Genomic DNA, 112,986 nt, shown 5'->3' with positions numbered 1-112,986 from the left:
GCATGTTCGAAACACGGCTCATCATCAAACCTCGCTCGCGTTGAAAAGCGCGGCAGGCATAGGCCGAGTCCGTGACTGATGCGTGAATGCACTATAGTTTCACATCGCGCTTCGCTTGCGGCCGCACGCGATGTGATGCTGCGGTCGAGAGTTACTCGACGCCACCGGTCGTTGTTCGAAATGAGCTTAAGCGATTTGTCGAAATCAGCCGGCGCGCGATCGGCCTCGCCGTGTTCGCGATAGGGCATGCCGCGATTGAACCAGGCGCCGGAATCCTTCGGATCGAGATCGATGGAGCGGCTGAGATCGGCCACGGCGCGCTCTGCTTCGGCCTTGCGGCGAAACAGTTCGCCTCGGTTGGCGAGTGCCAGCGCATTCGATGGATTGGTCAGCAGCACGGCCGAACAGCCGGCGATGCGCTGGTCGCCGCTGGCCGTCTCGGTCTCGAAGCACCATTGGCGAGCCTGTGCGGCTGATTGGGATCGGGCGGCAGCGGGGACGGAAAGTGCGGGCAGGATCAATGCGACGCAGATCGCATGCAAGCTGTGCCCAATACCGGTCATTTCGTCGCATTTCATCGATTGCCAGACGGAAACCATCGCGCCTCTAGCGCGTTTGTGATCGACCGACGCAGTTTGGTTCGAACCGGAGGAGTACCGAATCAGACCAAAAGGGGCGCGGGACCAACCAGACAGTTTTTTGCCTTGCCAGATACGCTTTACCCGATCGACCTCGACAGCATCCGCGGCGCGTTTCCGCCTGGCATCGAGGCGCCATCTCTGCTGCTCGATTTTGCCGGCTGGCTCAGGGGACGCCCCTGGGGCAGCGTTGGCTGCTTTTCGCTCCAGGGCCAGTTCTCCGACCAGGCGCCGATCTTCGACGGCAGCGCCTTGCGCGACAGGTTCGCGCTGTTCATGCGGTTGCCGGACGGCTCGGCCGTCGGCGGCTGGTATGGCGCGGGGCTCGACCGGGACAATCCGCCCATCGTCGGGCTCGGTTCGGAGGGCGACTATGCGGTCCTCGCGCCGACGCTCGATGGCCTGCTCGAGCGATTGACCTCGCAGGCGTTCGAGAACGCCTGGCACGATCTGCTGCCGGATGACGAGGTCGAATGCCAGACCATCGAGCTCGCGCGATGGCTGGCCGGGCGCGCGCCCGGCGAGCAGCTGGCGCCGTGCGAGGAGCCGTCGTCGGAGCTGCCCGACTTCCGCGGCTTCGTCGAAAAATGGAGCCGGGATCGCGAGGACTATTGGGCCAATCACCGGCTGATGGCCGAGCTTGGCTGGCGGCTCGCGGCGCACCTGCCGAAGGGCAAGAATGCCTGGGACAAGACGCGCTTCGAGGTCGCGATCGTCGGCGCGCAATATCAGGCGCGGGTTCTGTCACGCGGGCCGCAGCCGTTCGAGGAGGCCGCGTCGATCGAATCCCTGCTACGGGACTTGCGCGAGGAGATGCGGCGGGCGCAGCCCGAACTCGGGCTCTGGTATGCGATGAACTTCGGGCTCTATGCCGACGGCCGCGTCATGCCGAGCTTCGAATACGACGTGCATCCGATGATCGACGGCGAGCCCGCAAAACTGTCCGAAGCCAAGGCGGATCTTGCCCGGGCGCCGCGGCCGGAGCGCTGGGTGCCGAAATGGCTGATCTGACGGCGCGAGGTCAGAACCCCGCGACGCTGCCGTGCAGATCGTATTGGTCCGCACGCTCGATCTTGGCGGTCACGATCTCGCCGACGCGCAAGGGGCGGCGGCTCGACAGATAGACCGCGCCGTCGATCTCGGGCGCATCGGCCTTCGAGCGGCCTTTTGCAACGGTCGGGCCGACCTCGTCGATGATGATCTGCTGGCGGGTGCCGACCTTGCGCTTCAGCCGCCTTGCCGAAATCTTCTGCTGCCGCGCCATCAGCGCGTTGTAGCGCTCCTGCTTCACCTCATCGGGCACGGGATTGGCGATCGCGTTCGACGTGGCGCCGGCGACCGGCTCGTATTTGAAGCAGCCGAGACGATCGATCTCGGCCTCCTCCAGCCAATCGAGCAGATAGGCGAAATCGGAATCGGTCTCGCCGGGGAAGCCGACGATGAAGGTCGAGCGGAGTGCGAGATCAGGGCATTCCTCGCGCCAGCGCTTGATCCGCGCCAGCGTCTTGTCCTGCGCCGCCGGCCGCTTCATCGCCTTCAGCACCTCCGGGCTCGCATGCTGGAAGGGGATGTCGAGATAGGGCAGCACCTTGCCTTCGGTCATCAGCGCGATGACCTCGTCGACATGCGGGTAGGGATAGACATATTGCAGCCGGACCCAGGCGCCGAGCTCGCCGAGCTCGCGCGCGAGGTCGAGGAATCTGGCGCGCACCGCGCGATCCTTCCACGGGCTCTCGGCATATTTCAGGTCGACGCCGTAGGCCGAGGTGTCCTGCGAGATGACGAGCAGCTCCTTGACGCCGGCGCCGACCAGCCGCTCGGCTTCGCGCAGCACGTCATTGGCCGGACGCGAGACGAGGTCGCCGCGCAGATTCGGAATGATGCAGAACGTGCAGCGGTTGTTGCAGCCCTCGGAGATCTTCAAGTACGCGTAGTGGCGCGGCGTCAGCTTGATGCCCTGCGGCGGCACCAGGTCGAGATGCGGATTGTGCGCCGGCGGCAGCGCGCGGTGCACGGCATCGAGCACGCTCTCGTACTGCTGCGGACCGGTGATGGAGAGCACGCCGGGATAGGCCTCTTCGATCTGCTTGGGCTCGGCGCCCATGCAGCCGGTCACGATCACCTTGCCGTTTTCGGCCATGGCCTCGCCGATCGCCGAGAGCGATTCCTGCTTGGCACTGTCGAGGAAGCCGCAAGTGTTGACGATGACGATGTCGGCCCCGTCATGCTTGCGGGCGAGCTCATAGCCCTCGGCGCGCAGCCGCGTGATGATGCGCTCGGAATCCACCAATGCCTTGGGACACCCGAGTGATGTGAATGAAATACGCGGCGCTCTTTCCATGTACTCGCCTGGAACCTGCATCTGAATTGTTCGGATATGCGATCCAACTAATTGATCCGATGGTGAAATTCAATAACTAACGTGCGCGGCGCGATGCTAAAGCAGTACTCGCGCATATATGATGCGATCGGCCAGTAGCTAGGGAGGTATGGACTGACCGAGGGCCCCTGACGGTGGAAGCTCGTTCCGATCGAGCGAGTGGAGCCGAGATGAGTTGCTCGAACGTGCACGTTTTAGTTGTTATTCTGTTTCTTGCTTGATTCCACGGAGCTTTACTGCGATGCGCCGTTTCATCTTCGGCCTGGCTTTCGTTACCGTTTCCTGCGGCGCGATGTTTCCGGCGCGGGCTGAAGTCGACAAGATCATCCATGTCTGCGATCGGCAAGAACGATTGTGTCCTGAATTCAGGCCACGCGTGAACGCACCCGATGGGTGGGCGAGGGACGAGGCCGCGAGTCTCAAGTACGGCGCCTCAATGTTCGTGCCTAACGGGAAGAAATTCGGCAAAGCCGAAGCGATCATCTATGCCGAAGGCCGCTACAACAAGGATCGGACCGAATTGGTTCAATGGGTCGCAGCCAGCGATCGGGATTGGACGACGACATCCGGCAAGAATGCCAAGATCACCACGCTTCCCTCGGTCAACCCGAAGGTCATCATCAACCGCTACGACAATCCGTCCCTGAAGGACCAGCCGATCGAAGTAATCGCGCATTACGCCGATCTCGACAAGGACGGCAATTCTTACGTTGTGCGGCTAGCGGTCTCCGGCCTCAACGAGACGGCGGTGCTGGCTGCCGTGCCACTTCTCGACAAGATGATCGTTGGCGCGAAGATTCCGTGAGGGCACAAGCCCAGATGTTCGGGTCACGACAGGTAGGGCTCCGATGGACCACATGAGTTCCGCTTCGCCGCCTTAACGAGTACACGCGTTAATTGACGAGTTGATAGTCCAGATGACAGCTGCCTTCGGGCGACATTTTTCTTTGAGAGCGGCTCAAAAAGTTTACATTCGTTGTCTCAGGCGCACCCGGGCGACACGAAGCTGACCTTGGGCGCAGCCGTCTGATCCATACCTGATCCGCCTGATTGACTGCCTGCGGCTAGTCCTAATTTCTCACAATTACAACCCTTTGCATGGGGCCCGGGCGTGCTATGGATGCGAGTCCGGGGTGGGTGAGTTGAGCGATGAGCGCCGAACAGTCGCCGAAAATCGTGATTGTCGACGAAAGCCCGGTCCGGGCTGCGATCCTTGAGGAAGGCTTGCGGGAGGCGGGCTTCACCGAGGTCGTCCATATCCGCGAGATGCAGAGCCTGCTCGCGCGCATCTACGCCGTCGACCCCGACATCATCCTGATCGACCTGGAAAATCCGAGCCGCGACGTCCTGGAACAGATGTTCCAGGTCAGCCGCGCCGTGCGGCGGCCGATCGCGATGTTCGTCGACCAGAGCGATTCGGCCTCGATCCAGGCCTCCGTCGAGGCCGGCGTCTCCGCCTACATCGTCGACGGGCTGAAGAAGGAGCGCATCAAGCCGATCCTCGACCTCTGCGTGTCGCGCTTCAACGCGTTTGCGAAACTCCAGGAAGAGCTGGAGCGCACCAGGTCGCAGCTCGAGGACCGCAAGATCATCGAACGCGCAAAGGGTATTCTGATGAAGGTCAAGGGCCTCACCGAGGACGAGGCCTATGTGCTGCTGCGCTCCACCGCCATGCGCGAGAAAAAGAAGATCGGCGAGATCGCCCAGTCGATCATCACCGCATCGGAGATGCTGAAATGACCGGACCGCTGCGCATAGGGTTCATCCCGCTGGTCGATGCCGCCGCGCTGATCGTCGCCGTCGACAAGGGGTTTGCCGCCGCCGAAGGGCTCGAGATCGAACTGGTGCGCGAGGTGTCCTGGTCCAACGTCCGCGACAAGCTCAATATCGGCCTGTTCGACGCCGCGCATCTGCTCGCGCCGGTCGCGATCGCATCATCGCTCGGGCTGGGTCATGTCAAGGTGCCGATCGCCGCGCCCTTCAACCTCGGCATCAACGGCAACGCGATCACGGTCTCGCCGGCGCTTTACGCCGCGCTGATGGAAGAGATTGACGGCGACCGCTTCGATCCGCTTGTGACGGCGAAAGCGCTGGCGCGGGTGGTGGCAAAGCGCCGCCAGGCCGGCGCCGAGCCCCTGACCTTCGGCATGACCTTTCCGTTCTCGACCCACAATTACCAGCTTCGGTTCTGGATGGCGGCGGCCGGCGTCGATCCCGACGAGGATGTGCGTCTGGTGGTGTTGCCGCCGCCCTACATGGTCGACAGCCTCGCCAACGGCCATGTCGATGCGTTCTGCGTCGGCGCGCCATGGAACTCGGTCGCCGTCGATCTCGGCATCGGCCATATCCTGCATTTCGTCTCCGACATCCTCCTGCGCGCGGCGGAGAAGGTGCTGGCGGTCCGCCAGGCGTGGGCCGACAAGAACTGCGAAACCGTTGCCGCGCTCGTGCGCGCCGCCGTGAAGGGCGCCGCGTTCATCGAGCATCCGGAGAATCGGGCCGAGGCAGCGCGCATCCTGGCGCGGCCGGAGCGGATCGGGGTCAATGCCACAGTAATTCAGCGCAGCCTTGATGGGCGTCTGAAAATCTCGCCCGACGGCACGCTGCGCGAAAGCAATCGCTACCTTCTGGTCGGGCGCGAAGGGGCAGGGCGGCCCGATCCGGCGCAGGCGGCCTGGCTCTATGCCCAGATGGTGCGCTGGGGGCAGACCGCGCTCAGCCCGGACGCCCTCGTGACGGCCATGGATGTATTCCGGGCCGATCTCTACGACGCTGCCGTGGGGCGGAGCGGGCTAGCTACGGACGAAGCGAGCGTCGCGTTCGGCGCCTTTGCCGGTCCTGCCTTCGACCCTCGCGATGTCGCCGGCTATCTCGCCTCATTCGACGTCGCCCGGCGCGCTCGCTAGCGTTGCTTAAAAATTGGGCGTCACGATTCGAAGCCTAATTTTTGGGCCGTTGCTGCCCCAAGCAGCATGAATACTAATCCACTTCATGCGCCGCACACAAAGCTAAATAGCTGATTCCAAGCAATTTCCTAACTTTTGCTGCGTTGGCACACTCCTTGAATAGGAGGTGGCAAGCCGCCCGGCGTGGGCGCCGGCGGCCCCAAGTCCATGATGGATTTCCGCAGCAACGAGGCTGATCGGATCGCCCCCGGGAACCGGTCAGGCCGCGCGCGCCTGCAATCGTGCTCCCAGCGATCAACACCGTTTCAACCCGTTGTCGACCGCCACGCGCGGCAAGCTGGAGCTTCGATATGGATTACGCAAAACCCTCCGACGTCGTCGCCTCGATGGTCGATGCCAGCCTGAAGAAGCTGGCGCTCGGCCCGCGCGACATCATGATCCGAGGCGCGATCTCGGGGGCGCTGCTGGGCGCCGCCACCACGCTCGCCTTCACCGGCGCGCTTACGACCGGCCAGCCCCTCGTCGGCGCGCTGATCTTTCCTGTCAGCCTCGTGATGATCGTCCTGCTCGGGCTCGAGCTGGTCACCGGCAGCTTCGCCATCGTTCCGCTCGCGCGCCTCGAGGGCAAGGCGACCTGGAACGCCGTGATCGCCAACTGGTCCTGGGTCTTCGTCGCCAATCTGCTCGGCAGCCTTGCCTTCGGCGCCTTGATCGCGATCTCGCTCACCAACATGGGCAAGGTCGAAGTCGCCGGCGTCGCGGCGCGCATCGTCGCGGTGGCCGAGGCCAAGACGATCGGCAATGCCGCGATCGGCACCGCCGGGATGGTCTCCGTCTTCGTCAAGGCCATCCTCTGCAACTGGCTGGTCTGCCTCGGCGTCGTCATGGCGATGACCTCGACCTCGACGGTCGGCAAGATCGCGGCGACGTGGCTGCCGATCTTCCTGTTCTTCGCGCTCGGCTTCGAGCACGCCGTCGTCAACATGTTCGTCATCCCGACCGGCATGCTGCTCGGCGCCAAGGTCAGCGTCTCCGACTGGTGGCTGTGGAATCAGATTCCCGTGACGCTCGGCAATCTCGTCGGCGGCTTCGTCTTCACCGGTCTTGCGCTCTACGCAACGTACAAGCCCGCAAAGCCGGCAGCCGAAGTGGCGCAGGTCGCGGTCCAGGCAGCAGAGTAGGTCCAGTCATCCCATGAAACTCGACACGACACCCACGGCCGACTTCTCCGACGAGCAGAAGCGCTATCTCGAAGGCTTCATGTCCGGCCTCCAGGTCGGGCGTGTCGGGCGCGCCTTTGCCGCCGGCGGCACGCCTGCCGCCGCTGCTGGCGCACCGTCGGAGCCGACCGGTCCGGATGCCGCGGCAATCAAGGCGCAGGACAAGCTCACGGCGGCGGGCAAGAAGCTCACCGACCAGGAGAAGTTCAAACGCGAGCTGCATCCCTTCGACGGCTATGAACGGCTGAAGGATCAGGCGCGCAACAACGCCAACCCGACGCCGGCGGACAATTTCCGCTGGCGCTATTACGGCATCTTCTGGGTGGCGCCGGCGCAGACCTCCTACATGGCGCGCCTGCGTATCCCCAACGGGATTTTGAAGCACTGGCAGATGTCTGAGCTTGCGGATCTCGCCGAGGCCTATGGCGGCGGCTACACCCATGTCACGACCCGCGCCAACTTCCAGATCCGCGAAATCGAGCCGAAGAACACGGTCGCCCTGCTCGAGGGCATCCAGGACATCGGCCTGTGCTCGCGCGGCTCCGGTGCGGACAATATCCGCAATGTCACTGGCACGCCGACCGCCGGCATCGATCCGCAGGAGCTGCTCGACACGCGCCCCTATGCGCGCGAGTGGCACTACCACATCCTCAACGATCGCTCGCTCTACGGCTTGCCGCGCAAGTTCAACGTCGCCTTCGACGGCGCCGGCAAGATCGCGGCGCTCGAGGAGACCAATGACATCGCGTTCACCGCGGTCGAGGTCAAGGACGGCTTCGGCGTCGCGCCCGGCGTCTGGTTTCGTCTCGGCCTCGGCGGGATCACCGGACACAAGGACTTTGCCAAATATTCCGGCATCGTGGTTCGTCCCGAGGACGCCACCGCAGTCGCGGACGCCATCGTGCGCGTCTTCATCGAGCATGGGGACCGCACCAACCGCACCAAGGCGCGGCTGAAATACGTGCTGGATACGATGGGCCACGACGCGTTTCTCAAGCTGGTCGAGGAGCTGCTCAAGAAGCCCTTCGCGCGCGTTCCGGCGGAAGCACTTGCGCCGCGGCCCGCAACCGACCGCATGGCCCATGTCGGCGTGCACAAGCAGAAGCAGGCTGGCCTCAATTGGATCGGCGTCGCCCTGCCGGTCGGCAAGCTCACCTGCGAGCAGATGCGCGGCATCGCCAAGATCGCCCAGGACCTCGGCGACGGCGACATCCGTCTGACCGTCTGGCAGAACCTTCTGATCTCCGGCGTGCGCGACGAAAGCGTGGCGCTGCTGACGGCGGCCATCGAAAAGCTCGGCCTCGCGACGCAGGTGTCGAACGTCCGTGCCGGCCTGATCGCCTGCACCGGCAACGCCGGCTGCAAGTTCGCAGCGTCCGACACCAAGCGTCACGCCGCCGCGATCGGCGACTGGTGCGATGCGCGCATCAACCTCGATACGCCGCTCAACATCCATCTCACCGGCTGCCACCACTCCTGCGCCCAGCACTACATCTCCGACATCGGCCTGATCGCGGCCAAGGTGCCGGGCGCCTCGGAAGAGGACCAGGTCGAGGGCTATCACCTCTTCACCGGCGGCGGCTTCGGTCCCGATGCCGATATCGGGCAGGAGGTGTTTCGCGATGTGAAGGCCGAGGACGCCCCGAAAATCGTCGAGGGCCTCTTGAAGGCTTATCTCGCCAACCGCGCCTCGCCTGAAGAGACCTTCCTGACTTTCTCCCGTCGCCATGCCGGCGACGCCTTGCGCAAACTCGCCGAAGCAGAAGTCGCAGCATGACCCAGATGCCTGTCCCACCGAAACTCGAGATCATCCCGCCCAACGCGCCTTTCAGCGAAGGCCAGCGGCTGTGGCTGAATGGTTTTCTCGTGGGCATGTTCGGCCTCGACGGCTCGACGCCGCTGTCGCCTGCGGAGAACGGGGCGGTGCTCGCCCCGCAAGGCGATGGCGATGACGGCGAGGCGCCCTGGCACGATCCGGCAATGGCGATCGCCGATCGCATGAAGCTTGCGGAGGGGAGGCCGGTTCGCCGTCGCATGATGGCGGCGATGGCACAGCAGGACTGCGGCCAGTGCGGCTACAATTGCGCCGACTATTCCGATGCGATCGCCAACAAGAGCGAAGCCCGCCTCAACCTCTGCGCTCCCGGCGGCAAGGAGACGGCGCGGATGCTGAAGCAGCTTTATGAGGAGCTCGACAAGGCGCCGGCGGCCAAGCCTGCCGCGGGTGCGTCAGCTCCGGCCACGAGCGCGCCGGCTGCGCCCGAGGTGAAGGCTGAGCTCGGCCGCGCTCGCGAAAATCCGGCCGAAGCGACGTTTTTGTCGCGGCGCCTGCTCAACAAGCAGGGCTCCGAGAAGGAGACCTATCACATCGAGTTCGATCTCTCCGAGAGCAAGCTCGACTATATCGTCGGCGACAGTTTTGGCGTGTTCGCGCGCAACGATGTCGGTCTCGTCGACCAGATCATCGCGCTGCTCGGCGCCTCCCACACCACCAAGGTCAACGGCAAGACGCTGCGCGAGGCGCTGATCGAGGACGTTTCGCTGTCGCCGGCACCCGACAAGCTGTTCGAGCTGATCTCCTTCATCACCGGCGGCGCGCAGCGCGAGAAGGCGAGGGCGCTGGCGCAGGGCGAGGATCCCGATGGTGATGCCGCCACCCTCGACGTGATGGCGGCGCTGCAGAAGTTTTCAGGCACGCGGCCGCATCCGGAGGCCTTCGTCGAGGCGCTGGAGCCGCTGCAGCCGCGACTCTATTCGATCTCGTCGTCGCACAATGCGACGCCTGGAAAGCTGTCGCTGACGGTCGATTCCGTTCGCTACGTCATCGGCAAGCGCAAGCGCCTCGGCGTCGCCTCCACCTTCCTCGGTGAGCGCATCAACGAGGGCGAGAAGCTCAAGGTCTATGTGCAGAAGGCGCACGGCTTCGGCCTGCCGCAGGATCCGAAGACGCCGGTCATCATGATCGGTCCCGGCACCGGCGTCGCGCCGTTCCGCGCCTTCCTGCTCGATCGCAAGGCGACCGGCGCCCCCGGCAAGAACTGGTTGTTCTTCGGCCATCAGCGCAGCGATTGCGATTTCTTCTATCGCGACGAGCTCAACGCGCTGAAGACCTCGGGCCTGCTGACCCGCCTGTCGCTTGCCTGGTCGCGCGACGGCGAGAAGAAGTTCTACGTGCAGGACCGCATGCGCGAGCTTGGCCGCGAGGTGTGGACATGGCTCGCCGAAGGCGCGCATCTCTACATCTGCGGCGATGCCAAGCGCATGGCGAAAGACGTCGAGCGCGCACTCGTCGACATCGTCGCGCAGTTCGGCGCGCGCTCAACCGATGAAGCGGTGAGCTTCGTTGCGGAGCTCAAGAAGAAGGGCAGGTTCCAGGCGGACGTCTACTAGGGTGGTCGAGAACTGACTGGCCGCGCATTTCGCGAAGGCGTCGCGCGATCCTGATTGCGCTTCTATCTTTCGCATTCATCACGAGCGGGGAGCCACGGGGCTCCCCGCTCTTTTTTTGGTCGCTACGGCGAGACGATCTGCCGCCAGGTTCGCACGAACTGCTCGCGCTTGATCGAGTCTAGGTAGGTGAGGGCGGCGAGGCCGAGCGCTGGTGCGTTAAGCAGGCCTGGCTTTTCGGCCTGGTATCGCGCCTTCATCTGTTCGCGATCGATGCCGAGGCCCGCGACCGATAGCCCGAAGGAGTCCGCGACGACAGCCTGACCGGCGTCTGAGAGGACATACTCGATGAAATTCCGCGCGAGGTCAGGATGCTTGGCCTTGCGTGGAATTACGATTGTGCGCGCCGCCACGACCACATAGTCCTCGGGGACGACGATTTTGAGATTTCGCCGCTCCTCGATCCGCCTCAGCGCGTAGGAGCCCAGCACGTCGTAGGCGATAAGGCTATCTCCGCGGACGACGGAATTGATCATGTCCTGAGTGCAGCAGAACAGCCGCGTCTTGACTATACCGAGTGCATGCGTCAGCCGCCAGAAATTGGCCGACAGCATCGACTCTGTGGTCGCGAACAGATAACCGACGCCGCTGACGCCGATGTCGTAGGTCGCGATCTTGCCGCGGAATCGCTCCGGCGCGTTCTCGAGAAGCCGGACCAGATCCTGATGTGATCTCGGAACCTCGTCAGGGCGCACGGCATCGCCATTGTAGACGATCACCGCCGGTTCGAGCGTAAAGCCGAATATCTCGTCGCGCCAAACCGCCCAGTCAGGCAAGCCTCGCGCGGCAATGATGGAAGCCGGCTGCACATGCCCGTCGTTGGCGAGCTTGACCTGGAGGTCCATTGCTGAACTGACGAGCAGGTCGGCGCCCGTATCCTCGTTCGATGTGCTGATGGCGCTCTCGTAGAGCGGCACCGTCTCGTAGAGCCGGTAGTCGATCTCGACGTTGGGATGACCCTGTTGAAAGCTCTCGATCACCGGTCCCATGCTGGCAATGTCGGCGGTACCGTGGATCAGGAGCTTCGCGGACGGCGTCGTTTGGGCCTTGAAAACCCTGAGCTCATGGGTCGACTTGGATTGCTCGGCGATGCCGTCCGACCACCAGATGCCGAATACGAGCGCGAGTGCGGCACATGATACGCGGCGGCAGGTCTTTAGGGTATGAAGACGCTTCATGACGCAGCCCTCGGCAAAACGACCCTCGCAATCAGCCCTCCGCCGGGGCGGTCCAGCAGTGCAACATGGCCGCCCGCGGCGGCGGCCGCGCTCTTGACGATGTTGAGGCCAAGACCCGTGCCGGCGACGCTGTCGCTCGCGGATCCGCGCCGAAAGCGTTCCAGAACGGTTCGCTTTTCGTTGTCGGGAATACCGGGACCGCAATCAGCCACTTCGAGCTCGACCATTGACCCGTCGGCTGAGGTTCGCAGATCGACGTCGATAAAGCCTTCGGGTGCGTATTTGAGTGCGTTGTCGAGAAGATTGTCGATCAGTTCGCGGAATGCCAGCGGAGATCCCCGGACCAGTAGGTCCTCGTCGACAGAAAGCTGGGCCAGCCTGCACCGCTGCATGCCGTTCGTAGGCAGTCGCTCCACCGACTGAAGATACAGTTCGAGAAGATCGCAGCTCGGGTTTTCTGTGGTCTCGATGTGATGGGCGATGGCCGCCTCGGCGAGCAGCTGATTGACGATGCGTGTGGCATCAATAGCGTTGGAATGAATTCGCTGCACATATTTGCGGAGCACTCCCGGGTCCCGCTCGGATACGGCGACCTCGGCGAGGGCGCGGATCGACGCGAGCGGCGTGCGCATCTCGTGCGTCGTATCCACGGAAATGCGGCGCAGCGAGCTGAGCACGCCGTCGAACCGCTGCATGAATAGATTGAGACTAGAGACGAGCGAGCTCACCTCTCTTGGCACGGAGGTCTGGATCGGGGTGAGATCGGTCGGAGAGCGGCGGATCAGCTCGGCTTCGAGCGCAACCAGCGGCGCCCAGGCACGCTTCAGGCCCGTCGAGATCAAGAGGCACATGATCAGTCCGGCGAGCGCGATCGGGGCGAGTGAATTTTTCAGGATCAACGAGGCAAGCTCGGTCCGCGCCTCCCTCGTCTCCGCGACGGTGACGCTGACCCAGCCCGATTTCTCGCCAAAATCGATATAGCGCTGGACGCTGCCGACCCGCACTGGATCATTCGAATAGATCGCGTCGAAGAAGTGCGGCTTGCGGTCTTGCGCCGGCTGTGGATCGGGCAGATCCGAATAGCCCGTGATCAAGGAATGGTCGGGCGCGCGTACGGCGTAGAATGCGCGCGTCTCGCGCGCTGCTCCCAATATCTCAAGTGACGCGATCGGCAGCTCGACCGTGAGATGTCCGTCCTCGACCCTGATGTTGTCGGCGATCGAGAGCGCTGCCGCGGCGAGCACGCGATCGAATGCGGTATCAGCGGCATCGAACGAATAGGCGCGGATATAGGTGAAGAGGCCCAGCCCGAGAACGGCGAGCAGCACGATGGCGCCGAACAGGATGTCGCGCTTAATTGATTTCTGGCGGCCGCTCATGGTCGATCTTTGCAACGTACCCGGTGCCCCAGACCGTCTCGATGCGCAGCGACGAGGACTTGAGCCGTCGCCGGATTCGCGAGATGTAGAGTTCGAGCGCGTTCGGGTTGACGGCGTTCTCGTAACCGAAAAGCTGGTCCATCAGGCGCTCGCGTGCCACGACCTGGCCGAGGTTCAGGACTAGTAGCTCCAGGAGGCGAAATTCACGGCGTGTCAGCTCAATATTGACGCCCGCGGCGACGATCGACTGCGCGGCGATGTCGACCGTGACGTTGCCGATCTCGATCCGGCTGGTGGGCGTACCGTTGTGCCGGCGCACCACCGCGCGCATCCTCGCTTCCAGCTCGCGCAGGTCGAACGGCTTGACCAGGTAGTCGTCGGCGCCGATGTCGAGGAGATCGATCTTGTCACCGATCTCGCCGCGCGCGGTGATCACGAGCACCGGTGTGTTGATGCGCCGGCCCCGCAATAGCTTCAGGACGTCCACGCCGCTCATGCTGGGTAGCATCAGGTCGAGGATGATGAGGTCGAACGGATCTTCCTGGACGCGCTGCGACGCGTGACCGCCGTCGGTCAGCCACTCCACTGCATGCCCTTGATCCCGGAGCCGCGCAGCAATGGCCGCACCGAGATCGGCAGTATCCTCGATCAGAAGCGCACGCACTATTTGTTTCCCCCAAAGCCAAGACGCGTTTCGCGTCTTCGGCGCCCGGCGCGTCGGCAACAGGCTGCCTCTGGCCGGTCGTTCACCGCTTTCCACTCTCGGCCGGCTTGAATGCCGAGCTTCTGGTTGGGGGCGCCATTTACGTTGGCGCTCGTTGTTGTGGCCCGACCACTATCAGGACGAGCGACGCGGTCAAGGCCCCGGCGTGGAGTCCGTAGAGCTACGGCATTTCGGTTAATCCTCGGTCGGCATTGTGCGTATGCGAAACATGTGTCGAACTTGCAACGCTCCGCCTCGAATGTAGTCGTTCTGCCGGACGCGTCCGAGATGACAGGGTTTTGACAGCAGTCGTCGCCAGTTTTTGCCCCGCGAACAAAATCTCTCTTGGGGGGCGACATGAAATTGACGACGCGACTTCGGCACGACTGGCTGTCCGGTGCGGCGAGGCTCGGCAATCCGTTAGCGCGCTATGCGCTGATCGGAGCGGCCGTGTCCGCCATCGCCGCGCCGATGGCGCCTGCGAAGGCGGACGAAATCAGCGAGCTGAAGGCCGAGATCAGGGCCCTAAACAAGCGCCTGTCGGACATGGAAGAGCAGAAGACCAAGGTCAAGGCGATGAACGATCGCCTGAAGCAGGTCGAGAAGAAGGAGGAGGCGCGGGCACAGGTACCGCCGCCCGCTGCCCCTGTTCCGACGAAGGCCGGTCCGTGGGAGAGCTTCAAAACCGGACAGCCGGTACACATCATAGAAACCCAGAACACCGACGTGCTGCTCTACGGGATCATCGAGCCGACGCTTGGTTACGTGACCAACGTCGACAAGGCCGGGCACTCGACCGTCGGTCTGAATGTGTCCTGGTTCAGCGGCAACCGGTGGGGGCTCTTTGTCACCCAGAAGGTCTTCCCTGAATATGGCTTCAACCTGCTGGCGAAGATGGAGAGCGAGTTCGAGTTGCCCAGCGGCAACATGGACACGCCCGGCGTGCTCTTCAATCGCGACGCCTGGGTCGGCTTCGAAAGTCCGACGCTCGGCAAGTTCAGTGTCGGCCGCCAGAACACGCTCCCCCGCGACGTTGCCAATATCTGGGCCGATCCCTACGGCGCTTCCGCGCTCAACACGGGTGAGGGTGGCTTCACCAACAACAACAACTTTAAGCAGATCATCTTCTACACCAGCGGCGGCAATGGCGCGAACGGCCAGGGCGATACCCGTTACGATCAGGGTTTTGTCTGGAAGAAGGTGTTCGACAACGGACTCTATCTCGGTGCGGCCTACAATTTCGGCGACGGCAACGGACCCGGTGGGCCGAACGGCAGCGGTCCGATCCCCGGCGCCGGCTTCGACAAGGGAAGCACCGAAGCCGTGGCCGCGGGTTACAACGCCGGTCAGTTCCATGTCTCGGGCTTCTACACGCGTGCGAACGTGCTGGAGATCCCGACCATTGGGACGACTAATATCGGTCATATCCATCAGTCCTGGGGTATCGGTGGCAACTGGGATGGCGGCCTGCTTCGCCTCAACACGGGCTACATGCACTACACGGCCGACCAGGGTCTCGTCGGCACCCGAAACGACGACGTGGTGACGGTGTCTGCGAAGGTCACGCCATCCAAGTTCTATGACGTCGAGGTCGGTTGGCAGGACTTCTTCGCGCACAACGCGGCGTTGACGGGGGCGGGCTACACCTTTGTTCCGTTCAAGGATGCGAGCGCGGCGGTTGCGACCGGTACTGGAACGCGAATGACGACCTATGCGTCGTTCATGTACCACCCGATCCCGAATGTCGACGTCTACATCGCTGGTGATCACCTGAAGACGACGGGCGGATACAGCGCAAGCCAGGCACACGCGCACGATACGGCCGATGAGGTCGTCACCGGCGTCCGCTACAAGTGGTAGGCCGCAAGGCTTGCCAGCACAGGACGGCCGGATTTTCCGGCCGTCCCGAAACTCAAGAAGCCAACTCGCCGTTGCACGCCGCCAACCGTGCCGCGTGACATGCCAGGGGATGCCCCTCGCTGGCGTCGCGAGTCGTCGTGCGCTGGCGTGGCGGCGCGCGGCACGGGACCGCGCTGCGCGGCCGTACGAGCAGCGCCACTGTAAGAACAATTCGTCGAGTACGTCGAACGGGAGAACGCCATGTCCATGTCGGAGAACGTCCAGGTCAACGCCGCGGCCTATAGCGAGACAGCGAAATCCGGTGCGGAGCCGTTCTGGCCGACCGGTTGGTGGCGTCTCATGGACTACAAGATCGGCATCATATCGCTTCCCATCTATGTCATTCTGGTCGCGCTGCTCGCCATCCTGACGCAGCAGGGTCAGATCAAGCCGGACGCGCCGACCATGATCGCGGTGCTGGTCCTCGGTGGCTTCACCTGCGCAGAGATCGGCAGGCGATTGCCCGTGCTGCGCAACATCGGCGCGGCGGCGATCTTCGCGACCTTCATTCCCTCAGCATTGGTCTACTACAAGCTGATTCCGGCGCCGATCGAGAAATCGATCATCGATTTCACCAAGTTCACCAACTTCCTCTATGTCTATATCGCGGCGATCATCGTCGGCAGCATTTTGGGCATGGACCGCAACGTCCTGGTCAAGGGCTTCCTGAAGATCTTCGTCCCGCTCAGTGTCGGCTCGGTGGCGGCGGCCGCAGTCGGTACCCTCGTCGGCATGATGCTCGGGCTGGGGGCCTATAAGACGTTCTTCTTCATCGTGGTGCCGATCATGGCAGGCGGGGTTGGCGAGGGTGCGATCCCGCTGTCGATCGGCTATGCGGCGATCCTCGGGCAGCCGCAGGGCGATTTTTTTGCCCAGGTGCTGCCGCCGGTGATGCTCGGCAGCCTCACCGCGATCCTGTTTTCCGGCACGCTCAACTATGTCGGGAAGCGGTATCCGCACCTCACCGGCAACGGACGGCTCCAGCCGGCGAGTGATGATGCGCTCAACCTGATCTCAATGGAGCGGCAGGACGAGAACTCGTCGCCATTCGACATCACGGCGATCGCGGCCGCCGGGCTCACAGCTGTCGTGCTCTATCTCCTTGGCGTCATGCTGTTCCACCTGATCGGCCTGCCGGCGCCAGTAGCGATGCTGTTCCTCGCGGTCATCGCCAAGCTGTGCAGCGCGGTGTCGCCACGGCTGCAATCGGGCGGGCTGATCGTGTATCGGTTCGTCCGCATCGGCATGACTTATCCCTTGCTGTTCGCGATCGGCGTCTCGCTGACGCCCTGGGACAAGCTGATGGCCGCCTTCACTGTCGCCAATCTCGTGACCATCGTCGCCACCGTCTTCACCTTGATGGCCACCGGCGCGGTCATCGGCCGCTTGATGAAGATGTATCCGATCGAGACCGCGATCGTGAACGCCTGTCATTCCGGCCAGGGCGGCACCGGCGATGTCGCGATCCTGACCGCCGCCGACCGCATGGAGCTGATGCCGTTCGCCCAAATCGCGACCCGAATCGGCGGCGCAATCACCGTAACCGGTGTGTTGGTTCTGCTGCACTGGCTGGCGTAGCGCCCGCTGCAGCACAGACAAGGATCGTCAAAGGCTCGCTGTGGGAGAGGTGGGAACCGGTTCAATTCGACTCGGAGTTGAACGAATAAAATTCCAGGAACAGCCTGCGTAAGGAGAATTTCCATCTGCGATGGGAGCTCTGAAGAGAACTCCTATCGCTATTTCCGCGCTCGTCTTGCGTGTGGGCTGGGGTGATCCTTCATAATCGCGCAAATGGGGCGTTGGAGATCGACCATGCGCGAACTCTCGGCGGAAGCCAGGCTGCACTTCTACGCGCGCTCGCTCTCGCGGCGGACCGGGGCGAGCGCTCATCACATTGCGCTCTACAGCGCCTTTGCGGTCATCGCGGCGATCGTCTTTGGCACGCTGTCGGTGCACCCGTTCTGAGGCGATCGTAGGTGTCGTAGGGTGGGCAAAGGCGCGCTCTTCGCGCGCCGTGCCCACCAACTTCTGCGCATGATGATTGCGAATGGTGGGCACGCTTTCGCTTCGCCCACCCTACAGCACCGAGCAAGTCTCACGCCCCGCGCTTGAACGGCGCCACGTCGATCCCCGCAGTCTTCAACGCCTGCCGCAAGCCGCGCGCGATCTCGACTGCGCCGGGCGTGTCGCCGTGAATGCAGACCGTATCCGTGCGCATCTTGATGATCTTGCCCGTCACCGAGACCACCGCGCCGTCCTGCACCATGCGCACCACGCGATCGGCGATCGCCTTGGCGTCGTGCAGCACCGCGCCGGGCTTCTTGCGCGAGACCAAATTGCCGTCGTCCTCATAAGCGCGGTCGGCGAACACCTCGTGCACCATCGGCAGGTTGGCGTCTTCGCCCGCCTTCACCAGCTTCGAATTGGCGAGCACGACGAAGATCAGGCTCGGATCGACCGCCTTGATGCCGGCGGCGATCGCCTTCGCCGTCATGTCGTCCTCGCAGGCGACGTTCGAGAGCGCGCCATGCGCCTTCACATGCGTCACCTTGTGGCCGGCGGCGGTGGCGATCGCCTGCAACGCGCCGATCTGGTAGGCGACGAGGTTCTCGATCTCGGACGCCTTCAAACCGACGATCGGATGCCGGCCGAAACCGTGCAGGTCGCGATAGCCGGGATGGGCGCCGACCGAGACGCCGCGCGCCTTCGCAAGCTCGACCGTCCTGCGCATGATGTCGGGATCACCGGCGTGGAAGCCGCAGGCGACGTTCACGGAGCTTGCAAGCTCGATCATGGCAGCGTCGTTGCCCATCTCCCACGCGCCAAATCCTTCGCCGAGGTCGCAATTGAGATCGATCGTCTTCATGGGTAGCCCTCCGCCTCTGGTCTTCGTGTCGATTACGGCTCCGCCGAAACCTGCCACGTCCCGGCATCGACAGCGTTCACCGCGTAGCCGGCGACATTAGCATCGTGCAGTGCCTCGATGTTGAGCGCGACCGTGTCGGCCGAGCGCAACCGGTCGGGCAGGCTGCGGATGAGCCGGGCGAACTTCCGCGCCTCATCCTGCGCCTCGGCCATGCTGACCTGCTTGAAGCGGAACGCAGTTCCCGCCGAGGTCTGCGCGAGCCGGCCGACATCGGCGGTGATCACGGTTGCGATCTTCGGATAGCCGCCAGAGGTGCCGCGGTCCATCATCAGCGCGATCGGCGCGCCATTTCCGGGCACCTGAATGCTGCCGTTGACCGTGCCGTCGGAGACGATGTTGTGGCCGTGCAGATGCTTGATCGCTGGACCTTCGAGCCGGTAGCCCATGCGGTCGGACGTCGCCGAGATCTTCCACTCGCTCGCCAGGAACAGCGCCTTGTTGGCCTCGTCGAACTCGTCGTCCTGCGGACCCAGCACGATGCGGATCGGGCCTTCGGCCGGCTTCGGCAGTTCAATCCGCAGTTCCGGCGCGCCGCTGGCGGCGTTGACTGTGAATTCATCGCCGGCCTGGAGCGGGCGCGGGTAGGGGCTGCCGAGGCCCGCACGGGCGTTCACCGCGAGGCTGCCGAACACCGGCTCGCCCCGGATCGCCCCTTCGATCGCGAGGTAGCTGAACGCGCCGCCGCGGGCAAAGCCGAGCGTCAGTGTCTCGCCATCCTTGAGTGTCACGGTTGTGTCCAGCGCCACCGCGCGCCCGGCGATGTCGGCATTGCGCGGCGCGCCGGCGAGCGCAACGCGAACGGCGCCGTCACGTGCCGTAAAGGACGCACCGAACGGGCCGATCTCGACGCCGGCCGCGAACGGCTCGTTGCCGACCAGACAATTGGCTGCGGCGAGCGCCAGCCGGTCCATCGCGCCGCTCGGCGTCAGGCCATAGCGCTGCGCACCTAAGCGGCCGCCATCCTGGACGGAGCTTGCGGGGCCGATGCTGGCGACGACGAGCCGGCTCATGAGGCCACCTGCTCGGCGATGAGCTCGCCCGCTTCCGCGGCGCGGTCCTGCTCCGCGAATGTCTTGTGGTCGATGGCAAAAAACGTCACGCGATCACCGGGTTCGGTGAGAAAGGTCGGGTTCCGGTGGAGTTGATAGGTGCGCACCGGCGTGCGGCCGAGCAGGTGCCAGCCGCTGGGGCCTGCCAGGCACTGGATGCCGGTCTGGATGCCGCCGATCGAGATCGTGCCCGCCGGTGTGAGCAGTCGCGGATTCTGCCGCCGCGACATGTGCAGCGATGTCTCCAGGCCGCTGAGATAGGACCAGCCCGGCGTGAAGCCGATCATGGCGACGCGGTAGTCGCCCGCGACATGGCGCGCGACGATGTCGTCGGGGGTGGTGTTGAGCGCTTTCGCGACGTCCTCGAGATCGACACCATGCTCGCCGCCATAGGCCACCGGAATGCGCCAGCGCCGCGCTTTCGCGCTCGGCGGCAACGGCTGGCTGGCGAGTGCGAGCAGCTTTTCGCCGAGCGCATCGAACCCGATCCGGCCCGGATCGTAATGCACCAGCAGCGAGCGATAGGTCGGCACGGACTCGGTGATGCCATCGATGCCTGCATCGGCGAGCGCTTTGTCGAGCGCCAGCACGCGCTGGTTGGCGTCGTCGTCGATGGTCCGGCTGAACTCGACCGTGACGGCACTGTCGCCACTGGGCAGGAGGCGGGGCGGGGGAAGCGTCGCGGCCATGAGCTGTCGAAATCGTGCTGTCGAAATCGGCTTCTTGGAGAGCGCGGCCTCAGCCTTGAGTTCCGCGTCACCCTGCTTCGCGTAAATGCGCCCGCAAGTCCAATAAATTAATGCAGGGGTGCTCGATAAAGCCTTGTTATCGCATCGCATAACAGCCCTGCGGGCGTCGTTTATGGCCCTTGACGGAAAGCTCGCGCCTCGCAAGATGCGCGGCGTCCTTTCCCGCCCATCCGGAGCTCGTCTGTTTCCATGTCGCTATCCCCCGAAGCCCGCAAGACCCTCGCCGGCATCACCACCGCCACCATCACCACGGTCCTGCTCAAGAAGGGCCTGCGCAACGTGTGGATGCGCGGTGCACGTCCGCTGCGCCCCGGCTTGCCGCGCCTGGTGGGACCGGCGTTCACGCTGCGCTTCGTGCCGGCGCGCGAGGATCTGGCGACGCCGGAATCCTGGTCGTCGCCGATCTCGACCCGCACCGCGATCGAAGCGATGCCGGAAGGCTGCATCGCCGTGGTCGACGCAATGGGCATCACCGATGCCGGCATCTTCGGCGACATCCTCTGCGCGCGCATGGTCAAGCGCGGCGTCACCGCGCTCGTGACTGACGGCGTGGTGCGTGACGTCGAGGGCGTGCTCGGCACCAATCTTCCGGTCTGGTGCGACGGCTATGCCGCGCCGCCGTCCGTCGCGGGGCTGACCTTCGTCGGCTGGGGCGAGCCCATCGGCTGCGGCGGCGTTGCGGTGTTTCCGAACGACATCGTGGTTGCGGATCAGGATGGCTGCGTGCTGATCCCGCAGGCGATGCTCGATCACGTGCTCGCCGAGGGCGTCGAGCAGGAACGCATGGAAGCCTGGATCGTCAACGAGGTGAACAACGGCGCCGTGTTGCCGGGCCTCTATCCCATGAACGCCGAGACCAAGGCGCGCTACGCCGCAAGCAAGAAGTAACGACAAACCAAGCGAGGTCATTCCATGGAAATCCACGTCGCAGGCACGCGGCCAACCCGCCGCGCGCCCAAGGAAAACTTCACCGGCACCGTGTTGCAGGACCCCGTGATCATGGCGCCCGCGCCAGCTCGGCTGAACTGCTCACGCGTGTCGTTCGAGCCGGGCGCGCGCACCAACTGGCATCACCATCCGCTCGGACAGACGCTCTACGTGATCTCGGGCGTCGGCCGCGTCCAGTCCAAGGGCGGCCCGATCCGCGAGATACGCCCGGGCGACACTGTCTGGATTCCGCCGGGGGAATTGCACTGGCACGGCGCTTCGCCGACCAACGGCATGACCCACATCGCCATGCAGGAGGCGCTCGACGGTGTCTACTCGACATGGCTTGAGCCGGTGACGGACGCCGAATATTCGGCGCCGGTGGGCTAGCAGCAACTCTCTCTCCTGCGCCGGGCAAGACGCATCGCCTCAAGGCGATGCGTCGCCGATCCAGGGCCCGGAACTTTCGGTGCAGCGATTAAGATCACTGGGTCCCGGCGTGGCTCAAGGGTCATTCGCGGAGGGCAGGCACGATGCCAGAGTCCGACAAGGTGTTCGCCGGCTCGGTTCCGGAAAACTACGACCGCAATATGGTTCCGCTGATCTTCCAGCCCTATGCCGACGACATGGCGCGCCGCGTCGCCGCGCGCGCGCCGAAGGCGGTGCTGGAAACGGCGGCGGGAAGCGGCGCAGTCACGCGCGCCGTCGCTGCCCTCCTGCCGCCGGATGCGACTTACGTGGTGACCGACCTCAATCAGCCGATGCTCGATCATGCAAAGCTTCGGCAGGGCGACGATCCGCGCCTGAGCTGGCGCCAGGCCGACGCGCAGGCGCTGCCGTTTCCGGATGGCTCATTCGATGTCGTGTGCTGCCAGTTCGGCGCGATGTTCTTTCCGGATCGCATCAAGGGCTATCAGGAGGCGCGGCGCGTGCTGAAGCCGCGGGGCGTTTTCATCTTCAACGTCTGGGACCGGATCGAGGACAACGTCATTGCCGGAGACGTCACGGATGCACTGGCCGAATTCTTTCCAGATGATCCGCCGCGATTCCTTGCGCGCACGCCGCACGGATATCACGACACGGCCCTGATCCGCCGCGACGTGCTGGACGCAGGATTTTCAGGCGTGACGATTCAAACACGGCCCGATCGAAATCGCGCCATCTCGGCGGAGCTTGCCGCGATGAGCTACTGCCAGGGCACGCCGCTCCGCAACGAAATCGAAGCGAGGCGTCCCGATGCGCTGGAAGCTGCCACCGCCCACGCGGCAAAGGTGATCGCCGCGCGGCATGGTGACGGCGAGGTGGTTGCGAAAATCCAGGCGCACGTGATCGAGGCTGTGCCCTAGACCGCAGGCGCCCTTCAGTTCACGCGCGTCCAGGTTTGGCCGCCGCAGAACATGCCGCCGAAGGCGCAGCCCTGCACGCGCAGGCGGTCCGTGCCCTTCATTGCGATCGTGGAATCGTAGGTCGAGCCGGAGTTGGGATCGAGGATGCGGCCAGACCATTTCTGGTCCTTCCCGGGCTTCATGTTGATCAGCACCTGCTCGCCGTTCTGGTTCGATTTGGTATCGACCGAATAGCCGCAGAGATTGGTGCCGCATTGCTCGATGCGGACCTTGCCTTCCTTCTCCTCGGTGAGCCAGACGCCGAGCGGTGAATTGAGATCGCGCGTCGGCGCAGCGGTTGGCGCCGGCGTGGCCGCGGCGGCCTGAACGGGGGCGGGCGCCGGAGCAGGCGGAGGAGGCGGCGCCGGGGGCGTGGCGGCTACAGCCGGTGGCGGTGTCACCGCAGGCGCAGCCTGCTGCTCAGCCGCGGCAGGTGCTGGAGGCGGCGCGGGCGGAGGCAGCACGGCCGTGTCGGCCGGCGCATTGTTTGCGGTCGTCGTCGGTGGCGGGGCAGGTGGCGCTGAAGGCGGCGCTGCAGCGGCGGGCGCAGGTACGGGAGCCTGCTCGGGCGCGGGCGGTGTTGCCACGACCGGCGCGGGAACGGCTGGTGCCGGAGCCGGAGTTGCGGCCGGCGGTTGCGGATCGACCTTGGCCTGCTGCGGCGTCTGCTGATCCGGCTTGGTCTCGTTCTTCTTGGCTTTCTTGGCCTTGCCCTGTCCGGTGTTGTCGTAGACGCCGGGGATCGAGACCGTGCCGCGGTCAGGATCGATGCGGATGGTGCGACCGCCATATTCGAAGGTGTACTGCGCCTGCGCCGCCGTGCTCACCAAAAGCAATGCCGCTGTGGCCAACAGCTTCCTCATGTCCGTCTCCTGAGCAGGTGGTCCCCGCAGCACCGACGCTTACGCCTCGGTCTGAACTCAAAACGTGATCTAGATCACTGTCTCCGTATGAGTCGTCCTCTCACCGATCTGGGTTCAATACCCCCGTAGCAGGTCCGAAATTAGGCCGGCGCCGGGCATGGACATCGCGAGGGATCTAGTCGAACCAGGCGGCGTAGATCTTCCTGTAGCTGCCGTCCTCCATGGCGATGTGCAGCCACTGGTCGACGAAGGCCTTCAGCGCCATGTCGCGCTGGAGCCAGTAGGCCTTCTCGGAGAAGTCGAACGGCTTCTCCGGATGCACCGCGCAGAGTACGCCGGCGTGCTGCTTCTGCTGGTAGCGGGTCTCGGAGGCGTCCGTCATCATCAGATCGGCGTTGCCCTTGGCGATCTCGTCGAAGATCACGGTGTTGTCGGAAAAGACGTTGATCTCGGCATCCCTGATGTTGGCGCGCGCGAAGCGTTCATTGGTGCCGCCGGGATTGACGATCACGCGGGTGCCCTTCTTGTCGATGTCGGACAGCGTCTGGTACTTGCCGACTTCTGAGCAGCGCGCGATCGGCGTCTTGCCCTCGCGCATGATCGGCGTGGAGAAGAAACCCCTCTTCTGGCGGTCGAGCGTGACCGACACGCCGCCCATCGCGATATCGAACTGGTCGGCCTCGAAATCCTTCGTCAGATTCGGCCAAGCCGTCTTTACGAATTCCACCTTGACACCGAGGGCCTTGCCCAGTGCCTCGGCCATATCGACGTCGAAGCCGCGGAATTGCTGCGTGGTCTTGTCCAGATAGGTGAAGGGCTGGTAGTCGCCGGTCATGCCGACGCGCAAGGTGCCACGCTTGACGATCTCGTCGAGGCGCGAAGGCGCCTGCTGCGCCTGCGCCGAGAAATTCGCCAGCAACACCACGGCCAAGGCCGCCAAGAATCGAACGAGCATGTCTTTTCCACCCCTGCGCGAGCTGTCATTGTGCAGCTCTTGAAGTGTGGATTTAGACCAGATGCCAGCCTCTGGCGAGATGGAATTGGCAAGGAGAAGCCGGACGTGACGATCTCAATGTACGACGCCTCGGTCGGCGTCTTCGCCCCGCATTTGCGTAGCCTGTCCGGACTGCTCGACAAGGGCGCGGCCCATGCCGAAGACCGCAAATTCGACTCCGCCATCCTGCTCGGCATGCGCCTGTCGCCGACGATGTACGATCTGGCGCAGCAGGTTGGCGAGGCCTGCCGTCATGCCATAGTCGCCTCGGCTCTCCTGGCGCGGCGCGAGCCGGCTCTGCTGCCGGCGCTGGAGCATGACATGGCCGGACTTCAGGCGCGCATCGCGACGTCGATCGAATTCATCGAGAGCCTGCCGCGCGCCGAGATCGATGCCGCGGCGGAGCGGAACGTTGCCTTCAGGCTGAAGAACGGGACTGAGCTGCCGTTCACCGGGCGGACGCTGCTGCTGACCTTCAGCGTGCCGCAGTTCTTCTTTCACCTGACAACGGCCTACGACCTCCTGCGGCACGCAGGCGTCGAGCTCGTGAAGAGAGATTTTCTCGGCCGGCGTTAGAGCATGATCCGGACCCGAAGGGCCGCGCTAGCGCAAAGTGTGCAGCGGTTTTCCCTCGCGACAAACGCGGAACGCGTTTGCGCGGAGATCATGCTCAAACAATAGGCCTAGGCTTCGCCTTTGCGCTCGAACTCGGCGACCGAGCTGCGGCCGGCGATCTCGCTGCGCAGCGCCTCGAAGCGCCGATGCGCCTCATCCTCATGCTCGTCGACGAACCGCACCGCGGCCTCGCTCGTCATGGGGCCGCTGATCACGGGCGCGGACTGCTCGCCGATGGTCTCGTGCACATAGAATTGGCCGTCCTCGCCGCGGTGAACCGTCCATTTGAGACGGATCGCCACCATCGGCCCGGGACCGACCTTGCTGTAACCCTCGGTATCGGTGGGCTCCGGCACCAGGGGCTGTTCGTCGACGACTGGATGCTCATCGGCGGCAGCATCGGTGGGAGGATGTTCGTCGGTGGCCGGCTGCGCGACCTCGCGGGTGGGGGAGGGCTCGGAGTCTTCCAGAATGCTGGCGATGGTCGCCAACGCATGATCGGTCGGGTCGATTTCTGACAAGGGTCCATCCTCCAGCTCGACGCGGCCGGCAAATCTGTCCCACTGCCGGCGCGATGGAACATATTAGGCGCTTTTGATTAAGGCTGAGTTTGGGCTCGATCTGCACCAAAATGGGACGCATTCTGGCGCTCCGAAGGCGGGCGGATGTGCCGCCCGCCGTTCGGCCTAGCCCAGCACGTCCTGATTGATGATGTTCTGCCGGATCGGATCGCCGTCCAGCACACTCAGGATGTTGCGCGCGGTCTGCTCGCTCATGCGGTTCACCGCCTCGACAGTGACGCCGGCGACGTGCGGCGCCATGATGACGTTCGGCAGTGCGAACAGCGCATTGCTGACCGGCGGCGGCTCCACCTCGAACACGTCGATGCCGGCACCAGCGAGCTTGCCCGACACCAGCGCATCGTACAGCGCCTGCTCCTTCACGATGCCGCCGCGCGCGGTGTTGATGAGATAGGCCTTCGGCTTCATCCGGCCGATCCGCGCCGCGTCGAACATGCCGACGGTTTCCGGCGTCTTCGGACAGTGGATGGTGACGAAGTCGGCGTGGGGCAACGCGGCGTCGAGATCGGCGACCGGCTCGCAGCCGGCGGCCTTGATCTCGGCGGCCGGCTTATAGGGATCGTAGACCTGCACGTTCATTTCCATCGCCAGGCAGCGCTTGGCGGTGCGCGTACCGATGCGGCCGAAGCCGACGATCAGGGCGGTCTTGCCGTAGAGATCGAACGGCAGCATGCCGAGCCGGTCGGCCCATTTGCCGTCCTTGACGCAGGCGTGCATCTCGTTCGCGCGCTTGGCCAGCGTCAGCATCATGAATAGCGCCTGCTCGGCGACCGACGGCGAGTTTGCCGAGCCTGCCACCATCAGCGGCACCTTGCGGCGGGAGAGGGCGGGAACGTCGACCGCGTCGTAGCCGACGCCGATGCGGGTCACCACCTTCATGTCCCTGGACGCTTCGAGCTCGGTCTCGCCGAAGGCGGTGGCGCCGAGCGCCACGCCGTGGACCGGCGCATGGCTCTTCAGCATCGCCTCGAAGTCCTTGGCCGAGATCAGGTTCGGAAACTCGACCAGCTCGATATCGTCCCGCTGGGTAAGAAGGGCGCGTGCCCCCTGCGACAAAGTTTGTGTAACGAAAATCTTCTTCTTGTTGGTCGCCATCGTCTCCTGCCTGCGCGAGTTTCTTGTCCGGTCATCACAGCACGACGCCGGTCGCCTCGTTTAGCAGGTGCATATTGTTGAGGTCCATGGCCAAACGCATGGGAGACCCGTCCTTGGCGCCGGCGTTGGGGTTGACGCGGCCGCAGATGGGTGTGCCGTCGAGCCCGAAATAGACCAGCGTCTCCATGCCCATCGGCTCGGTGACGTCGAGCACGGTTTCGAATGTCTCGACGCCCGGCTCGAGGTGCGCGTGCGACTCGGTGAGGTGCTCGGGCCGGATGCCGAGCAGCAGCTTCTCGGTACGCGGCAGCGCGTTGTAGCGGGCGGCGCGGGCCGGCGGCAGCGCAAAGGCGATGCGGTCGGTCAGGCGGATCTGGAGGGTGCCACCGACATCCTCCAGCCGGCAGGGAAGGAAATTCATCGCGGGCGAGCCGATGAATCCGGCCACGAAGCGTGTCGCCGGCTTGTGGTAGAGCTCGTTCGGCGTGCCGATCTGCTCGATGCGCCCCTTGTTCATCACCACGACGCGATCGGCGAGCGTCATAGCCTCGACCTGGTCGTGGGTGACGTAGACCGTCGTGGTGCGCACCTTCTGGTGCACCTTCTTGATCTCGATCCGCATCTGCACCCGCAGCTTGGCGTCCAGGTTGGACAGCGGCTCGTCGAACAGGAAGACCTTGGGATTGCGCACGATGGCGCGGCCCATCGCGACGCGCTGGCGCTGGCCGCCGGAGAGCTGCTTCGGCTTGCGGTCGATCAGGTCGGTAATGTCGAGGAGCCGGGCGGCTTCCGTCACCCGCTCCTTGATCTCGGCCTTGGGATAGTGCTTCAGGCGCAGCCCGAACGACATGTTCTCGGCGACCGTCATGTGCGGATAGAGCGCGTAGTTCTGGAACACCATCGCGATGTCGCGGTCCTTCGGCGGTACATCGTTGACGACGTCGCCACCGATCAGGATATCGCCGTCGCTGATGTCCTCGAGGCCGGCGATCATCCGCAGCGTCGTCGACTTGCCGCAGCCCGAGGGCCCCACCAGCACGATGAACTCATGGTCGGAGATTTCAAGGTCGATGCCGCGCACGGCTTCAACATCGTCGTAACGCTTGATGACCTTACGCAAGGAAACGTCAGCCATGAAACTGCAACCTCTCGATATCAACCCTTTGTCGCACCGGCGGTCAGGCCGGCAATGTAGTAGTCCATCAGGAAGGCGTAGATGACCAATGGCGGCGCGGCGCCAAGCAGAGCGCCTGTCATGATCTGCCCCCAGTTGAACACGTCGCCCTTGATCAACGTGGTGGTGATGCCGACTGGCAGCACGAACTGGTCCACAGAGGTCGTGAACACCAGGGGATAGAGGAACTGGGCCCAGGAGACGGTGAAGGCGAAGATGGTCGCGGCGATCAGGCCGGGCAGGGCGACGGGAATGAAGATCCGCGTCAAGGTCTGGAGCCAGGAGGCGCCGTCGATGAGGGCGGCCTCATCCAGCTCCTTCGGGATCGACGCGAAATAGCCGATCATGATCCAGGTGCAGAACGGCACCGTCAGCGTCGGGTAGATGAACAGCAGCACGTACCATCTGTTGAGCAGCGTGATGCCGGTATAGTCCTGAAAGACCGCGAGCATCTTGAACAGCGGAATGAACAGGAGGCTGTCCGGGATCAGGTAGGTGAGGAAGACGCCCGTGGCGAGCGTCGCCGAGCCCCAGAACTTCATCCGCGCCAGCGCGAAGGCCGCGGGGATGCTGATCAGCATCGTGATGATCACGACCGCGATCGCCACGACCGAGGAATTCCAGAAGAAGCGTAGAAACTGGTTCGATGTCAGGAGTTCGACATAGTTCGACAGCGTCGGGTGGAACACCCACCATGGGTTGGTCGCCGCCGATATTTCCGCACTGCTCTTCAGCGAGGTGATCAGCATGTAGACCGGCGGCGTCAGAAAGAAGATCGCGAACAGCACCAGGAAGAAATAGGACCAGCGCAGTGCCCAGGTCCGATCCCGGCTCATGCTGCCATACTTGACCTTGCGTGACGGTCCGGCCTTGTCGATTGCGAGCGTGCTCATCAGGCTTCGTTCCCGCGTTTGGAGACATCGCGCAGGATGAAGATCGCTGCGACGGCGAGGATCGGCACCATGAACAACGAGACGCAGGCGCCGAGCGGAATGTCGTTGCTCTGGATGCCGACCTGGAACGCCCAGGTAGCGAACAGATGCGTCGTATCCAGCGGGCCGCCGGAGGTCAGGATGCGCACGATGTCGAAATTGGCGAACGTCACGATCAGCGAGAACAGTGTGGTGATGGCGATGATGTTGCGCATCATCGGCAGGGTCACGTACCAGATCCTCTGCCACCAGTTGGCGCCGTCGATTGCCGCAGCCTCGTAGAGCTGGTCGGGCACGGATTTCAGCGCGGCGAGATACATGATCATGAAGAACGGCGCGCCGTACCAGACGTTGACGAGGATGACAGAGAAGCGCGCCCAGAAGGTGTCGCCGAGCCAGGGGATCGGGCCGACACCGAAGAAGGAAAGCGTGTAGTTGAAAGCGCTGTAGGACGGATCGAACAGCCACAGCCAGGCGAGCGTGCTCATCGCCGGCGGGATCACCCAGGGCACCAGCAGCATGCCGCGCCATTTGCGCTGGCCCTTGGCCGGGATGTTGTGGACGAAATGCGCGACGATGAAGCCGATCAGCGCCTTGAAGATCACGGCGGTGATCGCGAAGATGCAGGACTGCTGCACCACCATCCAGAACGTTTCGCGCTTGAACAGGAAAGTGAAGTTGCCGAAGCCGACGAACTTCGTCATCGCCTTGTTCAGCGTTGCGAGGTAAACCGAGTAGAAGGCAGGGTAGAGCACGAGCAGAATGATCAGGAGGATCAGCGGCAGCGTCAGGAAGAACGCCACCGTCGATTTTCGCCCCAGCGCATTGCGCAGGCTTGTTCCCTTGCGCGCGCCCGCCGCACGGGCAACGCGACCTCGCTCAACGACGACATCGGCCATGTCAGCTTCCTTTGGTCAGCTTTCTCGTAAACTGTCCAACCGCGAGGCCAGCCGTATGGGCCAGCTTCGCGATCACGCGGATCGGATGACGGGGATGAGGGCGGCTCACGCAAATGGCGTCAACCGCCCAGGCACACCCCGGCTCAGCTCCGCATGAAGCCCTCGCACTCGCCCTCGGCCCAGGCGAGCGCCTGTTCCATCGTCTCGCCCCGCGCAAAACGCAGCGCCATCTTGGTCAGCGTCGCCTGGAAGTAGATCTGCTGCGCGATCTTGGGCGGCGCCGGCGACGCTGCGATTGACAGCGTCTGATGGTTGTAGGGATTCGGGTAGTGATAGAGCGTTCCCTTCGGCGGCCCTTCTTCCGCCCACGTCTTCAACGTGGTGAAGTTCGCGTAGGCCGGCAGATCATAGCCGCCGCTCACCGCAACGAATTTCTCGATCGACGCCGGCGCGGACAGGTGAACGAGCAGGCTCTTGGCTGCCTCCTTGTTCTTGCCGAAGCTCCAGACACCCCAGAAATAGGGCAGGTACGGTGCAAACCGGCCCTTCGGACCGGCGGGGAAGCCGTGCGTCCAGCACTGCTCGGCGACCTGCGGCGCATCGCGCTTGGCGACCGCCCAGGCGCTCGGCGGATTCAGGATCATCGCGCCACGGCCGGAGATCAGCCACTTGTTGTTCGAGGCGTCGTCCCAGGACGGCGCGTCTGGCGGCAGGACCGCGATCAGCTTCTTGTAGAATTCCATCGCCTGGCGAACCGAGTCGGTCTTCACCGTGATGTCGCCCTTGGCGTTGACGAGCTCGGCGCCGAACGACTGGAAGATCGCGCCCGCGGTATCGACACTGTCGGTGGTCTCGCCGAGACCAATACCGAACGCAAAGCCGGCCTTCTGGCAGGCCTCGGCCGCCTTCAGGAACGTCTCCATTGTCCAGTTGTCCGCCTTGGGCGGGCTGCCGGCCGGGTACATCTCCTGCACGTCGATGCCGGCATGCTTCTTCATCAGATCGATGCGAGAGCAGGGGCCCTTGATTTGGCTGCCGGGCGTTGCGGGCACTGCGAGCCATTTGCCGCCTGACTGTCCGAGATATTTGACGGTGCCGTTCACCTCACCGTTCTGCTTGATCAGCGGCTCCATGACGTCGTTGAGCGGCTCGAGATTCTCGGAATAGGCCTGCGGCCACCAGCTCGGCATCTGAAGAATGTCATGACCGGACTTGGCCTGGGCTTCGGCCGCGGCGGTCAGCTCGATCTTCTTGTTGTTGCTGGTGATGTAGTCGATGGAGACCTCGACCTTTTCCTTCGCGGCCCATTCGTTGACGAGGTCGGTGGAGGCCTTGTTGGCGCCGGGCACCCAGTGGTCCCAGAAGCCGATCGAGAGCTTGCCGGCGGCATAGGCTCCGCGCACGTAGGGCGCTGTGATCAGCGCCGCGGAGGACATCGCAGTGGCAGCTACAAATTGGCGTCGCGTCAGTTTCTTGCGTGACATCTCGTTTCCTCGCTTGGGTATTTATTGTTGGAGTTTCCTCTTCGTGCCTTGTCTGAGTTTCTTGTTTTGAGTTTCTTGTTTTGATTGTCTTTTTTGGTCCGTCGCCCCAAAGATTCATCACTCAAGGCGCGGACGTTGGTAGCGCGATCAGACCATGATTGTTTGCATCTGTCGAGAAACCCGAAGGGATCATTGTCTAGAACTAACGTTGTGTCCCGCGCGATGGCCACACCCGCGCGAGCTCGCGCGGCGGAATGAAGCGCATCGGTTGATTTTGCGACGCACACTGCGGATGAAGCCGGCCGACAATGATCCGTGCGCAATTACGCCGCAGTTCCGGATAAGCCTCTATAACCGCTTCGCGTGAAAGGCTTTTCGGACGTGGACAGGAAATGCCTGCGTCTGGACCTTGGCGCGGTGACAACGATAGAGTTCCGCCCGGCAGATGCCTGCCATCCTCAACGCCAAAGCCAATTCAGCCAAGCCAAGATCAAGCCAAGATGATGGAGACCAGAATGATCACCCCAGCGCCGCAAGCGCGGCTTCGCCTGCGAGGTTGGTTCGCGCTCGGGTCCGTGCTCGCGTTGCTGCTCGGCGCGGCCGCGGTCGCGAATGCACAAGGTTTGGTCAAAGGCGTTCAGGACGGCGCCGCGGCCGGCAACAAGGCGGCGGGTCCCGTCGGCGGCGTGCTGGGCGGTGCGATCGGCGGCGTGGTCGGCGTCTTCACCGGCGTGCTTGGCGTCGGCAACAACAACAGCAATCAGGCGCCGGCAGCCAAGGACGCTAACAAGGACGCCAAGCAACCGGGTGCCGGCAAGGACAAGGATGCCAAGGACGCGAAGAGCGCCAAGGCAGGCAAGAGCGCCAAGGCAACCAAGGAAGCCAAGAACGCGCCCCAGGACAACAAGCAGGACAATAAAGATGTCACCGTTCTCACCCAGAACGCCGCGCCGCAACTCACCGCCGAGCAGATCGTCGCCAACAGCGACGCGTATATCGAGCGGATCAAGACCGAATTGAACCTCACCCCCGACCAGGAGAAGCATTGGTACGGCTTCTCCAGCGCCATGCACTACCTCGGGCATAATGGTGCAGAGCGGCTCAACCTGCGGATTGCGCGGGCCAAGCGGGATCCGCCTGACGACATCGTCGAGCAGATGCGCAACGAGGCGCAATTCCTGATCGACCGCGCCTCCGACCAGCGCAATGTCGCCGACGCCGCCGAACCACTCTACTCGAGCCTCGATGATAAGCAGAAGGAAGTCTTCATCCAGGAGATGGTGCGCCTGAGCCATGAGCGCGGGCTGGATTGATCAACTTGAATCGGATCGGGCGCGCCCGAATTAACGGCGCGTGCCACGAATTCGTGAATCCTCCCGCAACCTCGGTTATGATTAGCTTCGTGTGATGCTGCGGGGTTGACATGGCTGGCGGACTCTCCGTTTTCCTGGTTGAAGACGAGGCGTTGATCCGGATGATGATCGCCGACATGGTGGAGGAGCTTGGCCACCACGTCGTCGCGGAGGCGGACAACGTCCGGGATGCCAGCGCCTTTGCCATGACGGCGCAGTACGATTTCGCCATCCTCGACATCAATCTCATGGGTGTCTACGTCGACCCGGTCGCCGATCTGATCGAGCGGCGCGGCAAGCCGTTTCTGTTCGCGACGGGCTACGGGCCGGAATTGCTGCCCTCGTTGCTCCGGCGCAGACCGATCCTGCGCAAGCCGATCTCCATCGACCAGCTCAAGGCGATGATCGACTCGCTGTTTCCGGAAGGGGCCGCCAGGGTCCCGCACTGACCGCGCCTGATCCGCGCGGGCGGCGAATAGCCGGGCAGCCTTGCCCTGGGGTAGGTGAAAGGCGCGGTGCCCGGCTATCCTGCCGCAGCGGCGCGGCCCGCTGAATTCGTCATTGGAACTTGAAGAAAAGCAGACCGATTCGCGCCCGACTCATGGCAGTCTCGCGGCCATGTCGGGAACCCGCGCCGCCGCGACCGGTAACGGCGGGTGTTAGGTAGGTCAGTGCTTCTGCCATAGCGCAACAAGAAGGCCGCCCGGAGGGCGGCCGTTTGAGCTCGAAAGCTCGGGTCGTGTTACATCAGGCCTGCACTGAGATCGATGCCCTGCGCCATGAGGTTGAACGAGGCGAGGAGACCCGCGCAGCAGAACAGGAAGACGGCCTTGAAGGAGTAATCGCCCGACCGCGTTTCGACGCCGGCCGGAATGGCGGCAAGTGAAATCATGCTCATGTTCATTCCCCCCTGTGGTTGCCCCTGAATTGGATCAGGTGGGGAGAACTTCTAGAGCAAAAAGTTTTATCCGGGATTGCGAAGGATCCTTAATGGAATCGCAATCGATCGTCCGCTTGCGCGAGCGACGCCAAGGTCAGCAAGTCTCAGTTGCGGCCGGCTCTGAGCACCGTGGCGATGGTTTGCGCGGTCATCGCGGCGCGGTCCGAGGCACGCTGCGCAGCCAGCCGATCCCTGGCCTTCTCCTCGATCAACAGCTCGATCAGGGCGAGGCGCTTGTCCTCGTCGTCCGCTTCGCACAGCAAACGGTGATACCGATGGTAGTCGAAGCCCAAATCCTGTTTGGGCAGGTCCTGCTTACGCATGTCGCGCCCCGCACACACGCCACGTAGGGTTGAATTGTTTCTCAGTGGAAACGCACAGGCAAGCGCGATGCTGCTGGGAAGGCAGTATCCGAGACAATGATCTGTGAATTACTCGCTGCCAAGCCGCAGCATCGGCACGGTGCGGCTCAATCGACGTTGTGATCGGCAAACATCTTGAGCCCGACGAAGCTCGCATCGGGCTTTATGACGAGCCAGCTTGGGATGTTGTGCAGGTAGTCCTGGAAGCGGCCCTTGGCCTCGAAGCGCGCCCGGAACGCGGACGCCGCGAGGAACTCGGGAAAACGCGGCGCGATACCGCCGGCGACGTAGACGCCGCCGCGGGCCCCGAAGGTCACCGCGAGATTACCGGCGACCGAGCCGAGGATGGCGCAAAACATCTCCAGCGTGGCGCGGCTAATGCCGCAGCTGCCGTCAAGCGCCGCCTTGGTGATGTCAGCCGCGTTGCGCTTCGGCGCCTCGGCGCCGTCGACCTCGGCGACCGCCTCGTAGAGGGTTTGCAGGCCGGAGCCGGACAGCGCGCCACGTTCGATCGAGACATGGCCAAAGCGCTGGCGCATGCATGCGATCACGCGCTCCTCGCGCTCATTCTCCGCCGGCAGGGTTGCATGTCCCGCCTCCGTGACGACTGCCAGCCGCACGCCGTGGCGCTCGACCAGGCAGGAGACGCCAAAGCCGGTCCCGGGCCCGATCACCAGCAACGGCTCTCCGGCGAGGCCGCCTTGGCCGCCGAGTGGGATCAGGTCGGCCGGCTGCAAGGCGGGCAGGGACCAGGCCACCACCTCGAAATCGTTGAGCACGTGCACGCTGTCGAAGCCGAGTGCCGGTTGCAGCTCATTGCCGTCGATGACCCAGGGACTGTTGGTCATGACGCAACGATTATTGGTCACGGGACCTGCCACGGCCAGCACGGCCCTTTTGGGCTGCTCGCCACTGGACCGTCGTGCGAGGACGTCGCTGATGGCCTCCCGGACGGTCGGGAAGTCGGCGACCTTCACATAGTCGATCGCTCCGATCTGATCGCCCCGGCTCAGCGCGAAGCGCGCGTTGGTGCCGCCGATATCGGCGAGAAGAATTGTTTGTCCTGTCTTGCCGATACTCATGGCGATGCGGCTGCCGCGGCCTTGCCGGCTACGGGAACCTTTGCCTCCGTTGCTTCAATCCGCAATTTGGCGGAGGGTGAGAATCCGCCGTCGAGCGTGGGTAGTCAACACGAACGAGGCCAAACCGTTGCACCCGCGAAAGGATCGAGCAAATCATTCCCGCGACATGGACGCGCGCGGCCAATGAGGCGGTTGCGAACCGGCGAGGGAAGATCGACATTGGGGGAGATCGGCGCCCGTCACGCCGGACGCACGCGAATGAGGCCACGATGAAGATCTCCGACCGCGACGTGCTGCTCGTGATCGACGTGCAGAACGACTTCTGCACCGGCGGGGCGCTTGCCGTTCCCGGCGGCGAGAAGGTTGTCCCCGCCATCAATCGCATCGCCCAAAAATTCGACAATGTCGTGCTGACCCAGGACTGGCATCCACGCGATCACGTGTCCTTCGCGCCGAACCACGCGGGCAGGCAACCCTTTCAGACGATCGAGCTCGACTACGGCACCCAGGTGCTCTGGCCCTCCCATTGCGTGCAGGGCACTGCCGGCGCCCAATTCCATCGCGATCTGGACGTCACCCGGGCCAGCCTCGTGGTGCGCAAGGGGTTCCGCCGCGGCATCGATTCCTATTCGGCGCTGTTCGAGAACGACCACAGGACGCCGACGGGGCTACTCGGATATTTGCGCGAACGAGAGCTGAAGACGGTCTTCGTCGCGGGGCTCGCGCTGGATTTCTGCGTGCGCTTTTCGGCGGAGGATGCCCGCAAGGCGGGTCTTCAGGTTGTGGTCATCGAGGATGCCTGCCGCGCCATCGATCTCGACGGCTTGGTCGCCGCGACCCATCAGAGTTTTCGCGAGCTCGGCATTTCCGTGGTCAGCCTCGAGGCGTTCTTATGACGGTGATGGACTAGTCGTGGCGGAGAAAACCGGCAAACAGCCGACCGGATCGGCGCATGTCCCTGATGATCCCTTGCTTTGGCCGTTCGCGGCGGCACGGCTCGCCATGGACGCCTGCTTGTGGTGGNGTGGCTCGAGCGCGAGCCGGTGGAGCAGGGCGACGACAGCGGCCTGCCGTGGACCACGCCAAACACTGTCGCGCTGGAGCTGCCCACCATGCGCCTACGCCGTTGCGGCAGCGGGACACGATCCGGCCAGCCGGCCCTGGTCTGCGCGCCCTATGCGCTGCATCGGGCGCTGATCGCCGACTTCGCGCCGGGCCACAGCGTCGTGGAGGCCCTTCAGCATGGGGGCATCGATCGGGTCTATCTCACCGATTGGCGCTCGGCATCATCGGAGATGCGCTATTTCTCGATCGACAGCTATCTCGGCGATCTCAACGTCGCCGTCGACGAGATCGGCGCGCCCGTCGATCTCATCGGCCTGTGCCAGGGCGGCTGGCTGTCGCTGATCTATGCGGCGCGCTTTCCCGCCAAGGTACGGCGGCTGGTGCTGGTCGGCGCGCCGGTCGACCTCTCGATCGACTCCGCGCTGTCGCGACTCACCCGCAATGCGCCCGAGATGATCTACGACCAGCTCGTGGCCCGCGGCGGCGGCAATGTCAGTGGCGAGGAGATGCTGAGATTCTGGTCGAAGGCGCCGAGCCCCGACGACATCGCGGCGGCGTTGCAGAAGGACCTCTCCGATGAGGAAGGCGCGGCGCTGCGTGAGCGCTTCGACCGTTGGAACGCCGAGACGCTCAATCTGCCCGGCACCTACTATCTCCAGATCGTCAACTGGATCTTCCGCGAGAACCGGATCGCGGCGGGCACTTTCACGGCGCTCGGCCGCGAGATTCATCTGAAGGACGCCAAGGTGCCGGTCTTCCTGCTGGCCGGGCTCGACGACGAGGTGGTGCCGGCAACGCAGGCGCTGGCCATCGCCCATCTCATCGGAACGCCGCCGGCCTTCGTCGCGGCGGCCTCCGAGCCCAGCAATCACCTCGGTCTGTTCATGGGGGCGCGGACCCATGCCCATGCCTGGCCGCGGATCGCAAAGTGGTTGCGGGACGATCTGACCGGTGTGCTGGCGCGCAGCGCCTGATCCGGGCGAAGGGCGGGCGGAAGTGCAAATCCGTTATGCATGACGGCGAATGGTCTGCACGGGCCTATGCCGATGGGCTAAATATGGCCTGAGATCGCGCGGCCGGACCACGCCTCCCGATCTAAGAAGGAATTAAGGGTACGCGATGAGCTTCCACTCGATCTACGCCCACGGATTTGCCCGCGTGGCGGCCTGCGTGACCACCTCCCATGTGGCCGATCCCGAGGCCAACGCGAAGGCCATCGTGACGGCGGCGAAGGCCTGTCACGCGCAGTCGGTGGCCGTTGCCGTGTTTCCCGAGCTGTGCCTGTCCGGCTATGCGATCGAGGACCTGGTCAAGCAGGATCCGCTGCTCGATGCTGTCGAGCGCGGGCTCGCCACGATCGTCGAGGCATCGGCGGCCCTGATGCCTGTCCTGACCGTCGGCGCGCCGCTGCGCTTTGGCGCACGGATCTACAATTGCGCCGTCGTCATTCATCGCGGCGGTATCCTCGGCGTCGTGCCCAAGACTTATCTGCCGACTTATCGCGAGTTCTATGAAGGACGGCATTTCGCCTCCGGCGCCGGCATCGTCGGCGAGGCGATTGCAATCGGCCAGCTCCGCGCGCCCTTTGGCGTCGATCTCCTGTTCGCGGCGGAGGACGTTCCCGGCCTCAGCATCGGCGTTGAGATCTGCGAGGACATGTGGATCCCGGTGACGCCGGCCTCGGAGCTCGCGCTTGCGGGGGCCAGCGTCCTGATCAATCTGTCGGGCAGCCCGATCACGATCGGCCGGGCCCGTTCGCGCGCGCTGCTCTGTCAATCGACCTCCGCGCGCTGCCTCGCGGCTTATGTCTATGCCGCGGCCGGGGCGGGGGAATCGACCACTGATCTCGCCTGGGACGGCCAGACCTCGATCTACGAGAACGGCGTGCTGCTGGCCGAGGGCGAGCGGTTCCGGCAGGATGGCCAGATCACGCTCGCCGACGTCGACCTCGACCTGCTGCGGCAGGAACGCGCGCTGATGGGAACGTTTGACGACAATCGTCGCCAGCGCGAGGGCTTTTTCCGCAAGGTCGGATTCGCCTTGAAGCCGCCGGCCGCGGACATCGGCTTCCTGCGCAAGGTCGAGCGTTTTCCGTTCGTGCCGAGCGACGAGAGCCTGCTCGAGCAGGATTGCTACGAGGCCTACAACATCCAGGTCGCCGGACTCGTGCAGCGCATGCGCGCGACCGGCACCAAGCGCGTCGTGATCGGCGTCTCGGGCGGCCTCGATTCCACCCACGCGCTGATCGTCGCCGCCAAGGCGGTCGACCTGCTCGGCCTGCCCCGCAGCAACATCCTCGCCTACACCATGCCGGGCTTTGCCACCGGCAGCGAGAGCAAGACTAATGCGCTGGCGCTGATGAAGGCGTTGCAGGCGAGCTCGCAGGAGCTCGACATCCGCACCACGGCAACGCAGATGCTGAAGGACATCGGCCATCCCTTCGGCAAAGGCGAGGCGGTCTACGACATCACCTTCGAGAACGTGCAGGCGGGACTGCGCACCGACTATCTGTTCCGCCTTGCCAACCATAACGGCGGTATCGTCATCGGCACCGGTGATCTCTCCGAGCTTGCGCTCGGCTGGTGCACCTATGGCGTCGGTGACCAGATGGCGCATTACAATGTCAATGCCGGGGTGCCGAAGACGCTGATTCAACATCTGATCCGCTGGGTGATCGCGTCGAAGCAGTTCAGCGACGACGTGAACAAGACGCTTGCATCGATCCTCTCGGCCGAGATCTCGCCCGAGCTGGTGCCGGTCAAGCCGGGCGAGAAGCCGCAGAGCACGGAAGCTTCCGTCGGGCCCTATGAGCTGCAGGATTTCAACCTGTTCTACACGCTGCGTTTCGGCATGCGACCGTCCAAGATCGCCTTCCTGGCGCTGCATGCCTGGAAGGACGTCGCCAAGGGCGAGTGGCCTCCGGCATTCCCCAGCGATCGGCGCAGGGCCTATGACCTTGCGGAGATACGGCGCTGGCTCGAGGTGTTCCTGCGGCGCTTCTTCGCCTTCAGCCAGTTCAAGCGCTCGGCCATGCCGAACGGGCCAAAGGTCTCGGCCGGCGGCTCGTTGTCCCCGCGCGGCGACTGGCGCGCGCCGTCAGACTCCAGCGCTGCGGCCTGGCTCGAGGATCTCGCACGGAACGTGCCGAACTGAAAAGGGCAAGACGACTAAAACAAGTCGACTTACCAGGCGGCCCAAACGAGATCGCGCCGCACGGCTCATAAAGCCGGCGGCGCGACGCTGCGTTCAATCTAGAAGATACGAGGTCCGGAGTGCCTAGGAGTCCGGACCTCGTAACCTTGCCCCAGCCTTCAAATCCCCGCCCCATGCGGCCCCCCAGCCCCATGTCGCGCGATCAGAGGGTGATGCCCTTGTGGCCGCCGATCGATGTGCGCGATGTACGTGAAGTCTCGATAGGATTCCATTCCGGATCACTACGGACACAAATACCGTTGCGCTCGCGGCTCATCATGTGCATCCGCATCTTGCAACTGACGCATCCGAACGTTCAGGCGTGCATCCTCGTCTTCATCAAGGCGCTCGCGACGTTCGGCTTCGAGGCTGCGCCCGGAGCAGGGGAGGCCTGCGCAAGGCTGCTTCCGCCCGGTCCGGGCCAAGTTCTCATTGCACCCCGTGGCCCCGTGCGCTATCCGGCCGGAAAGGCCTGAGGCGGCTTCCAAATTTCCCCCGCCCGGCCCACCCAACGAGGACGGAAACCGCCATGCCAGCCTATCGCTCCCGCACCACCACCCACGGCCGCAACATGGCAGGCGCCCGCGGCCTCTGGCGCGCGACGGGCATGAAGGATGCCGATTTCGGCAAGCCGATCATCGCTGTCGTCAACTCCTTCACCCAGTTCGTTCCCGGCCACGTCCACCTCAAGGATCTCGGCCAGCTCGTGGCGCGCGAGATCGAGCAGGCCGGCGGCGTCGCGAAAGAGTTCAACACCATCGCGGTCGATGACGGCATCGCCATGGGCCATGACGGCATGCTCTACAGCCTGCCGTCGCGCGAGCTGATCGCCGACAGCGTCGAGTACATGGCGAATGCGCATTGCGCCGACGGCCTCGTCTGCATCTCCAACTGCGACAAGATCACGCCCGGCATGCTGATGGCGGCGCTGCGCCTCAATATTCCCGCCGTGTTCGTCTCGGGCGGGCCGATGGAGGCCGGCAAGGTCAAGCTGCAGGGCAAGACCAAGGCCGTCGACCTGATCGACGCCATGGTCGCTGCGGCCGACGCCAAGGTCAGCGACGACGACGTCAAGGTGATCGAGCGCTCGGCGTGCCCGACCTGCGGCTCCTGCTCGGGCATGTTCACGGCGAATTCGATGAACTGCCTCACAGAGGCGCTTGGCCTCGCGCTGCCCGGCAACGGCTCCGTGGTCGCAACGCACGCCGACCGCAAGCGGCTGTTCGTCGAGGCCGGCCACACCATCGTCGATCTCGTCCGCCGCTACTACGAGCAGGACGACGCCTCCGTGCTGCCGCGCAATGTCGCGAACTTCAAGGCGTTCGAGAACGCGATGACGCTGGACATCGCCATGGGCGGCTCGACCAACACCGTGCTGCATCTGCTCGCCGCCGCGCATGAGGGGCAGGTCGAGTTCACTATGCGCGACATCGACCGCCTGTCGCGCCGCGTGCCCGTGCTGTGCAAGGTCGCGCCGTCCGTTGCCGACGTCCATGTCGAGGACGTGCACCGCGCCGGCGGCATCATGGGCATTCTCGGCGAGCTCGATCGTGCCGGGCTGATCGACTCCTCGGTTTCGACCGTGCATGCGCCGACGATGGCGGACGCGCTGGAGCGCTGGGACGTCAAGCGCTCCAAGAGCGAGGCGGTGCGCACCTTCTATCGCGCTTCGCCCGGCGGCATCCCGACCCAGGTCGCCTTCAGCCAGGAGCGCCGCTACGACGAGCTCGACACCGATCGCGAGAAGGGCGTGGTGCGCGATCTCGAGCACGCCTTCAGCAAGGACGGCGGCCTCGCCGTGCTGTACGGCAACCTCGCGCAGGACGGCTGCATCGTGAAGACCGCCGGTGTCGATGCCTCGATCCTGAAATTCTCCGGCCCCGCGCGCGTGTTCGAGAGCCAGGACGCCGCGGTGGAAGGCATTTTGGGCGGCAAGGTCGTTGCCGGCGAGATCGTGGTCATCATCTACGAGGGCCCGCGCGGCGGCCCCGGCATGCAGGAGATGCTGTATCCGACGAGCTATTTGAAATCGATGGGCCTTGGCAAAGCCTGCGCGCTCGTCACCGACGGCCGTTTCTCCGGCGGCTCGTCCGGCCTGTCGATCGGCCATCTGTCGCCGGAAGCGGCTGAAGGCGGCAACATTGGTCTGGTGCGTACCGGCGACCGCATCGCGATCGACATTCCGAACCGCAGCATCAGCCTGGAGATCTCCGACGAGGAGCTTGCCAAGCGCCGTGCGGCGGAAGAGGCGAAGGGCGATGCCGCCTGGCAGCCAACGAACCGCAAGCGCAACGTCTCGACCGCGCTGCAGGCTTATGCGGCGCTCACCACCAGCGCCGCGCGCGGCGCGGTGCGCGAGGTGAAGCGGCGCGGCAAGTAAGCGCCACATCGTCCGCGCTCCGCGGATGGTCAACAAGGCCTTAGCGATCGGCAGGAATTTGCCGGTCGCGTTAGGGATGCCCCGACGAACTTCGGCAGCTTTGGATTTCGCGGCGTATACTTGTCGGCGCCGACTTTCGGATCCAAATCATTTCGGGCAACTGGGGCACCACCAATATGTCTCGTACTCTCGCTGTCGTTTTCGCAACGGCCGTCGTTGCCATTTCCATGACGGGCGCAGCCTCCGCCGGCTGCTACAATTGCTACACGCCGCCGCCCTGCACGACCTGCTATCAGCAGCAATACGTCGCGCCGCAGTATCGCACCGTCGATGAGACCGTGATGGTCTCGCCGGGCGCCGTGGTCGCGCACCGTTCACCGGCGCAGTATCGCACCGTGATGGTGCCGCAGACCGTGATGGTCGCGCCCCCGAGCGTCCAGTACGAGCGCATCCCGCCGCAATACGCCACGCGCCAGCGCGTCGAGATGGTCTCGCCGGGCTATTCCTACTACGCCCCGGTGGCGATGGGCTGCGCCTCCTGCGGCTACTGACGCCAACGCAACGATCAAGGTTTCACGCGGCGCTCGTCTCGGGCGCCGCGTTTTCTTTTGCTCGGATGCTAGTCTGCTTTAGCCTCATAGGCGCGGATCAGGGCGAGGTTCTTCAGCACGCGCTCCGCCGCTGACTCCTGTTCGGCATCGTCCTCGCCGTCCCGACAGGAGAGGCGGCCCGCCTCATGGTCGGCGAGGTCCTGGCGATCGTTGTCTACCACCCAACGAAGGCGACCGATGGATTTCATCGAAATCTCCACCGCAATAGCGGTGGCCCGGCACACTGCCCCCGCCGAAACGCATGCCGGGCCTAGCCNGCCAGTCCGCCCGCTGGTCGAATCTGACCGGCTGGCGTCGATCTTGGGGCAAAATTGTGACTCTGAAAATTGCTCGGCTGCAACACTCGATAGCTTTCTGCGGGCAGCAGCCTGCTACGGAATGGTGCCATGCATTGGCCGCCAACAGGCCAGAATCGCAACTGCAATTAAGCGCGTCTCGGATGCGGTCGGTTTTCGTGCTGGTTCGATCGAAGTCCGTGACTCCCGCTCCATCGCTAATCAGCCCCCAGCCCCAGCGATGGAGCGGGGCAGGAATTCGGAAGCCGTCACAACCACGGAAACTCTCTGCCGGGTTTGCCCCGCCGCCCCGGGGACGAGCGTCAGCGTGTCAGGCAAACCGCAGCCCCTTTGGCAACGCGGCCCCGTGCAGCGACCTCGATGAATGCAAGCGACGATTCCGACCGATGGCAATCACGCTCCACGTCGCCGGGCTCCGTCGTTGCGCACCGCACGCTGGTCGGAGGATCGCACCGTGATGGTCGCGCCGCCGAGCGTCCAGTACGAGTGCATCCCGCCGCAATACACCATGCGCCAGCGCGCACTACGCCCCGGTGCAGATGGGCTGCGCCTCCTGCGGCTACAGGCGTCAACGCAGCGATCACAGGGTTCGCGCGGCGTTCATATGGGCGCCGCGTTTTCTTTGCAGAGATAATAAGCGAGGCCCGGACGTGGAGGGGACTCCAGCCGGGCCTCGCAACCGGCAACGCCCTGGGCGGTGTTACCGATGCCGCCCAAGCTAGCGGACCACGCTGACGCTCGCCTGACAGGTCCGTTTCCGGTGAAGGGCCCGGTCTCGGGTGAGGGCACCAACTTCGCGTTGCCTTGCGCGCTCGCCTGCGTTAAGCGACAGCCATTCCGGGCTTGGAAGGGTGGCCGAGTGGTTTAAGGCACCGGTCTTGAAAACCGGCGTGCCCGCAAGGGTACCGTGGGTTCGAATCCCACCCCTTCCGCCAGTATATGCCCCGTTCGTCGTCGTTCGGACTCCATAGCAAAATCAGTAACTTGCGCCGGAAAGCTGTACTTCGCAGTTCGTCGGTGTTCTTCCTGATCGGGTCCCTTACCGTAGTTTTTGCCCGTGGGTTCGGAGGACGGTTTTTTCCCGGAGGAACGATGGCTGGGAGACTCAAACCACTCGACTTAGAGCGCCAAACGAGGCTCGGCAAATACGCCGATGGCGATGGGCTCTACTTGATTGTCACCGGACCGACATCGAAGAGCTGGTCATCCAGATATTGGAAGGACGGCAAAGAGCGCTGGCATGGCCTGGGTCCTTGAAGGAGTTATCGCTAAAGGAGGCGCGGCTTGCCGGGATGCGGCCCGGCTACGCTCGTGGTCTTCGCGGAATTGGCCTCGCATTTGGCTTGCTGATCGTGATGGAGGGAGGATCGCTCGCAAATTCCAGGCACACGCGGAGAATGTCGCCAGGCAGAGCTCCGTCTTCGACGTACGATTGAGGGCGCGGGAATTGTTGGCAATGCGCGTCCGTTTGAAGCTGCCTGCGTCGAAGCAAAGCCCAACGGACCGCCGGCAAAAAATTGAGCTGCGACGGCCCAGCCGGCTGCCCCGCGGGGTTCAGCGGCGGTCTGACCGCGCACCCATTGACGTCAGCACGCCGAGCACTGGTTCGGCTCGCTCCTTCGTCAGATTGGCCGCCACGTCTGTCCCAATCATTGCTGGACCCTTGAGTTCTCGATCGCAAACCATCCACCCCTTTCCACCGATCCGAATAAGAAATCTGCTCTGCGACGGCACTTGGTCAGTCAATAGTGAACGCTCCCCTGGTCTGCACTTCAACAACCAACAGGGAGAGGCATCTTCGACGCTGCATTTGCATATGTGAATCCGATCGGGAAAACTCGGCATGTTCCGGGACGGAACATCATCCCCAATGTGCTGAAACGAACAGAACGGCTTTGATCTGCGAGTAAGCTCGCAATCGCTTGGCTTCCCCAAGTTGTCCAAGCACCTCCAAGCGGCCCCGGCCCTCCCACACCCCTTAAACCCCATGGCCGGGGCCGACTTTGCGCGGCGCGGCGCCGATCCCTCGCTGGCCTTGGTCTCGAACAGCGCCAGGATCGATACGAAAACGACCCCGACTGCGGCCAAGATCAGCAAGCGAAAAGGGATCGAGCCAGACAGGCTCAGTTCGCCGCACGCGGTGCAGCCTTCAGCACGGGAACGCGTCGCGGACCGCAACAAGCGCTAGCTTCACCATCGTGTGATGTGACGAATTGCACCGAACAGCGTCGGGGTTGTTCAAAGCGTCGAGGTTTTTTGTTCAATCAAGGGAGGACGAAAAATGAAGACAGCGATTGTCACACTTTCTGCCACCATCCTCATCGCCGCTGCTCCGGCCGTGCTTGCCAAGAATGTACCAAGCAAAGCACCGCACCAGCACCAGGTCTCCAAGAAGCACCCTGCGAGTATTTACGGCTACGCTCCGTGGCGTGTGATGCGCGCCAACGGCATGATGACGGGCTATCCAGGAGCCTTTGGCGGCTACGCACCAGGCAGCGGCCCCAAAGACTATACCATCGAAAATTCCAGAAATGCTGGCGGTGGTGGAGGCGGCGGCGGTGGCGGTGGTTCCGGAATGTAAGTAGCCAAGCTCCTATGGTGCCAAGGAAAGGTCGAGGGCCCGATCCGGGCAGCGCGACCGGCATGTGAAAGGTGACCGGAAACGCAACCAGCGGTGCAACGGCCAAGTCAACGGGGTGTCGAGCACGTTGAGCGTTGCGCGACACCCTGAGGGTGCCGACCTGCGTCGTCTACACCGGCGCTCGGTCTTCCTTGCTTGCTGCGCCCAGCTCGAGCACGCTGCTTGGCAGCGTACTCCGCCAAACGGTTTCCAGTGGGATATGCGTGAAGGCGGTCAGCCTTCGCCACCAAGGCGGCCTTACTGTCGAGAGCGCCCCCTCAAGGCGGGCGGCTTTTTCTCGGGCAGTCGCAGTTTCAATGTTGGCTTTGAGCAGTTCGGCCAACAGCTTGTTGGTGCGGCCACACTCTCTCTCGAAGTCCGCCCGGTTACCTCCGGCTATGGCCTTCAGCTCAAGGAGGTCCGCCTGCAACGTCGCAATGTGCTCCTTTAGGGCGGTCACCAGGTGGTCACCGCCCGGGCTCTGGGATGCGCGCGCGTTCGGGGAATGACTGATTTCTGTAAGATCGACTTGAACCAGTGTCTTGCCATCGTTGGAGCGGGAGCGCGGCAAACGGTGCCGCTTGACGAGCGCTCTTGCGGCCTCTGGGGAAATTTTGAGCCTGTCGCCGAGTTCGGCGTAAGTGAGCATCTCGACGGGCATGATGATTCCTCCCGCTTGACCGGACGGTCACCACCCGGACACTGGCAAAATAGCGATCACAGGTTAAGAGTTGGTTTACTATGGTCGGCCGGGTCCTGGCTCAGCACGACTTAGGGTGAGCAAGAGATGTCTTCCTTCGATGCACCCCGAGCAACGACTTTCAGGGTGTCGTCGGGCAGGGGCCGCTGCAGCATTTTCGCCTAGTCCCACAGTGTGCGCATTTAAACGTCGCGCTCCACGTCGGTGGTGAGGATGATCGGCATGGCCTTCAGGTGGATTGGCTCGACCATGGCGTTCGCTCAGCGCTCAGAAGACGTGAGGGCCCCCTTTGCGTCGCTCAGCTTCCGCATGTAGTAGCCTTGCCTTTGAACAGCCGACTTGATCTCGTCACTAACTTTGAGAACCTTCTTCTTGGATTTGCGCCATCGCCCCGACTTGTGTGGGGGTATAGGAAGTCCCTTGCTAACGACGAGCAAGTCCCGTCTTTCGTTTAAATAAACGTCAAACATGTGCCACCCCGAGCCAATTCAACGGGTATCGTTTCGGTGCAAAAGCGCGGTTACAAAATCGCAACGCTGGGCTGGTTTTTTTCGCCGCTTCATCGCAGCACTGTCCCTCTGACAATAACACCTGGCTTTCTGCCCGCATCCTGTGAATAGCGGGGAAGACTCGCGGTGTTCATCCAATATGGCGCGTTCTTCTGCTTGTATGTTGTTCGGATGTCACACGTACACACCAACAGATTTCCGCATCGCGTCGCGGTGAGCGCCTCATGGCTTGCGCCCCAGCCAAGGGAACAAGCTGTGGATTAAAGGCCGGTTGAACCCACTAGGCGCGGTTGATGGAACCAGACGCCGTGGGAGTCAACGATGCCGATTAACGACCTGATAGACAGACTGATCGAAGAACACCGGGGCGACGTTCTCGGGGCCTTGCAGGTGCTCCTTTTGCTCAACGAGCGTCTCGAAGCCGAACTGCAATACTTCTATGAACAATCCGACATCGCTCCACCGCATCGAGGCACGCTGCACTAGACTATTGTTGGCAGAGGTAAGGCCAATCACCTCGTCCGCCGCGCCGTTGGTTGATGCTTGATGCGAGCGCTGCGGAAAGCGGCGGTTGGTTGCCAACGTAGCGGGTGATCACGCGGACCAGGTTGATGATCGCGGCTTGATTGGTCGGATGCTGTAGAGATGGCACATCGGCGACGGCTACGACCGGAATAGCGCGAAGTAGATCACGTACTGCCGGTCCAGGATGCCAGCCGTCATTGACCGATCCCAACTGCCGCATCTGTCACGGGCTTGGCTGGGTGAAAGTCGCGTTAGGTGATCTTCTGCCTACGCGGCGATATTGAACGATGCAATCAGAGCGCGCACGTCGTTTGCCAAATCACGATAGTGCTGGCCCGCACGCAGATACAACTCGCGATTACTTCCATCCACTCGTTTGGCGATCAACTCGCATTCGGCAGCGAGGTTTTCAAAACGCTCGAGCCTGGCTTGGAAACCGGTCATTGGCGCCCCAACTCTTTACTAATAAGGGAAGCGGACGATATTCGCCGGATTAGGTCAGAACGAACATTGTTATTGAATATAATCAAGGCGGGTTGAGACTCGCGCCCGGACCGGACAGGGTCGAGGGAGTACCTGCGCCCGCAGACGCGCCCAGGGCGAACTTTGGGGGACGCTCACGAACTGTGGCCCGCGACGTCGGCCAGGATGGCTCCGCGCCATCATTTTTTGAGGATCAACCCCATCTCTCGCGCCATCTGCTTTACTGAGCCGGTATGCCGGCGAAGAGCTGCGGCAATTTTCGCCGCGCCGAACCGCCGGCGTATCATCACCGACAATCTCTTGCGTTCGATGTCGGTCCATTCCTTCGGCTTCGATGATCTCATGCCGACCAGACCAGTGATGCCCGCCGTGCGCTATCGGCTTACATGAAGAAGCCCTTCCGGCCCGCGCGTGCGCATAGAGAACCCGCCGGCTACAAGATCGGCGGGTTCCCTTCGGGCTAGCTGCCTCGGCTGGAAATGCCGAGGTTGTCGCAGGTCAACGCGAAGGCGTCTTTCGCTTTGGCATCCTCGAAGCAAAAGCACATGCCGATGTCGGCGCGGTCTATATGCCAGTCCACTTTGTTTTCTTTGGCGATGCGAGAGGCTTCCCCGCGCAGGAGATCCAGTTGTCTTCCCGCAGCAAAAACGATCAAGCAATTTTCCTTTGACATTATGGTCGTTCTCCAATCGCAATCAGACGTTATGAAAAATGAAAACTAGATTCCGTCGCTGGCGTGTGGCGCTGCTTCTCCATCGTGATCTCTGTCGCGATAGAGATAATCGCCGAGGTAGTAAATTCCGACAAACGTGAAGAGCCCAAGCGCGGCAAGCACATACTTGCCCCAGTCGGACATGTTGAACGCTGCAGCGTCCCGCATCAGATCAGAGAGCATCGATTGTCCCCATTGATCCCCGGCAGCCAGCTTGAGAGGTTATAGACGGGGCGACAATTGAGCTATGCGGTTTGTGCCAGTTTTTCCTGACTGGGAGAATAGGGTGGTGGCTAGCGATCTTTCTTCGGGAACCGCTGGCCTCCACGGTACGGCGGATGCCGTTATTAGGACACCAAAAATATGAATTTAGGACACTTGCGATTCACATATGAGTTCGCGGGAACCAAGGACATTGGGAAAACTCGAAAGTCCCGGGCGGGCTGAGCCATTTCACTTCGGAATTATTGAAACCAGGAAGGGCCGCTGAGGCCGGGTCAGCGGGCTCCTGTTTTTGGGATCAGGAACGGGCGCTCCACGCCGCCGTTCACCAAGCAGGACCTTGAGTAGTCTTCCTCAAGTGTTTCCTCCCTGACTTGGACCCCAGCCCAACGACAAAGCCGTCCCCACCACGTACGAAAGATGTCGGCTTGCGGGCGAGCAGCAACTCATATTGCACGCGTCAAATGCTGAAAGCGACTGCCCCGACACGCAACGCGCGCCGGGACAGCCTTCCTGCTCTGAACAGAGCAGACGTCGAGACGATCCTGCGGCTTCAGTTTTTCAGGACCTGGACACCTTCTTCGCGAACAGCTTGAAGGCTGCGCGGGTCGAGGTCGAGCGCATGGAGGATGGTCGGCGCGATCTGTGTGGTGAAGGTGGTGTCCTCGACGATCTTCGCGTGCTTGATGCGAGGCGAGGAGACCACCAGCAGCACGTTACGATCGTCGTCGGAAAAGCCGCCATGCTCGGCAAGCTTGCTGCCGCCAGTGCAGATGACGCCATGATCGGTGATCGCGAGGAAGTCCGGCACTCGACTGTTGTGGAACGGATCTTCGTAGAGCTTGGACAGTTCGTCGCGGTCGAGCAATTTCTGGATATGCAGATCGGCGGCGTGAGAGAGAATGTAGGCCTTGGCATCTGCATAGTAGGGATTCCCGGTCGCCGGATTGGTCGCCTGCTGCATTTGCGGCGACAACCAGACCAGCGCCCCGTCGTCACAGATCTCGAAGCCGTTGGCACCGAAACCGGGCGCGTTGCTATACAGCGCGTCAGAGATCGCCACGCGGTCCTTGACGTTGATCGGCGACTGCCCATGCTTGGCGCTGACGATGATCAGGGTCGAATCGTAGAGGTTCTGCGCCTTGAGCTCGTTGACGAACTTGCCGAGCGCGTCGTCCACGAACTGGAATTGCAGCGTGAGCGCATTGCCGGGCGTCGCCTGGGCGTCGGCGTAGCCGCCGATGAGGGATTTGTCGGCATCCGCGTGGCCTGCTTTGGCGAGCTTCTGGCCAACGCTGACCGCCTGGAAGTTCATGCCGAAGATCGCGGGGACCGGTTGATGTTGAGTTCGCGCGCCATCATAGCCGTCAATCCAGTTCAATACCGCCTGCACTTTCAGCGAGTCGTAAGTGCGAACGCCGGTATAGCTCTTGGTGTAGTCGTCGCCAGGCTTGGCGCCGGCGTCGAGCGTGTCCTGCGAATTGATCTCCGGCGCATAGAGTTCGTCGAGGCCCTTGCCCGACGGGCCCGCCAGATCCTCGTAGGCAGGATGCTTGTCGGACCAGGCGGTGCGCATTCCAGCCGCCTTGATGACTTCGAAGATTGTGTTGGTACGAACGTATTCGTGCGGATAGACCGGGACGCACTGGCCGTTGACCAGCTTGCGCTGCATGTGGTCCGGATCGAGCTGCGTGTAAACCTGACCGAGCGTGCCGCCGGCGGTGTAATCGGCCACCAGCCCGCTGTCGTAATCGAAGCTCTTGTCGAGCGCTTCGAAGTTGGTGATCTCGGCGCCAGCCGCACCCGTGCAACCCGGATCCGCGAGATTCTGGCTGGTGTAGAATGCCTTGGAGGGATACGCGGCGCGGTCATAGCTGTCGTCATAGAACAGGCCACCGCCCTTCGGCGTGGCGCCGGTAACCTGTGCGAGCATGCCGGGATAGCTGTCCGACGGAGCGGTGGTAAAAGCGTTCGGATAGACGACGCCATGATTGGTGAGCTGGGCGAAATTGCCGCCAGGGCGGCTTTCGACCCAACGCTTCAGATCGATGGCATGCATGCCGTCGATGCTGATCAGCAATACATGCTTGTAGCCGTGTCGCTGCGAATGCCCACTGTCGTCGTCCGCTCGCGCGACGGTGATGCCGCCGGCAAGCATCGCTGCCGCGACCGCGGCAGTTGACAAGAAATAGTCGCGAAAACCACGCATGAGTTCGCCCCTCGCTGCATTTGATGAGATGAGAATTGCCTTCGTCGAAGCTGCGGCAATCTGTCGCCGTCAGTTGACGTCGCGATGACATTTTTCTTGCGGTTACCTCTTTTTCCCGAAAATCGGGGGGCAGGCTCTTATGATATCCATCGTGCGCGTCGCTCGATGAGTCGCGCGATCGGGCTCATAAGCTTGTCTGGCGACTGCTAACGACTCCGTCCCCGGCTTTGGAAATCCGGGCTTGGAACAAAGGTCGGCGGGCTCGATTGCATTTCCATGAAATGGATCGTCGGCACCCTTGCTGTCGTCCTGACCATTCTTTTGGTCTATGCCGGATCGGCTTTAATCTCCATCTTGGGTCTCGTGTCAGCCGTTCGGAACGGTGACGTTGCTCAAATCATGACGCGGACCGACTTGCCGCGCGTCCGCCATTCTCTCGTCGAGCAGTTGATCACCGCCTACCTCGAACGGCTCGAGCAAAAACGCCCGCTGCGACCGATCGAGGGGATGGCGATTACCTCGCTTGGCACAACGATCGCCGACGATTTTGCCACGAAGCTCGTCACGCCAGAGAATCTGTCAGTGCTGCTGCGCAGCGGGACCGTCGGCAACGCCGCGGAGAATATCAGTTTTGGGACGATGTCATCGCTAGCTGATCTGGACGCGTCAAACATCTTCGTCCTCCTCGGACGGATTCGTCCGATCAAGCCCGACGAATTTGGGCTTGGGTTCGGTCGGGGCGAAAACGCCGGCAGTATCAGCATGCATTTCGAGTGGACGGGCTGGAAGCTATCGGGCGTTGGCCTGCCGCAGCGAATCGTAGCCAACATGGTCGATCGGCTGCCGACGCGTTGATCCACATCGTTGAAGGTCAATCATCCCGCTTGCGCAAACGCTCCTTGCCGCAGCATTTGGATGGATTTTTGCAATGATAGCGTGATGGTTGGGCGCTCCTGGCTTGGCGTGCCCGCAGGGTATCGTGTTGCGTCCCCTTTTTTCGGCACTAAGCACCTGATATTCTGATGACTCTGGCTCACCGCGCAGGTCAGCCCGGGCGCGCCTATGGAACCTTGCCGCCATCTCCGCGTTGTCTCGGCATGACCGAGAACGTTTCCTTCCGACGCAAACCCTTGACCCCCGAACAGCGTCAGGCGCGCGATGCGGCCCGGCGTCAGGAGGCGGAGAAAGCCATGCGCGACCATGAGGCCGCGCAGAAGGCGTTCCATGCCAATCGCGAACGGCTGAAGGCCGAACGGCTGGCGCGCGAAGCGGCTGCGGCCAAGGATTGATCCGCGCAGGTCTCGCCCGTCACCACTCTTCCGAAAAGGCAGCCGGCCCCAAGCGCCGGCTGCCTTTTCGCCGTGCGCCATCGCGTACCTCGACGACGGAGGCTTGACGGCACTCCGCTTCCGGGAGGAAGATTCAAACAATCCTGAACTGGCGAGAACCACGGAGACGATCGCTTCCAGTCCCTCATTCGGCGCAACGCAATGGAGCTGAGAATGACTACGTTCGACAAGCGCGAGCAGGGTTTTGAGGCCAAATTCGCCCACGACGAGGAGCTCATGTTCAAGGCCACGGCCCGGTCCAACAAGCTGCTCGGCCTGTGGGCCGCGGGGCAGCTCGAGCTCACGGGGGATGCGGCGGCGAGCTATGCGACCGCGCTGGTGACCGCGAGCCTGGAGAACCGGTCGGTCGACGAGACCTTGCGCAAGGTGTCGAACGATCTAGCCGGCAAGGGCATATTGCCCGAACAGGTCGCGCAGAAGATGAGGGAATGCCTGCATCAAGCGCTGGCGCAGCTCGAAGCCCTGCCGAGCGACCAGCGCTAGCGATCAGCGGCCCCTGGCCGGCGGCTCACTCCGCGTGCCTGCGCGCGCCACTGTCGCTGAGCTTGTCGACGAAGGCGATGCCAATCGCCGAGGCTATGAAGGTGATGTGGATCAGCACCTGCCACATCACGCCCTTCTCGGTGAAGCCGGCGCGGTCCGAGCCGAGATTGCCGGCCTCGATGAAGGTGCGCAGCAGTGCGATCGAGGAGATGCCGATGATGGCCATCGCGAGCTTGATCTTGAGCACGCTCGCATTGACATGGCCGAGCCATTCCGGCTCGTCGGGATGGCCGGCAAGGTCGAGCCGGGACACGAAGGTCTCGTAGCCGCCGACGATCACCATCACCAGCAGGTTCGAGATCATCACGACGTCGATCAGCGCGAGCACGCTCATCATGATCTGCTGCTCGGTGAGGTCGAGGGCGTGCCAGGACAGATGCCAGAGCTCCTTGACGAACAGCGCGATGTAGACGCATTGCGCGATGATCAGCCCAAGATAGAGCGGCAATTGCAGCCAGCGCGAGCCGAAGATGACCATCGGCAGTGCGCGCAGGCGCGGCGAGGGCGGGTGGGGTCCGGTCCTGGTCTCAGGCTCAACCAACATTCGGGCAATATCCACGCAGTCTCTGATCCCTCCCCATCTAACCCGACAAGATGGCCGGCGGAAGACGCCGCGCTTGCAGGCCGCTCCCTGCAGATCGCGCGGCCGCATGCTATCCTGCCGAAACGGTCGTCGCGCGATGGCCTTGGGGCGGAGGTGAGTGGTGTCCGGCAGTCTTCTTGGCAGAACTTTCGGCAGGATCGTCAGCACGACCGGCCTGGTCCTTGCAGTCCTTGGCGCCGGCATGACCGGAGGGTCGGCGATGCCGCTGACGCCGTTTCGCTACGAGGGGCAGGCGCAGCGCCATTGTCCCGGCGACAAGGTGGTGTGGCTGGATTTCAGGAAGGGCGTCTACTACGCCAAGGGCCAGAAGCGTTACGGCCAAGGATTCGATGGCAGCTTTGTCTGCCTGAACGAGGTCCGCGGTAGCTCCTATCGCCGTTCGCTGCTGGGCTTGCGCTGAGCGGTACGCCGCCAATCAGGAAAGAGCGGGGTGTTATTTCAGCCAGGCAGCTTCACCGGCACGTGCGGGGAGGTGCTGACGACCCGGGGACTTCCGTCGGGATACGTGCGGCTGCCGCGGATCAGCGATTCCAGGACGATCATGAATTTCTCTGCAAGCATTTTCGTCACCCCTCGTTGGTGATGGCCTCTTGAAATTAAGTCGAGGCGTCGGTTGCGAAAATTCAATCAACTAAAAGGGAGCCCGACAATCCGGGACAACCCACGCTTTGCTGCGACGCGATACGGCTTTGATCATGCCGAATGAATTGGGGTGGGGTCAGCCGAAGGCCAGGGCCACGAGACTGGAGCACAGCAGCACCAAGCCGCCAGCGGTCAATGCCAGGAAACCATCCGATACGAAGTCATGGTTGCGCATGGGACACCTGCCGCTCTTGTCTTCGATGCTCCGCCGGATTGATTAAAAATGTCCGAACGTGCCGTCGTGGAAAAAGAGGTGATGCGTGTCGCCGCGCGGGCGCCCTCAGGCGCGCGTGCGGTAACCTTCAAACGCATGGGCCAGGAAGATGCCTGCGCTCACCAGACCCATCAGTGCCGAAACCGTCTCGATCATCGTCAGATTCCAATCCGCCCCTGCACCCGAGAGAACGCGTGCAGCCTTGCACAGTCAAAAGAATTCCGGTGAGCACCGCGACAATGGGGGTGGAGTGAGGATTCGGCGCAACAGACTGTCCGGGCCTGATACAGCGAAACGTGTCCGCGTTCCGTAGTCCAACGGAGAGAAACGAACTTTCAGTTTACCATCTTGGTGCGACGAGCGCGGGCTCCCCATTTCCGCCGTGTTCCGGTTGCGATATCGTCGTGACGTCCGACGCGGTGGTGGGCCGCGCTGGATAAACCCCGGCAGAAGGCCTGTCCGCAATCAAGGCGGGTTGGGCACGCGTCCGGCGAAATGGTATTTGGGGCGAATGGGGATCCGGTCAGATTCGGTAGTACGGGCCGCGCGCGGTGTTGCTGCGGCTGCGATCTGTCTTGCGCTCGCCAATTGTGCCTCGTCGGGCAAATTCGCCAGCCGTGTCGATCCGAAATACGGCGTCTCCTCCAGCCCCCGGGTTGTTGCCTGGGGCGAACCGGTCCCCAAGGGCGGCGGCACCTACCGTGTCGGCAAGCCTTATGTCGTGGCAGGCCGGACCTACGTGCCTGAAGAGGACGTCAACTACCGCGCGGAAGGCCAGGCCTCCTGGTACGGCGATGACTTCCATGGCCGCCTGACCGCCAATGGCGAGGTGTTCGACATGGGCTCGCTGACGGCGGCGCATCCGACCCTGCCGATGCCGTCCTACGCGCGGGTGACCAATCTTTCGAACGGCAAGTCGCTGATCGTCCGCGTCAATGACCGCGGGCCCTATCACGGCAACCGGCTCATCGACGTCTCGAACAAGGCCGCCGAACTGCTTGAATTCAAAGGCAACGGAGTCGCCAAGGTTCGCGTCGAATATGTCGGCCGGGCGCCCCTGGAAGGCTCCGACGACCGCCAGCTGATGGCGACCCTGCGCACCGGCATTCCGGCGCCGTCGCCCTCGATGGTCCGGGTCGCCTCGGCAAAACCGTTCGTGCCGGAGCTGCCGTCGTCGACCCGCGGTGCCGTCCGCGGCGAGGTCCCGATGCCGGAGGGGCGGCCCTATAGTCTCGGCAGCACCTCCGCCGATGTCGCCTCGATTAACGCAACCTCGGAAATGTCGGCCTCGAGCCGCAGCCGCGGCCGGGCGCTCCAGAACACCCGGCAGGTGTCGTATGACGAGGACGGTCGCTACGCCAATGATGGCGGCTCGGTCTCCGATGGGGCCGCGGAAGCCCGCAGCATTCTGACCGGCCGCGGCCTCTACTGAGCCGCGCTCTCCTTCAGGAATGTCACCAGCGCAGCGTTCACCTCGTCGGGCCGCTCCTGCTGCACCCAGTGGCCGGCGCCATCGATGATCAGCTTCCGCGTGAGGTTCGGCAGCACCCGCTCCAGCTCGTTGACGCGCTTGGCTCCGATCAGGCCGGTGATGACGGCGTCCCGCGAGCCTGCGATGAAGAGGGACGGCTGATGGATCTGTGCATCTTGCCAGGGCGCCGTGAGCTCCCAGTTGCGGTCGATGTTGCGATACCAGTTCAGTCCGCCGCGGAAGCCGGACTTGCGGAAGGTCTCGGTGAAATAGGCGAGGTCGGTTTCGGATAGCCAGGCGGGCAGCGGCTCCTCGGTGGTTGCATGGCCGAGAAAGCCCTTGCCCTCCTGCACGAACATGGCCGCGGTGGGATCGGCAAGTCCGCGTCCGCCGAGCACGATGCGCATGGTGCGAGCGACGTCGCGCTCGAGCTCGGCCTCGGCGACGCCGGGCGTCTGGAAATATTGCCAATAGAAGTTGGTGACGCCGCCCTGGCGCAGCAGGTCGAGCGGCTTGCCACGGCCGCGGAACGGCGGCGGCACGCTGAGGCCCGCGACCGCCGTGAAGATATCGGGACGGAATAGCGCCGCGTGCCAGGCGACCGGCGCGCCCCAGTCGTGGCCGACGACCATGGCTTTGGTTTCGCCGAGCGCCTGCACCAGGCCGACCACGTCGCCGACCGTATCGAAGATCGAATAGGCTGAGACCTCGGATGGCGCCGCGCTCTGGCCGTAGCCGCGCATGTCGGGCGCAACGACGTGGAAGCCGGCGGCTGCGAGCGCCGGGATCTGGTGGCGCCAGGAGTAGGAGAGTTCGGGCCAGCCATGGCAAAGCACCACCAGCGGTCCCTGGCCCTGCTCACGGATGAAGAGCTCGATCCCGTTGGCCTTGATGACGCGGGTGGAAGACATCGCTTTTCCGCCTTGTTTCAGGGGTTTGGTCGAAAATCATGAGGTTCCACGATAGGGGCGTGGAAAGAATCGTGCAATCTCCGGGGTGAGCGACCATCCTCGTGTTGTTCGCACCGGTTCCAACTGTTAGAACGCCGCTCTCAGGGCTTCGCCATGGCATTTCGCATTTCTTTGCCGCGTCCAAGCCGGCCCACGGCCGGGACGCTGGCGCGTGGCCTGATCGCGACGCTTCTCGTTGTGAGCGTCGGCTGGAGTGGAGTGCTCTACGCCGCCAACCAGAGCGTTCAGGGTGCCAAGAAAACGGAAGATTCCGGCTTCGACGGCGATGCGCCCACGGCGATCCTGATCGAAGCCTCCAGCGGCAGCGTGCTGTTCGAGAAGAACGCCGACGAGCTGCGCGCGCCCTCCAGCATGATGAAGCTGATGACCGCGGAGGTCGTCTTCAATGCCGTCAAGAAGGGCGACATCAAGCTGACCGACGAATATCGGATCAGCGAGAATGCCTGGCGCAGGGGCGGCGCGCCGTCCGGCGGCTCGACCATGTTCGCCGCCATCAACAGCAAGGTTTCGGTGGATGATCTCCTGCATGGCGCGATCATCCAGAGCGGCAATGACGCGTGCATCGCGCTCGCCGAAGGCATCGCCGGCAATGAGCGCCTTTTCGCTGCCGACTTCATGACCAAGCGCGCCCGCGAACTCGGCCTGACCAGATCGACCTTCGGCAACTCCAACGGCTTGCCCGACCCCGGCAACAAGATGACGGTGCGTGAGCTCGGCATCCTCGCCCGCCACATCATCCTGGATTACCCGGAATTCTACAAACTGTTCGGCGAGAAGGAGTTCACCTGGAACAAGATCCGCCAGCCGAACCGCAATCCTCTGCTGAATTCAATGGAAGGCGCCGACGGCCTGAAAACCGGCTACACCAAGGAAGGGGGCTACGGCATGGTCGGCTCGGCCGTGCAGAATGGCACGCGGCTGATCGTCGTCGTCAACGGGTTGGAAGACCCCGAGGACCGCGCCACCGAAGCCAAGAAGATGCTGGAATGGGGCTTCCGCAATTTCGAGACCCGCGTGCTGATCGCGGCCGACCAGCCGGTCGGCTACGCCAAGGTGTTCGGCGGGGAGAGCCGCTCCGTCAAGCTCGTCGCCAAGGAGCCCGTGAAGGTGATGGTGCACAAGAACGGGAACGACAAGCTGATCGCGCGCATCGTCTATAGCGGCCCGGTGCGCGCGCCGATCCAGGAGGGCCAGCCGGTGGGCGTGGTACGGGTCTGGCGCAGCGGCAGCATCGCGGTGGAGACGCCGGTCTATGCCGCAGAGGCGATCGGCACCGGCTCGACCATGCGCCGCGCGATCGACGGCGCCAGCGAGCTCGTGATCGGCGCCTTCCGCGCAGGCGCCGAGAAGCTCTGATCATGACCGAGACCACGGTACAGCGCCCGTCCGGACGCGGACGCTTCATCACCTTTGAAGGCGGCGAGGGGGCGGGCAAGTCGACCCAGATCAAGAAGCTCGCCGACCGGCTGAAGGCGGCCAAGCTCCGCATCGTCGTCACGCGCGAGCCGGGCGGCTCACCTGGCGCCGAGATCATGCGCCATCTCGTGCTCTCCGGCATGGGCAAGCTGCTCGGGCCCGAGGCCGAGACGCTGCTGTTTGCCGCCGCGCGCGACGACCATGTCCGCACCCGGATCCAGCCCGCGCTCAACCAGGGCGCCTGGGTCCTGTGCGATCGCTTCGCCGACTCGACGCGGGCCTATCAGGGCAGCGTCGGCAGCGTGCCGGCCGGGCTGATCAACGCGATGGAGCGGGTCACGATCGGCAATCTCAAGCCGGACCTCACCTTCATTCTCGACCTGCCCGTCGAGATCGGCTTGCAGCGTGCCGCCGCACGTCGCGGCAAGGGGGCGCCGGACCGGTTCGAGGGTGAAAACCTCAGGTTCCATCAAGGCCTGCGCGACGCCTATCGCAGGATCGCGGCGGAAGAACCCGCGCGCTGCGTGCTGATCGACGCCAACGCCGATGTCGACACGGTCGCCGGACGCATCTGGACCGCGCTGCGCGAGCGCCTGCTTCCCACGCCAGCATCGGCGGTTTCGATATGAGCCCGCGCCAGGCCGAGCGCGGGGCCGCCATTGCGCATCCGCGCGAGAACGGCCGTCTGTTCGGCCATCACGAGGCCGAGCTGGCGCTGCTCACCGCCTATCGCAGCGGGCGCATCCCGCATGCCTGGCTGATCGGCGGGCCACAGGGGATCGGCAAGGCGACGCTGGCCTACCGGATGGCGCGCTTCGTGCTCGCCCACGGCCAGCCGCTTGCGCCGGCCGTGCAGCGTGCCGAGAGTCTGGCGCTCGATCCCGACGACGCCGTGGCGCGGCAGATCGCCGCCGGCTCGCATGGCGGCCTGTTGACGCTGGAGCGCACCGCCAACGATCGCGGCGTAATGCGCACCGTGATCACGGTGGACGAGACGCGTGAGACCATCGCGTTCTTCGGCTCGACGGCTGCGGCGGAAGGCTGGCGCGTCTGTATCGTCGACACCGTCGACGAGCTCAATCCGAACGCGGCGAATGCGCTTTTGAAAATTCTCGAGGAGCCGCCGCAGCAATCGCTGTTCTTGCTCGTGAGCCACGCGCCCGCGCGGGTGCTGGCGACGATCCAGTCGCGATGCCGCAAGCTGCGCCTGCGTCCGCTCGCAACCGACGAGGTGATCAGCTCCGCGGCAGCCGCCGCCGACATTGAGCCGAGCGACCCGGCGCTGCGCGAGGCGGCGGAGGCCTCAGAGGGCAGCGTCGCGCGGGCGTTGACGCTTCTCGGCGGCGATGCGCTCAAGCTGCAGCAGCGCACGGCCGCGCTGCTCGCGCGCCTGCCGCAGGTCGATCCGCGCGAATTGCACACGCTCGGCGATTCCCTCGGCACCAGCGACCGCGTCGCGCTCGCCGCCTTCATCGACGGCATCGATCGCTGGATCGCCGAGCGCCTGCATGCGGACGAAGCCTGCGCCAACCAGAACCTGCCGCGCCTTGCGCGCCTTGCGGAGGTATGGGAAAAGATCGTCCGCGCCGCGCGCGACACCGAAACCTACAATCTGGAGCGAAAGCCCTTGGTTTTCTCGGTGTTCGGCTGGCTGGCGGACGCAACGCGCTAGGCGCAGGTTCGTTTCCAAATTTTGAGAAGCCGGTAAAGGAATTCGTGGTGGCAACGCGAGCTAAGAAAACCGTCAAAGCCAGGAGCGGCAAGAAGGCTGCGAAGAAAGCCGCCAAGAAGGCGACGAAGGCGCGTGCGCGCAAGGCTGCCAAAAAGACCAGGAAGGCGGCCGCCAAGAAGGGCGTGAAAAAGACGACGAAGGCGGCAAAGAAAGCCGGCAAGAGAGCCGCGAAGAAGCAGGTCGTCGCCAAGAAGGCTTCGAAGAAGAAGGCTGCCAAGGCACCGGTCAAGACACCGGCCAAGGCTCCGGCGAAGAAGGCGGTCAGAAAAGTAAGGGTGGCTGCGCCGCCCGTCGCGTCGGTTCCCGTCGTCGCTCCGCCGAAGTCTGTGAAACCAAAAGCGCCGCGCGCGCCGAAGCCTGCTGCTGTTCCGCAGATCGCCGAGCCCGTTGCCGCATCTGCGCGCAACAACGCATTCTACATCACGACGGCGATCGCCTATCCCAACGGCAATCCGCATATCGGTCACGCCTATGAGGCGATTTCGGCAGACGTGCTCGCGCGCTTTGCGCGGCTCGACGGCAAGGACGTGTTCTTCCTGACCGGCACCGACGAGCACGGTCTGAAGATGATCCAGACCGCGCAGAACGAAGGTCTCACTCCCTCCGCGCTCGCCACCCGCAACGCCGGCCGCTTCAAGGAGATGGACGAACGCCTGAACGTGTCGTTCGACCGCTTTATCCGCACCACCGAAGCGCAGCACCATGACTCCAGCAAGGAGATCTGGCGGCGCATGGCCGCCAATGGCGACATTTACGCCGACACTTATTCCGGCTGGTACTCGGTGCGGGATGAGGCCTATTACGCTGAGGACGAGACGCGCCTCAACGATGACGGCGTGCGCCTTGGTCCCCAGGGCACGCCGGTCGAGTGGGTCGAGGAGAAGAGCTACTTCTTCCGCCTGTCGTCCTATCAGGACAGGCTGCTGAAGCTCTACGAGGAGCATCCCGACTTCATTGGCCCGGACGCGCGCCGCAACGAGGTGACGAGCTTCGTCAGAAGCGGCCTGCGCGATCTCTCGATCTCACGCACAACCTTCGACTGGGGCGTGAAGGTTCCTGATGACGAAGAGCACGTGATGTATGTCTGGGTCGACGCGCTCACCAACTACATCACTGGCGTCGGTTTCCCCGACGAGAACGATGGTAACTGGCGCTATTGGCCGGCCGATGTGCACATCATCGGCAAGGACATCATCCGCTTCCACGCGGTCTATTGGCCGGCGTTCCTGATGTCGGCCGGCATTCCGGTGCCGAAGCGCGTCTATGCCCACGGCTTCCTGTTCAACAGAGGCGAGAAGATGTCGAAGTCGGTCGGCAACGTCGTCGACCCCTTCAACCTCGCGGATCAGTATGGCGTCGACCAGATGCGCTATTTCTTCCTGCGCGAGGTGCCGTTCGGCCAGGACGGCAACTACAACCACGAAGCCATCGTCGCGCGCATCAATGCCGATCTCGCCAACGATCTCGGCAATCTCGCGCAGCGCTCGCTGTCGATGATTGCCAAGCAATTGGGCGGTGTGCTGCCCGAGCCCGGCGAGTTCAGCGATAACGACAAGGCGATCCTCGGCATGGCTGATGGCATGATCGCAGCTAGCCGCGAGGCGATGGCGAGCCAGCAGATACATCACTGGCTCAACGCCGTGTGGGCCGTGGTCGCGGAAGCCAACCGCTACTTCGCGGGCGAGGCACCTTGGGCGCTCGCCAAGACCGATCCTGCGCGGCAGAAGACGGTGCTGTATGTGACGGCGGAAGTGGTCCGCCAGATCGCGATCCTTGCCCAGCCGGCGATGCCGACCGCCTCGGGATTGCTGCTCGACAGCCTCGGTGTCCCGGACGGAGAGCGCAACTTCGCCATGCTGGGCGGTGAGAGACGCATCGCGGCGGGTTCGACGCTGCCGGCGCCGACGCCGGCGTTCCCGCGCTACATCGAGCCGGCGGCCTAAGGGGCGTTCGCACGATGCTGGTCGATAGCCACTGCCATCTGGATTTTCCGGACTTTTCGGAGGATCTCGACGGGATCGTGTCGCGCGCGCGTGCGGCCGGCATCAAGCGCATGGTGACGATCTCGACGCGGGTGCGGCGGCTGACCGAATTGCTTGCGATCGCCGAGCGGTATGACGACGTCTACTGCTCGGTCGGCACCCATCCGCACAATGCGGATGAGGAAGACGGTATCGCGCCGGACGAACTCATCGCACTGACACAGCATCCCAAGGTCGTCGCGCTCGGGGAGGCCGGGCTGGATTATTTCTACCACAACGGCTCACCGGAGGCGCAGGCGAGGGGCTTTCGCGCCCATATCGCAGCAGCGCGCGCAACCGGCCTCCCGCTCGTGATTCACACCCGCGAGGCGGACGAGGATTGCGGCCGGATCCTGGAAGAAGAAGTCGCGAAGGGATCGTTTCGCGCTGTGCTGCATTGTTACACGGGTGGGCGCGAGCTGGCGATGAAGGCGGTTTCGCTCGGGCTCTACATCGGCTTCACGGGCATCCTGACCTTCAAGAAGTCAGAGGCTCTGCGAGCGCTCGCAGCCGAACTGCCGTCCGATCGTATTATGGTTGAAACAGACTCTCCCTATCTTGCGCCCGGCAAGTTTCGGGGCAAACGCAACGAGCCGGCCTATGTGGTGGAGGTCGCAAAGGTACTCGCCGAAACGCGCGGCGTGTCGCTCGAGGAAATCTCCCGCCAGACCACCGAAAACTTCTTCCGCCTGTTCTCCAAGGTGAAAGCGTAAGACCAGGAGCCGCATGACACTGACGCTGACGATCCTGGGCTGCGGCTCCTCCGCCGGCGTGCCGCGTCCGGCCCTCGGCTGGGGCGCCTGCGATCCCGACAACCCGAAGAACCGTCGGCGCCGCTGCTCGCTGATGGTCGAGCACACCGCCGACCACGGCACCACGCGCATCGTGATCGACACCTCACCTGACCTGCGCGAGCAACTGATCGATGCCAATGTCGATCACATCGATGCGGTGTTCTTGACGCATGAGCATGCCGACCAGACCCACGGCATGGATGATTTGCGTTCGGTCGTGCTGCACATGCGCCGGCGCATTCCGACCTATTTCAATCAGTCGACCGCCAAGGACATCATGGCGCGGTTTTCCTACTGCTTCATCTCGCCTGAAGGCAGTGACTATCCGCCGATCCTGACCCGGCATTCCATCGAAGCCGGAGAAAGCCAGACCATTTTGGGGAAGGGCGGTGCGGTCACGCTCTCGGCCTTCATCGTGCAGCACGGCCAGATCCCGGCGCTCGGCTATCGCATCGGCAACGCCGCCTACACGCCCGATCTCAACGACATCCCGCGGGAAAGCTGGGGCGCGCTGGAAGGTCTCGATCTCTGGATCGTCGACGGCTTGCGTTACACCACTCACACCAGCCATTTCAGCATCAATGACGCGCTGTCCTGGATCGAACGATTCAAGCCGAAGCGCGCGGTCATCACCAACATGACGGCGGATGTCGACTACGAGGTGCTCAGGCACAAGCTGCCCGCGGGCGTCGTGCCCGCCTATGACGGAATGCGCCTGGAGACGCACTGAGCCTGCCTACCAGGCGTAGCGCAGCGCGGCCCTGCCGGTGTAGGAGCGCAGCAGGCTCGAGAGCTCGCTGTCGAAATTCGCCGCGGCGGACCAGCCATCGATCCCTCGCAGTTCGAACGCAACGCCCGCCAAGGCCGAGTCGGCCGCGCGCAGTGTGCCGCCGGTGAAGAAGCTCTGGCCCGGCAAGGCCCGGAATGTCGACGGCGTCGATTGCGTCGCGCTGACATCGTGCGCCCAGGCGAGCCGTCCTCGCAGGTTGATCGAGCTCCCCGCAAGCCCAAACGATGTGCTCGTGCGCAAGCCGAGCTCGGTACGGCCGTCGGTGAAGCTGCTGTCGCTGCCGGCCGCCGCTGCAAACCCACCTGCCGCATAGGCCGGCTGGCCGCCATTGCCGGGCAGGCGGAACGTCGTGACCTCCGCGGCCGCATAGGGCGTAACGCCGAGCCAGCGCGTGGCAAAACGATAGCCGCTCTCGATGCGGCCGGAATAGGCGTTGGCGTTGAGGGCCGCGTTGAGCTGGTCGGTCCCCGCTGGCGTCGCCGCATAGCCGTTGGTGATGGCCTGCCAGCCATAGGCCAGCGCGGTCGCAACATAGGCCGCTCCGATGGCGTGCCTGACGAAAGCGCCGGCCTGGAACAGATCGGATTGGCCGCTGGAAAAATTATTGGCAAAGCCGGTGCCGCCGCCCGCGAGCGCAAATCCCATCCGCGTCTGCGGCGAGAGCGAATAGTCGGCGCCAACGACGGTGCCATAGCTCCGGTTGGCGGCGCCGGCGCCGCCGGTCGACACCTGTGATCCACTGAAGCCCGCTGCCCAGACGTTCCAGTGCGGGGCCGCGAGCGAGGGCTTGCCGTAGATCGCCTCATAGGCCTCGCGTCCGATGCCGCCATGCGTCTGGTCGTTGCCCATGGACGCGTAGGCCGTAAGCTCCGCATCGAATTCGGCAGGCGTAGCGCCGCGGCCATCGATGGCGGGATCGAGCAGGGTCCGCGTGAACTGCGTCATCGCGAGGAAGGTGGCCTGCGCCTTCCCGGTCTGCGCGGCGCCGTCGGGGCGGCCGCCAAAGGCCTGTTGCATGCCGACGAACCTCGGCCCGCCGGCGGCGCCTTGCGGATCGGCGTTCCAGCCGTAGCCCGGCTGGATGCCGCCACCGCCGCTGCCATTGCCGAACCACGCGCCGGCGAAAGGCGGTTGCTGCGGGCCGCCGAACATCGTGGGACCGGCGAAATTGTTGAAGCCGTAGCCTACATTCGGGCCGGCGGGCCCAGGACTCTGCCCGCCCGCGAACGCGCCGAGCTCGCGCATGGTCTGCGCGCTGGCCGCGCCGGGCAGCAAGAGTCCAGCCGTCAATAGCAGCAGCGCCAGACGCGCACGCACGTCTGCGCTCACGACACCAACCGCATGAAACGCCCCAACCGCGCCGGTCGCCAGCCGCGAGCTCCGCGCGGCGAATCATCTGGAATCAGCGAATCCGACTGGTTGTGAGGGTAGGTTGGTCTCTAACGTTTTCCAACCTTTTCCGGTCGTGTCTTGATGTCGTCGGACGTGCAGAATCGATTGCAGGCGAATCGCGAGCAGCACGAAGCGCCGCGTCAATCCGCGGCCTTAGGGGCGCATCCGTTCACAGGTCAGCTCAGGCCGAGATCGCCTTGGTCGATCCGACCTCGTTGCGCAGCAGGAATTTCTGGATCTTGCCGGTCGAGGTCTTCGGGATCGGTCCGAACACGACGGCCTTCGGCGTCTTGAAGCCGCTCATGTGAGTGCGGCAGAAGGCGATGATGTCGGCTTCGCTTGCGCTGGCGCCGTCCTTCAGCTCGACGAAGGCGCAGGGCACCTCGCCCCATTTCGGATCGGGTTTTGCCACCACGGCCGCGAACAGCACAGCCGGGTGCTTGTAGAGGATGTCCTCGACCTCGACGGAGGAGATATTCTCGCCGCCGGAGATGATGATGTCCTTGGAGCGGTCCTTGATGATGACGTAGCCGTGCTCGTCGAGCACGCCGAGATCGCCGGTGTGAAACCAGCCGCCTTCGAAGGCTTCCTTGGTGGCCTTCTCGTTCTTCAAGTAGCCCTTCATCACGATGTTGCCGCGGAACATGACCTCGCCGATGGTCTCGCCATCGCGCGCCACCTCCTGCATGGTCTGCGGATTGATGACAGTGACGGCTTCCTCTAGCGGATAGGATACGCCCTGCCGGCGCTTCATACTCGCGCGCGCGGGCGCGGGCAGTTCGTCCCAGCCGGGCTGCTCGGCGCAGACGGAAGCGGGGCCGTAGACCTCGGTCAGACCGTAGACGTGAGTGAGCTTGATGCCGATGCTCTCGGCACCCTCCAGCACAGCGACCGGCGGCGCAGCGCCGGCGATCAGGCCGACGACGCGGCGCGCGGCGTTGCCTTTGGGCGCATCGGGTGCGTTGATCAGCGTGTTGTAGACGATCGGCGCGCCGCACATGTGGGTGACGCCGTGCTGCTTGATCAGCTCGAAGATCTTGGTCGGTTCGACCTTGCGCAGGCAGACATTGATGCCGGCGGCCGCCGCGATCGTCCAGGGGAAGCACCAGCCGTTGCAGTGGAACATCGGCAGTGTCCAGAGATAGACCGGATGCTGGCCGAGATTGCCGGCGAGGATGTTGCTCACGGCGTTCAGATAGGCGCCGCGATGATGGGTGACGACGCCCTTGGGATTGCCCGTCGTGCCCGAGGTGTAGCTCAGCGCAATGGCGTCCCACTCGTCCTGCGGCAGGATCGCGGTGAAGTTCGGATCGCCTTCCGCAACGGCAGTTTCATAGTCGATCTCGCCGATCCGCTTGCCGCCCTTGAACGCGGCGTCGTCGACGTCGATCACGAGGGGCTTGGGCCCCGTCATCTGCGCCAGCGCATCAGAGATCACGCCGGCAAATTCGGGATCGACCAGGATGATCTTGGCGCCGCCATGGTCGAGCTGGAACGCGATCGAGGGCGCATCGAGGCGGATGTTCAGCGCATTGAGCACAGCGCCGGTCATGGGCACCGCGAAGTGCACTTCGTTCATTGCCGGCACGTTCGGCAGCATCGCCGCGACGGTGTCGCCGACGCCGATGCCCTTGCCTGCAAGCCAGGAGGCAAAGCGCCGGCAGCGCTCGTAGGTCTGCGCCCAGGTAAAGCTACGGCCTTCGTAGACTGTGCTGACGTGATCGGGATAGACGGCGGCGCTGCGCGCAAGGAAGCTCAGCGGCGTCAGCGGCACGTAATTGGCGGGAGTCTTGTCGAGGCCGAGATTGTACTGGTTGTGCCGGTCACTCATCGACACCCTCCTTCACGCCGCGTCAAAGGAATCCGATCGAAATCCAGGGGAAGATCGCGACGATGATCAATCCCACGAGCAGCGCCAGCAGGTAGCCCCAGATCGGCCGGATGCCTTCGGCCGGATCGACGCGTCCGATGGCGCAGGCGGCATAATAGCCGACGCCGAAGGGCGGGGCGAATAGCCCGATACCCATCGCCAGAATGATCACCATGGCGTAGTGCACCTCGTGCACCCCGACGGCGCGGGCGATCGGAAACAACAGAGGCCCGAACAGCACGATGGCGGGAATTCCCTCGAGCACGCTGCCGAGGATGGTGAAGGCCAGGATCGAGACGGCAATGAAGGAGGCCGAGCCGCCGGGCAGGCCGGTCATGGCTGAAGCCAACGAGCGCGAGAAGCCGGATTGGGTCAGGCCCCAGGCCATGCCGGTGGCCGTGCCGATGATGAGAAGGATCGCGCCCGACAGCGCCGCGGTCTCGACCAGCATCGGGAACAGTCGCCGCCAGTCGAAGCGGCGGTAGATCAGGAGCCCGACCAGGACGCCATAGACGATGCCGATGGTGGAGACTTCCGTGGCCGTCGCGATGCCCTCGACCACGGCGTAACGGATCACGAAGGGCAGCGCGAGCGCGGGCAGGGCGATGATGAAGGTCTTGCCGATCTCGCCAGCCGTGGCGCGTTGGACGTGGCTCATGTCCTCATGGCGGTAGCGCCACCACACCAGCATGCAGAGTGTGACCGCCAGCACCCCGCCGGGCAGCAGGCCGCCCGTGAACAGCGCCGCGATCGAGACGCCTGTCACCGAGCCGATGGTGATCAGCACGAGGCTCGGTGGAATGGTCTCGGTCTGCGCGCCGGTTGCCGCGAGCAGGGCGACGAGATCGCCGGGCTTGGCGCCGCGTTCCTTCATCTCGGGGAACAGCACGGGTGCAACCGCGGCCATGTCGGCGGCCTTGGCGCCGGAGATGCCGGAGACCAGGTACATGGCGCCGACCAGCACGTAGTGCAGGCCACCGCGGACATGGCCGAGCAGGCTGGCCAGGAACGCCACCATGGCCCGCGCCATGCCGGTCATCTCGATCAGGAGCCCCAGGAACACGAACAGTGGCACCGACAGCAGGATGAGGTGGCTCATGCCCTCGTCCATGCGGCCGACCAGCACCATCACCGGCGTGCGCGTGGTCAGCGCCAGATAGCCGAAGATCGCGAGCCCAAAGCCGAACGCAATGGGAACGCCGGCGAAGACGCAGAAGCCGGCAACGCCGACGAAGAAGATGACGAGGTTGAGGTTGCCGAGCGGCCGCAGATAAGGCTCGGCGAGCCAGAACAAACCGACGACGACGGCGACGGTCGCCACGGCCGCCAGCACCAGCCGAAAGTCCGGGGCCCGCAACAGTCGTAGCACCGCGAATGCCGCCATCAGGCAGATGCCAACCGGCAAGGCCACGGCGCGCCACATGTTGGAGATCTGCAGCGCCGGCGTGGTGATGAAGCTTTCCTCATAGGCGTAATCGTACGCCGGCCAGACGATCATCACGAGGAACGCCAGCGCGGCGGAGACCGCCACGAGATCGAGCCAGACCCGCATCGCAGGCCTTGCGCTCGCGACGATCGCGGTCATGCGCATGTGCTCGGAGCGGCGGAACGCCACCGCCGCGCCCAGCATCGCCAGCCACAGGAACAGGATCGAGGCGAGCTCGTCCGACCAGATCAGCGGCCGGTGCAGGCCGTAGCGCGCGACCACGCCGGCGAACAGGATGACGATCTCGGCGACGACCAGGATCGCCGCCGGGATCTCGACGACGAGGCCGAGCACGCGTTCCAGCAAAGCCAGCAACGAAGGTCGGCGAGGGGACTGCAACGTCACCTCGCCCGCCACTTCAGCCACCTCAGCCTCGAGATGAGCCATGACGGCTCCAACGCGTTACGACAGCTTGCCGACGGCCTTCTCCAGCAGCTCCCAGGCCTGCTCGCCATATTTGCCTTTCCACTCGGCATAGAAGCCGGCGGTGCGCAGCTTGTCGCGGAACGGCGCGACCGTGGGCTGATTGAAGGTCAGACCCTTGCCGGCGAGCTCCTGCTGGAGATTGGCGTTCAGCTTGGCGGTGTCGGCGCGCTCGTTCACGGCCGCGGCGTTGATGTGCTTGGCGACGATGGTGCGCACGTCCGCCGGCAGCTTCTCCCACGCGCGGCGGTTGGCCAGGAACCAGAAGCCGTCCCACATGTGGTTGGTCAGCGAGCAGTATTTCTGCACCTCGTAGAGCTTTGCGGTCGAGATGATCGCCAGTGGGTTCTCCTGGCCTTCGACCACCTTGGTCTGGAGCGCCGAATAGACCTCGCTGAAATTGATCGAGGCGGGCGCCGCATCGAACGCCTTGAACATCGAGGTCCACAGCGGCGACACCGGCACGCGGATCTTGAAGCCCTTGAGGTCCTCCGGGCCGGTGATCGGCTTGGTCGACGACGTGGTCTGGCGGAAGCCATTGTCCCAGATCTTGTCCATGACCTCGAGGCCGGCCTTCTTGATCTCGCCGCGGACATAGGCGCCGAGATCGCCGTCCATGGCCTTCCAAACCGTGTCGTAGTCCGGGAACGCGAAGCCGATGCCGTTGATCGAGGCCGCCGGAACCAGCGTGGCCAGGATCAGGCCCGACAGCGTGAAGAACTCGACGCCGCCGGACCGGATCTGGCTCAGCATGTCGGTGTCAGATCCGAGCTGGTTGTTCGGGAAGATCTGGAGGTCGAACTTGCCGCCTGTTTCGCTCTTGATCGCCGCCGCCATCTCCTTGGCGCGGACGTTCATCGGATGCGAGTCAGGCAGGTTGTTGGCGTATTTGTAGGTGAACTCGGCGCTCTGGGCACGGGCCACATGGGGCGCGCCAATGCCGCCCAGGACCGCGGTGGCGGCAGAGGCCTTGAGAAGCGTGCGTCGGGAAAAGCTCATCGGGTTTGCTCCCTCAGGGAAACGTTTGTTGTTGTTCTGAGACGCAAACCTATACGGACGGAAGGCCATGAGGTCATCTGCGATCTCGCGAGGCTTCGCTTATTGCAGCCACACCGAGCCGCGGCAATATCGGCTTTCAGACGATGCAACGACCCGAACAAGGTCGACTGCAAAAATGCGAAAACAACCCCATGCAAAGTAGCGGCTAGATAGGCCGCAACGAGCCGAATCGAATGCGCCATGGTAGGAGTTCCACCTAAATATCTGATCTAATTCAATATAAAGATATTCCATAATATACCTTATGCGAATTACGGATATGGAGATCGGGATATGGCTATACGGCGCGCCGTCGGTCTCGGCGCGCTCTCCTCCGGCCCAGCCAGGCCTGCGAGTTACGATACGGCAGTCGTTGGCTTGGCTTGGACCTTGGCACCCTCCGCCAGATCGACCGACGGATTGAGGATGACCTGGTCGCCAGCGCGGACGCCGCTGTCGACTTCGACCTCGGAGCCGTGGTCGCGCACCACGCGGACCTTCCTCAGATGCGCGACGCCGTTTTCGACCACGGCGACCTGGGTACCGCCGGCATTGAAGATCAGCGCGTCCGCCGAGATCCGGTAGGTTGGCGTCCTGCGCGGAATGTGGAGTTCGACGGTGCAGTAGATCCCCGAGGCCAGCGCGGCATCGGGGTTCGGGATGTCGACCTCGGTGAGCAGCGTTCTCGAGCCGGGCTGCAGCGCGTCGGCGATCCGCGTCACCGTGCCTGGAAAGGAGCGGTCCGGGATCTCGGGCACGCGGACCACGGCGGCGATGCCGGGCTTGAGGCCAAACGCCGCGTCCTGCGGAACGAACACCTGGGTACGGATCACATTGCCCTGCTGCAGGGTGAACATGAACGTGCCCGAGGTCGCGTCGGCCTGCACCAGGCTGCCGACATCGATGTTGCGCTGGGTGATGACACCGTCGAACGGCGCCACGACGCGCTGATAGAGCTTCTGCTGGCGCAGCACCTGAAGCTGTGCGTCCTCCGCCTTGATGTTGGCCTGTGCCACCGACACGGCTGCCTCCTGGGCCTTGAGCGTCTGCTCATCGATCGTGCCTTGCTGGGCCGTGACCCAGCCCTTGTCGACCAGCGGCCGATCGCGATCCCAGGTGACCTTGGCAAGCTCCCGGTTGGCCTGCGCCTGCTGGAGCGACGAATTGAGCTGGGCGAGCGTCGCTTCCGCCTGGGCGATCTGGTGATCGAGCTCGGGGGCCACGATCTCGGCGAGGAGCTGCCCTGCCTTGACGTGGTCACCGATGTCGACCGCGCGCGTGCCGATGTAGCCGCTGGCGCGGGCGAAGATGTTGGCGCTGGCAAAGGCCGAGGTCGTCGCCGGCAGCGTCACGACCTCGATATTGTCGCTGGGCTCAACCGTCGCAACGCGGACCTGCGGGACGAAGTTGCGCTCCTGTGCGGCAGTCGCGAGCACCTGGCGGCGTTCGGCATAGTGGCTCCATGCGCCGGATGCGAGCGCCGCGCCGGCGACCAGCACCAGGCCGAAGCCGGCGAGGCGCCCTCCCCAACTCCGCCTGCGCTCCGGCGCGACCGTCTCCTTGTCCCGATCCGTCTCGGTCACGCGCTCAGCGTCGAATGGTCCGTTGAAGTTCATTCCAGCACCTCGTCAAATACCCCGTGATGTGTCTTGCCGTCGTTGCCCTTGCGCAGCATGGCGAACAGGTAGGGCACGACCAGCAGCGTCGTCGGCGTCGCGAACAGGAGCCCGCCGATTACGGCGCGCGCGAGCGCGGCGTTCTGCTCCTCGCCGGCCGCACCGATCGCCATCGGGATCATGCCGACGATCATTGCGGCCGCGGTCATCAGCACCGGCCGGATTCGGGTGTGGCCGGCCTCGATCGCGGCTTCGAAGGCGGTCTTGCCGGCAAGCTGTTGCTCGCGCGCAAAGGTCACGAGCAGGATCGAGTTCGCGGAGGCGACGCCCACCGCCATGATCGCTCCCATCAGCGACGGCACGTTGAGCGTTGTGCCGGTGATGAACAGCATGGTCAGGATCCCGCACAGCGTCGCCGGCAGAGCCAGAATGACGACGAAGGGATCGCCGAAATTCTGGTAGTTCACGACCATCAGGAGGTAGACGAAGACGGCGGCGAACAAGAGACCGATGCCGAGATTGATGAAAGCACTGTTCATGCTCTGGATCTGGCCGATCACCTGAATGGTGTTGCCCGGCTTGAGCTGTTTCTGCAGATCGGTCGTGATCTTGCTGATCTGGCTCGCCACGCTGCCGAGATCGCGGCCCTGGACGCTGGCATAGACCTCGTAGACCGGCTGCACATTGGCCTGGTTGGAATTGGTCGGAGTCGTGGTGCGCCGGAACGTCGTGACGTTGCTGAGCAGGCCGGGAATTGGCGTGTCGGTCTGCACTGACGCCAGCGACGTCGAAACCGGCGTATTGGCGAGATCGTTCAGCGAGCTGATCTCGCGTTCCGGCGTCTGGACTGCAAGATAATAGGGAATTCCCGAGGTCGGGTCGGTCCAGAAGTTCGGCGTGACCTGCTCCGAGGAGCTCAGGCTGACATTGAGGTTGGTCGCGATCGTGTTGGCGTTGAGCCCGAGCTGCGCCGCACGGGTGCGGTCGATATCCGCGTAGAAGGTCGGCGCGTTCACCTCCTGCTGCAGATGGGCATCGGCAATCCCCGGGATCGCGGCGATGCGCTGACGTAGCTCGTTGGCGACCTTCAGATTGTTCGCCTTGTCGTAGCCGACGGTGCGCACGTCGATCTGGGCCGGGAGCCCGAAATTGAGGATCTGGGTGACGATGTCGGCGGCCTGGAAGTAAAAGGTGTCCTCCGGAAACGCAGCCGGCAGCACCTCGCGCAGCTTGCGCACATAATCGGCTGTGGGCCGGTGTCCCTCCTTCAGCGAAACCAGGATCACGCCGTCATTGACGCCGATGGTCGAGCCGTCGCTGAACGCCAGATTATAGGAGCGCGCCGGCAGGCCGATATTGTCGACGATCAATGCGCGGTCCTTGTCGGGAATGACTTGGCGGATCTTGTCCTCGACCTGCTGGAAGATCTTTTCCGTGTTCTCGATCCGGGTTCCCGCCGGGGCGCGGACGTGAAGCTGGATTTGTCCGCCGTCGATCGCCGGGAAGAAATCCCGGCCGACGAAGGGATAGAGCACGGCGCCGAGCGCCAGCACGGCGATCATCCCCGCCGGAATGATGAAGCGATGCTCGATCAGACCGGTCAGCGAGCGCGAATAGGCGTGACGCATCGCCTCGAAATGCCGCTCGAAGGCCGCATGGAAGCGCGCGAACGGGCCGCGCGGCGCGGCGCCGGTTGGGCCATGGTGCTCGCTCTTGAGCAGCAGGCCGATGATGATCGGCGTCAGCGTTCGCGACAGGCCGTAGGACGCCAGCATCGCGAAGACCACGGCGAGGCCAAGCGGCGTGAACAGATACTTGGCCGGCCCGTCGAGGAAGACGACGGATGTGAACACGCAGCTGATCGCGAGCGTCGACACCAGCGTCGGCACGGCAATGCCGGCCGCCCCGTGCAGCGTCGCCTGCGGCAAAGGCAGCCCCTCCTCCGTGAGCAGACGATGGGTGTTCTCGATCGTGACCGTGGAATCGTCGACGAGGATGCCCACCGCCAGCGCCAATCCGCCCAGCGTCATCGTGTTCAGGGTTTCGCCGAGGAAGTAGAGCACGATCAGGGAGGTCAGGATCGACAGCGGGATCGAGATCATGACCACGACCGTCGATCGCCACGATCCCAGGAACAGGAGGATCATCAGCGCGGTCAGCCCGGCCGCGATGGCGCCCTCGCGCAGCACGCCCTCCACTGACTGTTTGACGAACACCGACTGGTCGAACAATTCGTTGATCTGCAGGCCCGGAGGCGCCGCCGCACGTGCGGCCTGCAGGGCCTTGTGGACCGCATTGACCACGCTGACGGTGGACGCGTTGCCGTTCTTGATGATGCCGAGCAGCACCGAACGCCGGCCGTTCTGCCGCACTACGTTCTGCTGCACCAGCCAGCCATCGTGAACCTGCCCGACGTCCTTGACGAATATGGTGGCGCCGTTGACGACCTTGATCGGGATGTTGTTGAGGTCCTTGATCGAGGGCGGCGTCGCATTGGTGCGGACGACATATTGCTTGTCACCCATCTTCGCCGTGCCGGCCGGCAGCGTCAGGTTCTGGGCGTTGACCGCGTTCACGACGTCGAGCGGCGTCAGCCCCTTGGCGACCAGCTTGGCGGGATCGATGTCGACCATGATCTGCCGGTATTTTCCGCCCGACGGCGTCGGCAGCGTGATGCCGGGGATCGGCGCCAGTTGCTGGCGGATGCGGTAGATGCCGTAGTCGTAGAGCTGCTGTTCGCTCAGCGTGTCGGAGCTCAGGCTGATCTGCAGCACGGGCACGCTCGACGCGTTGAACTGCACGACGACCGGCGGCTGGATGCCCGGCGGCATCAGCGCGCGGATGGCATTGGTGGCGGAAACGATCTGCGAGATGGCGAGGTCGAGATTGACGTCGGGCTGGAAGTAGATCTTCTGCACCGACAGGCCGGCCATCGTCTGGGCCTCGATGTTCCTGATGCCGTTGACGTTGGAGCTGATCGAGTACTGGCTGTAGGTGGTGACACGCTGCTCCATTTCGGGCGTGCTGAGACCGGTGTAGCTCCAGATCACGGTCACGACCGGAATGTTGATCTCCGGAAAGACGTCGGTGGGCATCGCGAAGATCGTGACGGCGCCCAGAAACATGATCAGCGCCGCGACCACGTAGAACGTGTGGGGAAATCGCAGAGCAAAACGAACGATACCCATTCGGCACTCCTCGCCCCGCGGCGGCCGCATGCGGTCTCCGCGGCATCCAGACCAGCAGTAAGCGTTGCGCGCGGACGATCGCCGCACGGCCCTGCCTCCTGCGCTCCCTGGATATTGTGTGGTTCGAGGGGTGACGAATACCCGCTCGGTGAAGCCCTGGTCGCTCCCGACTTGGCGCGGCCAGTGTTGCGTCGAGAGGAGATTTATAGATCGGACGTCAGAAGGGAATGCTGCCTTCGGCGATCGGTCGTGCGATTTGACCAAAAATTGGTGAGTGCCCCCGCAGGTAAGCTCAAGATCATGCGAGCACTGCAGCCGCGCGCGCTCGTTGACGCCGCTATCATTTCGACATTGGTCAAAACTGCGCCTGCCGCCCAAAAATGCACCGTTCCGATGACGCACAACTCAGCGAAGATTACGGCACCGTAACAATGGGAGGTTCGTCGTGCAGGAGCATCTCGCGCGCGGAGCCCAGTCCTGCGCGCAGCAAATAATGGCGAGGCATCGGGTCTGCTGGCCGCGACAGATCGCGCTCGTGGCTGGGATGCCATTATTGACATAAATCAACCTGCGGCTCCCCGGTGGCATCTCAAGATCATGCCGGCCAGCTTCAGCTCGCTGGCCCGTTTTCAGCCTTGGAGAACTCCGATCGCGTGAGGAGCGGATATGGGCATCATCTGGACAATCATCATTGGTTTCATCGTCGGCGTCGTCGCCAAGTTCATCATGCCGGGCAACAATGAGCCGAAGGGGTTCATTCTCACCACCATCCTGGGTATCGTTGGTGCGTTTGTTGCGACCTACCTCGGGCAAGCGGTCGGGTGGTATCGCGCGGGCGAGAGCACGGGGTTCATCGGAGCCGTCATTGGCTCGGTGATACTCCTTTTCCTCTACGGGCTCGTCACGGGCCGGAGGAGCGCTTGACGTCGCGCGCCGGAGAGCCGTTGCCACTTGCCTCGTAACGATCAAGCCGGCGAGACATCCACTTGCAAGGGAGCACTCCTCACCCCGGCAGTGAGCGCCCTTGCACGGAAGCTCAAGATCGCGCGAGCGGCTGCAGCCGCGCGCTCTCGTTGATGGCGCCCGCCGGCCCAAAATGCGCCTGTGCGGGCACTCTCGTTCAAGGCCCGTTTCGGCAATCGGTTGTTGCGCTTCGCCGACCAGGAGTGCAGGTCAGGCCAGCCAATCCTGGGCTACCTAGACCCCCTGCTCCCGACCCAATATTGCCACCCGCAAGCCAAGATAACAGACGCAGGCCTGAAGGCCGCGCCAGCCATGGGAGGTTCGTCATGCAGGAGCATCTCGCGCGCGGAGCCGAGTCCCACGCCATTCCCTTCGATGCAGCCAAGCTCGACCGTCTGATGGAGGCCGCCGGCCTCGACGTCCTGGTCGCGACCTCCAAGCACAATGTGCAGTACCTGCTCGGCGCCGAGCGCGCGATTTTCTTCGACTACATGGATGCGATGGGCGTCAGCCGTTATCTGCCGGTCCTGGTCTATCCCAAGGGCGCGCCCGAGAAGGCCGTCTATGTCGGTCATCGTCTGGAGACTCACCAACGTGCCGTGGCGCCACCCTGGGTGGCGCAGGTCCGGACCGAGTCCAATGGGTCGGTGGATGCAGTGATGCGAGCCGTAGGCCTGATCCGCGACGCCGGTGTGCCGTTGAAGCTGGTCGGGGTGGAGATGGCGTTCCTGCCGATGGATGCGGGTCGCGCGCTCGCCGATGCCCTGCCCGGCGCCGAGCTCAAGGACGCGTTGCTGGTTCTGGAGCGGCTGCGCGCGGTCAAGTCGGCGGACGAATTGGCAAAACTCAAGACGGCCTCCGAACTGGTCGTCGCCTCGATGCTGGAGGTGATCGCGCGGCACGGGCCGGGCACGACCAAGCAGCAATTGTCGGACGCGTTGCGCGTTGCGGAGGTCAACCGCGGGCTCACCTTCGAGTATTGCCTGCTAGCCTGCGGCAACAGCCATAACCGCGCGCCCTCGGCGCAGCGCTGGGAGCAAGGCGATGTCCTGTCGCTGGACTCGGGCGGCAACTATCACGGCTATATCGGCGACCTCGCGCGAATGGCTGTGCAGGGCGATCCCGACACCGAGCTGAGAGATTATCTCGCCGAGATCGAGGCGGTGCAGCGCGCGGCCTTCGCCGCGGTCCGGCCGGGCGCCCTCGGCGGTGATATCTATGTCGCGGCCGAGCGGCAGCTCGCCCAGATCAGCCAGCGCGGCTGCACCGATTTCCTCGCCCACGGCATGGGTCTCGTCAGCCACGAGGCCCTCGCCTGACCGCCAAGGGTCCGGTCCCCTATGATGATGTCGATGCCCGCCAGCCGCTCGAGCCCGGCATGGTGGTGTCGATCGAAACCACGATGAAGCATCCCACACGCGGCTTCATCAAGCTCGAGGACACGGTCGCGGTGACGCCGACCGGCTACGAGATCTTTGGCGAGGGCGGCCGCGAGTGGAATCTCGGCGGCCATGGGCTCTAGGGCGCCAACCGACAATCCCTGCTGAAACCGCCGAAAATGACCCGATGCCGACCTCTTAGCCCTAACGTGCATGCGCTTGGGGTCGGAGTCGGCTCAATTTGCGATGGTCGGGTTCAATCTTTGGTGTCGCCGGTAGAAGCTGATCCCCACCATCGTTCCCACGAATGTCCCTATGAACAAACCGACAGCAGCACATCCTGCAACAACCGTGACGACCCATCCCAATGCAGACCATCCGCCGCAGTCGTTGATTGGCGTCGGCATATGGGCGCAGCTATGTGCAACAACTCGAGAAGTGGTCAGCCACAGGATCAAAAAGGCGGCCAAGACGACGAATATTATCATCGCGGCAAAACCGATTAGCGCAGCCCAGACATATTTGAGCGGACTCATAACCTCTTTCCCCTACGGCCGTCTTAGTTGTTAACCTCCTTGATAATATCGAACCACGTGTGTGATGTCGCCTTTTGGTCCATCGCGAATTGCGCTGCCGCCTGAACCTGCAAGGCCTGGCGCCGCTATCGTTCACCCGCGATAGGCGACGCAATCGATTTCCACCTTGCAGTCCACCACCATGCTCGACACCACGCATGCCCGCGCCGGCGGATGGACGCCGAAATATTCGGCAAAGACCTTGTTGAAGCTTTGAAAGTCTCTGGGATCGTCGAGCCAGACGCCGCAACGCACGACATCCTTGGGTTCAAAGCCGGCCTCGGCCAGGATGGCGAGCAGGTTGCGGATCGCCTTGTGCGATTGCGGGATGATGCCGCCCTCGATCACTTCGCCGTTCTCCATGGGCGTCTGCCCCGAGACGTAGAGCCAGCCGTTGGCCTCCACCGCGCGGGCAAAAGGAAGGTGCTGGCCGCCGGTGCCGGTGCCACCGGCCGCGCCATATCGTTTCAGCGTCATTGCATATCGTCCTGTGTGTGATGATTTTGATTTAGCGTCGAGCCATGGATGACGGTGCCGTCATCCGGCGATCAGGGCCCGGCCCGGACGCGCGAAGGTACTGCGTCCGTCTGCGACCACGGCCTCGCCCGCGACGAACACCGAACGGATGCCCGCGGGCATTTCCGTCGGCGCCTCGAACGTCGCCTTGTCCATGATGGTATCGTCGAACAGGGTGAGATCCGCGGTCATGCCCGGCCGCAGAATGCCACGGTCGGAAAGGCCGAAGCGCTGGGCAGGCATCGCGGTCATCCGCCGCACGGCATCTTCCAAGGTCATCCAGCCCTGCTCGCGCGTCAGCCGGCCGGCGACGCGCGGGAAACTGCCATAGGCGCGCGGATGCGGCTTGGTGCCCGGGCGCGGAATGCCGTCGGAGCCGACCATGTGCAGGCGATGGGTGAACGCTGCGCGCAGGTCGGCCTCATCGAGCTGGAACATGATGATGCCGGTCTGGCCCTGGTCTTCCTCGATGCACCGAACCATGAGATCGAAGGGCGAGATGCCGAGCTCGCGCGCGGCCTCGACCATCGATTTGCCCTCGAGCGGCTTCAGCGCGGGATTGCCGGTGCCGGAAATGCGCACGTTATGCCAGCCGATCAGCACGATCTTGGACTGCGCGGCATGCGGATCGGGATCACCCTCCTCCACCAGCACGCGAAGCGTCTCGCGCTTCGAGGGATCGCGGAGCCCCGCGCGCAGGGCGTCGATGCCACCCTCGAGCGCAGCCGGCGGCAGCAATTGCAGCATGTAGGAACTGCCGGCAGGATACGGATACATGTCGAAGGAGATATCGATCCCCTCCGCTCGCGCGGCCTCGAGCCGGTCGAGGGCTCTTGGAATGGCGCCCCAGTTCGGCTTTCCCGCCGACTGCAGATGCGACAGCAGCCCCGCCGCGCCGGAGGCGCGCAAGATCGCGATGAACTCGTCGATGGATTTCAGCAGGCCCGCTTCGTAACTGCGGATATGCGCCGTGAGCAGCTTTCCGTGAGCGCGAACGGTCGCCGCCAGCGCGCAAAGTTCATTGCTGTCGGCATACGCGCTCGGCGGATAGACGAGGCCGAGCGACAGGCCTGCGGCGCCCTGGCTGAGCTGCTGCGCAAGCAGCGCCTGCATGGCCGCGACCTCCTGGTCGGTCGCCGCGCGGCGTTCGTAACCGAGAACGGCGAGCCGGATCGCGGCATGCCCGACCAGGGAGACGAGATTGAGCGCTACGCCCGGCCCTTCCAGGGCCAGCCGGTAGCCGTCGAAACTGTCGAAGACTTCGTTTGCCCGGGTTTCACCGGCGAGTCCGGAGAAGTGCTGGCGCAGCATCTCTGCGGAGCTTGCGGTTGCCGGATAGAGCGAGAAGCAGCAATTGCCGACCACGAGCGTGGTCACGCCTTGCAGCGCCTTCTCGGGCCGATCAGGCTCGCGCAGGCAGATCAGGTCGTCATGGCAGTGGGCGTCGATGAAGCCGGGCGCGAGATAGCATCCGCGCGCATCGATGATTTCGGCTCCGTCCGCAGGCAAGGAGACGCCGATCGCCGCGATGCGGCTGCCGCTGATGCGCAGATCGGCCTCGAACCACGGCGCGCCGGTGCCGTCGATCAGCCGCGCATTGCGGATGAGGGTATCCTTGCTTCCGCCCTGGTTCGGATCTTGGCTCGTAATTTGGGGCATGCCCCTCTCCTCAGTGGACGGCCACGGCGTCTCGCAATGGCGCCTCTTCGAAATCCGGAATCGATTCGATCCGTCCCAGCACCACGACATAGAAGAAGATGCCGATCAGCAGCACGACGCCGGCGATCATGAAGGCACCGGCAAACGATTGGGTCCAGTCGACCACGATTCCGGTCACGATCGGCGCGAGGACGCCCATCATGTTGTTGGTGAAATTGAGAATGCCGCCGACGGTTCCCGCGCCGCCCTTGGGCGCGATCAGCGACACGATCGAGGACCCGACGGGCGCCGCGGCGGACAGCCCCGAGATCGCGATCGACAGCCACAGCAGCGCCCAGCCCGGTTTCACGGTGAACGCGGCGCCGATCACGGCGAGCCCCATCAGCATGCCGACGATGATCACCGACTGGCGCACCCTCGTGCTGTCGTAGCCGCGGGCAATCAGGTGATCGACCAGGAACCCGCCGATCAGGAGGTCCGACAGCGTCGCGAAAATCCAGGGGATCGTCGAATAGCCCGCGGCCGACATGAGATTCATGTGCATGGTCTGGGCGAGATAGCCCGGCAGCCACGTGAGGAAGAGATAGAAGGTGTAGCCATAGGCCGAGAACCCGATGGTCAGCCCCCAGACCTTGCGGTTGCGCAAGAGGTAGCCGAGCATGCGGCTCTGCCCCGCCGTGGCCGGGCCTTCCGGCGTGCCGCCGCCGGCGACGATGTAGTCATGCTCTGCCTTGGAGAGCTTCGGATCCTCGCTCGGATTTCGATAGATGACGTAGTAGGCGACGAAATACAAAAAGCTCAGTAGCGCCGTGACGCCGAAGCCCCAGCGCCAGCCGTAGAGATAGATCACATAGGCGACCAGAGGCACGCCGATCACGTTGGAGAACTTGGCGGCGGAATCGAAGATCGCCGTCGAACGCGCGCGCTCGTCGAGCGGAAACCAGTGGCCGGTCGCCTTCTGACTTGCCGGAAACGCCGGCGCTTCGGCGACCCCGAGCAAGAGACGCGCGGCTGCGATACCCCAAAGTCCGCTGGCGAGCGCGGTGATGGTGGCGGCGACCGCCCAGAGGAAGCTGCTGGCGCGGCCGACCGTGGTGACGCCGAAGCGGTCGAGCACCATGCCGCCGGGGACTTGCAGCAGCGAATAGGTCCAGAAGAACGCGCTGCCGAGCAGACCGATGTCGGTGGCGGTGAGGCCCAGCTCCCTGGTGAGCTCGGGCGTGGCGGCGGAGAGCCCGACACGATCGATGTAGTTGATGAGGATTCCGACGCCGAGGAGACAACCGATCAACCAGCGTCGCCCGGGTACTTGTTGGCTTGCCTTCGCCATTTCGAATCCTCCCGCGAAAGAACGCGCGATCACGTCCTTCGTCCCGCCGAAATACGGAACTGAGAGAACTTCGCCGCGCTGGGTGTTGGTTGATGTCTCTTATAGTGGACAACTTTATCTTATAGCGTCATGCTAGATGCCGACGCCGTGATGTCAAGTCCGGACATTTCGGACCGCCTCGCCTGAATGCGTCGCGCGCACGCGGCAGGGACCGCGCGAGGACGGCCACGAAACGGTGCCCCTTCGCCGCCTGTCGGCTCGGCTCAGTGACGATCTGAGAGTTCAGTTGCGGTGGCGACCAGGTCGTCGAGCAGCTCGGTCCTACGCTTGTTCGGCGAGTCCGCCGGAATGACGAAGCAAAGGGTCGCGACCGCGATCCCCTTCTTGTCGCGGATGGGCGCGGCTAGACACGACGTAAACCGGTCGGACAGCGCCGTCGTGACGCATCTGCCTTCGCGCCTCGCGCGCGCGACATCCTTGATGAAATCACCGACATCGAGCAGTCGGCCGTCCGGAAGGCGAAAATCCTCTTTCGGAACGAACGCACGAATCTCCGAAGGGCTCATGTGATCCAGCAGCAACCTGCCGGATGCAGTCCACGGCAACGGCACCTCAATGCCGACATCCGTGGTGATCCGGAACAGGCCCGACCCGTCCCTGGTATCGACCACCACGTATTTGCGGCCACGCAGCGCGCAGAGTTGCGCGGTCGCGCTGTGCTGGGTCGCGAGCCGGTCGAGGGCTTCGCGGCATCGGCGATGCAGGGGATTGGCCTCCGCATAGGCCCGACCGTAGAGATGCACCGCCTTGCCGAAATAGACCTGACCGCCCTCGCCGACGCTTTCCAGCAGGTCCGCCTCGATCAGGCGGTTGGCGATGGCATAGACCGTCGAGCGCGGCGCGCCCATTTGCTTCGCGAGGTCGCTGAGTTTGGAGGGGGCACGCAAATGCAGCAGCGCTTCCAGGAGATCGATGGTCCGATCAATCCCGTTCTGGCGTTCCGCAGGCTCAGCCCCCTTTTTGGATGCGGCCAAACTTCACACGTCCTTTCGTCAGCTCGCGCCCGCGGTTTTTGGCACAAACCGCACCGGCAGTATAGTGTATCCGGCCTCCCCGCATACAGGACCAGTTTGTCAATCGAGGCTCGATGGAAACTAGCGCAGCGGCAGCAGATCGAGCTGGCTCTGCGCCTTCTTGACGACTGTGGCAAACCAGCTCTGGCTCGGCGCCGCCTTGGCGAAGCACTGGGTGAAGGCCGTCATCGCATTGTTTTCGCGGGTCATGTCGCCCCGCGGGTCCTTCTTGTCGACGGGCTTTGCCATCATCTGCTTAAAGACCTTCTCGCAGGCCGGGATCGGGGCCGTCTTCACGGCGTCCGACGTGGCGACAAAGAAAACCTTCCCGCCCTGGATCGCGACGACGTCGATTTCATCAGGCGGTCCCTTCAGATCGCCATTGCCGCGCACGCCCAGCACGGCGAACGCTGCACCCGCGGTCGCGGGCTTTGTGATCGGCAGCTCCGCATATTTGGCGAAGGCGGAGTCCTGGATCGCAGCGTAGTAGAAGTGGTCTGACCTGAACGCGGCGCTGATCTCCTGCGGCATGCCGTCCTCGCGGTGTTCGCGAAGCCAGTGCTCGAGCAGCGCGCTGGTCGTGACCACGACTTGCGTCTTGTCGCCTTTGGAGGCGAAAGCGAGCCCATCGAGATGGCCGAAACCCGAGTCGGCCTTGTAGAGCGTGTCGACGTTGGACGTTGCCTCTGTCGGTAGCCCCTTGATCGTGATCGGCCCCACCAGGCCACGCAACACGTCTGCCAACTCCTTGAGAGCCGTATCGTGCTGCTTGTAAGTCTCCTCGTTCTCCGCAGCCTTCGAGAACTTCGCGATGTAGCGATCGCGTAGTTCGAGGTAGTGCTGCTCAGGCCCGGCCGCTTTCGCGTTCGTGGCGAACACGAGCAGGCAAAGCAAGGCAAGCCACTTCATGGGGATCCCGCGGGGTAGGAGCTGTCACCAGTCTTTTGTGCCGGCGTCCGGCGGGAAGGTTCATGCTCGGAAGCGCGACTGGACCGGCCGTCGCCCCCTCGCCTAGCTCGCGTGACAGCACGATCCGCCGCCGGTGCCTTTCTGGTCGCCGGCGAGGACGCTGCGGCTGTTGCGGTCCGGCGGGATGTCGCCGGCCGCGTTTGCCGCGAAGAAGCCGGTCGGCTTCAGCATGAAGCCGGCATATTCGACCGGCATGATCGGAAAGTCCTCGGGCTTGCAGACATGGGTATGGCCGAAGGAGTGCCAGACCACGATGTCGGCGTTCTCGATGTTGCGGTTCTGTGCGGCGTAGCGCGGCAGGCCGTCGCCGCCGGCGTGGACGTTGGGATAGTCGCCGCTGGCGTATTTCTCAGCCGGGTCGAACGCCGTGACCCAGATATGCCTGGTGGCGAATCCGCCTCGCCTGCGCACGTAGCTGCCCTCCTGCGCCAGCATCAGCGGGCTCGGATTGACCACGAGCTTGTAGGCCGGCGCGCCGCCGACGGAGTTGGTCTCGTTCGGATTGCTGATCTTCCAGAAGCGACCGGTCTCACCGTTGGCAATTGCGGCCGCATCTCGCTCGCGCGATAGCACGCGCGTCGTCGTATCGAACACGTTGCCATGCGGATTGTCGTGGCCCCAGGGCCGCGGCACGAACTCGTGCTCGGTGACGGTGTTGCCGCCGCCATCGAGATCCATGTGCAGGCGCACGTTGAAGAAGTGCTGGTGCGTCGGGCCGCCCAGATTGTCGTCGACCATGCCGCCCCAGCGGTATTTCTCGCCCGGCTGCACCGCCGCGGTCTGGATGATGCCGGTCAGTTTTGTCTCGAGCTGGATCGTGCCGTCCTGGTAGAGATACCAGTAGAAGCCGTAGTCGTAATTGCCGACGGTCGCGAAGAACGAGATGACGAGGCGCCGGGAGCGCCGGACTTCGAACAGGCCGTTGCGGAATTCGTAGTGTTTCCAGGCAATTCCGTAGTCCTCTTCATGCATGCAGATGGCGTTCTGCATGACGAAGGGCTCGCCCTTGCTGTCGGCTGCCGGCACGTCGAAATAGTGGATGTTGCCGAGGCAGTCGCAGCCGAGCTCGAGCGCATTGGCGAGCATGCCGAGCCCGTATTCGCCGGCATCGAACGCCGATTTCCAGAAATGGTTGGCGGTCGGGTCGGCATAGGGCACCACCATCTCGGTGACGCTGGCGCGATGGATCAGCGAACGCTTGCGCTCGCCGTCCTGGTAGGCGAGCTGATGCAGCACCAGGCCTTCGCGCGGCGTGAAGCCGACGCGAAAGCTCCACTTCTGCCAGTCGACCTTCCAGCCATCGACGCGGAAGCTCGCGCCCTCCGGCTGCTCGATATGCAGCGGCTTGATGTCGGCGCGCGGGTTCCTGGTTTCGTGAGCGCCGTAGTTGCGCTTCTTGCGCGGGATCGGCACGATCGGGTCTTCGTCGGTGAGGTCGATAACCCTGCCCCCGATCAGGTCGACGACCGCGACCACGCCCTCGATCGGATGGGCGTAGCCGTTGTCCTGCGGATGCTCGCGAAAATAGCTGACGGCACGCACGATGCGCGCGCCGCGCTCGAACGCCTTGTCGAAGAAGCCGGAGGAGAACGGATCGACCTGGACGAGCTCGATATCGTTGTCGCTAAGCCCGCGCCGATGCATCGCCGCGCGCCAGCCGGGATCGGCCTTCACCACGGCCTCGCACTTGAAGAACTCCTCCAGCATCACCGACGGCTGTCCGTACGGTGCCTCGCGGTTCGGAACGAGCTTGCGCACGACGATCTCGCCACGGCTGAGATCGACGACGTGCTCGATCGCCTCGCCGTTCTGCACATCCAGCGTCAGCACGAAAGCGCGGCGGGGCAGGCCTGCCCCGCCCACTGCCAGCTGCTGCTTGGTCGGCTCTTCCAGCCGCACCGTCGGGAAGCGGCAAGCCTCAGGCGACGTGGACGCTGCACGCACCAGCGTGCAGGCCGCTGTGATTTCTTCGGCCGTCAGCGGATCGAGCGGATGCGGTGTGGCGGCCCGCGCCGGCGATTTGGCTTTGACGGTATCGAGCATGACGATGTCCAAAGCTCAGCGCGGGTCGAGATGCACGGTGATGGTGCGGAACGCGGCGAGCCAGCGATGGTCGAGCGGAACGTCCATCGCCTTCGGCTGCGTCGCCAGCTTGACGATGACGGTGTCGGAGGCCGCATCGACATAGAGCCACTGGCCGTGGATGCCGATCCCGGCGAGATCGTTGCGCGAGGGATCGATCGTGTACCATTTGCTGCGGTAGCGGGCGCCCGGGAAGATGTCGGCGAGGTCGCCGTCGGCCCAGGCCTTGTGATCGCCGTTCTCGTGGATGTCGTCGATCCACCAACCCGGCACGACCTGTCGCCCGCCGACCACGCCGTGGCAGCGGATCATCTCGCCGAAGCGGATCAAGTCGCGCGCGGTGACGGAGAGGCCGCCGGCGATGCGGCCCATGCCGTGGCTGTCGAGCGTCATGGAGGCATCCTCCTCTGCGCCCATCGGCTGCCAGAGATATTCGGACAGGATGCGCGGATATGGCATGCCGCAGGCGCGCTCATAGACCCAGCCGAGCACCTCGGTATTGGTCGAGACGTAATGGAACACCTTGCCGTGCGGCTTCCCCGTCCCGCGCAGCGTCGTGAGGTAAGCCCGTTGATGGCCGGCCTCGACGCCGGGCGGCGGCACGTCCCAGCCGGACGAAAAGCGATAGCGCGCGACGTCGCCGGCCGGGTCTTCGTAATCCTCCTCGAACTGGATCGCGACCGCCATGTCGAGGACGTTGCGGACGGTGCAGGTGCCATAGACGGACGTCTCGAGCTCCGGCACGTAGCGGACCACTCTCGCCTCGGGATCGACCAGCCCACGCGCGGCCAGCACGCCGCCGAGCGTGCCGGCAATCGATTTGCTGATGGAGCAGATCAGATGAGGCGTGGTCGCGCTCATGCCGTCGCCGTACCATTCGTGGATCAGCGTGCCACGGTGCATCACGAGCAGCGCATCGGCGAAGGTCTCGCGGAGCGTGGCTTCGACGGTGGTGGGGTTGCCGTCGGGCGCGGTGAAGCCGAGTTTTGTCAGCTCACGCGGCGCGCTGACGATCGGGGCCGGCTGCGCGGAGCGGCGAACCTCCGCGGTCGGAAGCACCTCGCGGGTGTGGGTAAAGCCCCAGCGGATCGCGGGAAAGCTGCGCCAGTTCGCGCGTGTCACCTGGCCCTCGGGCGCAGCCGGGCTGCCGCGCATGATCTCGGTTGGTCGCATCTCGATCCTCCGCAAGGCAATCCCGCCCCCGATGCCGGGAATGGATGGGACGAAAGACTGCACCCGGACGCGACCGGGCGTTATCGAGATCCGGCAATAATTTGCTGGACACCGGCTACCGCCGTGCCAGTCTGGCGCGGTCCTTGCTGGTTCGCTGGCCAGAACATTTCGAGCGTTGTCATGGCCTTGGACACGACTCTTCCGACTTCGCCTTCGGCTGCCTGCCTGCTCCAGGCCAGCAGCACGGACGTCGATGAGCATTGTGCCGCGCTCGGCCGCTGGCGGCTCAATTACGACCAGATCAGCGCTGGTGCGTTCGCTGGCAGTTTCACGCAGCTCTCTCTGCCGCGCGTCGAGGTGTTCCGCGAGGTCACCAGCCAGCAGGTTCGCCAATACGGCCAGCTCGGCGCCGGCAGTCTTGGCATCGGCCTGCCCTGGCACGCCACTGGCGAGGTCAATTGCAATGGCGCCAGCGTCGCGGGCGCGCAGGTCATCGCCTGCATCGATGCCGAAGTCGACATGTGCACACCGAAGGCGTTTGAGTTGCGCGGTGTCGTCACCAGCGCCGCGCTGATCGAGGAGCTAGCCGCGCGGCTCGACATCGCGGTGCCGCGTGCCGTCTGGCACCAGCTCTCCGTGATCGAGATGGCCGAGGCGCCGGTCGCGCGGCTGCGCAACCATCTCGTCGCGATCCACGACACCATCACCGCCGTACCGGAGCGGTTCGACGATCCAGTGGCGCAACAGGTGCTGGAGGACGCCCTCCTCGTCGAGATCATGGATATGTTGCCGACGGCGCGTCCGAGCGATCCCGGACGCAGCGCCGTGGCGCGCAAGCGGACCGTCGAGCGTGCGCGCGAACTGATGCATGGCAGCGGCGATCGCTCGCTCTCACTTTTGGAGGTGTGCAAGGCGGTCGGCGCCAGCCCGCGCAAGCTCGGCTATTGCTTCCAGGAGGTCTTGGGCACGAGCCCGATGCATTATTGGCGCGCGATGCGGCTGAACCGCGTGCGCCGCGATCTCAAGTGTTGCGATGGCACCAAGGCTTCCGTCTACGACGTCGCCGTCCGGCACGGCTTCTGGCACTTCAGCCAGTTCTCGCTCGACTACAAACGCCACTTCTCCGAGTTGCCCTCGGAGACCCTGCGGCGCGCCAGGCGAGCCGCCTGACGCGCAGCCGAGTGTCTACCAGGTCGGCAGATACGTCCCCTTGAACCGCTTCTCGAGAAACTCCTTAACCGGTGTGGAGTGGTAGGCCTCGATCAATTGCTTGACCCAGGGCTTGTCCTTGTCCTCCTCGCGGACGGCGAGGATGTTGACCCAGGGGCCGTCGGCGTTCTCACGCGCGATCGCATCGACTGCCGGATTGAGGCCGGCCTGCACTGCGTAATTGTTGTTGATCGAGACGAGGTCGACATCCTGGAGCGAGCGCGGAAGCTGGGCGGCGTCTAGCTCGACGAAACGGAGCTTCTTGGGATTGTCGGTAATGTCGGCAATGGTCGAGGTGACGTCGTTGGGATCCCTCAGCTTGATCACACCGTGCAGCGCCAGAATCATTAACCCGCGCGCGCCGTTGGAGGGATCGTTGGCGATCGCGACGCGGGCGCCGTCCGGCAGGTCGGAGGGCTTCTTGTACTTCAGCGAATAGACGCCCTGCGGCGAGCCGATCGTGGTTGCGACCTTGACGATCTTCCAGCCGGTCTTGGATATCTGGTTCTTCAGGTAGGGCTCATGTTGGAACGAGTTCGCTTCGAGGTCCTTCAGTGCCAGCGCCTGGTTCGGAATTACATAGTCGGTGAACTCGACCACCTTGATGTCGAGGCCGCGCTCGGCGCCGACCTTCTTCACGACATCCATGATCTCGGCGTGGGGACCCGCGGTCACCCCGACCCGGATGGTTTCGGCCTGCGCAGGGCCGGCCAGCAGAATCGCGGCAGCCGCGATCGTCACGAGAAAACGCATCAATGTCTCCGATGTCAGGAAAGCTTACGTCAGCGGTGGCGCAGCCGGCGATTGACCCGGCGTGCCAGATAGTCGCCCGCGCTCTGAACGAGCTGCACAAGCGCGATCAGCACAACGACGACGGCCAGCATCATCTCAGGCATGAAGCGCTGGTAGCCATAGCGGATGCCGAGATCGCCGAGCCCGCCGCCGCCGACTGCGCCGACCATGGCGGAGTAGCCGAGCAGGCTGACCACCGCGAGCGTGAGCGCCAGCAACAGGCCCGGCAGCGCCTCGGGGATCAGCACCTTGAACACGATCTGCAGCGGCGAGGCACCGAACGAGGACGCGGTCTCGATCAGCCCGGCATCGACCTCGCGGATCGCGGCTTCCACCAGGCGCGCGATGAACGGCGTCGAGGCGATCGTCAGCGGCACGATTGCCGCGGTCGATCCGATCGAGGTGCCGGCGATGAGCCGCGTGAACGGGATGATGGCCACGACCAGAATGATGAAAGGCGTCGAGCGAGTCGCGTTGACGATGATGCCGAGCACCGCGTTGACCGCAGGCGCCGCGAACAGCTCGCCTTTGCGGCTGGTCGCGAGGAAGACGCCGATCGGCAGGCCGAAAACCGTCCCGAGCAGCGCCGCTACCCCGACCATGAACAGGCTCTCGCCGGTGGCCTGGATGATCAGGTTGATGAGTTCAGGCGACATAGCCGAGCCGCTCCGCGGAAATCTGTTGCAGGGAGAGGAAGGAGAGCGCGCGCCCGGCCGCGGCTTCGCCGCCGGGAATGCCCAGGGTCAGCGAACCGACATGCTGACCGCCGATCTCGTCGATCCGCGCCGACAGCAGCGACACGTCAAGGCCGAGCTCGCGCGCCAGCCGCGCGACCAGCGTATCGCCGGCCCCGGCGCCGCGCACCTGGACGCGGATGACCGCGTGCCCGCCCGTGAGCGGTTCCGGCACGATCCGGCTCGCCAGTGACACCGGCAGGCTGTCGCCGATCACCTCGGCCAGGAAGGATTGCGTGATCGGGTGCTGCGGATGGGTGAAGATGTCGGCGACATGGCCCTTCTCGACCACGTGGCCGCTGTCGAGCACGACAACTTCCTTCGCGAGCTGGCGAACGACGGACATCTCGTGGGTGATCAGCACGATGGTCACACCGAGCTCGCGGTTGATGTTCGCGAGCAGATCGAGGATCGCACGCGTGGTCTGGGGATCGAGCGCCGAGGTCGCCTCGTCCGACAACAGCACGCTCGGGCGCGTCGCCAGCGCGCGCGCGATGCCGACCCGCTGCTTCTGGCCGCCGGAGAGCTCTGATGGATAGCGGTCGTGCTTGTCGGCGATCCCGACCAGCGCGAGCAGCTCGGCGACGCGCGCCTTGATCTCGGCGTTCGGCCAGCCGGCGATCTCCAGCGGTAGCGCGATGTTGGCAGCCGCTGTCCGCGACGACAGCAGGTTGAAGTGCTGGAAGATCATCCCGATCGAACGCTGCGCCAGCCGCAGCTCGTGGCCGGCCAGCGCCGAGATATCGCGGCCATCGACGACGACGCGGCCCGTGGTCGGCTTCTCCAGTCCGTTGATCAGACGAACGAGACTCGACTTGCCGGCGCCCGAGCGGCCGATTACGCCCGTGATCGACCCGCGCGGGATTGCGAAGTCGATGCCTTGCAGCGCGTTGACGCCGGGCTTGCCGCGATAGGCCGGATAGATCTTCGAAATGCCCTCGAAACGGACCATCGCATCCGCGACGGCTGGGGCGGGTGAAACCGCCTCGCGAGGATCGATCGGCTGTCCGATCGCCAATGATTGGTGTGCGTTCATCTCTCTCACAACGGATCGCCGGCGCGCTCGCCAGGCGGGGCGCGAGGGCAAGTCGCTTCAAGCGACGGGATTAGGGGGCACGCGGTTCCATGGGAAACGCTGCACTGCAGCACGCACCATCGCGCGTTCGCGGCTGTCTGGCAATTTCAGATATTTGTAGCGAGGAGGAGAAAGCTTTCGCGATCCCTCCCCGCCGCAGGAAATTCATCTGCGCCCAGCAGGCAGCGGCCCTACCGGACCACCTGCAACCAGGGCAGCACGATCAGCAAGAGCCCGGCAAAATAGATCACCCCGAAGATCAGGCCAAAACCCCAGAACTGGCCTTTGCCGATATAGCCGCTGCCGAAATACATTGGCGCGGGTCCCGTCGCGTAAGGCGAGATCACGCCCATGAGGCCGAGCGAATACATGCAGAGCATGGCGAGCGTTACGACCGGCAGCTCGGCGATGCCCGAGCCGACCGCGAGCACCACAGGCAGCACCGCGGCCGCATGCGAAGTGATGCTCGAGAAGAAATAGTGGATCCAGAAGAACAGCGCGACCAGCAGGATCATGGCAGTCGACGGCGACAGCCCGGCCAGCGGCTTTGCATATTCGGTGGCAAACCATTTGATGAAGCCGATCTCGTTGAGACCCGAAGCCAGCGTCAAGAGCGAGGTGAAGTAGAAAAACACCTCCCAGGCGCTCTTCTCGGCGACGATGTCGGCGAACTCGATCACGCCCGTGACCAGCATCAGCGAGATCACGATGAAGACGACGGTGGTGGCGTTGACGAAGTTGGAGCCGAGCAAGGGTACGTGCATGTCCGGGCTCGAGCCTGCGATCCACAGGAACATCGCGAGCACGATCAGCGCCAGCATGATCCATTCGTTGCGCGACATCGGGCCCATGCCCGCGAGCTCCTTCGCTGCCCATTCGGAGATTTCCGGGCTCCGCTTCACCTCCGGACGGCACACGAGATAGCTGAGCAGCGGGACCAGCAGCATCAGAAGGATGCCGAGCGGCGCGAAGCCGATGAACCACTGGCTCCAGCTGATCTCGACCCCGACCGTCCTCTTGGCGATCGCGAGCGCCGCCGCATTGGGCGCCAGCGCGGTGAAGAACAGCGAGCTCGTGACAGCGGTCGCGGCAAAGGCGGTCCACATCACATAGGTGCCGATCTTGCCGGCGGTCGGTCCCGGCTCGGAGCCGTAGATGCGCGGGATGTTGCTGATGATGGGATAGACGATGCCGCCGCTGCGCGCCGTGTTGGATGGCGTCGCCGGTGCGAGCAGGAAATCCGACATCGCGACCGCATAGCCGAGGCCGAGCGTGTTGCTGCCGAGGCGTTGTACCAGCACGAGCGCGATGCGTCGTCCGAGCGCGCTCTTGCGATAGCCGATCGAGAACACGAAGGCGCCCACGATCAGCCACACCGTGCTCTCGGCAAACCCCGCCAACATCCAGCGCAGCGATTTGGTCGGGTCGGCTTCGATATAGCCGCTGACGCCCGCGACGGTGAGCCCGATCAGGCCGACCGCGCCGACCGGCATCGATTCCAGGATGAGGCCGGTGATGACCGCCGCGAAGACCGCAAAATAGTGCCACTGATTGACATTGAGCCCCGGAGGGACCGGCCACAGATAGATCGCGAGCCACACCACGAGCGGCGCGAGCTGTTTCCAACTAAATCGTTTCGCCTCAGGCGCCTGCGAGCTGGCGGTCATCGGCCCTCCCCTCCAATTTTCACGGCATTCTGTCCCGGCCGGTTGGCCCGGCGCTTTTGTCCCTGTCGCGGCGTATACGAACTGTCCGCGGTGCGATCAATGGCCTCGCCTGACGTTCTACCGTCCTTTGAACCGCGGCTTGCGGCGGGTCAGGAACGCCTCCACGCCCTCCTTGTGGTCCTCGGTGAGACTTGCGAGCGCGAACTGGTCGACGTCCATGTGGCTTGCGAGATCGTCCAGCGCATGCGCGAGGCGGTTGACGGTGAGCTTGGTCATGGCGACCGAGAGCGGCGGCTGGGCGGCGACTTTCCGGGCGAGCTCCATGGCGGCATCGAACGCCTTTCCGGGATCGACGACCTGCTCCACCAAATGCCACTCGTAGGCCTCGTCCGCCGAGATGCGCTGATCGGCCAGGATCACCGCCTGCTTGGTGCGGGCCGGCCCCATCAGGTGCAGCATGCGCGGGATGCTCTGCCAGCTCATGTTCATGCCAAGCCCGATCTCGGGCACGCGCAGATGCGCATCGCGCCCCATCACGCGGAAGTCGAGCGCGACGGCGAGCGCCACACCGCCGCCGATGCAATAGCCTTCGATCGCCGCGATCGTGATCTGTTCCATCTCGTGCCAGGCCTGGGTCAGGCGTGGTCCGAGTTTCAGGTGCCTGCGCAGCGTGCCGAGATCCATGTCCTTGCGCGAGCGGCCTTCCGCGTCCTTCAGGTCGAAGCCGGCGCTGAAGCAATCCGTGTTTCCCGTCAGCACCACGACGGAGGTCACAGCGTCATCCTCGAAGCTGCGCGCGGCTGCGGTGAGCTGCCGCAGCGCCTCCGGCGACAGCGCGTTGATGCCATCGCCGCGGTCGAACCGCACGATTGCGATGCGCCCCTCGGGGCCATGGCCCTTCTCGATCTTCACGAAGTGCGTCACCGGGCGCCTCCAAAGCAAGTTTGTGCCGATGCTAGCGCACAAACGGCGTCACGAATACGTGGCCGGATTGCGCTGCAACGAAGGCTCGACAGGCGGGGAAGATTACGCCTATCTTCGTAGCCATGAGCAGCGATCACGACCACCATCATCACGATCAAGACCATTCGGAACTGTCTGAGACGGAGCTGCGCGTGCGCGCACTCGAGACGATCCTGACCGAGAAAGGCTACGTCGAGCCGGCCGCGCTCGACGCCATCATCCAGGCCTACGAGACCAAGATCGGTCCGCATAACGGCGCTCGCGTCGTCGCCAAGGCCTGGACCGATCCGGCCTTCAAGACGGCGCTGCTGGAGGACGGCAGCAAGGCGATCGGCACGCTCGGCCATGTCAGCCGCGTCGGAGATCATCTCGTCGTGGTCGAGAACACGCCGCAGCGTCACAACATGGTCGTGTGCACGCTGTGCTCCTGCTACCCATGGGAAATGCTGGGCTTGCCGCCGGTCTGGTACAAGGCCGCGCCCTATCGCTCGCGTGCTGTGAAGGATCCGCGCGGCATGCTCGCTGATTTCGGCGTGACGGTGCCGAAGGACATCGAAATCAGGGTGTGGGATTCGACTGCCGAGACGCGTTTCCTGGTGCTGCCGATGCGCCCCGAAGGCACGGAAGGCTGGAGCGAGGAGCAGCTCACCGAGCTCGTCACCCGCGATTCCATGATCGGCACCGGATTTCCGAGGAAGCCGGGAGCGCCGTCGTGAACGGCGTGCACGACATGGGCGGTATGGACGGGTTCGGCAAGGTCGAGCCCGAGCCGAACGAACCGATGTTCCACGCGGACTGGGAGTCGCGTGTCCTCGCCATGGTGCGCGCGATGGGTGCGGCCGGCGCCTTCAACATCGACACCTCCCGCTTCTATCGCGAGACGCTGCCGCCGCATGTCTACCTCTCGAGCTCCTATTACAAAAAGTGGTTCCTCGGCCTCGAGGAGATGCTGATCGCCAAGGGCTACCTCACAAGGGAGGAGGTCGCCGCCGGCCGCGCAGTGCAGCCGGCGAAAGCGCTCAAGCACGGCAAGTTCGGTCTCGACGATGTCGAGCGCGTCATGGTGCGCGGCAAGTTCGCCCGCCCTGCTCCAGTGCCGGCGAAATTCAAGATCGGCGATCGCGTGCGCGCGAAGAACATTCACCCCACCACGCATACGCGGCTGCCGCGCTATGTCCGTGGCCATGTCGGAATCGTCGAGCTGAACCACGGCTGTCACGTGTTTCCGGATTCCGCGGCGATGGAGCTCGGCGAGAACCCGCAATGGCTCTACACGGTCGTGTTCGAGGGGCGCGATCTCTGGGGCGCGGACGGTGATCCGACCTCAAAGGTCTCGATCGACGCCTTCGAGCCCTATCTGGATCCGGCGTGATGAGCAGCACGCTTGCTGCCGCCGCGACGGCGGCGATTCCGAGCATTCCACGCGATGACGATGGCCCGGTGTTCCGCGCCCCGTGGGAGGCGCATGCCTTCGCCATGGTGCTGACGCTGCATGATCGCGGCGTGTTCACGTGGCCCGAATGGGCCTCAGCGCTCGCCGACGAGATCAAGCGCGCGCAGGCCGCCGGCGATCCCGACACCGGCGAGACCTACTATCTGCACTGGCTCGCCACGTTGGAAAAGCTCGTCGCCAGCAAGGGCGTTGCATCCACGGAGACTCTGAACCGCTACCGTGACGCCTGGGACCACGCCGCCGATCGCACCCCGCACGGCAAGCCGATCGAGCTGACGCCGGAGGATTTTGGCTAGCTCGCCGCCACACCCGTCATTGCGAGCGCAGCGAAGCAATCCAGAGTCTTTCCGCGGAAAGATTCTGGATCGCTTCGTCGCAAGAGCTCCTCGCAATGACGGCTTGAGGGAGCATCCGTCCTCTCCACTCGTCGTCGCCCGGCTTCACCGGGCGACCCAGTGCGCCGCGGCCTCTCCGTATCCCACAAGCGCCTTTGGAATACTGAATCATCCGCTTTCGCGGGTGATCACACCGAGCATTTGGCGTCAGCTCGCCGCCACGTACTCCTTCCATCCCTTCGCCCGCAGGCTGCAGGCGGGGCACTCCCCGCAGCCATAGCCCCAGTCGTGCTGCGCGCCGCGCTCGCCGAGATAGCAAGTGTGGGACTGCTCGCGGATGAGGTCGACCAGCCCCTGCCCGCCGAGGTCATGCGCCAGCTTCCAGGTCGCCGCCTTGTCGATCCACATCAAGGGCGTATGCAGCTCGAATTTCCTGGCCATGCCGAGCGATAGCGCGGCCTGCATGGCGCGGATGGTCTCGTCGCGGCAATCGGGATAGCCGGAATAGTCGGTCTCGCACATGCCGCCGACGATGTGGGTGATGCCGCGCCGGTAGGCCAGCGCAGCGGCAAAGGTGAGGAACACCAGATTGCGGCCGGGCACGAAGGTGTTCGGCAGGCCGTCCGCGCCCATCGCGATCGCGACATCCCGCGTCAGGGCCGTCTCGGACACGGCCGCCAGCGTCGGGATCGACAGCGTGTGGCTCTCGCCGAGCCCGGAAGCCCACTCGGCGCGCAACCCCTTGAGGCCGCCGAGCAACTGGTCGCGACAGGCAAGCTCGATGGCGTGGCGCTGGCCATATTCGAACCCCAGCGTTTCCACGCGCGCGAAGCGGCTGAGCGCCCAGGCAAGGCACGTGGTGGAGTCCTGGCCGCCGGAAAACAGCACCAGCGCGGTTTCGGTCGAAAATGTGTCACTCATGGCCCGCGCTTTAGCACCATGGCGGCGGCCCGCCAATCGGTGGAAACTCCTCCGTTTCCGCGCCTTACGCTGGGAACGGAGGGCCGCTTTTGGCATAAGGCTTACGAGCCAAGGAGACGCCCCGCGATGACCCCTTCCCGCGACATTTCACGCTTGATCGAGATCATGGCGGCGCTGCGCGCGCCCGTGACCGGTTGCCCCTGGGACCTCGAGCAGAATTTTGCGACGATCGCGCCCTATACGATCGAGGAAGCCTATGAGGTGGTCGACGCGATCACCCGCGGCGATCTCGACGATTTGCGCGAGGAGCTCGGCGACCTCCTGTTGCAGGTCGTGTACCACGCCCAGATGGCCGAGGAGCAGAAAGCATTCGCCTTTGGCGACGTCGTCGAAGCCATCACCCGCAAAATGATCCGGCGCCATCCCCACGTCTTCGCCGACAAGGACGGCAACCTCGCGCCCTCTCATGTCACGGAAGTCTGGGACCGCATCAAGGCCGAGGAGAAGGCCGAACGCGCCGCGCGGCGGCCGCCGGAGGAGACGTCGCACAAATCGCTGTTGTCGAGCGTGAAGGCGGGCCAGCCCGCGCTGACGCGCGCCATGGAATTGCAGCGCAAGGCCTCCACCGTGGGCTTCGATTGGAACGATCCGCGCGCGGTGCTGGCAAAGATTCGCGAGGAAGCCGACGAGATCGAGGCCGCGCTGGACCGCAACGACAGCGAGGGGCTGGCGGAGGAAACCGGCGATCTGCTGTTCGCGCTCGTCAACCTCGCCCGCCATACCAACGCCGACCCGGAAGCCTCGCTACGCGCCACCAACGCGAAATTCGAACGCCGCTTCGCCTATATCGAGCGCGCGCTGGCGGCGCAGGGACGGACGCTGGAGCAGGCGTCGCTGGCCGAGATGGACGCGCTGTGGAATGCCGCGAAGGGTGACGAGAAGACGGCTCCAACGGTCGAGAAGAGCAAGCAAGTCCGCCGCTAATTCAGGCGTCGTCCTGGCGAAAGCCAGTCCGTAGCCCGGATGGAGCGAAGCGCAATCCGCGGCGCATCGTGTTGTGACATCCCGGATTTCGCTTCGCTCCATTCGGGCTACGAAAGTGCGGCTCACGCCGACAGATGCGGCACGGCGTCGAAGCGTGACACCACGATGTCGCGCTTGGTCTCGTCCACCCGCACCGTCATGTCGAAGCGGCCGTCGTGCAGCTCTTTCGCCAGCACCTCGGCGTTGCGGTGCAGCCAGGAGATGCCGGCGCCATCAGCGGCGTCGATCGACAGGTCGAGCGTGGTGCGCTTGGCCGCGAGCCGCTCCTCAATCGCGGCGAGCAACGCGTCGATCCCCTCGCCTGACACCGCGGAGACCAGCATCGCCGGGTGATCCTCCGGCCTGCGCGCGGCGATGTTGAGCAGCTCGTCGCGCTGCTCCGCATCGAAGCGATCGATCTTGTTCCAGACCTCGATGATGCGGCCCGAGTCATCCGGGTTGATGCCGAGCTGGCGCAGCACCGCGTCGACGTCGCTCTGCTGCGCTTCGGCGTCCTCATGCGAGATGTCGCGAACGTGCAGGATGACGTCGGCCTCGAGCACCTCCTCGAGCGTCGCGCGGAAGGCGGCGACGAGCTGCGTCGGCAGGTTGGAGATGAAGCCGACGGTGTCCGACAGCATCGCCTTGCCGCCATGCGGCAGGTTCAGCGCGCGCAACGTCGGATCGAGGGTCGCGAACAGCATGTCGGCGGCCTGCACGTCGGCGCGCGTCAGGCGGTTGAACAGCGTCGACTTGCCGGCATTGGTGTAACCGACCAGCGCGACGACGCGGTACGGCACGCGCTGGCGGCCGGCGCGATGCAAACGCCGCGTCGCTTGAACCTTTTTCAGCTCGCCCTCGAGCTTGGAGATGCGCTCCTGGATCAGCCGCCGGTCTGCTTCGATCTGCGTCTCGCCGGGACCGCCCATGAATCCAAAACCGCCGCGCTGGCGTTCGAGGTGGGTCCAGGATCGCACCAGGCGCGAGCGCTGATAGTTCAGATGCGCGAGCTCGACCTGGAGCGAGCCCTCCTTGGTCTTGGCGCGCCGGCCGAAGATTTCGAGGATCAGCCCGGTGCGGTCGAGCACCTTGGCGTTCCACTCCTTCTCGAGATTGCGCTGCTGGATCGGCGCCAGCGCGCAATCCATCACGACGAGGTCGACCTCCAGGCTCTTGATCAGCCCGGTGATCTCCTCGACCTTGCCCTTGCCGATATAGGTCGCGGGCCGGATCTGGCTGATCGGCGCGATGATCGCATCCGCAATGACGAGATCAATCGCGCGCGCAAGGCCCGCGGCTTCGTCGAGCCGGGCGTCGGCGTCTCGCAGGACATAACTTTCCGATTGCGCGTCGGCTCCGCCCGCGCGCACCCGCAAGTAGGGGCCGATGACAAGCACCCGCCCCGTCTGCTTAGCCCCTGCCGACCGCGGACGGTCGGCATCCCCGTCGAAATTCCGGGGTTCCAATCAGATCACTCTCAAGCCGGCTGATCCTCGCCGCCTTCGAACAACTGGATCGGGGCACCCGGCATGATGGTCGAGATCGCATGCTTGTAGACGAGCTGCGAGTGACCGTCGCGCCGAAGCAGCAAACAGAAATTGTCGAACCAGGTCACGATGCCCTGGAGCTTCACTCCGTTGACCAGAAAGATCGTCAGTGGCGTCTTGGTTTTGCGAACGTGATTAAGGAAGGTGTCCTGTAGGTTTTGTGCGCGGTCTGCCGCCATTGTTTTTATCTCGCTTTGAGTTTCTTTTTATTGCGCCGGTTGCGGCCCTCTCGCGAAATTCGGGGCCTCTTCCGGTTGCCGTCCCTCATGAGATCCCCCTCGGAGGTCCGGCAGTACGATTAGAGGACAGGTGGACTTATTAGGCAAGCCGCTTCGCGCGGCGGAGCCCGTCCTATTGGACCGAAAAACTACGGAAATCGATGTTTTTCCTTGGATATTGTGAACGTGTGGCCGTGAGGTCGCGGGGAGTCAACCGACGCCGAGCGCCTTCAACTTCCGGTGTAGTGCCGAACGCTCCATGCCAACGAACTCCGCCGTTCGAGAAATATTTCCTGAAAAACGGCTGATCTGTGCAATCAAATAGTCGCGCTCGAACACTTCGCGCGCTTCGCGCAGCGGCAGGCCCATGATGTGCTCGCCATTGTTGCTGGTCGGCATCGCCGGCACCATCGAGCCGACGTCCTGGGGGAGCATGTCGGCGGTGATGATCACCTCCGGCCCGCCTGCGGCGAGAATCATGACTCTTTCAACGTTGTTGCGGAGCTGGCGCACATTGCCGGGCCAGACATGCGATTGCAGCACCGCCATGGCGTCCTGCCCGATCTGGCGCTTGGGCAGGCCGCTGCCGGCCGAAATCTGCTCCATGAAATAGTCGATCAATTCCGGAATGTCCTCGCGCCGCTCCGACAGCGCCGGGACGCGGATCGGCACCACCGAGAGGCGATGATAGAGGTCCTCGCGGAAGTGGCCGGCCGCGATCTCCTCCTCGAGGTTGCGGGCGGTGGAGGAGATGATGCGGACGTCGACCTGCACCTTGGAAGTGCCGCCGACGCGCTGGAACGACTGTTCGACCAGCACGCGCAGGATCTTGTTCTGGGTCTCGCGCGGCATGTCCGCGATCTCGTCGATGAACAGCGTGCCGCCATGGGCCTCTTCGAGCGCGCCCGGCTTGCGCGGCTGCTCGCCGTTGGTTTGCTCGACGCCAAACAGCTCGTGCTCCATGCGCTCGGGCGTGATGGCGGCTGCGTTGATCACCACGAAGGGACCGTCGGCGCGCCCCGAGGCCGTATGCAGCGTGCGCGCGGTCAATTCCTTGCCGGCGCCGGCGGGGCCGACGATCAGGATGCGGCTGTTGGCCTTGGCCGCGCGCTCGATGGTCTGGCGCAGCTGGTTCATGCTGGGCGAGCGGCCGACCAGCTGGCTTGCGCTCGGCGCGAGCTGCTTCAGCTCCTTGACCTCGCGCTTGAGCCGTGAGTTCTCCAGCGCCCGTGTCGCCACCAGTATCAGGCGGTCCGCCTTGAACGGCTTCTCGATGAAGTCGTAGGCGCCGCGCTTGATCGCGGCGACCGCGGTCTCGATGTTGCCGTGGCCCGAGATCATGACGACGGGCAGGTCGGCATTGTCCCTCTTGACCTGCTCGAGCAACTGAAGCCCGTCCAGCTTGGAGCCCTGGAGCCAGATGTCGAGGAAAACCAGGTGCGGCCTGCGGTTGGCGATCTCGGCGAGCGCCGTGTCGCTGTCGCGCGCGGTCCTTGTGACGAATCCCTCGTCTTCGAGAATGCCCGCAACGAGATCCCGAATATCGGCCTCATCATCGACAATCAGAATTTCACTAGCCATGGGTCGCGCCTGTGTTGTCAGCTGCCTGTTGAGGCTTCGATTTTCGTTGAGTCATTAGTCTTTTCGGCCGGCTCTTTGGTTTCGCTGGCCGGCTCCTTTATTTCCTGGTCGGGACTGGTTGGTGCCGCATCCGCGACCTCGATCTTCTTGGGATGGCCGGAGATCGCAAAGCGCATCCGCATCCAGGCACCGCGCTGGCCTTCCCGGAAGTCGGAGGCGTCCTTCAGCTCGATGCGGCCGCCATGGTCTTCCAGCACGCGGCCGACGATCGCAAGCCCAAGGCCAGTGCCCTTGGCGCGCGTCGTGACGTAAGGCTCAAGAAGTCGCGAGCGCGCGACCTTGGGCAGGCCGATGCCATTGTCGATGACGTCGATCAGAGCGTCTTCGCCCTCACGCGACACCACGACGTCGATGCGGCCCTTCCCGTGATCCTTGCCGAGCTCCTCGGGCGGTACCTGCTCGATCGCCTCGGTGGCGTTCTTGACGATGTTGGTGACCGCCTGCGAGATCAGCCGGCGGTCGAACTGGGCGCGCAGCGGATCCTCTTTGAACTCCGCCTCGATATCGATCTCGGGATGGGCGACCTTCATCAGGAACACCGCCTGCCGCACGGTGTCGGCGACGTCCTCGCCCTCCATCACCGGCTTCGGCATGCGCGCGAAACGCGAGAATTCGTCGACCATCCGGCGGATGTCGTCAACCTGGCGCACGATCGTGTCGGTGCACTGGTCGAAGATCTGCTTGTCCTTGTCCTCGGTGATGGTCTTGCCGAACTTGCGGCGGATGCGCTCGGCCGAGAGCTGGATCGGTGTCAGCGGGTTCTTGATCTCGTGAGCGATGCGGCGCGCCACGTCGCCCCAGGCCGAGGTCCGCTGCGCCGAGACGAGCTCGGTGATGTCGTCGAGCGTGATGATGTAGCTGTCGCGCGCCTGGCTGGTCTTCTCCGCGCTGACGCGGACCGACAGATTGCGCTCCTGCCCGTCGCGCGTGATGGTGATCTGGCCCTGCACCAGGCGCTGGGTCCCTTCCCGCGCCGTCTTCATCATCTCGTCGAGTTCGGGCAGCACGTCGGACAAGGGATGGCCGAGCGTCTCGGATTCGGCGTGCCCGATCAGCTTCTCGGCGGAGCGGTTGAGGATGCCGACGCTGCCCGAGGCATCGACGCCGATGATGCCGGCGCTTGCCGAGGACAGCACCGCCTCGATGAAGCGGCGGCGGCTGTCGATGAGATCGCTGGCGTTGACGAGCTCGTCGCGCTGGCTGCGCAATTCCTGCGTCATCTTGTTGAAGGTCGCGCCGAGCTGCGCGAGGTCGCCCTCCGATTTGTGCACGGGCACCTGGACATGCAGGTTGCCGGTCGACACCGTATGGGCCGCGTTCATCAGCCGTCGGATCGGCGCCACCAGCGAGTTGGCGAAGTTGAACCCGATCAGCACCGAGGCCATCAGGATGGTCAGCGCGATCACCGCGAACATCAGCGCGAACGCGACCTGGATGCCGAGCCGGCGCGACTCGATCTGGGCATATTCGGCGACGCTGAGCTCGGTCTGCTTGAGCTGGTCCACCACGCGCGGGTCGAGCTGGCGGGCGACGTAGAGGAAGAAGGTGTCGTTGAAGGACCTCAGCCTGATCACGGCGGCGACCAGATTCTGGTCGGGCAGGACCGCGATCTCGGGCTCGTTCTCGTTGACGTTCTTCAAGAATTCAGGATTTGGCGGCGCGAAGGCGAGCGGGATGCCGCCGGTTTCCGCCGACAGGATCGGATTGGCGTCCTTGCCCATGATCATCGCGCCCGGCAGGTTTCTGGCCGCCGCACCCGCCGTCAGGAGCTGAAGGAAGGACTGCCGGTCGCGGTCGAACAGCAGTGAGGCGCGCGAGACGTCGTTGGCCATGCCGATGATGTCGCCGCGGATGAGCTGCGCGTGCTCCTGCATGTAGGCGCGCGCGATGATCAGCGAGTTCTGGATGACCTCCTTGGTTGGTCCCGAGAACAGGCGGTCGAGGCCGCGCTCGATGGTGACGTTGGCCACGATGGCCACCAGCACAGCCGGCAGCACCGCAACGATCGAAAACAGGCCGACGATCTGGACGTGCAGCCGCGCCGCCGCCCTGCCCCGCCGGCGGGCCTGGACCATCTGCCAGACCTCGCGGACGATGATGCCGACCAGGAGCAGGATGGTGCCGGCATTGATCAGCAGGAAGGATCTGACGACCTCCGGCGTGGGCTCGATATTGGTCAGGCCGGTCAGGACCACGAAGGTCAGGAAGGCCGACAGCAGCGCCAGCCCGACCGCAAAAGGTGCCAGCCACCGGCTCAGCGACCAGCGCCTGGGCTCTTCGGGTTGGGCCGTGTCATAGGATGCGGCCGAGGTATCTGCGCTGATCATTCCGGCAATGGCGATGCTGAAAAGGGGTCCGCGGCGGGCGGATACTGATGTATTCGTACCACATTGTTGCCGAATTGCGACAATTCCGCGGCGTCTCAGCCACGGCGGCCGGCGCATCCACAGGGTTACGGTTCCCGACGACCCCTAATGTTCGAGCCCGGCCGTCCCGCGGAACTGACTGGCGGGATCGCGGCTTGATGGCGATGGATAGATTTTTTCTCGCGATGATGGTCTCGGCCGTCCTGTTGCTGATCGTGGCCGCGGACCGTCTGGTTAACAGCCCCGGCATGCAACAGTCGGCCAACGTTGCCAACGTCCTGCCCGCGGCGCCGGCCCGGCTCATCAGATAGGTGCGACCCGCGATCGAGCGAACCGGGTCGTGCAGGACCACGGAACATTTCGGTCATATTCCGACTTCTGCTCTCCGCGCCGGCCACTCGGGCCAGCGCGATTCGGACAGGCTCAGCTCCGCTGTGGTAGGGGGAGCTGAGCCACCGTCCGGTTTGAGGGGACTACCCACCGCTCCGATACACCTGAATATCCAGATCCCGGATCTTCTTGCGCAGCGTGTTGCGGTTGAGGCCGAGCAGGTCGGCGGCGCGGATCTGGTTGCCGCGGGTGGCGGCCAGCGCAGCCGTGAGCAGCGGCACCTCGATCTCCTTGAGAATGCGGTGATAGAGGCCCGGCGGCGGCATGCCATTGGGAAAGCCCTGGAAGTGCGAGGACAGATAGGCCTCCACCGCGCCGCCGAGATTGTCGACACCCTGCTGGACCGCCGCGCCCGGGCTGACCGAGGGCGGCGCCAACTCGCCGTCGATGACCGAGGACGTGATCACGTCCTGCGGATAGAGCGCCGCGAGGCGCCGCGCGAGGTTTTCGAGCTCGCGCACATTGCCCGGCCAGCGGTGCTGCTTCAGCCGCTCCAGGGCCAGCGCATCGAGCTTCTTCGGCGGCAGGCCGTCCTTCTCGGCCAGCGCGAAGAAATGGCGCACGAGATCCGGCAGGTCTTCGATGCGCTCGCGCAAGGGCGGCAGCCGCAATGGCACGACGTTGAGGCGGAAGAACAGGTCTTCGCGGAACAGCCCCTGCTGGATCAGGACGCGCAGATCCTTGTTGGAGGCCGCGACGATCCGCACGTCGGTCTTGATCGGGGTGCGGCCGCCGACGGTGGTGTATTCGCCCTGCTGGAGCACGCGCAGGAGCCGCGTCTGCGCTTCCATCGGCATGTCGCCGATCTCGTCGAGGAACAGCGTGCCGCCCTCGGCCTGCTCGAAGCGGCCGGAGGCGCGGGTGTTGGCGCCGGTGAAGGCACCGCGCTCATGGCCGAACAGCTCCGATTCGATGAGGTCGCGCGGGATTGCCGCCATGTTGACCGCGACGAACGGGCCGTTGCGGCGCTTGCCATAGTCGTGCAGCGCGCGCGCCACGAGCTCCTTGCCGGTGCCGGACTCGCCCGTGATCATCACGGTGAGGTCGGTCTGCATCAGCCGCGCCAGCACGCGGTAGATTTCCTGCATCGCCGGCGAGCGGCCGACGAGCGGGATCGCCTCCATCTCGGCGTCCTCGTCCGGGCTCGGCGTGCGCTCCTTCGGCTCGGCGAGCGCGCGGCCGACGATGGCGATCAGCTCCTTCAGATCGAAGGGCTTCGGCAGGTATTCGTAAGCGCCACGCTCGGAGGCGCGGATCGCCGTCATGAAGGTGTTTTGCGCGCTCATGACGATGACCGGCAGGTTAGGCCGCATCTTCTTGATCCGCGGCAGCAGGTCGAAGGCGTTCTCATCCGGCATCACGACGTCGGTGATGACGAGATCGCCCTCCCCCTGGCTGACCCAGCGCCACAGCGTGGCGGCATTGCCGGTCAGCCTGACTTCATAGCCGGCGCGGGATAGTGCCTGATTGAGAACCGTGCGGATGGCGGTGTCGTCATCAGCAACGAGAATGCTACCTGCGGGCATCGTTAATCCTCATTTTGCCCCCTGTGATGCAGGCGACGACTTCCCGGCAGAGTCGGCGTGACTGCTGTGATCAGCGTGTTTGACCGATGTCGAGTACATCGGCATCAGCACGCGGAAGGTGGTCTTGCGCGGCTGAGACTCGCATTCGATGATGCCCCCGTGATCGCCGATGATTTTCGCGACCAGCGCCAGGCCAAGACCGCTACCGGTCTGCTTGGTGGTCACGAAGGGATCGAACAGGTTGGGCAGAAGATCGTCGGGCACGCCTGGTCCATTGTCCTTGACGCAGAATTCCAGCGGCAGGGATACCCGGGTTTTTTGACCGGGGACTGACAGGCGAACGCCGGGGCGGAACGCGGTGGTGAGCTGGATCTCGGCGTCGGGGACGTCGATCAGGGCTTCCGCGGCGTTCTTCACCAGATTGAGGAACACCTGGATGAGCTGGTCCTGGTTGGCCAGCACCGGCGGCAGCGAGGGATCGTAGTCCTCGATGAAGCGGATGTTGCGGGCAAAGCCGGACTGCGCCAGCCGCTTCACGTGATCGAGCACCGAATGGATGTTGACCGGGCCGCGCATCACTGGGCGTTCGTCGCCGAACACCTCCATTCGGTCGACCAGCGTCACGATGCGGTCGGCCTCGTCGCAGATCAGCCGCGTCAGCATCCGGTCTTCGGAGGAGGCCTGCTGCTCAAGAAGCTGCGCCGCGCCGCGAATGCCGGAGAGCGGATTCTTGATTTCATGCGCGAGCATTGCGGCCAGCGCGATCACCGAGCGCGCGGCGCTGCGATGGGTGAGTTGGCGGTCCATCTTGTCGGCGATGGTGCGCTCCTGGAGCATCACCACGATATGACCGGGCCGCTCCGTCAGCGGGGCGACATGGAGATCGACCTGGCGGTCGCCGCCCATGCGCGGCGTGCCGAGATCGACCTTGTATTCGTTGACCGGCGAATTGGAGGAGCGGACCTGATCGATCAGCGCCAGCAAGGGGCTTCCGAACGGCACCAGCTCCTTCAGCGACTGCCGCTTCAGGAACTGCGTCGAGATCTCGAAGAACGCCTCGGTCGCGATGTTGGCGGCGACGATCTTGCCGTCGGGCCCGATCGTGAGCACGGGATTGGGCAATGCATCCAGGATGGCATCGCTGTCGGACGAAAGCGGTCGGCGATGGTCAGCGCCTGAGCTCATGCGGCAGCGCTCCATGCGAAATCGTCGAAGGCATCCTGCAGCGACCGATGAACGAGGCGCGGATCCTCCGAGGTGAGGATCGTCTGGCGCCAAGTCTTCAGCTTTTCGGCCGGCGCACGGCTCGCCTGCGCGGCGACATCGAGCGCCCAGCCGAGATGCTTTCGCGCATGCTTCAGGCCAATGCGCAGGCCGTAGAGCGCGCAGACGCCCTCATAGAGCGCGCGAACATAGCCGAGCTGCTGATCGAGCGACGGCGTGGCCTCTGCCGCCCCGCCGCTCAGGCGTCGGCCGATCTGACCGGGCAGCCAGGGCTGGCCCTGCGCGCCGCGGCCGATCATCACGGCATCGGCGCCGGAGGCGTCGAGCGCGGCGAGTGCCTTGTCATAAGAGGTGATGTCACCATTGACGACCAGTGGAAGGGAGATCGCCTCGCGCACAGCGCGGATTGCATCCCAATCGGCCTCGCCCTTGTAGAACTGGCAGCGGGTGCGGCCATGCACGGTGACGAGCTTGACGCCGGCGTCTTCCGCCCGTCGCGCCAGCTCCGGCGCGTTGCGGGTGTGGTCGTCCCAGCCGAGCCGCATCTTCAGCGTCACCGGGACCTGCACCGCTGCGATCGTCGCCTCGATCAGGGTGACGGCATGGTCGAGGTCGCGCATCAAGGCCGAGCCGGACTGGCCGCCGGTGACGTGGCGGGCCGGACAGCCCATGTTGATGTCGATGATGTCGGCGCCGCCGGCTTCCGCGATCCGGGCGCCCTCCGCCATCCAGCGTGCCTCGCAGCCAGCAAGCTGGACCACATGCGGACCGATCCCGGTAGCTTCGCAGCGCAACCGCGACATCCGGTGGCCATTGGCGAGTTCGTCGCTGGCGGTCATCTCGGACACGACAAGTCCGGCCCCGAGCTCCGCGGCCAGCCGCCGGAACGGCGAGTCGGTCACCCCTGACATCGGCGCCAGGAAAACCGGGGTGGCGACGTCAATCTCGCCTATCTTCAATGGCTTAGCGCCGAATGCTTCCGAGCCGGTCACGAAGGTCTCGTTCACAGGACAGGGCCTCATCGCACCTGTCATGACCTATCTTGCGCACAATTCTTGTGCAGTCAAGCGTCATGCCTACAGTTTAGACAGTTCTTCCGATCTTTCAAGTGCAGTGCAGCAAAATGCTGTTTCCCACAACGCAGGGAAACCTCTTTTTTTGCGGCCCTGCCGTGCTAGAGGCATGCCCGTAATCACCCCACTCTCCGACTCTCCACCAGCAATTGAGTAATCGAGCCCTATGGCGAAATCAGAGCGCACTGGAGTCGTTCTCGTCGCAGCCGGTCGCGGACTGCGCGCCGGCGCCGGCGGGCCGAAGCAATACCGCACGATCGGCGGCCAGCCGGTGATCTATCGCGCCATGGAAGCCTTCAGCCGCCATGCGGACGTGTTCGCGGTGCAGCCCGTGGTCAATCCCGACGACAGCGCGATGTTCACCGCCGCGGTCGAAGGGCTGCGTCACGAGCCGCCGACCAATGGCGGCGCGACCCGGCAGGCCTCGGTGCTTGCGGGTCTCGAGGCGCTCGCCAAGCACAAGCCGGACATCGTGCTGATCCATGACGCGGCACGGCCGTTCGTCTCGCAGGCGGTGATCTCCCGCGCGATCGATGCGGCGAGCCGCACCGGTGCGGCGATCCCCGCCATCCCCGTCACCGACACCATCAAGCTCACCGGCGAGGCCGGACACGTCGAGGGCACGCCGGACCGGGCGCGCCTGAGAATCGCGCAGACGCCGCAATCCTTTCGCTTCGACGTCATCCTCGAGGCGCATCGTCGCGCCGCAAAGGAAGGACGCAGCGATTTCACCGATGATGCGGCGATTGCCGAATGGGCGGGATTGACGGTTGCAACCTTTGAAGGCGATGTTGCCAATATGAAGCTCACCACTCCCGAAGACTTCGTGCGCGAGGAAGCGCGTCTGGCCGCCCAACTCGGCGACATCAGGACAGGCACGGGTTACGACGTGCACGCCTTCGGCGAAGGCGACCACGTTATGATCTGTGGCGTTCGCGTGCCGCATACCAAGGGCTTCCTGGCTCATTCCGACGGCGATGTCGGCCTGCATGCGCTGGTCGACGCGATCCTCGGCGCGCTGGCCGACGGCGACATCGGCTCGCACTTCCCGCCGAGCGATCCGAAGTGGAAGGGGGCCTCCTCTGACCAGTTCCTGAAATACGCTATCGAGCGCGTCACGGCGCGCGGTGGCCGCGTCGCCAATCTCGAGGTGACGATGGTCTGCGAACGGCCGAAGATCGGCCCGCTGCGCGATACCATGCGCGCGCGCATCGCCGAGATCTCCGGGGTCGACATCTCCCGCGTCGCCGTGAAGGCGACGACCAGCGAGCGGCTCGGCTTCACCGGCCGCGAGGAAGGCATCGCGGCCACTGCGAGCGCTACCATCCGCCTGCCCTGGAGCCTGTGAACCATGGGCGGCAGCGACGCACGCGCCCTCTCCCGCTCGCTGCTCGATCTGTGCCGGATGCGCAAGCTGACGATTGCGACCGCTGAGTCGTGCACCGGCGGCCTCGTCGCCGGCGCGTTGACCGACATCCCCGGCTCCTCCGATGTGATCGACCGCGGCTTCGTCACCTATTCCAATGATGCCAAGCGCGCGATGCTCGGCGTCGAGACGAGCACGCTTGCCAATTTCGGCGCGGTGAGCAAGGAGACGGCGACCGCGATGGCGGTCGGCGCCTTGGAGCGCGCCGGTGTCGACCTCGCGGTCTCCGTCACCGGCATTGCCGGGCCCGGCGGCGCCACGCCCGGCAAACCGGTTGGGCTCGTGCATTTCGCCGCCGCTGCGCGCGACGGCCGCATCATCCACCGCGAGCACCGTTTCGGCGCCATCGGCCGCACCGCGGTGCGGCAGCGTTCGGTGGTCGAGGCGCTGCGCATGCTGATGGACCTCGCCCGCGGCCCGCAGGCCCAGGTCAAGCCGCGCCGCGACACGGCAAGCCGCCTGCGCCCGCGCGTCGCCCGTTCGCCGCGGCGGCACGCGGTGAAGCGCCGGCGTACGCCGCGCGGGTGAGCCGTCTGACCTGGTGAGACCTGGCAGGCCCTCGCGATGAAGTTATGTGGCTTGCAACGCTGCAGGCCGCCGCATTCTGCTGAGGCTGGGATCCGATATCGTCAGACGGCTGCCACCGGATCACATGGTCCAGCGGAAACAGCGGCCATCAATCTCGGATCGTCACCGGCTCGGACACAGCGACCGGTGGCCTGATCATTCGCCCGTCTGCTTGATGCGATGCAGGACCGGAAGGTTTTGCTCGATCGCCTTCGCAAGCACCGTGCCCGTGGTGCGGCCGAGTTCTTTTGCGATCATCGTGACCGGTTTGGTGCCTGCGAGTGTTTTGAGCTTGCTCAGATCTTCCGCACTCCACGATTGCTTCCAGCGTCCCATGTCCCCTGGTCCTACCCACACATTACCCCGAGCGCCGACTCGAACTTTAGTTGAAAATCCCATGAAATGCAGCTTTACAGGTGTGCCGCTCGCGGCAAGGGGCGTTCCGTCAGCAGGCCACTCTTTGGCACAAACTGCACTTGTCACGGCCGTGGAGCCCAGTCTGGAAAACTCGGGTGCAACACGCCGGCGATCGATGCGCCTCATCCGTCGTTTGGAAAAACCGCGCGAAATTTGCCGAAAACGATCATGATCGCGGTTCGGCCGCGCGACTAAACGTCATCGTCCTCTTCAAAGCTTGCGCGCGACTATATTGGCGCAATAATGCCGATCTACGTTGCGATCAGGAATCAACCCGATCCAGTTCTGGAGGGCGGCGACGTGTTCGCTCGTAACGCTGCTTTGGCTCTCGCCATTGCTACCTTGGCCGCCTGCAATGTTGCGGCCGCACAAACGGCCAACCAGCCGCCGGATACCATGGCGGCGCGCGTGGAAGCGTGCACGCCCTGCCATGGCAACAAGGGCGAAGGCACCAGCGACGTCTATTTCCCGCGCCTTGCCGGCAAGCCGGCCGGCTATCTCTACAATCAGCTGCTTGCCTTCAAGAACGGCCGGCGAAAATACCCGCCGATGAACTATTTGCTGGAATTCCTCACCGATCCCTACCTGCAGCAGATGGCGGACTACTTCGCCGATCAGCATCCGGCGCTGCCGCCAGTGGTAGCAAGCGATGCAAGCCAGGAGGTCCTCCAGCGCGGTCAGTCACTGGTCACGCGCGGCGATCCTCAACGCCAGATACCGGCCTGCGGTAGCTGCCATGGCCCGGCCCTGACCGGCATGGAACCGGGAATCCCCGGCCTGCTCGGACTGCGCCCAAACTACATCAGCGCCCAGCTTGGAGCGTGGCGCTATGGCACCCGCACGGCAAAGGCGCCAGACTGCATGCAGCAGGTTGCTGCTCGACTCACGGAGGAGGATGTCACAGCGGTCGCGGCATGGCTGGCGAACCACCCGGCGCCGGTGATGAACGCCCCAGCACCGAAGGGCACCTACGTGCTGCCCTTCGCCTGCGGCAGCGAACCGGAGTGAGGAGACGAGGATGCCATCGCGCTCACCAATCCTGGTACTGTTGCTGTGGTCGCTGTTTGCCGGCTCGGCCGCCGAGGCGCAGCAGAAGGCCGGCCCGACCAGCGACAACATCGTCGCGCGCGGCGAGTATCTGGCGCGCGCCGGCGACTGCATCGCCTGCCACACCGCGCCTGAGGGCCGCACTTTCGCCGGCGGACGCGCCATGCCGACGCCTTTCGGCACGCTGTACTCGTCCAACATCACGCCGGATCGGGAGACCGGAATCGGCAAATGGACCGCCGAGGACTTCTACAAGGCGATGCACACCGGCCGCTTCCCGGATGGTGGGTTGATGTATCCGGCGATGCCGTTTGCTTCGTACACAAAGGTCACGCGGGCCGACAGCGAGGCGATCTTCGCGTATTTGAAGTCGATCCCGCCCGTGAATCAGAGAAACCGGGAGCACGACCTCCGCTTCCCCTATTCCAACCGCCAGCTCATCCTTGGCTGGCGCACGCTGTACTTCAACGAGGGCGAGTTCAAGCCGGACCCCACCAAGTCGGCCGAGTGGAATCGCGGCGCTTATCTGGTGGAAGGCCTCGGCCATTGCGGCATGTGCCATTCGCCGATCAACGCCCTCGGTGGCACCGCGCAATCCGATGCCTTCAAGGGCGGGCTGATCCCGATGCAGAACTGGTACGCACCTTCCCTGACCTCCAACCGCGAGGCGGGTCTCGGCGACTGGAGCATCCAGGACATCTCCGATCTGCTCCAGACCGGCGTCTCGCAGCGCGGCGTGGTCTACGGCCCGATGGCCGAGGTCGTACACAACAGCCTGCAATATCTCAGCGACGAGGATACGAGGGCGATGGCGGTCTACCTGAAGGGGATCTCCGAGCCTTCGCCTCCGCCGCCGGCGAGCTCGGTGCTGCCGACGACCGAAAGCAGCCTGCTGATCAGCCTCGGCAAGACGGTCTACGACAAGAACTGCGCGAGCTGTCATGGTGCCCAGGGCGAAGGCAAGCCACCGCACTGGCCGCCGCTTGCCAACAACCAGTCGATCGAGATGCAGTCGGCGGTCAATCCGATCCGCATGGTGCTCAACGGCGGCTATCCGCCGGGCACCAAGGGCAATCCGATGCCCTACGGCATGCCGCCTTTCGCAGGGCTCCTCTCGGACAACGAGGTCGCCGCCGTCGTCTCCTATATCCGCACCGCCTGGGGCAATCGCGGCACCCCGGTTTCGGCGCGCGACGCCAACGAGCTGCGCTCTGCACCGCTGAACTGAGGCCGCCATGATCAATTCCGATCCGCCGACCAGCCCAGCCGCCGCCGACCAGGCCGTCGAGGAAATCGTCGCGCAAGGCCCGTCCGGCGCAATTGCGCTCGCGGGGATCGCCACGGCTTGCGTCGTCGCGATCTGGCTGGCGTTCTATCTCTTCGTCTTCCTGCCGCGCGGGGCGCTGCAATGAGCGTGCAGGAGGACGGCCATCACGGCGCCGAGATCGCGGCGCGCACCGAGCGGCGCTGGGCCACGATATCCGTGATCATCATCGTGGGGATGGCGCTGCTGGCGGCGTTTGCCGGAATTCATCGTGCGACCATGCCGCAGCCGCGCGTCGAGACGACCGATCCTTCACGAATACATCTGTCCGGCGAGTTCATCGAGAGCAATCTCGGCAGCGTGCTCGAGACCAATGGCGCGGTGACTGTACGCGCGATCGGCCAGCAATATTCCTTCACGCCGGCCTGCATCGTGGTGCCTGCGGAGACGCCGATCACGCTGCGCGCCACCAGCGCCGACGTGGTGCACGGCATCCTGATCCAGGGCACCAACATCAACACCATGCTGGTGCCGGGCTACGTCTCCGAGCAGCTCATGCGTTTCGAGAAGACCGGGGACTATCTGATGCCCTGCCAGGAGTTTTGCAGCTTCGGCCACGAGGGCATGTGGGGCAAGGTCCGCGTGATCGACAAAACGAAGTTCGCGGAGCTTGCGAAGAGCGGTGGGAGGGTGAGCTGTGTTGGCCAATAGAAAGCTCATCCTCGCTCATTTCTGGCTGGCTTTTGCCGTGTTCGGCGTCGCGCTCACGCTCGGCGCCTGGCAGATGTTCATCCGCAGTCCGATCGGCACCTGGCTCTCCAATCCCGAGCTCTACTACCGCTCGCTGACTGCGCATGGCACGGTCATGGGCTACGTCTTCCCGACCCTGGTTGCGATGGGATTCGGCTATGCGATCAGCGAGTCCGCGCTGGAGCAGCGCCTGGTCGGCGTGCGCTGGGCGTGGGCCGGCTTCTGGCTGATCGTCGCAGGCAGCGTCATGGCGGTGATCCCGATCGCGCTGGGGCGCGCCTCGGTGCTCTACACCTTCTATCCGCCGCTGATCGGCAACGTCTTCTATTACATCGGCGTCGTGCTCGTCGTGGTCGGCTCCTGGATCTGGGTCGCGCTGATGTCGATCAATCTGCGCGTCTGGAGAAAGGCGCATCCCGGAGCAGCGGTGCCGCTGGCGATGTTCGCCAATGTTGCGGGCTCCTATTTGTGGGCCTGGACCGCGCTCGGTGCGGCGCTCGAGCTGTTGTTGCAGATCATCCCGGTCGCGGCGGGGCTGAAGGCCACGATCGATGCCGGACTTGCCCGGGTGTTCTTCTCCTGGACGCTGCACGCCATCGTCTATTTCTGGCTGATGCCGACCTACATCGCCTATTACACCATCGTGCCGCGCGCGATCGGCGGCCGGGTCTACTCCGACACCATGGCGCGGATCTCCTTCATCCTGTTCCTGGTGGTGGCAATGCCGATCGGCATGCACCACACCTTCGCCGACCCGCAGGTCGGCGCCGGCTTCAAGTTCATCCATTCGGCCTTCACGGCGCTGGTCGCGCTGCCGACGCTTCTGACGGTGTTCACGATCTGCGCCTCCGTCGAGATCGCGGCGCGCCTGCGCGGGGGGCGCGGTATGTTCGGCTGGATCCGGGCGCTGCCCTGGGACAATCCGATGATGCTTGCGCTCGCCTTCTCGTTCGTCATGCTCGGCTTCGGTGGTGCCGGCGGCCTTATCAACATGAGCTATCAGCTCGATGCATCGATCCACAATTCGCGATCGCCTATGATCTGTGGCCGCATCTCACCGGCCGCGAGCTCGTCGATCTCCGCCTGATGCGCACTCAGCTCTGGCTGTGGTTCGTCGGCATGATCGTCACCACCTTCCCGTGGCACTGGGTCGGCATTCTGGGCATGCCGCGCCGCATGGCCTATTTCGATTTCGGCGATCCCGCGATCGCGCCGCAGGCGCTCTCGGTCACCTTCTCCGCGATCGGCGGCTTCATCCTGCTGACCTCCGGCATCCTGTTCCTGGTCATCCTGGCGCGCGGCATGCGATCGCCCGCGGCCGAGACCGGCGCCTATCGCTTCAGCCTCGCGGTGCATCAGCCGGCGACCGTTCCGCTTGCGCTCAACACGCATGCGC

Annotated in this window: 105 protein-coding genes, 1 tRNA gene and 3 pseudogenes (2 of these 109 running past the window's edge); 53 read left to right on the top strand and 56 right to left on the bottom strand. The window is 64.2% G+C overall.

All coding sequences use genetic code 11. The annotated features are described in order from the left end of the window. Nucleotides 1-22 carry the 5' portion of a hypothetical protein gene (locus AXW67_RS27300; protein WP_063680467.1) on the bottom strand. Its footprint begins 620 nt before the window's first position, so only the first 22 of its 642 coding nucleotides appear in the window; its start codon is at nt 20-22; its stop codon lies off the left edge, out of view. A 64-nt stretch (nt 23-86) separates the two neighbouring features. Here AXW67_RS27300 and AXW67_RS27295 point away from each other — a divergent pair, with 64 nt between their 5' ends. Further along, a complete protein-coding gene (locus tag AXW67_RS27295) occupies nt 87-476 on the top strand; it encodes a hypothetical protein (protein WP_063680384.1) in 390 nt (129 codons plus the stop codon). 228 nt (nt 477-704) lie between these two features. Continuing rightward, nucleotides 705-1,649 (top strand): hypothetical protein, encoded by a 945-nt coding sequence (locus AXW67_RS27290; RefSeq protein ID WP_063680383.1) that lies wholly within the window; start codon nt 705-707, stop codon nt 1,647-1,649. A gap of 10 nt (nt 1,650-1,659) precedes the next feature. On the opposite strand, the gene rimO is transcribed toward AXW67_RS27290, so the two are convergent. After that, nucleotides 1,660-2,979, bottom strand: a complete 1,320-nt coding sequence (rimO, locus tag AXW67_RS27285) for a 30S ribosomal protein S12 methylthiotransferase RimO (RefSeq protein WP_063680466.1) — start codon at nt 2,977-2,979, stop codon at nt 1,660-1,662. A gap of 280 nt (nt 2,980-3,259) precedes the next feature. Between rimO and AXW67_RS27280 the strand changes: the two genes are divergently transcribed. The 6 genes from AXW67_RS27280 (at nt 3,260) to AXW67_RS27255 (ending at nt 10,534) form a co-directional block, all read left to right on the top strand. Next, nucleotides 3,260-3,823 carry a hypothetical protein gene (locus AXW67_RS27280; RefSeq protein WP_063680382.1) on the top strand — a complete coding sequence of 188 codons (564 nt, stop codon included), beginning with the start codon at nt 3,260-3,262 and terminating at the stop codon, nt 3,821-3,823. 344 nt (nt 3,824-4,167) lie between these two features. Next, on the top strand, nt 4,168-4,758 hold the full coding sequence (locus AXW67_RS27275; RefSeq protein WP_063680381.1) for an ANTAR domain-containing response regulator: 591 nt from the start codon (nt 4,168-4,170) through the stop codon (nt 4,756-4,758). Continuing rightward, nucleotides 4,755-5,924 (top strand): CmpA/NrtA family ABC transporter substrate-binding protein, encoded by a 1,170-nt coding sequence (locus tag AXW67_RS27270; protein WP_063680380.1) that lies wholly within the window; start codon nt 4,755-4,757, stop codon nt 5,922-5,924. The genes AXW67_RS27275 and AXW67_RS27270 overlap by 4 nt, the downstream gene beginning before the upstream one ends. Nucleotides 5,925-6,274: 350 nt before the next feature. Next, nucleotides 6,275-7,105 (top strand): formate/nitrite transporter family protein, encoded by an 831-nt coding sequence (locus AXW67_RS27265; protein ID WP_063680379.1) that lies wholly within the window; start codon nt 6,275-6,277, stop codon nt 7,103-7,105. A gap of 13 nt (nt 7,106-7,118) precedes the next feature. After that, nucleotides 7,119-8,921, top strand: coding sequence for a NirA family protein (locus tag AXW67_RS27260; protein ID WP_063680378.1), 1,803 nt, complete (start codon nt 7,119-7,121; stop codon nt 8,919-8,921). Continuing rightward, nucleotides 8,918-10,534 carry a sulfite reductase subunit alpha gene (locus AXW67_RS27255; protein WP_063680377.1) on the top strand — a complete coding sequence of 539 codons (1,617 nt, stop codon included), beginning with the start codon at nt 8,918-8,920 and terminating at the stop codon, nt 10,532-10,534. Before AXW67_RS27260 ends, AXW67_RS27255 begins: the two co-directional genes overlap by 4 nt. A 122-nt stretch (nt 10,535-10,656) precedes the next feature. Here AXW67_RS27255 and AXW67_RS27250 read toward each other — a convergent pair whose 3' ends face one another. The 3 genes from AXW67_RS27250 to AXW67_RS27240 are packed head-to-tail and all read right to left on the bottom strand — an operon-like array spanning nt 10,657 to nt 13,872. After that, nucleotides 10,657-11,769, bottom strand: coding sequence for an ABC transporter substrate-binding protein (locus AXW67_RS27250; protein WP_063680376.1), 1,113 nt, complete (start codon nt 11,767-11,769; stop codon nt 10,657-10,659). Then, entirely contained in the window at nt 11,766-13,148 is a 1,383-nt protein-coding gene (locus AXW67_RS27245) for a sensor histidine kinase (protein WP_063680375.1), read from the bottom strand. Before AXW67_RS27245 ends, AXW67_RS27250 begins: the two co-directional genes overlap by 4 nt. Beyond that, nucleotides 13,123-13,872, bottom strand: a complete 750-nt coding sequence (locus AXW67_RS27240; protein WP_245315743.1) for a response regulator transcription factor — start codon at nt 13,870-13,872, stop codon at nt 13,123-13,125. Before AXW67_RS27240 ends, AXW67_RS27245 begins: the two co-directional genes overlap by 26 nt. Nucleotides 13,873-14,208: 336 nt before the next feature. On the opposite strand from AXW67_RS27240, the gene AXW67_RS27235 reads away from it, so the two are divergent. The 3 genes from AXW67_RS27235 to AXW67_RS42225 all read left to right on the top strand — a co-directional run bounded on the left by AXW67_RS27235 (nt 14,209) and on the right by AXW67_RS42225 (nt 17,715). After that, a complete protein-coding gene (locus AXW67_RS27235) occupies nt 14,209-15,711 on the top strand; it encodes a porin (RefSeq protein WP_063680373.1) in 1,503 nt (500 codons plus the stop codon). 246 nt (nt 15,712-15,957) lie between these two features. Continuing rightward, nucleotides 15,958-17,328, top strand: a complete 1,371-nt coding sequence (locus AXW67_RS27230) for a 2-hydroxycarboxylate transporter family protein (RefSeq protein WP_430648736.1) — start codon at nt 15,958-15,960, stop codon at nt 17,326-17,328. Between the two features lie 234 nt (nt 17,329-17,562). Continuing rightward, on the top strand, nt 17,563-17,715 hold the full coding sequence (locus tag AXW67_RS42225; RefSeq protein ID WP_198024667.1) for a hypothetical protein: 153 nt from the start codon (nt 17,563-17,565) through the stop codon (nt 17,713-17,715). Nucleotides 17,716-17,845: 130 nt separating this feature from the next. Here AXW67_RS42225 and AXW67_RS27225 read toward each other — a convergent pair whose 3' ends face one another. From AXW67_RS27225 to pxpB, 3 genes are read right to left on the bottom strand one after another with little or no spacing between them, the layout of a single operon-like run. Beyond that, nucleotides 17,846-18,616 carry a LamB/YcsF family protein gene (locus AXW67_RS27225; RefSeq protein ID WP_063680371.1) on the bottom strand — a complete coding sequence of 257 codons (771 nt, stop codon included), beginning with the start codon at nt 18,614-18,616 and terminating at the stop codon, nt 17,846-17,848. A 32-nt stretch (nt 18,617-18,648) separates the two neighbouring features. After that, nucleotides 18,649-19,686 (bottom strand): 5-oxoprolinase subunit C family protein, encoded by a 1,038-nt coding sequence (locus AXW67_RS27220; RefSeq protein WP_063680370.1) that lies wholly within the window; start codon nt 19,684-19,686, stop codon nt 18,649-18,651. Beyond that, nucleotides 19,683-20,414 carry a 5-oxoprolinase subunit PxpB gene (pxpB, locus tag AXW67_RS27215; RefSeq protein WP_063680369.1) on the bottom strand — a complete coding sequence of 244 codons (732 nt, stop codon included), beginning with the start codon at nt 20,412-20,414 and terminating at the stop codon, nt 19,683-19,685. Before pxpB ends, AXW67_RS27220 begins: the two co-directional genes overlap by 4 nt. A gap of 249 nt (nt 20,415-20,663) precedes the next feature. Here pxpB and AXW67_RS27210 point away from each other — a divergent pair, with 249 nt between their 5' ends. From AXW67_RS27210 to AXW67_RS27200, 3 genes are all read left to right on the top strand, one after another. Beyond that, entirely contained in the window at nt 20,664-21,362 is a 699-nt protein-coding gene (locus tag AXW67_RS27210) for a ribonuclease activity regulator RraA (protein ID WP_027550912.1), read from the top strand. 24 nt (nt 21,363-21,386) lie between these two features. After that, the gene (locus tag AXW67_RS27205) at nt 21,387-21,791 is read left to right on the top strand and encodes a (R)-mandelonitrile lyase (protein ID WP_027550913.1); all 405 of its coding nucleotides are present in this window, start codon (nt 21,387-21,389) and stop codon (nt 21,789-21,791) included. A 143-nt stretch (nt 21,792-21,934) separates the two neighbouring features. Then, on the top strand, nt 21,935-22,747 hold the full coding sequence (locus tag AXW67_RS27200; protein WP_063680368.1) for a class I SAM-dependent methyltransferase: 813 nt from the start codon (nt 21,935-21,937) through the stop codon (nt 22,745-22,747). Between the two features lie 14 nt (nt 22,748-22,761). Here the strand turns inward: AXW67_RS27200 and AXW67_RS27195 are convergent, their stop codons facing one another. Together AXW67_RS27195 and AXW67_RS27190 are read right to left on the bottom strand one after the other, a co-directional pair. Then, entirely contained in the window at nt 22,762-23,649 is an 888-nt protein-coding gene (locus AXW67_RS27195) for a DUF2147 domain-containing protein (RefSeq protein WP_063680367.1), read from the bottom strand. Nucleotides 23,650-23,824: 175 nt separating this feature from the next. Then, nucleotides 23,825-24,604: a transporter substrate-binding domain-containing protein gene (locus AXW67_RS27190; protein ID WP_027550915.1), complete on the bottom strand. Its 780-nt coding sequence runs from the start codon at nt 24,602-24,604 to the stop codon at nt 23,825-23,827. A 117-nt stretch (nt 24,605-24,721) separates the two neighbouring features. On the opposite strand from AXW67_RS27190, the gene AXW67_RS27185 reads away from it, so the two are divergent. Further along, nucleotides 24,722-25,219 (top strand): DUF1993 domain-containing protein, encoded by a 498-nt coding sequence (locus AXW67_RS27185; RefSeq protein WP_063680366.1) that lies wholly within the window; start codon nt 24,722-24,724, stop codon nt 25,217-25,219. A 107-nt stretch (nt 25,220-25,326) separates the two neighbouring features. Here AXW67_RS27185 and AXW67_RS43330 read toward each other — a convergent pair whose 3' ends face one another. The 6 genes from AXW67_RS43330 to AXW67_RS27155 form a co-directional block, all read right to left on the bottom strand. Next, a complete protein-coding gene (locus AXW67_RS43330) occupies nt 25,327-25,779 on the bottom strand; it encodes a hypothetical protein (protein ID WP_063680365.1) in 453 nt (150 codons plus the stop codon). 165 nt (nt 25,780-25,944) lie between these two features. Continuing rightward, the gene (locus AXW67_RS27175; RefSeq protein WP_063680364.1) at nt 25,945-26,934 is read right to left on the bottom strand and encodes a hydroxyacid dehydrogenase; all 990 of its coding nucleotides are present in this window, start codon (nt 26,932-26,934) and stop codon (nt 25,945-25,947) included. 34 nt (nt 26,935-26,968) lie between these two features. Beyond that, nucleotides 26,969-28,069: an ABC transporter ATP-binding protein gene (locus AXW67_RS27170; RefSeq protein ID WP_027550919.1), complete on the bottom strand. Its 1,101-nt coding sequence runs from the start codon at nt 28,067-28,069 to the stop codon at nt 26,969-26,971. Nucleotides 28,070-28,089: 20 nt separating this feature from the next. Further along, on the bottom strand, nt 28,090-29,001 hold the full coding sequence (locus tag AXW67_RS27165; RefSeq protein ID WP_027550920.1) for a carbohydrate ABC transporter permease: 912 nt from the start codon (nt 28,999-29,001) through the stop codon (nt 28,090-28,092). Next, complete coding sequence (locus AXW67_RS27160) at nt 29,001-29,939, bottom strand: carbohydrate ABC transporter permease (protein WP_063680363.1); 939 nt, start codon at nt 29,937-29,939, stop codon at nt 29,001-29,003. The genes AXW67_RS27165 and AXW67_RS27160 overlap by 1 nt, the downstream gene beginning before the upstream one ends. A gap of 143 nt (nt 29,940-30,082) precedes the next feature. Then, nucleotides 30,083-31,423, bottom strand: a complete 1,341-nt coding sequence (locus AXW67_RS27155) for an ABC transporter substrate-binding protein (protein WP_027550922.1) — start codon at nt 31,421-31,423, stop codon at nt 30,083-30,085. Between the two features lie 515 nt (nt 31,424-31,938). On the opposite strand from AXW67_RS27155, the gene AXW67_RS27150 reads away from it, so the two are divergent. Together AXW67_RS27150 and AXW67_RS27145 are read left to right on the top strand one after the other, a co-directional pair. Next, entirely contained in the window at nt 31,939-32,736 is a 798-nt protein-coding gene (locus AXW67_RS27150) for a Spy/CpxP family protein refolding chaperone (protein WP_063680465.1), read from the top strand. Nucleotides 32,737-32,846: 110 nt separating this feature from the next. Beyond that, nucleotides 32,847-33,224, top strand: coding sequence for a response regulator (locus AXW67_RS27145; protein ID WP_063680362.1), 378 nt, complete (start codon nt 32,847-32,849; stop codon nt 33,222-33,224). Between the two features lie 293 nt (nt 33,225-33,517). On the opposite strand, the gene AXW67_RS43325 is transcribed toward AXW67_RS27145, so the two are convergent. From AXW67_RS43325 to glk, 3 genes are all read right to left on the bottom strand, one after another. Beyond that, the gene (locus AXW67_RS43325; RefSeq protein ID WP_201723725.1) at nt 33,518-33,673 is read right to left on the bottom strand and encodes a hypothetical protein; all 156 of its coding nucleotides are present in this window, start codon (nt 33,671-33,673) and stop codon (nt 33,518-33,520) included. Between the two features lie 146 nt (nt 33,674-33,819). Further along, nucleotides 33,820-34,023: a hypothetical protein gene (locus AXW67_RS27140; protein ID WP_027550925.1), complete on the bottom strand. Its 204-nt coding sequence runs from the start codon at nt 34,021-34,023 to the stop codon at nt 33,820-33,822. Nucleotides 34,024-34,184: 161 nt separating this feature from the next. Next, nucleotides 34,185-35,159, bottom strand: a complete 975-nt coding sequence (glk, locus tag AXW67_RS27135) for a glucokinase (protein ID WP_063680361.1) — start codon at nt 35,157-35,159, stop codon at nt 34,185-34,187. 269 nt (nt 35,160-35,428) lie between these two features. Here glk and pncA point away from each other — a divergent pair, with 269 nt between their 5' ends. The 9 genes from pncA to AXW67_RS27085 all read left to right on the top strand — a co-directional run bounded on the left by pncA (nt 35,429) and on the right by AXW67_RS27085 (nt 45,284). Further along, a complete protein-coding gene (pncA, locus tag AXW67_RS27130; protein WP_063680360.1) occupies nt 35,429-36,055 on the top strand; it encodes a bifunctional nicotinamidase/pyrazinamidase in 627 nt (208 codons plus the stop codon). A gap of 128 nt (nt 36,056-36,183) precedes the next feature. Then, nucleotides 36,184-37,198: alpha/beta fold hydrolase (locus tag AXW67_RS27125; RefSeq protein WP_245315742.1), on the top strand; the 1,015-nt coding region annotated here is incomplete at its 5' end. 145 nt (nt 37,199-37,343) lie between these two features. Then, nucleotides 37,344-39,377 carry an NAD(+) synthase gene (locus tag AXW67_RS27120; RefSeq protein ID WP_063680359.1) on the top strand — a complete coding sequence of 678 codons (2,034 nt, stop codon included), beginning with the start codon at nt 37,344-37,346 and terminating at the stop codon, nt 39,375-39,377. A gap of 218 nt (nt 39,378-39,595) precedes the next feature. Next, complete coding sequence (locus tag AXW67_RS27115; RefSeq protein WP_145927897.1) at nt 39,596-39,892, top strand: hypothetical protein; 297 nt, start codon at nt 39,596-39,598, stop codon at nt 39,890-39,892. Nucleotides 39,893-39,945: 53 nt separating this feature from the next. Next, nucleotides 39,946-41,796, top strand: a complete 1,851-nt coding sequence (gene ilvD / locus AXW67_RS27110; RefSeq protein WP_063680357.1) for a dihydroxy-acid dehydratase — start codon at nt 39,946-39,948, stop codon at nt 41,794-41,796. A 227-nt stretch (nt 41,797-42,023) separates the two neighbouring features. After that, nucleotides 42,024-42,347 (top strand): hypothetical protein, encoded by a 324-nt coding sequence (locus tag AXW67_RS27105; protein WP_063680356.1) that lies wholly within the window; start codon nt 42,024-42,026, stop codon nt 42,345-42,347. Between the two features lie 1,201 nt (nt 42,348-43,548). Continuing rightward, nucleotides 43,549-43,638 (top strand) — tRNA-Ser (locus AXW67_RS27095). Between the two features lie 4 nt (nt 43,639-43,642). Further along, on the top strand, nt 43,643-43,960 hold the full coding sequence (locus tag AXW67_RS45080) for an Arm DNA-binding domain-containing protein (protein ID WP_430648732.1): 318 nt from the start codon (nt 43,643-43,645) through the stop codon (nt 43,958-43,960). A 1,024-nt stretch (nt 43,961-44,984) separates the two neighbouring features. Further along, nucleotides 44,985-45,284 (top strand): hypothetical protein, encoded by a 300-nt coding sequence (locus tag AXW67_RS27085; protein ID WP_063680354.1) that lies wholly within the window; start codon nt 44,985-44,987, stop codon nt 45,282-45,284. 169 nt (nt 45,285-45,453) lie between these two features. On the opposite strand, the gene AXW67_RS27080 is transcribed toward AXW67_RS27085, so the two are convergent. Both AXW67_RS27080 and AXW67_RS44370 read right to left on the bottom strand, forming a co-directional pair. Continuing rightward, nucleotides 45,454-45,984: a hypothetical protein gene (locus tag AXW67_RS27080; RefSeq protein WP_063680353.1), complete on the bottom strand. Its 531-nt coding sequence runs from the start codon at nt 45,982-45,984 to the stop codon at nt 45,454-45,456. A gap of 110 nt (nt 45,985-46,094) precedes the next feature. Further along, nucleotides 46,095-46,280 (bottom strand): annotated as a pseudogene (locus AXW67_RS44370) (SOS response-associated peptidase); the annotation flags it as partial. Between the two features lie 573 nt (nt 46,281-46,853). On the opposite strand from AXW67_RS44370, the gene AXW67_RS43320 reads away from it, so the two are divergent. Then, a complete protein-coding gene (locus AXW67_RS43320; RefSeq protein ID WP_198024669.1) occupies nt 46,854-47,018 on the top strand; it encodes a hypothetical protein in 165 nt (54 codons plus the stop codon). 306 nt (nt 47,019-47,324) lie between these two features. Here AXW67_RS43320 and AXW67_RS43315 read toward each other — a convergent pair whose 3' ends face one another. The 4 genes from AXW67_RS43315 to AXW67_RS27060 form a co-directional block, all read right to left on the bottom strand. Beyond that, the gene (locus tag AXW67_RS43315) at nt 47,325-47,501 is read right to left on the bottom strand and encodes a hypothetical protein (RefSeq protein WP_201723724.1); all 177 of its coding nucleotides are present in this window, start codon (nt 47,499-47,501) and stop codon (nt 47,325-47,327) included. Nucleotides 47,502-48,000: 499 nt separating this feature from the next. Beyond that, the gene (locus AXW67_RS27065) at nt 48,001-48,195 is read right to left on the bottom strand and encodes a hypothetical protein (protein WP_347336763.1); all 195 of its coding nucleotides are present in this window, start codon (nt 48,193-48,195) and stop codon (nt 48,001-48,003) included. Between the two features lie 63 nt (nt 48,196-48,258). After that, entirely contained in the window at nt 48,259-48,435 is a 177-nt protein-coding gene (locus AXW67_RS42850) for a hypothetical protein (protein ID WP_161491294.1), read from the bottom strand. A 592-nt stretch (nt 48,436-49,027) separates the two neighbouring features. Beyond that, a complete protein-coding gene (locus AXW67_RS27060; RefSeq protein ID WP_082908063.1) occupies nt 49,028-50,683 on the bottom strand; it encodes an alkaline phosphatase family protein in 1,656 nt (551 codons plus the stop codon). A 276-nt stretch (nt 50,684-50,959) separates the two neighbouring features. On the opposite strand from AXW67_RS27060, the gene AXW67_RS27055 reads away from it, so the two are divergent. The 3 genes from AXW67_RS27055 to AXW67_RS27045 all read left to right on the top strand — a co-directional run bounded on the left by AXW67_RS27055 (nt 50,960) and on the right by AXW67_RS27045 (nt 52,515). Beyond that, on the top strand, nt 50,960-51,538 hold the full coding sequence (locus AXW67_RS27055; RefSeq protein ID WP_063680350.1) for a DUF2939 domain-containing protein: 579 nt from the start codon (nt 50,960-50,962) through the stop codon (nt 51,536-51,538). Between the two features lie 242 nt (nt 51,539-51,780). Beyond that, on the top strand, nt 51,781-51,972 hold the full coding sequence (locus tag AXW67_RS27050; RefSeq protein ID WP_027550938.1) for a hypothetical protein: 192 nt from the start codon (nt 51,781-51,783) through the stop codon (nt 51,970-51,972). 213 nt (nt 51,973-52,185) lie between these two features. Next, nucleotides 52,186-52,515, top strand: a complete 330-nt coding sequence (locus tag AXW67_RS27045) for a DUF1476 domain-containing protein (RefSeq protein ID WP_063680462.1) — start codon at nt 52,186-52,188, stop codon at nt 52,513-52,515. Nucleotides 52,516-52,540: 25 nt separating this feature from the next. Here the strand turns inward: AXW67_RS27045 and AXW67_RS27040 are convergent, their stop codons facing one another. After that, on the bottom strand, nt 52,541-53,119 hold the full coding sequence (locus AXW67_RS27040; protein ID WP_063680349.1) for a TIGR00645 family protein: 579 nt from the start codon (nt 53,117-53,119) through the stop codon (nt 52,541-52,543). 196 nt (nt 53,120-53,315) lie between these two features. Between AXW67_RS27040 and AXW67_RS27035 the strand changes: the two genes are divergently transcribed. Continuing rightward, complete coding sequence (locus AXW67_RS27035; protein WP_027550941.1) at nt 53,316-53,579, top strand: hypothetical protein; 264 nt, start codon at nt 53,316-53,318, stop codon at nt 53,577-53,579. A gap of 38 nt (nt 53,580-53,617) precedes the next feature. Here AXW67_RS27035 and AXW67_RS44790 read toward each other — a convergent pair whose 3' ends face one another. Further along, nucleotides 53,618-53,740 carry a hypothetical protein gene (locus tag AXW67_RS44790; RefSeq protein WP_283806470.1) on the bottom strand — a complete coding sequence of 41 codons (123 nt, stop codon included), beginning with the start codon at nt 53,738-53,740 and terminating at the stop codon, nt 53,618-53,620. 806 nt (nt 53,741-54,546) lie between these two features. On the opposite strand from AXW67_RS44790, the gene AXW67_RS27030 reads away from it, so the two are divergent. Further along, complete coding sequence (locus tag AXW67_RS27030; RefSeq protein ID WP_063680348.1) at nt 54,547-55,467, top strand: septal ring lytic transglycosylase RlpA family protein; 921 nt, start codon at nt 54,547-54,549, stop codon at nt 55,465-55,467. Here AXW67_RS27030 and AXW67_RS27025 read toward each other — a convergent pair. Next, nucleotides 55,461-56,417 carry an alpha/beta fold hydrolase gene (locus AXW67_RS27025; protein ID WP_027550943.1) on the bottom strand — a complete coding sequence of 319 codons (957 nt, stop codon included), beginning with the start codon at nt 56,415-56,417 and terminating at the stop codon, nt 55,461-55,463. The two genes, AXW67_RS27030 and AXW67_RS27025, sit on opposite strands and share 7 nt — an antisense overlap. 153 nt (nt 56,418-56,570) lie before the next feature. On the opposite strand from AXW67_RS27025, the gene AXW67_RS27020 reads away from it, so the two are divergent. The 6 genes from AXW67_RS27020 to AXW67_RS26995 are packed head-to-tail and all read left to right on the top strand — an operon-like array spanning nt 56,571 to nt 63,170. After that, nucleotides 56,571-57,833: a D-alanyl-D-alanine carboxypeptidase family protein gene (locus AXW67_RS27020; protein WP_027550944.1), complete on the top strand. Its 1,263-nt coding sequence runs from the start codon at nt 56,571-56,573 to the stop codon at nt 57,831-57,833. A 2-nt stretch (nt 57,834-57,835) separates the two neighbouring features. Next, complete coding sequence (gene tmk, locus AXW67_RS27015) at nt 57,836-58,522, top strand: dTMP kinase (RefSeq protein WP_063680347.1); 687 nt, start codon at nt 57,836-57,838, stop codon at nt 58,520-58,522. Beyond that, nucleotides 58,519-59,565: a DNA polymerase III subunit delta' gene (locus AXW67_RS27010; protein WP_063680346.1), complete on the top strand. Its 1,047-nt coding sequence runs from the start codon at nt 58,519-58,521 to the stop codon at nt 59,563-59,565. Before tmk ends, AXW67_RS27010 begins: the two co-directional genes overlap by 4 nt. Before the next feature lie 47 nt (nt 59,566-59,612). Further along, entirely contained in the window at nt 59,613-61,568 is a 1,956-nt protein-coding gene (gene metG / locus AXW67_RS27005) for a methionine--tRNA ligase (RefSeq protein WP_082908062.1), read from the top strand. 14 nt (nt 61,569-61,582) lie between these two features. Further along, nucleotides 61,583-62,359, top strand: coding sequence for a TatD family hydrolase (locus AXW67_RS27000; protein ID WP_063680345.1), 777 nt, complete (start codon nt 61,583-61,585; stop codon nt 62,357-62,359). Between the two features lie 13 nt (nt 62,360-62,372). Then, nucleotides 62,373-63,170 carry an MBL fold metallo-hydrolase gene (locus AXW67_RS26995; RefSeq protein ID WP_063680344.1) on the top strand — a complete coding sequence of 266 codons (798 nt, stop codon included), beginning with the start codon at nt 62,373-62,375 and terminating at the stop codon, nt 63,168-63,170. Nucleotides 63,171-63,176: 6 nt separating this feature from the next. On the opposite strand, the gene AXW67_RS26990 is transcribed toward AXW67_RS26995, so the two are convergent. From AXW67_RS26990 to AXW67_RS26965, 6 genes are all read right to left on the bottom strand, one after another. Further along, entirely contained in the window at nt 63,177-64,547 is a 1,371-nt protein-coding gene (locus AXW67_RS26990) for an autotransporter outer membrane beta-barrel domain-containing protein (protein ID WP_063680343.1), read from the bottom strand. Nucleotides 64,548-64,803: 256 nt separating this feature from the next. Continuing rightward, the gene (locus tag AXW67_RS26985; protein WP_063680342.1) at nt 64,804-66,453 is read right to left on the bottom strand and encodes an acyl-CoA synthetase; all 1,650 of its coding nucleotides are present in this window, start codon (nt 66,451-66,453) and stop codon (nt 64,804-64,806) included. Between the two features lie 22 nt (nt 66,454-66,475). Continuing rightward, nucleotides 66,476-68,365, bottom strand: coding sequence for a TRAP transporter large permease (locus AXW67_RS26980; RefSeq protein WP_027550951.1), 1,890 nt, complete (start codon nt 68,363-68,365; stop codon nt 66,476-66,478). A gap of 15 nt (nt 68,366-68,380) precedes the next feature. Beyond that, entirely contained in the window at nt 68,381-69,400 is a 1,020-nt protein-coding gene (locus AXW67_RS26975; protein ID WP_063680341.1) for a TRAP transporter substrate-binding protein, read from the bottom strand. A 395-nt stretch (nt 69,401-69,795) separates the two neighbouring features. Beyond that, complete coding sequence (locus AXW67_RS26970) at nt 69,796-71,055, bottom strand: efflux RND transporter periplasmic adaptor subunit (protein WP_063680340.1); 1,260 nt, start codon at nt 71,053-71,055, stop codon at nt 69,796-69,798. Beyond that, nucleotides 71,052-74,243: an efflux RND transporter permease subunit gene (locus AXW67_RS26965; protein WP_063680339.1), complete on the bottom strand. Its 3,192-nt coding sequence runs from the start codon at nt 74,241-74,243 to the stop codon at nt 71,052-71,054. Before AXW67_RS26965 ends, AXW67_RS26970 begins: the two co-directional genes overlap by 4 nt. Before the next feature lie 666 nt (nt 74,244-74,909). Between AXW67_RS26965 and AXW67_RS26960 the strand changes: the two genes are divergently transcribed. Together AXW67_RS26960 and AXW67_RS26955 are read left to right on the top strand one after the other, a co-directional pair. Beyond that, on the top strand, nt 74,910-75,167 hold the full coding sequence (locus AXW67_RS26960; RefSeq protein WP_063680338.1) for a GlsB/YeaQ/YmgE family stress response membrane protein: 258 nt from the start codon (nt 74,910-74,912) through the stop codon (nt 75,165-75,167). Nucleotides 75,168-75,532: 365 nt separating this feature from the next. Further along, nucleotides 75,533-76,728, top strand: a pseudogene (locus AXW67_RS26955) (M24 family metallopeptidase). Between the two features lie 93 nt (nt 76,729-76,821). On the opposite strand, the gene AXW67_RS40950 reads toward AXW67_RS26955, so the two are convergent. From AXW67_RS40950 to AXW67_RS26920, 8 genes are all read right to left on the bottom strand, one after another. Continuing rightward, the gene (locus tag AXW67_RS40950; protein WP_082908061.1) at nt 76,822-77,121 is read right to left on the bottom strand and encodes a hypothetical protein; all 300 of its coding nucleotides are present in this window, start codon (nt 77,119-77,121) and stop codon (nt 76,822-76,824) included. A gap of 132 nt (nt 77,122-77,253) precedes the next feature. After that, nucleotides 77,254-77,637 carry a RidA family protein gene (locus tag AXW67_RS26950; protein WP_027555620.1) on the bottom strand — a complete coding sequence of 128 codons (384 nt, stop codon included), beginning with the start codon at nt 77,635-77,637 and terminating at the stop codon, nt 77,254-77,256. A gap of 60 nt (nt 77,638-77,697) precedes the next feature. Next, nucleotides 77,698-79,335 carry an N-acyl-D-amino-acid deacylase family protein gene (locus tag AXW67_RS26945; RefSeq protein WP_063680337.1) on the bottom strand — a complete coding sequence of 546 codons (1,638 nt, stop codon included), beginning with the start codon at nt 79,333-79,335 and terminating at the stop codon, nt 77,698-77,700. A gap of 10 nt (nt 79,336-79,345) precedes the next feature. Beyond that, nucleotides 79,346-80,626 (bottom strand): MFS transporter, encoded by a 1,281-nt coding sequence (locus AXW67_RS26940; RefSeq protein WP_201723723.1) that lies wholly within the window; start codon nt 80,624-80,626, stop codon nt 79,346-79,348. 302 nt (nt 80,627-80,928) lie between these two features. Next, nucleotides 80,929-81,699 carry an IclR family transcriptional regulator gene (locus AXW67_RS26935; RefSeq protein ID WP_051311103.1) on the bottom strand — a complete coding sequence of 257 codons (771 nt, stop codon included), beginning with the start codon at nt 81,697-81,699 and terminating at the stop codon, nt 80,929-80,931. A gap of 120 nt (nt 81,700-81,819) precedes the next feature. Further along, the gene (locus tag AXW67_RS26930; protein WP_063680335.1) at nt 81,820-82,647 is read right to left on the bottom strand and encodes a hypothetical protein; all 828 of its coding nucleotides are present in this window, start codon (nt 82,645-82,647) and stop codon (nt 81,820-81,822) included. A 102-nt stretch (nt 82,648-82,749) separates the two neighbouring features. Beyond that, complete coding sequence (locus AXW67_RS26925; protein ID WP_063680460.1) at nt 82,750-84,750, bottom strand: primary-amine oxidase; 2,001 nt, start codon at nt 84,748-84,750, stop codon at nt 82,750-82,752. Between the two features lie 15 nt (nt 84,751-84,765). Next, a complete protein-coding gene (locus AXW67_RS26920; RefSeq protein WP_063680334.1) occupies nt 84,766-85,962 on the bottom strand; it encodes a serine hydrolase domain-containing protein in 1,197 nt (398 codons plus the stop codon). A gap of 180 nt (nt 85,963-86,142) precedes the next feature. On the opposite strand from AXW67_RS26920, the gene AXW67_RS26915 reads away from it, so the two are divergent. After that, nucleotides 86,143-87,132 (top strand): helix-turn-helix domain-containing protein, encoded by a 990-nt coding sequence (locus AXW67_RS26915; RefSeq protein ID WP_063680333.1) that lies wholly within the window; start codon nt 86,143-86,145, stop codon nt 87,130-87,132. A 15-nt stretch (nt 87,133-87,147) separates the two neighbouring features. On the opposite strand, the gene AXW67_RS26910 is transcribed toward AXW67_RS26915, so the two are convergent. From AXW67_RS26910 to AXW67_RS26890, 5 genes are all read right to left on the bottom strand, one after another. Beyond that, the gene (locus AXW67_RS26910; protein ID WP_063680332.1) at nt 87,148-87,924 is read right to left on the bottom strand and encodes a MetQ/NlpA family ABC transporter substrate-binding protein; all 777 of its coding nucleotides are present in this window, start codon (nt 87,922-87,924) and stop codon (nt 87,148-87,150) included. A 29-nt stretch (nt 87,925-87,953) separates the two neighbouring features. Further along, complete coding sequence (locus AXW67_RS26905) at nt 87,954-88,619, bottom strand: methionine ABC transporter permease (protein ID WP_027555627.1); 666 nt, start codon at nt 88,617-88,619, stop codon at nt 87,954-87,956. Then, nucleotides 88,609-89,733: a methionine ABC transporter ATP-binding protein gene (locus AXW67_RS26900; protein WP_063680331.1), complete on the bottom strand. Its 1,125-nt coding sequence runs from the start codon at nt 89,731-89,733 to the stop codon at nt 88,609-88,611. The genes AXW67_RS26905 and AXW67_RS26900 overlap by 11 nt, the downstream gene beginning before the upstream one ends. Nucleotides 89,734-89,963: 230 nt before the next feature. Continuing rightward, the gene (locus AXW67_RS26895; RefSeq protein WP_063680330.1) at nt 89,964-91,439 is read right to left on the bottom strand and encodes a DASS family sodium-coupled anion symporter; all 1,476 of its coding nucleotides are present in this window, start codon (nt 91,437-91,439) and stop codon (nt 89,964-89,966) included. 117 nt (nt 91,440-91,556) lie between these two features. Then, nucleotides 91,557-92,363: an enoyl-CoA hydratase/isomerase family protein gene (locus AXW67_RS26890; RefSeq protein WP_063680329.1), complete on the bottom strand. Its 807-nt coding sequence runs from the start codon at nt 92,361-92,363 to the stop codon at nt 91,557-91,559. Between the two features lie 122 nt (nt 92,364-92,485). Here AXW67_RS26890 and nthA point away from each other — a divergent pair, with 122 nt between their 5' ends. The 3 genes from nthA to AXW67_RS26875 are packed head-to-tail and all read left to right on the top strand — an operon-like array spanning nt 92,486 to nt 94,151. Beyond that, entirely contained in the window at nt 92,486-93,118 is a 633-nt protein-coding gene (gene nthA / locus AXW67_RS26885; RefSeq protein WP_063680328.1) for a nitrile hydratase subunit alpha, read from the top strand. Next, a complete protein-coding gene (gene nthB / locus AXW67_RS26880) occupies nt 93,115-93,774 on the top strand; it encodes a nitrile hydratase subunit beta (RefSeq protein ID WP_027555632.1) in 660 nt (219 codons plus the stop codon). Before nthA ends, nthB begins: the two co-directional genes overlap by 4 nt. After that, nucleotides 93,774-94,151, top strand: a complete 378-nt coding sequence (locus AXW67_RS26875; RefSeq protein WP_027555633.1) for a nitrile hydratase accessory protein — start codon at nt 93,774-93,776, stop codon at nt 94,149-94,151. Before nthB ends, AXW67_RS26875 begins: the two co-directional genes overlap by 1 nt. Before the next feature lie 246 nt (nt 94,152-94,397). On the opposite strand, the gene queC is transcribed toward AXW67_RS26875, so the two are convergent. Beyond that, nucleotides 94,398-95,111, bottom strand: a complete 714-nt coding sequence (queC, locus tag AXW67_RS26870; RefSeq protein ID WP_063680327.1) for a 7-cyano-7-deazaguanine synthase QueC — start codon at nt 95,109-95,111, stop codon at nt 94,398-94,400. Nucleotides 95,112-95,237: 126 nt separating this feature from the next. Between queC and mazG the strand changes: the two genes are divergently transcribed. Then, nucleotides 95,238-96,095 carry a nucleoside triphosphate pyrophosphohydrolase gene (gene mazG, locus AXW67_RS26865; protein ID WP_063680326.1) on the top strand — a complete coding sequence of 286 codons (858 nt, stop codon included), beginning with the start codon at nt 95,238-95,240 and terminating at the stop codon, nt 96,093-96,095. Nucleotides 96,096-96,217: 122 nt separating this feature from the next. Here the strand turns inward: mazG and hflX are convergent, their stop codons facing one another. The 4 genes from hflX to AXW67_RS26845 all read right to left on the bottom strand — a co-directional run bounded on the left by hflX (nt 96,218) and on the right by AXW67_RS26845 (nt 101,867). After that, complete coding sequence (hflX, locus tag AXW67_RS26860; protein WP_063680325.1) at nt 96,218-97,600, bottom strand: GTPase HflX; 1,383 nt, start codon at nt 97,598-97,600, stop codon at nt 96,218-96,220. Between the two features lie 11 nt (nt 97,601-97,611). Then, a complete protein-coding gene (gene hfq, locus AXW67_RS26855) occupies nt 97,612-97,860 on the bottom strand; it encodes an RNA chaperone Hfq (RefSeq protein ID WP_007591126.1) in 249 nt (82 codons plus the stop codon). Between the two features lie 249 nt (nt 97,861-98,109). Continuing rightward, on the bottom strand, nt 98,110-99,480 hold the full coding sequence (ntrX, locus tag AXW67_RS26850; RefSeq protein WP_027555637.1) for a nitrogen assimilation response regulator NtrX: 1,371 nt from the start codon (nt 99,478-99,480) through the stop codon (nt 98,110-98,112). A gap of 17 nt (nt 99,481-99,497) precedes the next feature. Further along, entirely contained in the window at nt 99,498-101,867 is a 2,370-nt protein-coding gene (locus tag AXW67_RS26845) for a sensor histidine kinase NtrY-like (RefSeq protein WP_063680324.1), read from the bottom strand. 197 nt (nt 101,868-102,064) lie between these two features. Here AXW67_RS26845 and AXW67_RS42845 point away from each other — a divergent pair, with 197 nt between their 5' ends. Next, nucleotides 102,065-102,217: a hypothetical protein gene (locus tag AXW67_RS42845; RefSeq protein WP_156918342.1), complete on the top strand. Its 153-nt coding sequence runs from the start codon at nt 102,065-102,067 to the stop codon at nt 102,215-102,217. Nucleotides 102,218-102,379: 162 nt separating this feature from the next. Here AXW67_RS42845 and ntrC read toward each other — a convergent pair whose 3' ends face one another. From ntrC to dusB, 3 genes are read right to left on the bottom strand one after another with little or no spacing between them, the layout of a single operon-like run. After that, on the bottom strand, nt 102,380-103,822 hold the full coding sequence (ntrC, locus tag AXW67_RS26835; protein WP_027555640.1) for a nitrogen regulation protein NR(I): 1,443 nt from the start codon (nt 103,820-103,822) through the stop codon (nt 102,380-102,382). A 9-nt stretch (nt 103,823-103,831) separates the two neighbouring features. Beyond that, nucleotides 103,832-105,007, bottom strand: a complete 1,176-nt coding sequence (locus AXW67_RS26830; protein WP_027555641.1) for a two-component system sensor histidine kinase NtrB — start codon at nt 105,005-105,007, stop codon at nt 103,832-103,834. Continuing rightward, the gene (dusB, locus tag AXW67_RS26825; protein ID WP_201723726.1) at nt 105,004-106,005 is read right to left on the bottom strand and encodes a tRNA dihydrouridine synthase DusB; all 1,002 of its coding nucleotides are present in this window, start codon (nt 106,003-106,005) and stop codon (nt 105,004-105,006) included. The genes AXW67_RS26830 and dusB overlap by 4 nt, the downstream gene beginning before the upstream one ends. A 280-nt stretch (nt 106,006-106,285) precedes the next feature. Here dusB and AXW67_RS26820 point away from each other — a divergent pair, with 280 nt between their 5' ends. Further along, on the top strand, nt 106,286-107,467 hold the full coding sequence (locus AXW67_RS26820) for a bifunctional 2-C-methyl-D-erythritol 4-phosphate cytidylyltransferase/2-C-methyl-D-erythritol 2,4-cyclodiphosphate synthase (RefSeq protein WP_063680322.1): 1,182 nt from the start codon (nt 106,286-106,288) through the stop codon (nt 107,465-107,467). 3 nt (nt 107,468-107,470) lie between these two features. Then, on the top strand, nt 107,471-108,073 hold the full coding sequence (locus tag AXW67_RS26815) for a CinA family protein (protein ID WP_063680321.1): 603 nt from the start codon (nt 107,471-107,473) through the stop codon (nt 108,071-108,073). 195 nt (nt 108,074-108,268) lie between these two features. Here the strand turns inward: AXW67_RS26815 and AXW67_RS26810 are convergent, their stop codons facing one another. After that, nucleotides 108,269-108,448, bottom strand: coding sequence for a hypothetical protein (locus AXW67_RS26810; protein ID WP_027555645.1), 180 nt, complete (start codon nt 108,446-108,448; stop codon nt 108,269-108,271). Between the two features lie 381 nt (nt 108,449-108,829). Here AXW67_RS26810 and AXW67_RS26805 point away from each other — a divergent pair, with 381 nt between their 5' ends. The 5 genes and pseudogenes from AXW67_RS26805 to AXW67_RS26790 all read left to right on the top strand — a co-directional run. Beyond that, nucleotides 108,830-109,537 carry a c-type cytochrome gene (locus AXW67_RS26805; protein ID WP_063680458.1) on the top strand — a complete coding sequence of 236 codons (708 nt, stop codon included), beginning with the start codon at nt 108,830-108,832 and terminating at the stop codon, nt 109,535-109,537. Nucleotides 109,538-109,547: 10 nt separating this feature from the next. Further along, nucleotides 109,548-110,804: a cytochrome c gene (locus AXW67_RS26800; protein WP_063680320.1), complete on the top strand. Its 1,257-nt coding sequence runs from the start codon at nt 109,548-109,550 to the stop codon at nt 110,802-110,804. A gap of 7 nt (nt 110,805-110,811) precedes the next feature. Next, on the top strand, nt 110,812-110,988 hold the full coding sequence (locus AXW67_RS43310; protein WP_201723722.1) for a hypothetical protein: 177 nt from the start codon (nt 110,812-110,814) through the stop codon (nt 110,986-110,988). Further along, nucleotides 110,985-111,551: a cupredoxin domain-containing protein gene (locus AXW67_RS26795; RefSeq protein WP_063680319.1), complete on the top strand. Its 567-nt coding sequence runs from the start codon at nt 110,985-110,987 to the stop codon at nt 111,549-111,551. Before AXW67_RS43310 ends, AXW67_RS26795 begins: the two co-directional genes overlap by 4 nt. Next, nucleotides 111,538-112,986 (top strand): annotated as a pseudogene (locus AXW67_RS26790) (cbb3-type cytochrome c oxidase subunit I); it runs 113 nt beyond the window's last position. The gene AXW67_RS26795 and the pseudogene AXW67_RS26790 overlap by 14 nt, the downstream one beginning before the upstream one ends.

This window comes from Bradyrhizobium neotropicale (assembly GCF_001641695.1).
Classification (GTDB): Bacteria; Pseudomonadota; Alphaproteobacteria; order Rhizobiales; family Xanthobacteraceae; genus Bradyrhizobium; species Bradyrhizobium neotropicale.
The sequence above is the reverse complement of the archived record's forward strand: the minus strand, read 5'-3'. Positions and strand labels throughout refer to the sequence as shown.

What these genes read in the sequence shown, in the direction of transcription:
- AXW67_RS27295 (WP_063680384.1), top strand. Translation starts at nt 87, where the DNA reads ATGCACTATAGTTTCACATCGCGCTTCGCTTGCGGCCGCACGCGATGT.
- rimO (WP_063680466.1), bottom strand. Translation starts at nt 2,979, where the DNA reads ATGGAAAGAGCGCCGCGTATTTCATTCACATCACTCGGGTGTCCCAAG.
- AXW67_RS27280 (WP_063680382.1), top strand. Translation starts at nt 3,260, where the DNA reads ATGCGCCGTTTCATCTTCGGCCTGGCTTTCGTTACCGTTTCCTGCGGC.
- AXW67_RS27275 (WP_063680381.1), top strand. Translation starts at nt 4,168, where the DNA reads ATGAGCGCCGAACAGTCGCCGAAAATCGTGATTGTCGACGAAAGCCCG.
- AXW67_RS27270 (WP_063680380.1), top strand. Translation starts at nt 4,755, where the DNA reads ATGACCGGACCGCTGCGCATAGGGTTCATCCCGCTGGTCGATGCCGCC.
- AXW67_RS27265 (WP_063680379.1), top strand. Translation starts at nt 6,275, where the DNA reads ATGGATTACGCAAAACCCTCCGACGTCGTCGCCTCGATGGTCGATGCC.
- AXW67_RS27260 (WP_063680378.1), top strand. Translation starts at nt 7,119, where the DNA reads ATGAAACTCGACACGACACCCACGGCCGACTTCTCCGACGAGCAGAAG.
- AXW67_RS27255 (WP_063680377.1), top strand. Translation starts at nt 8,918, where the DNA reads ATGACCCAGATGCCTGTCCCACCGAAACTCGAGATCATCCCGCCCAAC.
- AXW67_RS27250 (WP_063680376.1), bottom strand. Translation starts at nt 11,769, where the DNA reads ATGAAGCGTCTTCATACCCTAAAGACCTGCCGCCGCGTATCATGTGCC.
- AXW67_RS27245 (WP_063680375.1), bottom strand. Translation starts at nt 13,148, where the DNA reads ATGAGCGGCCGCCAGAAATCAATTAAGCGCGACATCCTGTTCGGCGCC.
- AXW67_RS27235 (WP_063680373.1), top strand. Translation starts at nt 14,209, where the DNA reads ATGAAATTGACGACGCGACTTCGGCACGACTGGCTGTCCGGTGCGGCG.
- AXW67_RS27230 (WP_430648736.1), top strand. Translation starts at nt 15,958, where the DNA reads ATGTCGGAGAACGTCCAGGTCAACGCCGCGGCCTATAGCGAGACAGCG.
- AXW67_RS42225 (WP_198024667.1), top strand. Translation starts at nt 17,563, where the DNA reads ATGCGCGAACTCTCGGCGGAAGCCAGGCTGCACTTCTACGCGCGCTCG.
- AXW67_RS27225 (WP_063680371.1), bottom strand. Translation starts at nt 18,616, where the DNA reads ATGAAGACGATCGATCTCAATTGCGACCTCGGCGAAGGATTTGGCGCG.
- AXW67_RS27220 (WP_063680370.1), bottom strand. Translation starts at nt 19,686, where the DNA reads ATGAGCCGGCTCGTCGTCGCCAGCATCGGCCCCGCAAGCTCCGTCCAG.
- pxpB (WP_063680369.1), bottom strand. Translation starts at nt 20,414, where the DNA reads ATGGCCGCGACGCTTCCCCCGCCCCGCCTCCTGCCCAGTGGCGACAGT.
- AXW67_RS27210 (WP_027550912.1), top strand. Translation starts at nt 20,664, where the DNA reads ATGTCGCTATCCCCCGAAGCCCGCAAGACCCTCGCCGGCATCACCACC.
- AXW67_RS27205 (WP_027550913.1), top strand. Translation starts at nt 21,387, where the DNA reads ATGGAAATCCACGTCGCAGGCACGCGGCCAACCCGCCGCGCGCCCAAG.
- AXW67_RS27200 (WP_063680368.1), top strand. Translation starts at nt 21,935, where the DNA reads ATGCCAGAGTCCGACAAGGTGTTCGCCGGCTCGGTTCCGGAAAACTAC.
- AXW67_RS27195 (WP_063680367.1), bottom strand. Translation starts at nt 23,649, where the DNA reads ATGAGGAAGCTGTTGGCCACAGCGGCATTGCTTTTGGTGAGCACGGCG.
- AXW67_RS27190 (WP_027550915.1), bottom strand. Translation starts at nt 24,604, where the DNA reads ATGCTCGTTCGATTCTTGGCGGCCTTGGCCGTGGTGTTGCTGGCGAAT.
- AXW67_RS27185 (WP_063680366.1), top strand. Translation starts at nt 24,722, where the DNA reads ATGTACGACGCCTCGGTCGGCGTCTTCGCCCCGCATTTGCGTAGCCTG.
- AXW67_RS27175 (WP_063680364.1), bottom strand. Translation starts at nt 26,934, where the DNA reads ATGGCGACCAACAAGAAGAAGATTTTCGTTACACAAACTTTGTCGCAG.
- AXW67_RS27170 (WP_027550919.1), bottom strand. Translation starts at nt 28,069, where the DNA reads ATGGCTGACGTTTCCTTGCGTAAGGTCATCAAGCGTTACGACGATGTT.
- AXW67_RS27165 (WP_027550920.1), bottom strand. Translation starts at nt 29,001, where the DNA reads ATGAGCACGCTCGCAATCGACAAGGCCGGACCGTCACGCAAGGTCAAG.
- AXW67_RS27160 (WP_063680363.1), bottom strand. Translation starts at nt 29,939, where the DNA reads ATGGCCGATGTCGTCGTTGAGCGAGGTCGCGTTGCCCGTGCGGCGGGC.
- AXW67_RS27155 (WP_027550922.1), bottom strand. Translation starts at nt 31,423, where the DNA reads ATGTCACGCAAGAAACTGACGCGACGCCAATTTGTAGCTGCCACTGCG.
- AXW67_RS27150 (WP_063680465.1), top strand. Translation starts at nt 31,939, where the DNA reads ATGATCACCCCAGCGCCGCAAGCGCGGCTTCGCCTGCGAGGTTGGTTC.
- AXW67_RS27145 (WP_063680362.1), top strand. Translation starts at nt 32,847, where the DNA reads ATGGCTGGCGGACTCTCCGTTTTCCTGGTTGAAGACGAGGCGTTGATC.
- AXW67_RS43325 (WP_201723725.1), bottom strand. Translation starts at nt 33,673, where the DNA reads ATGAGCATGATTTCACTTGCCGCCATTCCGGCCGGCGTCGAAACGCGG.
- glk (WP_063680361.1), bottom strand. Translation starts at nt 35,159, where the DNA reads ATGAGTATCGGCAAGACAGGACAAACAATTCTTCTCGCCGATATCGGC.
- pncA (WP_063680360.1), top strand. Translation starts at nt 35,429, where the DNA reads ATGAAGATCTCCGACCGCGACGTGCTGCTCGTGATCGACGTGCAGAAC.
- AXW67_RS27120 (WP_063680359.1), top strand. Translation starts at nt 37,344, where the DNA reads ATGAGCTTCCACTCGATCTACGCCCACGGATTTGCCCGCGTGGCGGCC.
- ilvD (WP_063680357.1), top strand. Translation starts at nt 39,946, where the DNA reads ATGCCAGCCTATCGCTCCCGCACCACCACCCACGGCCGCAACATGGCA.
- AXW67_RS27105 (WP_063680356.1), top strand. Translation starts at nt 42,024, where the DNA reads ATGACGGGCGCAGCCTCCGCCGGCTGCTACAATTGCTACACGCCGCCG.
- AXW67_RS45080 (WP_430648732.1), top strand. Translation starts at nt 43,643, where the DNA reads ATGCCCCGTTCGTCGTCGTTCGGACTCCATAGCAAAATCAGTAACTTG.
- AXW67_RS27085 (WP_063680354.1), top strand. Translation starts at nt 44,985, where the DNA reads ATGAAGACAGCGATTGTCACACTTTCTGCCACCATCCTCATCGCCGCT.
- AXW67_RS27080 (WP_063680353.1), bottom strand. Translation starts at nt 45,984, where the DNA reads ATGCCCGTCGAGATGCTCACTTACGCCGAACTCGGCGACAGGCTCAAA.
- AXW67_RS43320 (WP_198024669.1), top strand. Translation starts at nt 46,854, where the DNA reads ATGCCGATTAACGACCTGATAGACAGACTGATCGAAGAACACCGGGGC.
- AXW67_RS43315 (WP_201723724.1), bottom strand. Translation starts at nt 47,501, where the DNA reads ATGACCGGTTTCCAAGCCAGGCTCGAGCGTTTTGAAAACCTCGCTGCC.
- AXW67_RS42850 (WP_161491294.1), bottom strand. Translation starts at nt 48,435, where the DNA reads ATGCTCTCTGATCTGATGCGGGACGCTGCAGCGTTCAACATGTCCGAC.
- AXW67_RS27060 (WP_082908063.1), bottom strand. Translation starts at nt 50,683, where the DNA reads ATGCGTGGTTTTCGCGACTATTTCTTGTCAACTGCCGCGGTCGCGGCA.
- AXW67_RS27055 (WP_063680350.1), top strand. Translation starts at nt 50,960, where the DNA reads ATGAAATGGATCGTCGGCACCCTTGCTGTCGTCCTGACCATTCTTTTG.
- AXW67_RS27050 (WP_027550938.1), top strand. Translation starts at nt 51,781, where the DNA reads ATGACCGAGAACGTTTCCTTCCGACGCAAACCCTTGACCCCCGAACAG.
- AXW67_RS27045 (WP_063680462.1), top strand. Translation starts at nt 52,186, where the DNA reads ATGACTACGTTCGACAAGCGCGAGCAGGGTTTTGAGGCCAAATTCGCC.
- AXW67_RS27040 (WP_063680349.1), bottom strand. Translation starts at nt 53,119, where the DNA reads ATGTTGGTTGAGCCTGAGACCAGGACCGGACCCCACCCGCCCTCGCCG.
- AXW67_RS44790 (WP_283806470.1), bottom strand. Translation starts at nt 53,740, where the DNA reads ATGCTTGCAGAGAAATTCATGATCGTCCTGGAATCGCTGATCCGCGGC.
- AXW67_RS27030 (WP_063680348.1), top strand. Translation starts at nt 54,547, where the DNA reads ATGGGGATCCGGTCAGATTCGGTAGTACGGGCCGCGCGCGGTGTTGCT.
- AXW67_RS27025 (WP_027550943.1), bottom strand. Translation starts at nt 56,417, where the DNA reads ATGTCTTCCACCCGCGTCATCAAGGCCAACGGGATCGAGCTCTTCATC.
- AXW67_RS27020 (WP_027550944.1), top strand. Translation starts at nt 56,571, where the DNA reads ATGGCATTTCGCATTTCTTTGCCGCGTCCAAGCCGGCCCACGGCCGGG.
- tmk (WP_063680347.1), top strand. Translation starts at nt 57,836, where the DNA reads ATGACCGAGACCACGGTACAGCGCCCGTCCGGACGCGGACGCTTCATC.
- AXW67_RS27010 (WP_063680346.1), top strand. Translation starts at nt 58,519, where the DNA reads ATGAGCCCGCGCCAGGCCGAGCGCGGGGCCGCCATTGCGCATCCGCGC.
- AXW67_RS27000 (WP_063680345.1), top strand. Translation starts at nt 61,583, where the DNA reads ATGCTGGTCGATAGCCACTGCCATCTGGATTTTCCGGACTTTTCGGAG.
- AXW67_RS26995 (WP_063680344.1), top strand. Translation starts at nt 62,373, where the DNA reads ATGACACTGACGCTGACGATCCTGGGCTGCGGCTCCTCCGCCGGCGTG.
- AXW67_RS26985 (WP_063680342.1), bottom strand. Translation starts at nt 66,453, where the DNA reads ATGAGTGACCGGCACAACCAGTACAATCTCGGCCTCGACAAGACTCCC.
- AXW67_RS26980 (WP_027550951.1), bottom strand. Translation starts at nt 68,365, where the DNA reads ATGGCTCATCTCGAGGCTGAGGTGGCTGAAGTGGCGGGCGAGGTGACG.
- AXW67_RS26975 (WP_063680341.1), bottom strand. Translation starts at nt 69,400, where the DNA reads ATGAGCTTTTCCCGACGCACGCTTCTCAAGGCCTCTGCCGCCACCGCG.
- AXW67_RS26970 (WP_063680340.1), bottom strand. Translation starts at nt 71,055, where the DNA reads ATGAACTTCAACGGACCATTCGACGCTGAGCGCGTGACCGAGACGGAT.
- AXW67_RS26965 (WP_063680339.1), bottom strand. Translation starts at nt 74,243, where the DNA reads ATGGGTATCGTTCGTTTTGCTCTGCGATTTCCCCACACGTTCTACGTG.
- AXW67_RS26960 (WP_063680338.1), top strand. Translation starts at nt 74,910, where the DNA reads ATGGGCATCATCTGGACAATCATCATTGGTTTCATCGTCGGCGTCGTC.
- AXW67_RS40950 (WP_082908061.1), bottom strand. Translation starts at nt 77,121, where the DNA reads ATGAGTCCGCTCAAATATGTCTGGGCTGCGCTAATCGGTTTTGCCGCG.
- AXW67_RS26950 (WP_027555620.1), bottom strand. Translation starts at nt 77,637, where the DNA reads ATGACGCTGAAACGATATGGCGCGGCCGGTGGCACCGGCACCGGCGGC.
- AXW67_RS26945 (WP_063680337.1), bottom strand. Translation starts at nt 79,335, where the DNA reads ATGCCCCAAATTACGAGCCAAGATCCGAACCAGGGCGGAAGCAAGGAT.
- AXW67_RS26930 (WP_063680335.1), bottom strand. Translation starts at nt 82,647, where the DNA reads ATGAAGTGGCTTGCCTTGCTTTGCCTGCTCGTGTTCGCCACGAACGCG.
- AXW67_RS26925 (WP_063680460.1), bottom strand. Translation starts at nt 84,750, where the DNA reads ATGCTCGATACCGTCAAAGCCAAATCGCCGGCGCGGGCCGCCACACCG.
- AXW67_RS26920 (WP_063680334.1), bottom strand. Translation starts at nt 85,962, where the DNA reads ATGCGACCAACCGAGATCATGCGCGGCAGCCCGGCTGCGCCCGAGGGC.
- AXW67_RS26915 (WP_063680333.1), top strand. Translation starts at nt 86,143, where the DNA reads ATGGCCTTGGACACGACTCTTCCGACTTCGCCTTCGGCTGCCTGCCTG.
- AXW67_RS26910 (WP_063680332.1), bottom strand. Translation starts at nt 87,924, where the DNA reads ATGCGTTTTCTCGTGACGATCGCGGCTGCCGCGATTCTGCTGGCCGGC.
- AXW67_RS26905 (WP_027555627.1), bottom strand. Translation starts at nt 88,619, where the DNA reads ATGTCGCCTGAACTCATCAACCTGATCATCCAGGCCACCGGCGAGAGC.
- AXW67_RS26900 (WP_063680331.1), bottom strand. Translation starts at nt 89,733, where the DNA reads ATGAACGCACACCAATCATTGGCGATCGGACAGCCGATCGATCCTCGC.
- AXW67_RS26895 (WP_063680330.1), bottom strand. Translation starts at nt 91,439, where the DNA reads ATGACCGCCAGCTCGCAGGCGCCTGAGGCGAAACGATTTAGTTGGAAA.
- nthA (WP_063680328.1), top strand. Translation starts at nt 92,486, where the DNA reads ATGAGCAGCGATCACGACCACCATCATCACGATCAAGACCATTCGGAA.
- AXW67_RS26875 (WP_027555633.1), top strand. Translation starts at nt 93,774, where the DNA reads ATGAGCAGCACGCTTGCTGCCGCCGCGACGGCGGCGATTCCGAGCATT.
- queC (WP_063680327.1), bottom strand. Translation starts at nt 95,111, where the DNA reads ATGAGTGACACATTTTCGACCGAAACCGCGCTGGTGCTGTTTTCCGGC.
- mazG (WP_063680326.1), top strand. Translation starts at nt 95,238, where the DNA reads ATGACCCCTTCCCGCGACATTTCACGCTTGATCGAGATCATGGCGGCG.
- hfq (WP_007591126.1), bottom strand. Translation starts at nt 97,860, where the DNA reads ATGGCGGCAGACCGCGCACAAAACCTACAGGACACCTTCCTTAATCAC.
- ntrX (WP_027555637.1), bottom strand. Translation starts at nt 99,480, where the DNA reads ATGGCTAGTGAAATTCTGATTGTCGATGATGAGGCCGATATTCGGGAT.
- AXW67_RS26845 (WP_063680324.1), bottom strand. Translation starts at nt 101,867, where the DNA reads ATGATCAGCGCAGATACCTCGGCCGCATCCTATGACACGGCCCAACCC.
- AXW67_RS42845 (WP_156918342.1), top strand. Translation starts at nt 102,065, where the DNA reads ATGGCGATGGATAGATTTTTTCTCGCGATGATGGTCTCGGCCGTCCTG.
- ntrC (WP_027555640.1), bottom strand. Translation starts at nt 103,822, where the DNA reads ATGCCCGCAGGTAGCATTCTCGTTGCTGATGACGACACCGCCATCCGC.
- AXW67_RS26830 (WP_027555641.1), bottom strand. Translation starts at nt 105,007, where the DNA reads ATGAGCTCAGGCGCTGACCATCGCCGACCGCTTTCGTCCGACAGCGAT.
- AXW67_RS26820 (WP_063680322.1), top strand. Translation starts at nt 106,286, where the DNA reads ATGGCGAAATCAGAGCGCACTGGAGTCGTTCTCGTCGCAGCCGGTCGC.
- AXW67_RS26815 (WP_063680321.1), top strand. Translation starts at nt 107,471, where the DNA reads ATGGGCGGCAGCGACGCACGCGCCCTCTCCCGCTCGCTGCTCGATCTG.
- AXW67_RS26810 (WP_027555645.1), bottom strand. Translation starts at nt 108,448, where the DNA reads ATGGGACGCTGGAAGCAATCGTGGAGTGCGGAAGATCTGAGCAAGCTC.
- AXW67_RS26800 (WP_063680320.1), top strand. Translation starts at nt 109,548, where the DNA reads ATGCCATCGCGCTCACCAATCCTGGTACTGTTGCTGTGGTCGCTGTTT.
- AXW67_RS43310 (WP_201723722.1), top strand. Translation starts at nt 110,812, where the DNA reads ATGATCAATTCCGATCCGCCGACCAGCCCAGCCGCCGCCGACCAGGCC.
- AXW67_RS26795 (WP_063680319.1), top strand. Translation starts at nt 110,985, where the DNA reads ATGAGCGTGCAGGAGGACGGCCATCACGGCGCCGAGATCGCGGCGCGC.